The sequence below is a fragment of the Micromonospora sp. MA102 genome, from assembly GCF_025460765.1.
Classification (GTDB): Bacteria; Actinomycetota; Actinomycetes; order Mycobacteriales; family Micromonosporaceae; genus Micromonospora; species Micromonospora halotolerans.
This window is the reverse complement of record NZ_JAMWEG010000018.1, coordinates 1-115343: the sequence shown is the minus strand read 5'-3', so window position 1 is coordinate 115343 and position 115343 is coordinate 1. Positions and strand designations below refer to the sequence as shown.

90 protein-coding genes, 8 tRNA genes and 1 pseudogene are annotated in these 115343 nt (G+C 75.0%); 66 read left to right on the top strand and 33 right to left on the bottom strand.

Going from position 1 to position 115343, the window contains the following annotated elements:
- Positions 1 to 41: 41 nt before the first annotated feature.
- Together NFX44_RS27505 and NFX44_RS27500 are read right to left on the bottom strand one after the other, a co-directional pair.
- On the bottom strand, positions 42 to 875 hold the full coding sequence (locus tag NFX44_RS27505) for a hypothetical protein (RefSeq protein ID WP_262286502.1): 834 nt from the start codon (positions 873 to 875) through the stop codon (positions 42 to 44).
- A 173-nt stretch (positions 876 to 1048) separates the two neighbouring features.
- On the bottom strand, positions 1049 to 1396 hold the full coding sequence (locus NFX44_RS27500) for an Lsr2 family protein (RefSeq protein ID WP_262286501.1): 348 nt from the start codon (positions 1394 to 1396) through the stop codon (positions 1049 to 1051).
- A 245-nt stretch (positions 1397 to 1641) separates the two neighbouring features.
- Between NFX44_RS27500 and lon the strand changes: the two genes are divergently transcribed.
- Positions 1642 to 3978: an endopeptidase La gene (gene lon, locus NFX44_RS27495; protein ID WP_262286500.1), complete on the top strand. Its 2337-nt coding sequence runs from the start codon at positions 1642 to 1644 to the stop codon at positions 3976 to 3978.
- A 79-nt stretch (positions 3979 to 4057) separates the two neighbouring features.
- Here the strand turns inward: lon and NFX44_RS27490 are convergent, their stop codons facing one another.
- Together NFX44_RS27490 and NFX44_RS27485 are read right to left on the bottom strand one after the other, a co-directional pair.
- Positions 4058 to 5827, bottom strand: a complete 1770-nt coding sequence (locus tag NFX44_RS27490; protein WP_262286499.1) for a DEAD/DEAH box helicase — start codon at positions 5825 to 5827, stop codon at positions 4058 to 4060.
- A 106-nt stretch (positions 5828 to 5933) separates the two neighbouring features.
- Positions 5934 to 6761: a hypothetical protein gene (locus NFX44_RS27485; RefSeq protein ID WP_262286498.1), complete on the bottom strand. Its 828-nt coding sequence runs from the start codon at positions 6759 to 6761 to the stop codon at positions 5934 to 5936.
- Positions 6762 to 6894: 133 nt separating this feature from the next.
- On the opposite strand from NFX44_RS27485, the gene NFX44_RS27480 reads away from it, so the two are divergent.
- Positions 6895 to 8037, top strand: a complete 1143-nt coding sequence (locus tag NFX44_RS27480) for a sensor histidine kinase (RefSeq protein WP_262286497.1) — start codon at positions 6895 to 6897, stop codon at positions 8035 to 8037.
- Positions 8034 to 8639, top strand: coding sequence for a response regulator transcription factor (locus NFX44_RS27475; protein ID WP_262286496.1), 606 nt, complete (start codon positions 8034 to 8036; stop codon positions 8637 to 8639). The genes NFX44_RS27480 and NFX44_RS27475 overlap by 4 nt, the downstream gene beginning before the upstream one ends.
- A 58-nt stretch (positions 8640 to 8697) precedes the next feature.
- Here NFX44_RS27475 and NFX44_RS27470 read toward each other — a convergent pair whose 3' ends face one another.
- Positions 8698 to 9438 (bottom strand): helix-turn-helix transcriptional regulator, encoded by a 741-nt coding sequence (locus NFX44_RS27470; RefSeq protein WP_262286495.1) that lies wholly within the window; start codon positions 9436 to 9438, stop codon positions 8698 to 8700.
- Between the two features lie 132 nt (positions 9439 to 9570).
- Here NFX44_RS27470 and NFX44_RS27465 point away from each other — a divergent pair, with 132 nt between their 5' ends.
- On the top strand, positions 9571 to 11790 hold the full coding sequence (locus tag NFX44_RS27465; RefSeq protein ID WP_262286494.1) for a family 43 glycosylhydrolase: 2220 nt from the start codon (positions 9571 to 9573) through the stop codon (positions 11788 to 11790).
- 70 nt (positions 11791 to 11860) lie between these two features.
- Here the strand turns inward: NFX44_RS27465 and NFX44_RS27460 are convergent, their stop codons facing one another.
- Positions 11861 to 12394 carry a 2'-5' RNA ligase family protein gene (locus NFX44_RS27460; protein WP_262286493.1) on the bottom strand — a complete coding sequence of 178 codons (534 nt, stop codon included), beginning with the start codon at positions 12392 to 12394 and terminating at the stop codon, positions 11861 to 11863.
- Positions 12395 to 12518: 124 nt separating this feature from the next.
- On the opposite strand from NFX44_RS27460, the gene NFX44_RS27455 reads away from it, so the two are divergent.
- From NFX44_RS27455 to NFX44_RS27420, 8 genes are all read left to right on the top strand, one after another.
- Positions 12519 to 13541 (top strand): cytochrome P450, encoded by a 1023-nt coding sequence (locus NFX44_RS27455; protein WP_262286492.1) that lies wholly within the window; start codon positions 12519 to 12521, stop codon positions 13539 to 13541.
- Positions 13538 to 14329, top strand: coding sequence for an isocitrate lyase/phosphoenolpyruvate mutase family protein (locus NFX44_RS27450; RefSeq protein WP_262286491.1), 792 nt, complete (start codon positions 13538 to 13540; stop codon positions 14327 to 14329). Before NFX44_RS27455 ends, NFX44_RS27450 begins: the two co-directional genes overlap by 4 nt.
- A 107-nt stretch (positions 14330 to 14436) precedes the next feature.
- Entirely contained in the window at positions 14437 to 15405 is a 969-nt protein-coding gene (locus NFX44_RS27445) for a hypothetical protein (RefSeq protein WP_262286490.1), read from the top strand.
- 4 nt (positions 15406 to 15409) lie between these two features.
- Positions 15410 to 17014 (top strand): asparagine synthetase B, encoded by a 1605-nt coding sequence (locus NFX44_RS27440; protein ID WP_262286489.1) that lies wholly within the window; start codon positions 15410 to 15412, stop codon positions 17012 to 17014.
- Between the two features lie 49 nt (positions 17015 to 17063).
- A complete protein-coding gene (locus tag NFX44_RS27435) occupies positions 17064 to 17900 on the top strand; it encodes a MerR family transcriptional regulator (RefSeq protein WP_262286488.1) in 837 nt (278 codons plus the stop codon).
- Between the two features lie 103 nt (positions 17901 to 18003).
- Positions 18004 to 18477: a DUF1203 domain-containing protein gene (locus tag NFX44_RS27430; protein WP_262286487.1), complete on the top strand. Its 474-nt coding sequence runs from the start codon at positions 18004 to 18006 to the stop codon at positions 18475 to 18477.
- A 39-nt stretch (positions 18478 to 18516) separates the two neighbouring features.
- A complete protein-coding gene (locus NFX44_RS27425; protein ID WP_262286486.1) occupies positions 18517 to 19452 on the top strand; it encodes a PfkB family carbohydrate kinase in 936 nt (311 codons plus the stop codon).
- Between the two features lie 46 nt (positions 19453 to 19498).
- Positions 19499 to 20491, top strand: coding sequence for a linear amide C-N hydrolase (locus NFX44_RS27420; RefSeq protein WP_262286485.1), 993 nt, complete (start codon positions 19499 to 19501; stop codon positions 20489 to 20491).
- 43 nt (positions 20492 to 20534) lie between these two features.
- Here NFX44_RS27420 and NFX44_RS27415 read toward each other — a convergent pair whose 3' ends face one another.
- Positions 20535 to 21986 (bottom strand): LVIVD repeat-containing protein, encoded by a 1452-nt coding sequence (locus NFX44_RS27415; RefSeq protein ID WP_262286484.1) that lies wholly within the window; start codon positions 21984 to 21986, stop codon positions 20535 to 20537.
- Between the two features lie 138 nt (positions 21987 to 22124).
- On the opposite strand from NFX44_RS27415, the gene NFX44_RS27410 reads away from it, so the two are divergent.
- The 5 genes from NFX44_RS27410 to NFX44_RS27390 all read left to right on the top strand — a co-directional run bounded on the left by NFX44_RS27410 (position 22125) and on the right by NFX44_RS27390 (position 28456).
- Entirely contained in the window at positions 22125 to 22835 is a 711-nt protein-coding gene (locus tag NFX44_RS27410; RefSeq protein WP_262286483.1) for a DUF305 domain-containing protein, read from the top strand.
- Positions 22836 to 23158: 323 nt separating this feature from the next.
- Entirely contained in the window at positions 23159 to 24394 is a 1236-nt protein-coding gene (locus NFX44_RS27405; protein ID WP_262286482.1) for a sensor histidine kinase, read from the top strand.
- Positions 24391 to 25056 carry a response regulator transcription factor gene (locus NFX44_RS27400; protein WP_262286481.1) on the top strand — a complete coding sequence of 222 codons (666 nt, stop codon included), beginning with the start codon at positions 24391 to 24393 and terminating at the stop codon, positions 25054 to 25056. The genes NFX44_RS27405 and NFX44_RS27400 overlap by 4 nt, the downstream gene beginning before the upstream one ends.
- Before the next feature lie 149 nt (positions 25057 to 25205).
- Entirely contained in the window at positions 25206 to 25970 is a 765-nt protein-coding gene (locus NFX44_RS27395) for an ABC transporter ATP-binding protein (protein ID WP_262286480.1), read from the top strand.
- A 5-nt stretch (positions 25971 to 25975) separates the two neighbouring features.
- Entirely contained in the window at positions 25976 to 28456 is a 2481-nt protein-coding gene (locus NFX44_RS27390) for an ABC transporter permease (protein ID WP_262286479.1), read from the top strand.
- An 89-nt stretch (positions 28457 to 28545) separates the two neighbouring features.
- Here the strand turns inward: NFX44_RS27390 and NFX44_RS27385 are convergent, their stop codons facing one another.
- Positions 28546 to 29949: a serine/threonine-protein kinase gene (locus NFX44_RS27385; RefSeq protein ID WP_262286478.1), complete on the bottom strand. Its 1404-nt coding sequence runs from the start codon at positions 29947 to 29949 to the stop codon at positions 28546 to 28548.
- Between the two features lie 561 nt (positions 29950 to 30510).
- Here NFX44_RS27385 and NFX44_RS27380 point away from each other — a divergent pair.
- The 8 genes from NFX44_RS27380 to NFX44_RS27345 all read left to right on the top strand — a co-directional run bounded on the left by NFX44_RS27380 (position 30511) and on the right by NFX44_RS27345 (position 37703).
- Complete coding sequence (locus NFX44_RS27380) at positions 30511 to 31152, top strand: RNA polymerase sigma factor (RefSeq protein WP_262286477.1); 642 nt, start codon at positions 30511 to 30513, stop codon at positions 31150 to 31152.
- A 16-nt stretch (positions 31153 to 31168) separates the two neighbouring features.
- Positions 31169 to 31951 carry a hypothetical protein gene (locus tag NFX44_RS27375; protein ID WP_262286476.1) on the top strand — a complete coding sequence of 261 codons (783 nt, stop codon included), beginning with the start codon at positions 31169 to 31171 and terminating at the stop codon, positions 31949 to 31951.
- A gap of 233 nt (positions 31952 to 32184) precedes the next feature.
- Entirely contained in the window at positions 32185 to 33420 is a 1236-nt protein-coding gene (gene egtA, locus NFX44_RS27370) for an ergothioneine biosynthesis glutamate--cysteine ligase EgtA (RefSeq protein WP_262286475.1), read from the top strand.
- Entirely contained in the window at positions 33417 to 34754 is a 1338-nt protein-coding gene (gene egtB / locus NFX44_RS27365) for an ergothioneine biosynthesis protein EgtB (RefSeq protein WP_262286474.1), read from the top strand. Before egtA ends, egtB begins: the two co-directional genes overlap by 4 nt.
- 16 nt (positions 34755 to 34770) lie before the next feature.
- On the top strand, positions 34771 to 35517 hold the full coding sequence (egtC, locus tag NFX44_RS27360; protein WP_262286473.1) for an ergothioneine biosynthesis protein EgtC: 747 nt from the start codon (positions 34771 to 34773) through the stop codon (positions 35515 to 35517).
- Positions 35518 to 35558: 41 nt separating this feature from the next.
- A complete protein-coding gene (gene egtD / locus NFX44_RS27355) occupies positions 35559 to 36524 on the top strand; it encodes an L-histidine N(alpha)-methyltransferase (RefSeq protein WP_262286472.1) in 966 nt (321 codons plus the stop codon).
- Between the two features lie 224 nt (positions 36525 to 36748).
- Positions 36749 to 37336, top strand: a complete 588-nt coding sequence (locus NFX44_RS27350) for a TMEM165/GDT1 family protein (protein WP_262286471.1) — start codon at positions 36749 to 36751, stop codon at positions 37334 to 37336.
- Positions 37337 to 37499: 163 nt separating this feature from the next.
- Positions 37500 to 37703 (top strand): hypothetical protein, encoded by a 204-nt coding sequence (locus NFX44_RS27345; RefSeq protein ID WP_262286470.1) that lies wholly within the window; start codon positions 37500 to 37502, stop codon positions 37701 to 37703.
- Positions 37704 to 37780: 77 nt separating this feature from the next.
- On the opposite strand, the gene nhaA is transcribed toward NFX44_RS27345, so the two are convergent.
- Positions 37781 to 39082, bottom strand: coding sequence for a Na+/H+ antiporter NhaA (gene nhaA / locus NFX44_RS27340; protein WP_262286469.1), 1302 nt, complete (start codon positions 39080 to 39082; stop codon positions 37781 to 37783).
- A 347-nt stretch (positions 39083 to 39429) separates the two neighbouring features.
- On the opposite strand from nhaA, the gene NFX44_RS27335 reads away from it, so the two are divergent.
- Complete coding sequence (locus tag NFX44_RS27335; RefSeq protein WP_262286468.1) at positions 39430 to 40884, top strand: polysaccharide biosynthesis tyrosine autokinase; 1455 nt, start codon at positions 39430 to 39432, stop codon at positions 40882 to 40884.
- Here NFX44_RS27335 and NFX44_RS27330 read toward each other — a convergent pair.
- Positions 40865 to 41434, bottom strand: coding sequence for a low molecular weight phosphatase family protein (locus tag NFX44_RS27330; protein WP_262286528.1), 570 nt, complete (start codon positions 41432 to 41434; stop codon positions 40865 to 40867). The genes NFX44_RS27335 and NFX44_RS27330 overlap by 20 nt on opposite strands.
- Positions 41435 to 41578: 144 nt before the next feature.
- On the opposite strand from NFX44_RS27330, the gene NFX44_RS27325 reads away from it, so the two are divergent.
- From NFX44_RS27325 to NFX44_RS27300, 6 genes are all read left to right on the top strand, one after another.
- Positions 41579 to 42802 carry a glycosyltransferase family 4 protein gene (locus tag NFX44_RS27325; RefSeq protein WP_262286467.1) on the top strand — a complete coding sequence of 408 codons (1224 nt, stop codon included), beginning with the start codon at positions 41579 to 41581 and terminating at the stop codon, positions 42800 to 42802.
- Between the two features lie 128 nt (positions 42803 to 42930).
- Positions 42931 to 44715: a DUF4012 domain-containing protein gene (locus tag NFX44_RS27320; protein ID WP_262286466.1), complete on the top strand. Its 1785-nt coding sequence runs from the start codon at positions 42931 to 42933 to the stop codon at positions 44713 to 44715.
- 13 nt (positions 44716 to 44728) lie between these two features.
- Positions 44729 to 45349 (top strand): hypothetical protein, encoded by a 621-nt coding sequence (locus NFX44_RS27315; RefSeq protein WP_262286465.1) that lies wholly within the window; start codon positions 44729 to 44731, stop codon positions 45347 to 45349.
- Positions 45350 to 45458: 109 nt separating this feature from the next.
- Positions 45459 to 45878, top strand: coding sequence for a protein-tyrosine phosphatase family protein (locus NFX44_RS27310; protein ID WP_262286464.1), 420 nt, complete (start codon positions 45459 to 45461; stop codon positions 45876 to 45878).
- Positions 45879 to 45901: 23 nt separating this feature from the next.
- Positions 45902 to 47167 (top strand): D-alanyl-D-alanine carboxypeptidase family protein, encoded by a 1266-nt coding sequence (locus NFX44_RS27305; RefSeq protein WP_262286463.1) that lies wholly within the window; start codon positions 45902 to 45904, stop codon positions 47165 to 47167.
- Between the two features lie 201 nt (positions 47168 to 47368).
- Positions 47369 to 49714: a lysylphosphatidylglycerol synthase domain-containing protein gene (locus NFX44_RS27300; protein ID WP_262286462.1), complete on the top strand. Its 2346-nt coding sequence runs from the start codon at positions 47369 to 47371 to the stop codon at positions 49712 to 49714.
- A 9-nt stretch (positions 49715 to 49723) separates the two neighbouring features.
- Here NFX44_RS27300 and NFX44_RS27295 read toward each other — a convergent pair whose 3' ends face one another.
- Together NFX44_RS27295 and NFX44_RS27290 are read right to left on the bottom strand one after the other, a co-directional pair.
- Positions 49724 to 50785 (bottom strand): HAMP domain-containing sensor histidine kinase, encoded by a 1062-nt coding sequence (locus NFX44_RS27295; protein WP_262286461.1) that lies wholly within the window; start codon positions 50783 to 50785, stop codon positions 49724 to 49726.
- A complete protein-coding gene (locus NFX44_RS27290) occupies positions 50766 to 51419 on the bottom strand; it encodes a response regulator transcription factor (protein ID WP_262286460.1) in 654 nt (217 codons plus the stop codon). Before NFX44_RS27290 ends, NFX44_RS27295 begins: the two co-directional genes overlap by 20 nt.
- Positions 51420 to 51678: 259 nt before the next feature.
- Between NFX44_RS27290 and NFX44_RS27285 the strand changes: the two genes are divergently transcribed.
- From NFX44_RS27285 to NFX44_RS27255, 7 genes are all read left to right on the top strand, one after another.
- Positions 51679 to 56805: an IPT/TIG domain-containing protein gene (locus tag NFX44_RS27285; protein WP_262286459.1), complete on the top strand. Its 5127-nt coding sequence runs from the start codon at positions 51679 to 51681 to the stop codon at positions 56803 to 56805.
- 71 nt (positions 56806 to 56876) lie between these two features.
- On the top strand, positions 56877 to 58136 hold the full coding sequence (locus tag NFX44_RS27280; protein WP_262286458.1) for a multicopper oxidase domain-containing protein: 1260 nt from the start codon (positions 56877 to 56879) through the stop codon (positions 58134 to 58136).
- A 13-nt stretch (positions 58137 to 58149) separates the two neighbouring features.
- Positions 58150 to 59451, top strand: coding sequence for a multicopper oxidase domain-containing protein (locus NFX44_RS27275; protein ID WP_262286457.1), 1302 nt, complete (start codon positions 58150 to 58152; stop codon positions 59449 to 59451).
- Between the two features lie 20 nt (positions 59452 to 59471).
- On the top strand, positions 59472 to 62441 hold the full coding sequence (locus NFX44_RS27270) for a multicopper oxidase domain-containing protein (protein WP_262286456.1): 2970 nt from the start codon (positions 59472 to 59474) through the stop codon (positions 62439 to 62441).
- A gap of 54 nt (positions 62442 to 62495) precedes the next feature.
- A complete protein-coding gene (locus NFX44_RS27265) occupies positions 62496 to 62963 on the top strand; it encodes a hypothetical protein (RefSeq protein WP_212835459.1) in 468 nt (155 codons plus the stop codon).
- On the top strand, positions 62960 to 64882 hold the full coding sequence (locus tag NFX44_RS27260; RefSeq protein ID WP_262286455.1) for a copper resistance CopC family protein: 1923 nt from the start codon (positions 62960 to 62962) through the stop codon (positions 64880 to 64882). Before NFX44_RS27265 ends, NFX44_RS27260 begins: the two co-directional genes overlap by 4 nt.
- Positions 64883 to 64982: 100 nt before the next feature.
- A complete protein-coding gene (locus tag NFX44_RS27255; RefSeq protein ID WP_262286454.1) occupies positions 64983 to 66290 on the top strand; it encodes a D-alanyl-D-alanine carboxypeptidase family protein in 1308 nt (435 codons plus the stop codon).
- Positions 66291 to 66296: 6 nt separating this feature from the next.
- Here NFX44_RS27255 and NFX44_RS27250 read toward each other — a convergent pair whose 3' ends face one another.
- Positions 66297 to 67322, bottom strand: a complete 1026-nt coding sequence (locus NFX44_RS27250) for a LacI family DNA-binding transcriptional regulator (protein ID WP_262286453.1) — start codon at positions 67320 to 67322, stop codon at positions 66297 to 66299.
- 198 nt (positions 67323 to 67520) lie between these two features.
- Between NFX44_RS27250 and NFX44_RS27245 the strand changes: the two genes are divergently transcribed.
- Positions 67521 to 68378: a M15 family metallopeptidase gene (locus NFX44_RS27245; protein ID WP_262286452.1), complete on the top strand. Its 858-nt coding sequence runs from the start codon at positions 67521 to 67523 to the stop codon at positions 68376 to 68378.
- A 37-nt stretch (positions 68379 to 68415) separates the two neighbouring features.
- Here the strand turns inward: NFX44_RS27245 and NFX44_RS27240 are convergent, their stop codons facing one another.
- Positions 68416 to 69456 (bottom strand): M36 family metallopeptidase, encoded by a 1041-nt coding sequence (locus NFX44_RS27240; RefSeq protein WP_262286451.1) that lies wholly within the window; start codon positions 69454 to 69456, stop codon positions 68416 to 68418.
- A gap of 98 nt (positions 69457 to 69554) precedes the next feature.
- On the opposite strand from NFX44_RS27240, the gene NFX44_RS27235 reads away from it, so the two are divergent.
- Positions 69555 to 70061, top strand: coding sequence for a DinB family protein (locus NFX44_RS27235; protein WP_254340054.1), 507 nt, complete (start codon positions 69555 to 69557; stop codon positions 70059 to 70061).
- Positions 70062 to 70133: 72 nt separating this feature from the next.
- Here the strand turns inward: NFX44_RS27235 and NFX44_RS27230 are convergent, their stop codons facing one another.
- Complete coding sequence (locus NFX44_RS27230) at positions 70134 to 70910, bottom strand: alpha/beta hydrolase family protein (protein ID WP_262286450.1); 777 nt, start codon at positions 70908 to 70910, stop codon at positions 70134 to 70136.
- A gap of 164 nt (positions 70911 to 71074) precedes the next feature.
- On the opposite strand from NFX44_RS27230, the gene NFX44_RS27225 reads away from it, so the two are divergent.
- Both NFX44_RS27225 and NFX44_RS27220 read left to right on the top strand, forming a co-directional pair.
- Positions 71075 to 71467 (top strand): hypothetical protein, encoded by a 393-nt coding sequence (locus tag NFX44_RS27225; protein WP_262286449.1) that lies wholly within the window; start codon positions 71075 to 71077, stop codon positions 71465 to 71467.
- 145 nt (positions 71468 to 71612) lie between these two features.
- On the top strand, positions 71613 to 73619 hold the full coding sequence (locus NFX44_RS27220) for a translation factor GTPase family protein (protein ID WP_262286448.1): 2007 nt from the start codon (positions 71613 to 71615) through the stop codon (positions 73617 to 73619).
- Here NFX44_RS27220 and NFX44_RS27215 read toward each other — a convergent pair.
- On the bottom strand, positions 73597 to 74151 hold the full coding sequence (locus NFX44_RS27215) for a DUF6058 family natural product biosynthesis protein (protein WP_262286447.1): 555 nt from the start codon (positions 74149 to 74151) through the stop codon (positions 73597 to 73599). The two genes, NFX44_RS27220 and NFX44_RS27215, sit on opposite strands and share 23 nt — an antisense overlap.
- Positions 74152 to 74564: 413 nt before the next feature.
- Here NFX44_RS27215 and NFX44_RS27210 point away from each other — a divergent pair.
- The 7 genes from NFX44_RS27210 (at position 74565) to NFX44_RS27180 (ending at position 76463) form a co-directional block, all read left to right on the top strand.
- A tRNA-Trp gene (locus NFX44_RS27210) sits at positions 74565 to 74636 on the top strand.
- A gap of 106 nt (positions 74637 to 74742) precedes the next feature.
- A tRNA-Pro gene (locus NFX44_RS27205) sits at positions 74743 to 74815 on the top strand.
- A gap of 31 nt (positions 74816 to 74846) precedes the next feature.
- Positions 74847 to 74919 (top strand) — tRNA-Glu (locus NFX44_RS27200).
- Positions 74920 to 74947: 28 nt separating this feature from the next.
- Positions 74948 to 75021: transfer RNA gene (locus NFX44_RS27195), tRNA-Gly, on the top strand.
- Between the two features lie 31 nt (positions 75022 to 75052).
- Positions 75053 to 76252: an RtcB family protein gene (locus NFX44_RS27190; RefSeq protein ID WP_262286446.1), complete on the top strand. Its 1200-nt coding sequence runs from the start codon at positions 75053 to 75055 to the stop codon at positions 76250 to 76252.
- A gap of 41 nt (positions 76253 to 76293) precedes the next feature.
- Positions 76294 to 76366, top strand: a tRNA-Arg gene (locus NFX44_RS27185).
- 24 nt (positions 76367 to 76390) lie between these two features.
- A tRNA-Gln gene (locus NFX44_RS27180) sits at positions 76391 to 76463 on the top strand.
- A 6-nt stretch (positions 76464 to 76469) separates the two neighbouring features.
- Here the strand turns inward: NFX44_RS27180 and NFX44_RS27175 are convergent.
- Genes NFX44_RS27175 through NFX44_RS27165 form a run of 3 tightly spaced genes read right to left on the bottom strand, consistent with a single transcriptional unit; the run spans position 76470 to position 77329 of the window.
- Positions 76470 to 76634 (bottom strand): hypothetical protein, encoded by a 165-nt coding sequence (locus NFX44_RS27175; protein ID WP_262286445.1) that lies wholly within the window; start codon positions 76632 to 76634, stop codon positions 76470 to 76472.
- A 9-nt stretch (positions 76635 to 76643) separates the two neighbouring features.
- Positions 76644 to 76850, bottom strand: coding sequence for a helix-turn-helix transcriptional regulator (locus NFX44_RS27170; RefSeq protein WP_091094605.1), 207 nt, complete (start codon positions 76848 to 76850; stop codon positions 76644 to 76646).
- Positions 76850 to 77329, bottom strand: coding sequence for a DUF2975 domain-containing protein (locus tag NFX44_RS27165; protein WP_262286444.1), 480 nt, complete (start codon positions 77327 to 77329; stop codon positions 76850 to 76852). The genes NFX44_RS27170 and NFX44_RS27165 overlap by 1 nt, the downstream gene beginning before the upstream one ends.
- Positions 77330 to 77386: 57 nt before the next feature.
- Here NFX44_RS27165 and NFX44_RS27160 point away from each other — a divergent pair.
- Positions 77387 to 77459 (top strand) — tRNA-Arg (locus NFX44_RS27160).
- Between the two features lie 11 nt (positions 77460 to 77470).
- A tRNA-Cys gene (locus NFX44_RS27155) sits at positions 77471 to 77541 on the top strand.
- 30 nt (positions 77542 to 77571) lie between these two features.
- Here NFX44_RS27155 and NFX44_RS27150 read toward each other — a convergent pair.
- The 5 genes from NFX44_RS27150 to NFX44_RS27130 form a co-directional block, all read right to left on the bottom strand.
- A complete protein-coding gene (locus NFX44_RS27150) occupies positions 77572 to 78468 on the bottom strand; it encodes a Gmad2 immunoglobulin-like domain-containing protein (protein ID WP_262286443.1) in 897 nt (298 codons plus the stop codon).
- On the bottom strand, positions 78456 to 79847 hold the full coding sequence (locus tag NFX44_RS27145; protein ID WP_262286442.1) for a HAMP domain-containing sensor histidine kinase: 1392 nt from the start codon (positions 79845 to 79847) through the stop codon (positions 78456 to 78458). The genes NFX44_RS27150 and NFX44_RS27145 overlap by 13 nt, the downstream gene beginning before the upstream one ends.
- A 7-nt stretch (positions 79848 to 79854) precedes the next feature.
- Positions 79855 to 80535: a response regulator transcription factor gene (locus tag NFX44_RS27140; RefSeq protein ID WP_262286441.1), complete on the bottom strand. Its 681-nt coding sequence runs from the start codon at positions 80533 to 80535 to the stop codon at positions 79855 to 79857.
- Positions 80536 to 80627: 92 nt separating this feature from the next.
- Positions 80628 to 81182, bottom strand: coding sequence for a hypothetical protein (locus NFX44_RS27135; RefSeq protein WP_262286440.1), 555 nt, complete (start codon positions 81180 to 81182; stop codon positions 80628 to 80630).
- A gap of 115 nt (positions 81183 to 81297) precedes the next feature.
- Positions 81298 to 82557 carry an MFS transporter gene (locus NFX44_RS27130; protein ID WP_262286439.1) on the bottom strand — a complete coding sequence of 420 codons (1260 nt, stop codon included), beginning with the start codon at positions 82555 to 82557 and terminating at the stop codon, positions 81298 to 81300.
- A gap of 73 nt (positions 82558 to 82630) precedes the next feature.
- Between NFX44_RS27130 and NFX44_RS27125 the strand changes: the two genes are divergently transcribed.
- Positions 82631 to 83626, top strand: coding sequence for a DUF5937 family protein (locus NFX44_RS27125; protein ID WP_262286438.1), 996 nt, complete (start codon positions 82631 to 82633; stop codon positions 83624 to 83626).
- A gap of 9 nt (positions 83627 to 83635) precedes the next feature.
- Here NFX44_RS27125 and NFX44_RS27120 read toward each other — a convergent pair whose 3' ends face one another.
- Positions 83636 to 84229, bottom strand: a complete 594-nt coding sequence (locus NFX44_RS27120) for an HD domain-containing protein (RefSeq protein ID WP_262286437.1) — start codon at positions 84227 to 84229, stop codon at positions 83636 to 83638.
- Positions 84230 to 84365: 136 nt separating this feature from the next.
- Between NFX44_RS27120 and NFX44_RS27115 the strand changes: the two genes are divergently transcribed.
- From NFX44_RS27115 to NFX44_RS27090, 6 genes and pseudogenes are all read left to right on the top strand, one after another.
- Positions 84366 to 85328: a hypothetical protein gene (locus NFX44_RS27115; protein WP_262286436.1), complete on the top strand. Its 963-nt coding sequence runs from the start codon at positions 84366 to 84368 to the stop codon at positions 85326 to 85328.
- Positions 85329 to 85473: 145 nt separating this feature from the next.
- Entirely contained in the window at positions 85474 to 86265 is a 792-nt protein-coding gene (locus NFX44_RS27110; RefSeq protein ID WP_262286435.1) for a bifunctional 2-polyprenyl-6-hydroxyphenol methylase/3-demethylubiquinol 3-O-methyltransferase UbiG, read from the top strand.
- 55 nt (positions 86266 to 86320) lie between these two features.
- The gene (locus NFX44_RS27105; RefSeq protein ID WP_262286434.1) at positions 86321 to 87322 is read left to right on the top strand and encodes a hypothetical protein; all 1002 of its coding nucleotides are present in this window, start codon (positions 86321 to 86323) and stop codon (positions 87320 to 87322) included.
- Positions 87319 to 87972 (top strand): hypothetical protein, encoded by a 654-nt coding sequence (locus NFX44_RS27100; protein WP_262286433.1) that lies wholly within the window; start codon positions 87319 to 87321, stop codon positions 87970 to 87972. The genes NFX44_RS27105 and NFX44_RS27100 overlap by 4 nt, the downstream gene beginning before the upstream one ends.
- Positions 87973 to 87987: 15 nt before the next feature.
- On the top strand, positions 87988 to 88890 hold the full coding sequence (locus NFX44_RS27095; protein WP_262286432.1) for an inositol monophosphatase family protein: 903 nt from the start codon (positions 87988 to 87990) through the stop codon (positions 88888 to 88890).
- A gap of 119 nt (positions 88891 to 89009) precedes the next feature.
- Positions 89010 to 90118: pseudogene (locus tag NFX44_RS27090) on the top strand (helix-turn-helix domain-containing protein).
- Here the strand turns inward: NFX44_RS27090 and cutA are convergent.
- Positions 90072 to 90404 carry a divalent-cation tolerance protein CutA gene (gene cutA, locus NFX44_RS27085; RefSeq protein ID WP_262286431.1) on the bottom strand — a complete coding sequence of 111 codons (333 nt, stop codon included), beginning with the start codon at positions 90402 to 90404 and terminating at the stop codon, positions 90072 to 90074. The pseudogene NFX44_RS27090 and the gene cutA overlap by 47 nt on opposite strands.
- 271 nt (positions 90405 to 90675) lie before the next feature.
- Between cutA and NFX44_RS27080 the strand changes: the two genes are divergently transcribed.
- The 3 genes from NFX44_RS27080 (at position 90676) to NFX44_RS27070 (ending at position 91719) form a co-directional block, all read left to right on the top strand.
- Complete coding sequence (locus tag NFX44_RS27080) at positions 90676 to 90810, top strand: hypothetical protein (protein WP_262286430.1); 135 nt, start codon at positions 90676 to 90678, stop codon at positions 90808 to 90810.
- Entirely contained in the window at positions 90807 to 90986 is a 180-nt protein-coding gene (locus NFX44_RS27075; protein WP_262286429.1) for a hypothetical protein, read from the top strand. The genes NFX44_RS27080 and NFX44_RS27075 overlap by 4 nt, the downstream gene beginning before the upstream one ends.
- Positions 90987 to 91080: 94 nt before the next feature.
- Positions 91081 to 91719, top strand: a complete 639-nt coding sequence (locus NFX44_RS27070) for a M23 family metallopeptidase (RefSeq protein ID WP_262286428.1) — start codon at positions 91081 to 91083, stop codon at positions 91717 to 91719.
- 64 nt (positions 91720 to 91783) lie between these two features.
- Here the strand turns inward: NFX44_RS27070 and NFX44_RS27065 are convergent, their stop codons facing one another.
- Positions 91784 to 92569, bottom strand: a complete 786-nt coding sequence (locus NFX44_RS27065) for an SDR family oxidoreductase (protein WP_262286427.1) — start codon at positions 92567 to 92569, stop codon at positions 91784 to 91786.
- Positions 92570 to 92725: 156 nt separating this feature from the next.
- Between NFX44_RS27065 and sigJ the strand changes: the two genes are divergently transcribed.
- Positions 92726 to 93604 (top strand): RNA polymerase sigma factor SigJ, encoded by an 879-nt coding sequence (gene sigJ, locus NFX44_RS27060; protein ID WP_262286426.1) that lies wholly within the window; start codon positions 92726 to 92728, stop codon positions 93602 to 93604.
- A 54-nt stretch (positions 93605 to 93658) separates the two neighbouring features.
- On the opposite strand, the gene NFX44_RS27055 is transcribed toward sigJ, so the two are convergent.
- Both NFX44_RS27055 and NFX44_RS27050 read right to left on the bottom strand, forming a co-directional pair.
- The gene (locus NFX44_RS27055) at positions 93659 to 94558 is read right to left on the bottom strand and encodes a GNAT family N-acetyltransferase (RefSeq protein WP_262286425.1); all 900 of its coding nucleotides are present in this window, start codon (positions 94556 to 94558) and stop codon (positions 93659 to 93661) included.
- Between the two features lie 129 nt (positions 94559 to 94687).
- The gene (locus tag NFX44_RS27050) at positions 94688 to 95011 is read right to left on the bottom strand and encodes a nuclear transport factor 2 family protein (RefSeq protein ID WP_262286424.1); all 324 of its coding nucleotides are present in this window, start codon (positions 95009 to 95011) and stop codon (positions 94688 to 94690) included.
- A gap of 177 nt (positions 95012 to 95188) precedes the next feature.
- On the opposite strand from NFX44_RS27050, the gene NFX44_RS27045 reads away from it, so the two are divergent.
- Positions 95189 to 95692 carry a helix-turn-helix domain-containing protein gene (locus tag NFX44_RS27045; protein WP_262286423.1) on the top strand — a complete coding sequence of 168 codons (504 nt, stop codon included), beginning with the start codon at positions 95189 to 95191 and terminating at the stop codon, positions 95690 to 95692.
- A gap of 101 nt (positions 95693 to 95793) precedes the next feature.
- Here NFX44_RS27045 and NFX44_RS27040 read toward each other — a convergent pair whose 3' ends face one another.
- Positions 95794 to 96657 carry an aminoglycoside phosphotransferase family protein gene (locus tag NFX44_RS27040; protein ID WP_262286422.1) on the bottom strand — a complete coding sequence of 288 codons (864 nt, stop codon included), beginning with the start codon at positions 96655 to 96657 and terminating at the stop codon, positions 95794 to 95796.
- A 130-nt stretch (positions 96658 to 96787) separates the two neighbouring features.
- The gene (locus NFX44_RS27035) at positions 96788 to 98020 is read right to left on the bottom strand and encodes an SLC13 family permease (protein WP_262286421.1); all 1233 of its coding nucleotides are present in this window, start codon (positions 98018 to 98020) and stop codon (positions 96788 to 96790) included.
- 107 nt (positions 98021 to 98127) lie between these two features.
- Here NFX44_RS27035 and NFX44_RS27030 point away from each other — a divergent pair, with 107 nt between their 5' ends.
- Positions 98128 to 103923 carry a TIR domain-containing protein gene (locus tag NFX44_RS27030; RefSeq protein ID WP_262286420.1) on the top strand — a complete coding sequence of 1932 codons (5796 nt, stop codon included), beginning with the start codon at positions 98128 to 98130 and terminating at the stop codon, positions 103921 to 103923.
- Positions 103924 to 104204: 281 nt separating this feature from the next.
- Positions 104205 to 113879 carry a calcium-binding protein gene (locus NFX44_RS27025; RefSeq protein WP_262286419.1) on the top strand — a complete coding sequence of 3225 codons (9675 nt, stop codon included), beginning with the start codon at positions 104205 to 104207 and terminating at the stop codon, positions 113877 to 113879.
- A 52-nt stretch (positions 113880 to 113931) separates the two neighbouring features.
- Here NFX44_RS27025 and NFX44_RS27020 read toward each other — a convergent pair whose 3' ends face one another.
- Both NFX44_RS27020 and NFX44_RS27015 read right to left on the bottom strand, forming a co-directional pair.
- Positions 113932 to 114774, bottom strand: coding sequence for a PhzF family phenazine biosynthesis protein (locus NFX44_RS27020; RefSeq protein WP_262286418.1), 843 nt, complete (start codon positions 114772 to 114774; stop codon positions 113932 to 113934).
- A gap of 16 nt (positions 114775 to 114790) precedes the next feature.
- The gene (locus tag NFX44_RS27015) at positions 114791 to 115309 is read right to left on the bottom strand and encodes a GNAT family N-acetyltransferase (protein ID WP_262286417.1); all 519 of its coding nucleotides are present in this window, start codon (positions 115307 to 115309) and stop codon (positions 114791 to 114793) included.
- Positions 115310 to 115343 lie beyond the last annotated feature (34 nt).

Sequence of the window (115343 nt, the reverse complement as noted above, 5' to 3'; positions counted from 1 at the left end):
CCGCCCGGGGGTCTGCCCCGGGCGGCTCCGCCGTTGCCCGGTCACAGTTCGCCGCCCACGGAGTGCGGCAGCCGGGTCCAGTGCACGACGGTGGCGTCGTCCGGGACCGGCGCGGCGGGGCCCACGGAGCCGGCCTCGGCCTGCCGGACGCGGCGCAGGACGGCCGCCGGCCCGCCATCGGCGAGCAGGTCCAGCACCCCGGGCCAGTCAGTCAGCCCGTACGGGCTGACGACGCGGCTGGCGCCGTTGCTGAGCAGCGCGACGCCGTCCAGGTCGCGCAGGGGCCGGCTGCCGGTCACCGCCTCCTCCGCCGCGTGCGGATCGTCCTTGGCGATCCAGTAGCCGCCCGGCTGGTTCCGGCGGGCGCGCAGCGCCTCGGCGCAGGAGGCACGGACGCGGTCGTACTCCGGCGTGCCCACCGGAACGCCCGCCAGCGGTGTGGAGCAGACGCGCCGGGCCGCGACCTCGCGCTCGTCCGTGACGACCTGCGGGCCCCCGCCGATCCGGTCGAAGACGAGGAAGGAATCGGCGAGCAGGAGGTGGTCCAGGCGGCCCCGGTGGGCGCGGACGAGCGCCACGGTCGCCTGCGGGCTGGCGGGGTGCGTGATGTCGCAGGTGCCGCGGTGCTCGGCGGCGATCTCGTCGATCGCCTCGCCGAGGATCGTCGCGAGATCCCGCCCGTCGTCGCGCGACAGCCGACCGAGCAGCGTGCCGCCGAGACGGTGGGTGTACCAGGCGACACCGTGGGAGCAGATCGATTCCGTCCCCGGGATGCCGGCGCCGTCGAGCAGCACCACGGCGGCGGGAACGGCGCCGGCGAAGTCCTCGTTCGCCCGGCCGGCCGTGCCGGCGCTGGTCGCCATGCTGACGTGCACCGATGGACTCCCGGGTCGGGGAGCGCGGGCCCCCGAGAGGGCCGGCGCCGGGACGAAGTGGCCTGCCGGGACACCCCGCCCGGCTGAAAAATGTTAACGCCGGAAAAAGCCGACCGGGGTCACGCCGATTTCTCAGCGTGACCCCGGGATGCCCGACGGTGAACCGGGAGGGTTCAGCGGTTCTTGTAGGCCTCCACCACCGAGACGGGGATGCGGCCCCGCTCGGAAATCTCGTAGCCGTTCTTGACGGCCCATTCCCGGATGGCGCGGTTCTGCTCGCGGTCCATTCCCGAGGTGCTCGGGCGGGCGCCGCCGCGGGCGGGGCGACCGGCCTCGACGGGGCCGCGACCGATCCGTCGGCCAGCGCTGATGTACGGGTCCAACGCCTTGCGCAGGACGCCGGCGTTCTCGTCGGAGACGTCGATCGTGTACGCCACACCGTCCAGGCTGAACTCGACGGTCCGATCGGCCTTTCCGCCGTCGAGGTCGTCGGTCAGAACGGTGATTACTTTCCTTGCCATCGCCATTACTCCCTGTGTCGGGCGGGGTGTGGCTATGAGTTTGACGTATCTCGCGGCAATTTCGCAACAATACCCGTCCTTCCCCATTCGGCGGGTCGGGTTATCCGGGCGGCGGCAAATGCGTCCCCGCGTGCCGCCGCGGGTTCGCCGGGCTGCGGGAGTGGTGTGGGTCACAAGCCGGAACAAGGGAGACGGTTTGTTACTTGAGCCTGACACGCTCAACTCAACGCGATAGCAGGTGTTCGATGGCAACTCTTCCGGTACTTCCACTGACCGACGCCGTCCTGCTGCCCGGCATGGTCATCCCGGTGACCCTCGACCCGACCACCCAGGCCGCGGTCGACGCGGCCCGCGCCAGCGGCGACAAGCGGCTGCTCGCCGTGCCCCGCCTCGACGGCGAGTACGGCTCGGTCGGCGTGATCGCCACCATCGAGAAGGTGGGTCGGCTGCCCAGCGGCGAGCCGGCCGCCGTGGTCCGCGGCCTCGCCCGGGCGCGGATCGGCTCCGGCGTGCCCGGACCGGGCGCCGCCCTCTGGGTCGAGGCGACCACCCTCGACGAACCCGCCCCGGCCGGCCGGGCCCGGGAACTCGCCCGCGAGTACCGCGCCCTCATGACCTCGGTCCTCCAGGAGCGCGGCGCCTGGCAGGTCATCGACGCCATGGAGCGGATGACCGACCTCTCCGAGCTGGCCGACGCGGCCGGCTACGCGCCCTGGCTGACCCTGGCGCAGAAGACCGAGCTGCTCGCCGCCCCGGACGTCACCGCCCGGCTGGAGCTGCTGGTGGGCTGGGTGAAGGACCACCTGGCCGAGCAGGAGGTCACCGAGCAGATCAACAGCGACGTCCGCGAGGGACTGGAGAAGTCGCAGCGCGAGTTCCTGCTCCGCCAGCAGCTCGCCGCGATCCGCAAGGAACTCGGCGAGGACGAGCCGGACGGCTCCGCCGACTACCGCTCCCGCGTGGAGGCGGCCGACCTGCCCGACAAGGTCCGCGAGGCGGCCCTGCGCGAGGTCGGCAAGCTGGAGCGCGCCAGTGACGCCTCGCCGGAGGCGGGCTGGATCCGCACCTGGCTGGACACCGTCCTGGAGATGCCGTGGAACACGCGTACCCAGGACAACACCGACCTGGCCGCGGCGCGTGCGGTGCTCGACGCCGACCACGCCGGCCTGGCCGACGTGAAGGACCGCATCCTGGAATACCTGGCGGTGCGCAACCGGCGCGCCGAGCGCAACCTCGGCGTGGTCGGCGGCCGCGGCTCCGGCGCGGTCCTCGCCCTGGGCGGCCCGCCCGGCGTCGGCAAGACCAGCCTCGGCGAGTCCGTGGCGCGGGCGCTGGGCCGCAACTTCGTCCGCGTCTCCCTCGGCGGCGTCCGTGACGAGGCGGAGATCCGTGGCCACCGGCGCACCTACGTGGGCGCGCTGCCCGGCCGGATCGTCCGCGCGCTGCGCGAGGCCGGCTCGATGAACCCGGTGGTGCTCCTCGACGAGGTCGACAAGCTGGCCGTCGGCTACGCCGGCGATCCGGCCGCGGCCCTGCTGGAGGTGCTCGACCCGGCGCAGAACCACACCTTCCGGGACCATTACCTCGAGGTCGACCTCGACCTGTCCGACGTGCTCTTCCTGGCCACCGCCAACGTGGTGGACAGCATCCCCGGCCCGTTGCTGGACCGGATGGAGCTGGTCACCCTGGACGGCTACACCGAGGACGAGAAGGTGGCCATCGCTCGGGACCACCTGCTGCCCCGGCAGCGGGAGCGGGCCGGGCTGACCGCCGAGGAGGTCACCGTCACCGACGGCGCGCTGGCGCTGATCGCGGGTGAGTACACCCGGGAGGCCGGCGTCCGGCAGCTCGAACGGGCCCTGGCGAAGATCCTGCGCAAGGTCACCGTGGCGCTGGCGGCCGACCCGGCGCCGGTCCGCGTCGACACCGACAACCTCGCCCGCTACCTGGGCCGGCCCAAGTTCACCCCGGAGTCGGCGGAGCGTACGGCGGTGCCGGGCGTGGCCACCGGCCTGGCGGTCACCGGCGCGGGCGGCGACGTGCTGTTCATCGAGGCGACCAGCATGGAGGGCGAGCCGGGCCTGACCCTCACCGGTCAGCTCGGCGACGTCATGAAGGAGTCGGCGCACATCGCGCTGTCCTACCTGCGCTCCAACGGGCGACGCCTCGGCATCGACCCGAACGCCCTCGCCGGGCGGCGGATCCACGTGCACTTCCCGGCGGGCGCGGTGCCGAAGGACGGCCCGAGTGCCGGCATCACCATGGTCACGGCGCTGGCCTCGCTGGTCACGGGCCGGCCGGTCCGCCCCGAGTTCGGGATGACCGGCGAGGTGACCCTCTCCGGCCGGGTGCTGCCCATCGGCGGCGTGAAGCAGAAGCTGCTCGCCGCCCACCGGGCCGGCCTGACCGAGGTGATCATCCCGAAGCGCAACGAGCCGGACCTGGACGACCTGCCCGCCGAGGTCCGCGAGGCGCTGACCGTCCACACCCTCGCCGACGTGGCCGACGTGCTCGCCCTGGCGCTGCGCCCGGCCGACGTCGACGCGGAGACCCTGGGCGGCCAGCCGCTCGCCGCGGCCTGACCGGACCCGCACACGGAAGCCCCCGCCGTCCTTGCGGACGGCGGGGGCTTCCCCGTGTCGCGGGCAGAGCCTCCGGCCCTCAGCGGCGGTCGCGGCGCTCCCGGCGGTCGCCGTCGAAGCGGCGGTCGCCGCCGTCGCCGTCCCGGTCGCGGTCCCGCCGCACGGTGGCCTTGCGGCCCTTGATGGTGCTGCCGCGCAGCCCCTGGATGACCTCGTCGGCGACCCCGTGCGGGACCTCGACCAGGGAGAACCGGTCGGCGATCTCGATCGAGCCGATGTCCCGGCCGCTGATCCCGGTCTCGCCGGTGATCGCACCGACCAGGTCCTGCGGGCGCACCCCGGCGCGCCGGCCCAGGCCGATGAAGACCTGCGTGGTGCCGCCCGAGCGGGGACGCCCGCCGCCGCCGCGCCGGTCCCGGCCGTCGTATCCGGGCCGGGGCTCCCGCTGGGGGCGGACCGCGACCTGCGGGATCTCCTCCTCCTCGTCGGCCGCCGTGCCGGGCAGGGTGGCCTCGTGGGCCAGCCGCACCGCGGCCAGCGCCACCTCCACGAGGTCGAACTCGTCGGTCAGCGACTCGACGATCGCCCGGAACGGCTCCAGGTCGTCCTCCAGCAGCGACTCCCGCAGCGCCGCCTGGGTCAGCTCCAGCCGCCGGGTGCGCAGGTCGGCCACCGTGGGGATCTTGTCGACCGCGATCCGCTGGCCGGTGACCCGCTCGATGGTCTTGAGCATCCGGTGCTCGCGCGGTTCGGCCAGGGTGATGGCCACGCCCTCCCGGCCGGCCCGGCCCACCCGGCCGATCCGGTGCACGTACGACTCCGGCGCCGACGGGACGTCGTAGTTGACCACGTGGGTGAGCTGCTCCACGTCCAGCCCGCGGGCCGCCACGTCGGTGGCGACCAGCAGGTCGGCGGTGCCCGACCGCAGCCGGCCCATCACCCGGTCGCGCTGCTCCTGGCTCATCCCGCCGTGCAGCGCCTCGGCCCGGTAGCCGCGGCCGTTCATCGTCTCGGTGAGCCGGTCCACCTCCTCCCGGCTGCGGCAGAACACGATGGCCGCGGTGGGCGACTCGACGTCCAGCACCCGGCCCAGGGCCGCCGGCTTGTGTGCGCGCGCGACGATGTACGCGCTCTGCCGCACCCGCGGCGCCTCACCGGCGACCGGCCGCTCGCGCTCGATCTGGATGCGCACCGGGTCGGTCAGGTGCTGGCGCGCCAGGCCGTCGATCCGGGCCGGCATGGTGGCCGAGAAGAGCACGGTCTGCCGGCCGGCCGGGGCGTGCTCCAGGATCGCCTCGATGTCCTCGGCGAAGCCCATGTCGAGCATCTCGTCGGCCTCGTCGAGCACGACCGTGGCCAGCGCGCCCAGCCGCAGGGTGCCCCGGGCGATGTGGTCCAGCGCCCGGCCCGGCGTCGCCACCACGACGTCCACGCCGGCGTCGAGGGCGCGCAGCTGACGGCCGATCGGCTGGCCGCCGTAGATCGGCAGCACCCGGGCACCCAGGTCCTTGCCGTAGCGGTGGAAGGCCTCGGAGACCTGCACCGCCAGCTCCCGGGTCGGCACCAGAACCAGGGACACCGGGTCCCCGCCGGGACGGTCGTCGGGCATCCGCTGCAGCAGCGGCAGGGCGAACGCGGCGGTCTTGCCGGTGCCGGTCGCGGCCTGCCCCAGCAGGTCCTGGCCGGCGAGCAGCGGCGGGATCGCCTCCCGCTGGATGGGGGTCGGCTCCTCGTAGCCGAGGACGGCGAGCGCGTTCAGCAGCTCGGTGCGCAGCCCGAGGTCCGCGAAGGCGGCGGCCTCGTCCTCGGCGGGTTGGGCGGGATCGGTCGGGGTTGGTGCGGAACTCATGGGGCAAGCCTTTCATCACCCCTGCCCGGCCGTCGCGGCGACCGCCGCAAACCGTCGCCCCCGCCACGTCGGGGATGATCCGGCCGGGCCCCGTGCCCCGGCCGGCTCACGCGGACAGGACGGCCAGCAGGGTGGTCGCCCCCACGGCGGCGTCCAGCACGGCGCACCATTCCGCGTACCCCCGGGGCACCACGCGGCCGGTGCGGTGGTGCGCCACGTCCCAGGCGGCGTGCCCGAGCCAGCCCAGGCCGACCAGCACGCCGGCCGGGCCGTCCGGCGCGAGCAGGGCGCCCGCGGCCAGGCCGCCCCAGCCGGCCAGCCCGGCGAGCTGCCACGCCAGGTTCCGGCGGTCGCCCCACTGCCGCCGCCAGGTGCCGATGAGCAGGTAGCCCGCCGGTAGCACCAGCAGCGTCCACGGGGAGAACACGGTCGGCGCCACCCAGAGGTCCACCGTCATCAGCACGGCCAACCCGGTCGGCCACCGGCGCGCCACCGCCGCGACCACCGGATGGCGGCGGGCCGGCGCCGGATGCGCGTGCCGGTGCCGCAGCGCCACCAGCGCCATCGCCGGCAGCATCAGCAGATGGCCGCCGAGCATCAGCGCGTCGTCCCCGACCATCCCGGCCCACCACGCGGGGAGCAGCAGCAGGAACGGGACGTACATGACGGCCACCATCTCGGCCGTGGCAGCCCACCCGTGGCCCCGGTGCCACATCCAGGCGGCCATGCCCAGCCCCATGTCCGTCGCCATCACCAGCGCGCCGACATCGGCCCGGGCCAGCGCGTCCGCGCCACCCAGCCACCCGGCGCCGGCCCGCCACAGCGGGCCGAGCAGGAGCATGCCGACCACCATCGCCACGACCATCCCGGCCAGGTGGCCGGCCAGCCGTCGGGCATCCGCCCGCAGGGGTACGCGTACCGTCGTCTCCGTCATGCCCAGAGCCTGCCGGCGCCCCGCGCGCGGAACCATGCGCGTCCGTCACCGGAAAACCGTGCGGCCCGCACGGGTGCGGCGTGACATTCCGCAGGGGTGGACCGGGCGGCCGGCGGCCCTAGGATCGGCGGACATGACGGTCGACGCGGCGGACCGCCGGCTGCGGCGGGCCCGGCAGCTCACCCTGCTGTCGCTGGCGACGAACGTCGGGACCACCCTGCTGCTGCCCTGCGTCGGGCTCAGCCGCGAGCCGGAGCCGTGGCGGGTGGCGCTCGGCGTGCTCGGGCTCGCCGGCTTCGCCGCCGCGCAGGCGGCGGTGCTGCACGCGGCGGTCACTCCCTGGCTCGCCGGGCCGGCCCGCCGCCGCCGGCACGCCGCGCTGGCGGTGGCCGCCCTGCTCAGCCTGCCGCTGGTCGGCCCGGTCGCCGCCGGCGCCTGGCCCACCTGGGCGTGGCTGGGCGCGTCCCTGGTCGGCATGTCCCCGCTGCTGTTCCGGCCGCTGCCCGCTCTGCTGGCGGCGGCCGGGGTGCTCGGCGCCTCGGCGGCCGTGACGCTGGCGACCGGCGGGCCGCTGCCCACCGCCCTCCTCGTCACCGGCGGCGTCGGCGCCGGCGTCGCCGCGGTCACCTGGCTCCAGGTCTGGTTCTGGGACCTGGTCGTCGAGGCCCGGCAGGGGCAGGCCGCCCGGGCCCGGCTCGCCGCCGCCGAGGAGCGGCTGCGGTTCGCCCGCGACGTGCACGACCTGCTCGGCCACGACCTCACCGTGATCGCGCTCAAGGCCGAGCTGGCCGAGCGGCTCGCGCCCGTCGACGCCGCCCGGGCCGGCCGGGAGGCCGCCGAGGTGCGCCGGCTCGCCGGATCCGCCCTGAGCCGGGTACGCGAGGCCGTGCACGGCTACCGCGCCGTCGACCTGGCCGAGCAGCTGGCCGCGGTGGGGGAGGTGCTGCGCTCCAGCGGGGTGCGCTGCACGGTGGTGCCGGTGGCCGGCGAGCTGCCCGCGCCGGTCGCCGCCGACCTGGCCGCCGTGCTGCGCGAGGCCGGGACGAACGTGTTGCGGCACAGCCGGGCCGACTGGTGCCGGATCGAACTCGCCCGGGAGGACGACCTCGTGAGGATGACCGTACGCAACGACGGCGCCGCCGGCGCCGGCCCGGACGCGCTCAGCGGCGGGCTGCGCGGGCTGGCCGAACGGCTCGCCCCGGCCGGCGGCACCGTCCGGGCGTACGCCGAGGACGGGGTGTTCCACCTGGTGGCGACCGTGCCGGTGCCGTCGTGATCCGGGTGCTGCTGGCCGACGACGAGGAGCTGATCCGCCTCGCCCTCGCGGCCCTGCTCGACCTGGAGCCTGACCTGGAGGTGGTGGCGCACGCCGCCGACGGCCGGGCCGCCCTGGCCGCCGCGCTGGCCCACCGGCCCGACGTCGCCGTGCTGGACCTGGAGATGCCGCCGCCCGGCGGGGTCCAGGTCGCCGCCGAGCTGGCCCGCGTGCTGCCCGGGTGCGCCACGGTGATCCTCACCGGGCACGGCCGGCCCGCCCACCTCCGGCCGGCACTGGCGGCGGGCGCCCGCGGGTTCCTCGCGAAGGGCGCGCCCGGGGGTGCCCTGGCCGACGTGATCCGCCGGGTGCACGCCGGCGCCCGGTACGTCGACCCGGCCCTCGCCGCCGACGCGCTGACCCTGCCCGAGTGCCCGCTCACCCCGCGGGAGCTGGAGACCCTGCGCCTGGCCGAGCTGGGCACCCCGGTGGCGGTGATCGCCCGGCGGACCCACCTGGCGGCCGGGACGGTCCGCAACCACCTCGCCGCGTGCGTGCAGAAGCTGGGCGCGGCCGACCGGGCCGAGGCGGTCCGGCGGGCCCGCGAGGCCGGCTGGCTCTGACCCGGGCCGGCCGCCACGTGGGGGCGTCGCGTCATCGGGAGCGCGGCGACCGGCGCGGTCAGGCGCGGGCCGGGCCGGTGTCGCGCGAGGGCGGGGCGAGGGCGGCCGGGTCGAGGGCGAGGGCGGCGGCCAGGGCGGGGCGGCCGGCCGGGGTGAGGCGGAGTGCCCGGCCGGTGCCCCGCGCCGTCCAGCCGACGTCGAGGAAGTGCCGGCACAGCGCGGCGCCGAGCGCGCCGGCCAGGTGGGGGCGGCGCTCGGTCCAGTCGAGGCAGTCCCGGACCAGCGGCCGCCGGCCGGCCCTCAGCGGCTCGACGGGCACGCCGAGGTCGGTCAGCCAGCCCATCCCTTCCGGGGTGAGCGCCAGGCCGCCGGCGCGGTCGAGCACGCCCCGGGCCAGCAGGGCGTCGTGCACCAGCACGCCGAGCCGGCCGGCCAGGTGGTCGTAGCAGGTCCGGGCGTACGCGAGGGAGGCCTGGGCCGACGCGGCGCGCAGCGTGCGGGGCGGCGCCGCCGGGGCGGGCGCCCGGCCGGCCAGGTCCTCGATGAGCTGGGCCACCGACGGGTCGGCGAGGCGGACGTAGCGGTGCCGGCCCTGCCGCTCCTCGACCAGCAGCCCGCCCCGGACCAGCCGGGTCAGGTGGTCGCTCGTGGTGGACGGGGCCACCCCGGCGGACCGGGCCAGTTCGCCCGCCGTCCAGGCCCGCCCGTCGAGCAGGGCGAGGCAGAAGCTGGCCCGGGTCGGGTCGGCGAGCAGCGCGGCGAGCCCGGCCAGTGTGTGGCCCTCGGTGCGGGTGGTCATGCGGGCAATGCTGGCACGGGAACGCTTCGGTCCCCACCGACATGTGCGCGTCGCCCTTTACATCGTTGTCTCCAACGTTGTAGAAAGCGGAGGCACCGCAGTGACCTCCGTCTACCTCTGAGGGCAGGCCTGATGGGACATCTCCACCGTGGCGGCGTGCTCGCCGCCGCACTCGCTCTGCTGCTGACCACGTCCACGGCGGCGGCGGGCGCGCCCGCCGCCGGGACCGACCGCTACCGGAACCCGGTCTCGGCCGGCTTCGCCGACACCTTCGCCGACCCGGCCGTCGTCCGTGGCGACGACGGCCTCTGGTACGCCTTCGGCACCTCCGACCCGCTGCGCGAGGGCGAACACCAGGCACACCGGGTGCCGATCGCCCGCTCCGCCGACCTGGTCGACTGGACCTACGTGGGCGACGCCTTCGCGCCGGACCAGCGGCCGTCCTTCGCCGCACCCGGCGCCGCGTTCTGGGCGCCCGACGTGCGCCGGGTCGCCGACCGCTGGGTCATGTACGTGACCGTCACCGACACCACCGTCTCCGGCGACACCTTCGACACCGCGATCGGGGCGGCCACCGCGCCCGGCCCGGCCGGACCGTGGACGTTCTCCGACACGCCCGTGGTCGCCCCGCGGCCGGGCGGGGGCGGCGGCTACCTCTGGACCATCGACCCCAGCCAGTTCACCGATTCCGACGGCCGGTCGTACCTCTACTTCGGCAGCTACTACGGCGGCATCTCGGTCACCGAGCTGACACCGGACGGGCTGCACGCGGTCGGCACGCCGAGCCTGGTCGCCGTCGACAACAAGTTCGAGGGCGGCTACGTGCTGCGGCACGACGGCTGGTACTGGCTGTTCGCCTCCACGGCGAACTGCTGCGCCGGCCCCGCCACCGGCTACTCCGTCCAGGTCGGCCGGGCGCGTGACCCGCGCGGGCCGTTCGTGGACCGGGACGGCCAGCGGCTGGACGCCTCCCGGGCCGGCGGCACGCCGGTGCTCACCCAGAACGGCAACCGGTGGATCGGCACCGGGCACAACGCGGTGGTCACCGACCTGTCCGGGCAGGACTGGATCGCCTACCACGCCATCGACCGGGCCGACCCGTACCTGGACGAGCCGTTCGGGATCAACGAGCGGCCGATGCTGCTGGACCGCCTCGACTGGGTGGACGGCTGGCCGACCGTCAACGCCGGCGCCGGCCCCTCCGAGGGGGCCCGGCCCGCGCCGGTCACCACCGGCCGGATCGACGCCCGCTTCGACGGCGCCGACCTCGGTGGCTGGCGGGGCGGCGGGGGCCACTGGCGGGTGAGCGGCGGCGTGCTGTCCGGCACCGGCACGCTGACCGCCCGGGCCGGAATCGGCGGCGACGTCCGCGCCGAAGTCGACCTGCGGCTGGCCGGCGCCGCGACGGCCGGCCTGCGGCTCGGCCGGGTGGAGGTCACCGTCGGCGGCGGCCGGCTGACCGCCCGGGAGAGCGGCGGCGCGACGGCGAGCGTGCCGCTGCCCGCCGGGCTCGACCTCACCGGCCGGCACAACCTGGCCGTCGAGGTACGCGATCGCCGGCTCGTCGCCGAGCTGAGCCCGGCCCGCCTCGGCGACCAGCTCGCCGTGGTGGCGCTGACGCTCACCCGGCCGGCGGCCGGCCCGCTCGCGCTGCGTGCCGACGGCGGCCCGGCCGAGTTCGACAACGTCAGCACGGCCGCGCTGTACCGCCCGGTCCGCCACCCGGTCGCCCCGCCCCGCGTCGGCCCGGTGCTCTCCCGGTACTCCGACGAGTTCTCCGACGGGCTCGACCCGGCCTGGCAGTGGATCCGGCCCAACCCGGCCGCCACAGTGAGCGGCGGCGCCCTGCGCTGGCCCGTCGAGTCGACCGACCTGGTGGGCACCGGCAACACGGCCGGGGTGCTGCTGCGCGACGCGCCCGCGGGCGACTACGTCGCGGAGACGAAGGTGACCCTCGACCTGGGCGAGGACGTGGTCCGCAACTACCAGCAGGCCGGTCTCGTGGCGTACGTGGACGACGACCGGTTCGCCCGGCTCGCCCAGGTGGCCATCTGGAACACCCGCCAGGTCGAGTACGGCTACGAGCTGCCCTTCGCCGGCCAGCCGGTGTACGGGGGCAGCATCGTCGGCACCCCGGCCACCACGACGTGGCTGCGGCTGGCCCACCACGTCGACCGGGCCACCGGTGAGCACGAGTTCCGGGCCGGGTCCAGCCGGGACGGCACGCACTGGACGTGGGGCGCGGTCTGGACCTTCCCGGCCGACACCACGCCCCGCATCGGTCTGGTCGCGCACGGCGGCGCCACCCCGGCGGTGACCGCGGAGTTCGACTACCTGCGGTTCCACCGCTGACCGGTGCGACCGGGGCCGTCCGCACGGCGGGCGGCCCCGGTCGGGCCGGGCTGTGTGCGGGTGGCCCCGGTCAGGGGCCGGGGCGCGGGCAGGCCGGGGTCAGCTCGCGGACCGTCCGGGTGTCGCTGTCGTAGCTGCGCGCCGCCACGAACTCCCCGCCCGGCCGGTCCGGGCCGGTGACCGCCCGGGCCCGGCGGCGATCGGCGTCGCCGAACCGCAGGGCCAGGCTCAGGTGCGGCACCCAGCGCCCGGGCAGGTGCCAGGGGCGCGGCCCGGGAGCCCCGGCGAGCACGTCCCAGACCGCGCCGTGCAGGGCGGTCAGCTGCGGCGTGGGGCGGAGCAGCCAGACCAGCGGGGCGCTGCCGTCGAGGACCGCCACCCGGTCCAGCCGGACCGGCAGCGGCAGCGCCGCGTCGCAGAGGTCGGCGAGGCGCTGCTCCGCGCCGGGCGGGAACTCGTCGACCGAGGCGAGGGTCAGGTGCGGCCGGTTCGTCGGGTGCGGGTGGCGGGCCAGGCTGGGCAGGCCGGCGGCGGCGAGCCGGTCCCAGGCCGCCCGTACCGCCTCCTCCAGCTCCGGCGAGCAGAGCAGTTCGACCGTACGCACGCCGTCGAGGCTAGTCCCCGGCGGTGCGCGGCGGCGTCCCATGGGAGATGCCCGCCCCGGGGCGGGCGGGCGGCGGCACGACACTTCGGTCGGGGCCGAAGGAACCCGGCCCTAGCGTCGGGGGATGAGTTGGCCCATGATTCCGCCCGCCCCGGACACGCCCGCCTGCGGGCCGCCGGTACCCGCCGACGACGGCTGGGTGGTGACCCGGCACGCCGACGTCGTCGCCGTGTTGACCGATCCCCGATGCGTGGTGCCGGTCGCGTCCGCCGGGCCGCCCGGCACCCTGGCCTGGCTGCGCGGGACGGTCAGCCGGTTCAGCGCGCCGGACCGGCATCCCGGCCGGCGCGCGCTCGGGGTGGCCGCGCTCCGCGACCTCGACCCGGACGAGCTGCGCGCCGCCGCCGCCCGGCTGGCCGGCGAGACGCTGGACCGGCTGGCCGGGGCCGGGCCGGCGGGCCGGGTGGAGGTGATGGACCGGCTGGCGCGGCGCGTACCCCTGGAGGTGCTGGCCGCGCGGCTCGGCCTGGCCGACCCGGCGGCGGCCGTGCCGGCGGTGACCGCGGTGGCCGCCGCCTACCACCCGGGCGCCGAGCCGGCGGCCGTGGCGCGCGCCGACCGGGCGGTGGCCGCGCTGCTGGACCTGGCGCCGCCGGCCCCGCCCGAGGCGGCCGCGAACCGGATCGGGCTGCTGGTGCAGGCCGCCGACGCCACCGCCGGGCTGATCGGCGCCGCCGTCCGGCACGGGCTGGGCGCGCCGCCCCCGCTCGACACCGCCGACCTGCTGGCCGAGGTGCTGCGCCTGGACCCGCCGGTGCGCGCCACCCGCCGCGTCGCGACCGGCGCGCTGCGCCTCGACGGCCGGGAGATCAGCGCGGACGAGGCACTGCTGCTCCGTTTCGACACGGCTAACAGGGACCCGGCCGTCCACCCGGACCCGGACCGGTTCCGCCCCGGCCGACCCGGCCGGGTGCTGACCTTCGGCGCCGGCCCCCGGGGCTGCCCGGGCGAACGGCACGCCCTCGCCCTCGCCGCCGGGGTCGTCGACGTGCTGCGCGACCGGTGCCGGCCCGCCGGTACGCCGGCCCGCTACGTCCCGCACCCCACCCTGCGTGTTCCGACCGACCTCGAGGTGATGTTCCGATGAACATGAACGACCGCGCCGCCGCCTTCCGCGACCTGCACCGGCCGGGCCGGCCCCTGCTGCTGCCCAACGCCTGGGACCACGCCTCCGCCGCGGCGCTCGCCGCGAGCGGGCACCCGGCCGTGGGCACCACCAGCCTCGGGGTGGCCGCGGCCGCCGGCAAGCCGGACGGGACGGGGGCCACCCGCGACGACACCCTCGACCTGGCCCGCCGCCTGCGGGACCTGCCGGTGCTGCTCACCGTCGACATCGAGGACGGCTTCAGCGCCGACCCGGTGGCCGTGGCCGGGTACGTCGGCGAGCTGGCCGCGCTCGGTGTGGTGGGGGTGAACCTGGAGGACGGCCGGCCGGACGGCAGTCTCGCGCCGGTGGACCTCGCCGCCGCGCGGATCGCCGCGGTGAAGGCCGCCGTGCCGGAGGTGTTCGTCAACGCCCGCACCGACGCCTGGTGGCTGGACGTGCCCGACGCGCTGCCGGCGGCGCTGGAGCGGGCGGCGGCGTACCGGGCGGCGGGCGCCGACGGGCTGTTCGCCCCGGGCGCGCCGGACGACACGGTCGGATCGCTGGTGACCGAGGTCGGGCTGCCGCTCAACGTGCTGCACCGGCCGGGCGGCCCGGACCTCGCCACGTTGGGCCGGCTCGGGGTGGCCCGGGTGAGCACCGGCTCGCTGCTGTTCCGCGCCGCCCTGGGCGCGGCGCTGCACCTGGCCGACGCGGTCGGCGCCGGCCGGGACGCCGGCCTGCCGGCCGCACCGGATTACGCCTGGGTGCAGGCCCTCTCGGCGGGATGAGCACCTTAGGGGGGAGATAGGAGGATTGTTCGGGGAGCTGCCGATCCTGGTGATTACGGTGTTTTCAGGTTCGACTACGCCGTGTCCTGCCCGGAGAGGGGCCGACCATGCGAGTGCCCAGCCGAAGCCCCGGCCACCAGCCCGGGTCCGCCGTAGCGTCTCCCGCTCCCGCCCGCCGGCTGCCCCCGGCCGCCGGCCCGCGCACCGGGCCGGGGCAGCAGCCGGACCTGGCCGCGTACCGGGCCGCGGTGGCGGAACTCCTCGTCGAGGTGGGCGCCCTGGCGGACGCGCCGTCGACCACCGCCCGCCAGGTGCTGCTCGACCAGCGGCTGCGGGAGCCGGCCATCGCCGCCGTCCTCGACGCCACCGCGCAGGGCTTCGTCGGCGCCCGGGAGACCCTGCTGCTGGAGATGGCCCGCTATCAGCCGAACACCCGCAGCTCGGCGCACGACCTCACCGCGCTGGTCCGGATCTACCTGCTCTCCCGGATCGACGTCATGTGGTGGCGGGACAGCGGAACCTTCCTCACCGACGGCCAGGTCGACACCAGCACCGACCTGGTCGACCTGGAGTGGCTGCGCCGGCGGGGGCTGCTCGCCTTCCGCTACCAGGAGCAGCCCGGCACCGTCCTCGGCCGGGGACTCCGGGCGGTCCAGCGGCGGCTGCGCCCGGACGCCACCCCGCGTACCGCCGGGTTGCGGTTCCGCCGGGCGCGGCGCGAGATGATCGCGCTGCTCAACGACGTGGGCCGGGAGTTCACCGCGGCGGCCCGGCCCGGCACCCCGGCGCTGTGGGTGACCAGCCTCGCGCGCAGCGCCGAGCACCAGTACCGGTTGCGCCGGCTCGGCTACGCCGCGATGGTGCCCAGCGGGCACTGCCTCGGCTGGGCGGCCGACCTGGAGCTGGAGTGGTACGGGCGGTTCGGCGCCCGCGACCTCCTCGCCGAGCTGCTGCTGGCCCGGCAGGAGGCCGGCGAGATCAACGTGGTCGACGAGGGCCAGGCCTGGCACCTCTGCCTCGCGCCCGCCGCCCGCCGCCGGTTCCGGCGCGCCTACGAGGCCGAGATGGGGGTCTGAGCGGATGTGCGGGATCGCGCTCAGCATCGGCCCGGAGGCCGACCCGGCCCTCTTCCGGCGGATGCTGGCGGTCCTCGCCCCGCGCGGCGAGGTGACCGAGACGCGGCAGGAGCACGGCCTGCTCGCGGGCGTACGCCGGTTGCGGGTGGTGGACCGCGAGCGGGCGGTGCAGCCCTGGGTCTCGCCCGACGAGCGGTACGTCCTCTGCTACAACGGCGAGGTCTTCAACCACCACGAGCTGCGCGCGGAGCTGACCCGGCTCGGGCACGAGTTCCGCACCGCCGGCGACACCGAGGTGGTGCTCACCGCCTTCCGCCAGTGGGGCGAGGAGGCGGTGCGCCGGCTGCGCGGCGAGTACGCGTTCGCCGTGGTGCAGCGGGCCACCGGCCGGGCCTACCTGGCCCGGGACCCGCTCGGGGTGAAGCCGCTCTACTGGTCGCGCGGGCCCGGCTGCCTGCACCTCGCCTCCGAGGTGAAGGCCCTGGTCGGGCACGGCGCGCCGATCAGCGAGGTGCCGCCGGGGCACCACGGCTGGGCCGAGCCCGACGGGCCGGTCCGGTTGCGCCCGTACGTCGACATGCTCACCCTCGGCGCCGGGCTGCCGGTGATCGACGACCCGGACGAGGCCGCCCTGCTCGTCCGGGTCGCGCTCACCGACGGCATGCGGGTACGGCTGGACACCGACCTCACCGTCGGGGTGGTGCTCTCCGGCGGCCTGGACAGCTCGCTGGCCCTGCTGCACGCCACCCAGCTGCACCCCGACTGCGTGGCGGTGACGGTCGGCGCCCCGGACAGCCCCGACGTGGCGTACGCCCGGCGGCTCGCCGCCGACCTGGGCGTGCCGCACGAGGTGGTCGAGCTGCGCCCGCGCGACATCCGGCTGGCCGACGTGCGCGAGGCGATCCGGATCTCCGAGCTGACCGAGTACGGCGACATCATCAACGCGGTGGTCTCGGTGCCGATCTTCCGGCGGCTGCGGGAGCTGGGCGTCAAGGTGGTGCTCACCGGCGACGGCTCGGACGAGGTGTTCGGCGGCTACCCCATGTACCACCAGGTCGGTCCGGAGCGGTCCCGCCGGCTCTTCCTCCACAAGATCCGCAACCTGTGCCGGACCGAGCTGCAGCGGGTGGACCGGGCCAGCATGGGCCACGGCGTGGAGGCCCGGGTGCCGTTCCTCGACCTCAGCGTGGTCGAGCTGGCCATGCGGCTGCCGCTGGACCTCAAGCTGCGCGACGGACAGGAAAAGTGGATCGTCCGCCGGGCCTTCGCCGACCTGCTGCCCGACTACGTCCGGCGGCGGCCGAAGAACCCCATGTCGTACTCGTCCGGGCTGCACGAGCGGGCCCGGCTCTACAAGCCGCTCTTCGCCCGGCTGCACCGCTCCTTCGGCTACCAGCTGCTCGAACCCGTCCGGCGCGACTTCGACAGCGTGCTCACCCGGTGCGGCAACGACCTGGACCGGGCCATCGCCGACGGGCTGGCCCGCCCCGACTACACCGTGCTGGAGCACGCCCGGGACCTGGTCGGCGCGGCGAAGTGGAACGCCGTTCCGGTGGTCCGGCGCCTGGTCGGCCCGCGCGCCGTGCGGCGCGTCGCGTCCCGTCCGTGACCCCGCCGCTTGACTCTGACACCGTGTCAGGGGCGAGCGTGAGGGGGCCATGTTCACCATCGGAGAGTTCGCCGCACTCGGTCGGGTGTCGGTCCGGATGCTGCGCCACTACGACGCCATCGGGCTGCTCCGCCCGGCCGTGGTCGACCCGCGCACCGGCTACCGCCACTACCGGGCGGACCAGCTCGGCCGGCTCAACCGGGTGATCGCCCTGAAGGACCTGGGCCTCACCCTGGACCAGGTCCGGACGATCCTGGACGACCGGCTGGACGTCGCCGAGCTGCGCGGCATGCTGCGGCTGCGCCGTGCCCAGCTCGCGGCGCAGGTCGCCGCCGACACGGCCCGGCTGGCCGGGATCGAGGCGAGGCTCCGGATGCTCGATGCGGAGGGACGCATGACCACCGAGGACGTCGTACTCAAGGAGATCCCGGCGGTGCGGATCGCGGAACTGACCGCGGTCGCCGCCAGCTACGGGCCGCCGGACATCAGCCCGGTGATCCAGCCGCTCTACCCGGAGCTGTTCCGCCGCCTGGAGGCCGCGCGGGTCCGTCCCAGCGGGCCGACCATCGCCTGGTACGAGCCGGAGGGCGAGGGCGAGGGCGAGGGGGAGGCGGTGGTCGTGCACGCCGGAGTGACCGTCGGCGTCGACCCGCCGGTCGCCGCCGACCTGGCCGTGGTCGACCTGCCGGCCCTGCCCGCCGCCGCCACGCTGGTGCACCACGGCCCGATGGACGAGGTGGAGGCCAGCATGCGGGTGCTCGCCCGGTGGATCGAGGAGAACGGCTGGCGGGCCGAGGGGTACGCCCGCGAGGTCTACCTGGACTACTGCCCGGACGCGCCGGAGAAGGGCGTCACCGAGCTGCAGATCCCGGTGTCCCGGCGCTGAGCCGCGCGGCCGGGCCGCCCGCGTGGGCGGCCCGGCCGCGGTCCCGGCACGCGAGGTCCGATCGCCGCCAGCCACCGGCCGCGTCCCGCGCCAGGCTGGACGCATGACGAGGACGCGCACCAGGTACGTGATCCAACCCGTGGCCGCCGACGTGCTGGCCGAGGTGCGGCGGACCGGCCGCGACGCCTCCGGCCAGCCGCCCGAGCGGTGCTGCGCCGAGGGCGGCGAGCCGCTGCGCTGCTGCCTCCGCGACGCCGCCCCGGGCGAGGCGCTGCTGCTCTTCGGGTACGCCCCGCCGCTGGCCCCCGGCCCGTACCGCGAGGTGGGGCCGATCTTCGCGCACGCCGCCGACTGCCCCGGCCCGGCGGGCGTGACGGCGTACCCGGCCGACTGGCGGGGGCGGCCCCAGGTGCTGCGGGCGTACGACCGGCGGGGCCGGATCGTGGGCGGCTGGCGGCACGACGGCGACGACCCGGAGGCGGTCATCGCCGAGCTGCTGGCCGACCCCGCCGTGGACCGCCTGCACAGCCGCAACGTGGTGTACGGCTGCTGGATGTTCACCGTGGTCCGCGGCTGAGCCGGGCGTGACCGGCCACGGCCCGGGTATCTGCCCGGCATGGCCGGACTGGACGCGATCGTGGTGGGGCAGGTAGCGCGGGACCTCGTGCTGCGGGTGGACGAGGTGCCCGGCCCGTCCGGGACGGTCCCGGTGCGGTGCCGGCGGGAACTGCTCGGCGGCAAGGGCGCCAACCAGGCCGTCGGGCTGGCCCAGCTCGGCGTCCGGGTCGGGCTGCTCGGCGTGGTCGGCGAGGACGAGGTCGGCGACCGGCTGCTGGGCCAGGCCCGCAGCGACGGCATCGACGTCGCCCCGGTGCTGCGCCGGCCGGGCACGCCGAGCGCGCTCATCGTGGACGTGGTGGACGCCCGGGGCCGCTGGCGGTACCTGGAGGACATCCCGGAGGCGACCCTGCTCACCGAGGCGGACGTGACCGGCGCGGCCGAGGTGCTGCGGGCCGCCCGCGCGGTGGTCGTCCAGCTCCAGCAGCCGCTGCCGGCGGCGCTCGCGGCGGCCCGGCACGCCCGCGCCGCCGGCCGGCTCGTGGTGCTCGACGGCGCGCCGGACGACCCGGACGGCGCGGCGGAGCTGCTGTCCCGGGCCGACGTGCTGCGGGCCGACGCGCGGGAGGCCGGCCTGCTGCTGGGCGGCGACCCGCCGAAGGACGCCGAGGCGGGACTGGGCGCCGGCCGGGAGCTGGCGGCCCGCGGGCCGGCGCTGGTGGCGGTCGAGGTGGCGGGGGAGGGGAACGCCTTCGTCTGGCCGGGCGGGGAGCTGTTCGTGCCGTTGAGCGAGACGCCCACGGTGGACAGCACCGGGGCCGGGGACGCCTTCGTGGCCGCCGTCACGGCCGGCCTGCTCCGCGACGACCCGTACCCCCGGATCGCCCGGTACGCGGTCGCGGCGGCCGGCGCGACCGTGGGGCACGCCGGGGGCCGGCCCGCCCTCAACCGGGACGCGATCGAGACGCAGCTGGCCCGGATCCCCGACCGCTGACCGTCCGCCATGGACAACCGTCGCCGGCTCTTCTAGCGTCGCGGGCATGCGGAGGACCCTGCTCGCCACCGGGCTCGCCCTGCTCCTCGTGACCGGCGGCTGTGCCGAGAGCCGCCGGGCCGCCGCGCCGGCCGGTGCCGGCACGCCGAGCGCCTCGCGGCAGGACGCCGGCCAGGCCGAGCGGACCCTGGCCAGCCTGCGCCGGGTGGACGACCTGCCGCTGTACGAGATGACCTACGTGGGCGACTACGACCCCACCGTGGGCGTCGCGGGCACCCCGCAGGCGACCCCGTTCGGCTGCTCCCTCTTCGCCGCGGGCGGCGACCGGAGCCGGCCGCTGTTCGCCCGCAACTTCGACTGGGACGCGAACCCGGCGCTGGTGCTGCGCACCGACCCGCCGGACGGCTACGCCTCGATCTCCCTGGTGGACATCTCCTACCTGGGGGTCACGGCCGACCCGGCCGGCGACCGCCGGCTGCTGAACGCCCCGCTGCTGCCCTTCGACGGGATGAACGAGCGGGGCCTGGCCGTCGGGCTGGCCGCCGACGACGGCGCCACCGCCGCGCCGGTGCCCGGCCGGCCCACGGTCGGCTCGGTACGCGTCCTGCGCCTGGTGCTGGACGCCGCCGCCACGGTGGACGAGGCGATCGCCGTGTTCGGGCGCTACAACCTGGACTTCGACGGCGGCCCGCCGCTGCACTACCTGATCGCCGACGCCACCGGGGCGTCCGCCGTGATCGAGTTCGTGGACGGCGGGATGCGGGCCGAGAAGGGGCGGGGCGCCTGGCAGGCGCTGACCAACGTGCCGGCCGTCGGGGTGGCCGACCGGGACCTGCGCGACGACCACCGCTACGGGGTGCTGGCCGAGGCGCTGGACCGGGCCGGTGGCGCGGTGGACGCCCCGGCGGCGCTGCGCCTGCTCGACGCCGTGCGGCAGCCGCACACCCGCTGGTCGGTGACGTACGGGCTGCGCACCGGCGAGGTGCGGCTGGTCACCGCGGGCGGCGGCGAGCGCGGCTACCGCCTGCCGATGAGCTGAGCCGGGCCCGACCCCCGGGAGGGGGCCGGGCCCGGCCGGCGGGTCACCAGCTCAGGTAACCCGTCTGGGTCTGCACGTTCAGCTCGGGCACCCGGAACAGCTGCGCCAGCCAGGTACGCGGGTCGCGCAGCTCCAGCACGTCCAGGCCCTTCTGGATGTCGCTGGAGAAGATGTGGCCGTTGTACCAGTAGGCCGACCAGGAGCCACCGGTGCGGAGCTGACCGGCGTCCAGCGGACCCCGCTCCCAGAAGGCGATCTCCTTGGGGTGCCGGGAGTCGGTGAAGTCCCAGACCGAGATGCCGCCCTGGTACCAGGCCTGGACCATGATGTCGCGGCCGGGCACCGGCACCAGCGAGCCGTTGTGGGCCACGCAGTTCTCGGTGTCGGCGTTGGCCCGCGGGATCTTGTAGTAGCTGCGGAACGCCAGCCGGCGGTTGTCGCCGCGACCGGTGATGTCGTAGATGGCGTCCGCGCCGCGGTTCGGCCCGGTGACCTCGTTGCAGGTGGCGGCGCCACCGCCGCCCAGCTCGTCGGTGAACACCACCTTGGTGCCGGAGTTGTTGAACGTCGCCGAGTGCCAGAAGGCGAAGTTCTCGGTGTCGCGGACCCGCTCAATCACCCGCGGGGCCTCCCGGTCGGCGATGTCGAGCAGGATGCCGTCGCCCATGCAGGCGCCGGCCGCGATGTCCTTCGCCGGGTACGCGGTGATGTCGTGGCAGCCGGTGGTGGCCGACTTCTCACCGGGGATGCCCGGGTAGCCGCCGTCCGGGAACAGGTTCGGGGTGGCCACCACGGCCGCGTCGGTCGGCGACCGCAGCGGCACCTTCACGATGGAGATCGAGTCGTGCGGCGGCTGGCAGTCCGGGAACTCGGCCCGCGGGCTGTACGACGAGACGTACAGGTAGACGGTCCGCCGGTCCTTGCCCGGCACCAGGGTATGGGTGTGCGAGCCGCAGGCGGTCTCCACCGACTTGATGTAGCGCGGGTTGCGCTTGTCGCCGATGTCGAAGATCTTGATGCCCTCCCACGAGCCCGCCTCGGAGGCGGGCTGGGCGACGCTGCTGCAGGAGTCGTCGCTGCGGGACGAGTCGGTGGACAGGAACAGCAGGTCACCGTGGACGGAGACGTCGTTCTGGGAGCCCGGGCAGAGCACCTGGGACACGACGATCGGCGCGCTCGGCCGGGAGACGTCGTAGACGACGAAGCCGTCGTAGTTGCCGACGAAGGCGTACCGGCCCTGGAAGGCGATGTCGGTGCCGAACGCCGCGGAGGTGTCGAACGGCGCCTGCTTCGGCAGGTTGGCGACCTGGCGCAGGTTGGGGCTGCTGGAGATCTCGTCGACCCCGGGGACGGCGCTGTCCACGGTGGCCGGTGCGGCCTGCGCCCGGGGGATCTCCTGGGCGCTGCTGGGTGGGGCGGCGACGACGCCGGCGACGAGCAGGCCGGCGGCGGCGAGGCTGACGATCCGGGTTCGGGACGTGCGGATGCTGATCATCGGCGGCACCCTCCGAAAGGGGATGATGATTTGCCACACCTTACCGGCCGATGACATTCATCAATGTGATGCCGATCACATTCAGGCGGGATTGTCTATGGATAGGATCGCTCTCACCTCGACCGGAGGGAGTGCCGTATGACCGGCCGGCAGGGACGAGTCTGGCTCGCCGTCACAGCCCTGGCGGTGCTCCTGGTCGCGGCCGGCGTGGCGCTCGCCGGGCGGGGGGACAGCCGGCCCGCGGCCGGCCCGGCCGCCGCCACGACGGCCACCACCACGGCCACCACCGCCACCGCTGCGCCGCCGATCGACGCGCCGCCGGTTGTCGTGCCCGGCCGGCCGGGGGAGCCGGCGGCCACCCGCGCCGCCCAGGAGGTCCGCGACGCCGCACCGCCGCGCTACAACGGCCTCGACGTCTGGTACGTCCGGATGATGATCCCGCACCACCAGCAGGCGGTGGAGATGGCGACCCTCGTCCCCGACCGGGCCGCCGACCCGCGGGTACGCGCCGTCGCCGACCGCATCCGGGCCGCACAGGGACCCGAGATCGGGGTGCTGCGCGGCTGGCTGGGCACCCGCGGTCTGCCCGCCGAGGTCCCCGGTCACGACCACGGCACGATGCGCGGGATGCAGTCCGCCGAGGCCATGCGGCAGCTCGCCGCAGCCCGGGGCGCCGACTTCGACCGCCTCTTCGTGCGGATGATGACCGCGCACCACGAGGGCGCCGTCATCATGTCCACCGACCTGCTCAAGGTCGGCGTGGACCAGACCCTCCAGGAGTTCGCCAACGCCGTCGCCGTCGAGCAGTCCGCCGAGATCACCCGCCTCCGCGAGCTGATCGGCGCCTGACCTTCCGGATTTCGGCGACCTCCCGTTCGCCCCGAGCGCCAACTCTCCAAGTTCCGGCGGGCCCGCTCACCACGGCCCGGTCCGAGCGGCGGTGCGGTGGCGAGGCACTGACGACATCACGTTGGTAGGCGCCGGTCCAGGCACTTCTCCAGCGCGTCTTGAGAGGTCGACATCGGTAACGGCCGAGTGGCGTCACCCCCGCAGGGGCCGTCGTGGTCGGTCACGTGGGAGCAGCGGGCGTCGCCGCGCAGGGGCTCGGTGTCGTCGTCGTTGATCGGGCGTGACGCGGTAAGCATCGACCTGCGCGCGAGCCCGTACCCTGGGTGACCGTGGAGCGCATCGTCTTCGGCCGCCCGCTGCGCAGCGTCGCGTTCGACGTCGCCGTCTCCGGGCTGGTGGCCCTCTTCGCCGTCCTGGGGATCTTCGTCGAGAACGGCGGCGTCGCTCCCACGGCCGTCGGCCTGGTGATGGCGCTGGTCCTGCTGTTCCGGCGGACCCACCCGTCGGCGGTGGCCGCCGGGGTGGCCGTGCTCGCGTTGCTCCAGGTGGTCGTGGGCTGGGGCCCGCTGGCCTACGACATCGGCGTGCTCATCGCCCTCTACAGCGTGGTCAAGTACGCCGACCGGCTGCGCGACGGCGTCCTGGCCGGGATCGTCGCCGCGATCGGCGTGCTGCTCGCCGCCGCCCAGATGCCCGGCCCGGCGCCCTGGTGGGCCGGCGCGCTCTACTACGGCCTGGTCACCGGCGCGGTCTGGCTGGTCGGCCTGAACGTGCGCACCCGCCGGCTCTACGTGGTGAGCCTGGAGGAGCGGGCCACCACGCTGGAACGCGAGCGGGAGGCCGAGGCCCGGGCGGCGGTCGCCGAGGAACGCACCCGGATCGCCCGCGAACTGCACGACGTCGTCGCGCACAGCATGGCCGTCATGATCGTGCAGGCCGACGGGGTGCGGTTCACCATCGACCGCGACCCGGACACCGCGCGGGAGGCGGCCAAGGTGGTGGCGGACACCGGGCGGCAGGCGCTGGAGGAGATGCGGCGCCTCGTCGGCGTACTCCGGGAACCGAGCCGGCCGGAGCCGGCGGCCGCGCCGGCCGCGCCCGACGCCGCCCTCGACGCCGAGCCGGCGCACCGGCGGCCGGCCCTGGTCGAGCTGCCCGACCTGCTGGACCGCTTCCGCGCCGCGGGCCTGCGGATCACCGACACCGCCACCGGCACGCCGGTCGCCCTGCCGCCCGGCCTGGAGCTGACCGTCTACCGGGTGGTGCAGGAGAGCCTCACCAACGCGCTGAAGCACGCCGGCGTGGGCGCGGCGGTCGAGCTGCGCCTCGACTGGTCCGCGGACGCCGTCGTGGTCCGGGCGGTCGACGACGGGCGCGGCCGTCCGGTGGTGCGGCCGACGCCGTCCGGCGGGCACGGCCTGGTCGGCATGCGCGAGCGGGTCGGGGTGTACGACGGCAGCCTCGCCGCCGGCCCCACCCTGGGCGGGGGGTGGCGGGTCGAGGCGCGGCTGCCGCTACCGTCGGCGTCGGGCTCCGAGGAAGGGAAGGCGGCGGCATGAGCGTCCGGGTGGTGATCGTCGACGACCAGGCGCTGGTGCGCGCCGGGTTCCGGATGGTGCTCGACTCCCAGCCCGACCTCGCCGTGGTCGGCGAGGCCATCGACGGCGCGGACGCGCTGCGGGTGCTGGACCGGGTCGAGGCCGACGTGGTGGTGATGGACCTGCGGATGCCGACCATGGACGGCGTGGAGGCCACGAAGCGGATCTGCGCCCGCCCGGCCGAGCGCCGCCCCCGGGTGCTGGTGCTCACCACCTTCGACACCGAGGCCGACGCGTTCGCCGCGCTGCGGGCCGGCGCCAGCGGTTTCCTGCTCAAGAACGTGCCGCCGGAGGACCTGCTCGCCGCCATCCGGGTGGTCGCCGAGGGCGACTCGGTGGTGGCCCCGTCGATCACCCGGCGGCTGCTCGACCGGTTCGCCGGGCAGCTCGGGCCGGCGCCCACCGAGGATCCGCGGCTGGCCCAGCTCACCGAGCGGGAGCGGGAGGTGCTGCTGCTCGTGGCGCAGGGGCTCTCCAACGCCGAGATCGCCGCCCGGGTGCACGTCGCCGAGGCGACCGTGAAGACCCACGTCGGCCGGATCCTGGCCAAGCTCCAGCTCCGCGACCGGGTCCAGGCCGTCGTGCTGGCGTACGAGAGCGGGCTGGTCACCCCCGGCGGCTGACCCGCCGTACGACCTGGGTCGTACGGGTCCACCCGGTCGGGGGCGACCACCGGCGTACCGAGGTCGAGCGCGCAGGTGGAGATCATCGGCGGGGTGCCGCCCCTAGCGTCGGAAGGGTCTTCAGGACCCTGCCCGACAGGAGCACACCGTTGTCCGCAATCACCACCACCGGCGTCGCCGTCACCGCCCGTGAGCTGCGCAAGGAGTACGGGGCCGGCCCGCACCGGGTCGTCGCGCTCGACGGCGTCGACCTCGACCTGGCCGCCGCCCGGTTCACCGCCGTGATGGGCCCGTCCGGCTCCGGCAAGTCCACCCTGCTGCACTGCCTCGCCGGCCTGGACCGGCCGTCCGCCGGCAGGGTGCGCATCGGCGACGCCGACCTCGCCCGCCTGGACGACCGCCGGCTGACCCGGCTGCGCCGGGACCGGATCGGCTTCGTCTTCCAGAAGTTCAACCTGCTGCCCACCCTCACCGCCGAGGAGAACATCGTGCTGCCGCTGGCCATCGCCGGCCGGCGGCCCGACCCGGAGTGGCTGCGCCAGGTGGTGACCGCGGTCGGCCTCGCCGACCGTCTCCGCCACCGGCCCGCCGAGCTCTCCGGAGGCCAGCAGCAGCGGGTCGCCGTGGCCCGGGCCCTGGTCACCCGGCCGTGGGTGATCTTCGCCGACGAACCCACCGGCAACCTGGACTCGCGCTCCGGCGCGGAGGTGCTGCGGCTGCTCCGCGAGGCGGTGGACACGCTCGGGCAGACCGTGGTCATGGTGACCCACGACCCGAAGGCCGCCGCCCACGCCGACCGGGTGGTCTTCCTCGCCGACGGGCGGCTGGTCGACGAGCTGCACGCCCCGACCGCCGGTGAGGTCGTCGACGCGCTCACCCGGCTCGAGGCCGGCGCGCCGGCGGCGGGGCGGTGACCGGGATGCTGCGCCTGACCCTGCGCCAGATCCGCGCCGACGGGCTGCGCCTGCTGCTCTCCTCGCTGGCGATCGTCCTCGGCGTCGCCTTCGTGGCCGGCACCCTGATGCTCACCGACGGCATGCGCGCCGGGGCCTACGAGCGGGCCGGCGCCTTCGACCGGCACACCGACCTGGCCGCGTACGCGGGCAAGGCCCCGCTGCCGCCGTCCCTGGTCGACCGGGTGCGCGCGGTCGACGGGGTGGCCGCCGCCGAGGGGGAGCTGACCGGCACCGCCGGGGTGGTGGGCGCCGACGGGCGGCCGGTGCTCGGCTACGCCGTGCTCGCCGCGATCCCCACCGACCCGGCCCTCCAGTCGTACGACGTCGTCGCCGGGCGGCTGCCGCAGCGGACCGGCGAGCTGGTGCTCGACGAGGAGACGGTCGCCGACCAGCACTTCGCCCTCGGCAGCCCGGTGCGGGTCGGCGGGAACGGCGGGCCGGCCCGGCCGTACACGCTGGTCGGCGCCGTCGACGTGGCCGGCAGCTCGCGCGACGTCGGCGGCCCCTTCATCGGCCTGGCCGGCCCGGACGCCCTCGCCGTGGGCGGGGAGCGCGGCTATGGCCGGATCATGGTGGCCGCGCGGCCCGGCGTGGACCGGGCGGCGCTCGCCGACCGGGTCCGCGCGGCGGTCGGGCCGGCGGTCGCGGTGCGGGACCGCACGGCAATCCTCGACGAGGCCGTCGCGGACGCGGTCCGCGACCGGCGGCAGTTCGAGCTGTTCCTGGGCACCTTCGCCGCGGTGGCGGTGGTGGTCGCCGGCTTCGTGATCGCCAACACCTTCGCCATCGTGCTCGCCCAGCGGTCCCGGCGGACCGCGCTGCTGCGGCTGGTCGGCGCCACCCGGGGGCAGGTGCACCGGGCCGCCCTCGGCGAGGCGGCGCTGACCGGGCTGCTCGCCTCGGCCGCCGGGGTGCTGGCCGGGGTGGGCCTGGCCGCGGGCCTCGGCGCGCTGCTGTCCACCCTCCACGCGCCGGTCGGCGCCGCGGTCACCGTCACGGCCCGGACGGTGCTGCTCTCCCTCGGGCTCGGGACGCTGCTGACCGTGGTGGCCGCCGCCGTGCCGGCCTGGCAGGGGACCCGGGTCGCGCCGGTGGCCGCGCTGACCGACGCGGCCGTGCAGCCCGCCGGGCGGGCCGGCCGGGTGCGGCTCGTGGCCGGAGCGCTGGTCCTCGCCGCCGGGGTGGCCGCCCTGGCCGGCGCGGGAGCCCTCGGCCAGGTGCCGCTGGTCGCCGCCGGCGGGGTGTTGGCCTTTTTGGGCATCGTGCTGTTCGGCCCGGTGCTCGTGCCGGCCCTGGTCCGGCTGCTCGGCCTGCCGGCCCGCCGGCTGCTCGGCGTGCCGGCCGCGCTGGCCGTGGCGAACGCCGTGCGCAACCCGCGCCGGGTCGCGGCCACCGCCACCGCCATGGTCATCGGCATCGGCCTGGTCTCCGCGTTCGTGGTCGGCGCGGGCAGCGCGAAGGCGGGCATCGAGCGCGCCGTTGACGCGGAGATCGGGGTGGACTTCGTGGTCACCGGGATCGGCGGGGACCTGCCCGCACCGCTGGCCGGGGAGCTGGCCGCCCGGCCCGAGCTGGGCGTGGTGCACGAGCAGCGCAGCCGGGTCGTCGACGGGATCGAGGTGCGCGCCGCCCACCCGGCGCTGGTCCGGCGGACGCTGTCCGCCGTGGACGCCGGTGACCCGGCCGCCCTCGGTCCGGGCACGGTGCTGGTGCACCGGGAGCTGGCCGCGGCCCGCGGCTGGTCCGTGGGCAGCAGCGTCCCGCTCGCCGGTCGCTCGTTCCGGGTCGCCGCCGTGGTGGCCGACGACACCCCGGCCCTGGCGGGCAGCCCCGTGCCCGCCGGGCACGTGGTGGACGTCGCCGACGCCGACTTCGCCCGCCTCTTCCCGGCCGAGCGCGGCCACCTTGCCGAGGTGGACCCCGCCGACGGGGTGTCCACCGACGCCGCGCGGGTCGCCGTCGAGTCGGTGCTCACCCGCTATCCGACGGTCAACCTGCTGGACCAGGCGGCCTACAAGAAGATGCTCACCGGCACGGTGGACCTGGTGCTCGGCTTCGTCACCGCCCTGCTCGGCCTGGCCGTGGTGATCGCGCTGATCGGCGTGGCGAACACGCTCACCCTGTCGGTGGTGGAGCGGACCCGGGAGAACGCGGTGCTGCGCGCCGTGGGCCTGACCCGCGGCGGGATGCGGGCGGTGCTCGCCGTCGAGGCGGTGCTCACCGCGCTGGTCGGCACGCTGCTCGGCGTGGCCCTGGGCACCGGTGTGGCCGCCGGCGGGATGGCGGTGCTGGCCCGCATCGGTGGGGACTTCACCCTGGTGCTGCCGTGGGGGCGGCTCGGCCTGATCGTCGCGGTGGCGGTGGTCGCCGCGCTGGCCGCCTCGATCCTGCCGGCCCGGCGGGCGCTGTCCCGGCCGGTGGTGGCGGCCCTCGGCGCGGAGTGAGCGTTGGTCGCCCTGAACGCCTCGAGCCGGTCCCGCGACAGACGCGGGGCCGGCTCCGGGTCCCGGTGCTGCTGGGTCCGGGTGCCGGGTCAGCGGTCGGACACCGGCTGGGCCCCGCCGCCCTCGCCCCCGCCCTCGCCGCCGGGCCCGGGCTCAGTGGCGGTTGACGTGGTCTCGCTCGGTGTGGTGGGCGGCGTCGACGGCGGGGTGCTGCTCGGCGTCGTGCTCGGTGGGGCCGGCTGGGTCGACGGGACGTCGGACGGGCTCGGCTGGGCCGATCCGCTCGCCGAGGGGCTCGGCGTCGCCGAGGCCGAGGTCGACGGCCGGCCGGTGGGGCGCACCGGGCGGTAGTCGTCGTCGACCCCGCCCGTGGGCGGACCCTCGGTGACCGCGGCGTCCGCGACGGAGTTGCTCGGGGCAACCGCCGGTGCGGTGGTGTCGAGCCGGGTGGCCGGGGCGTCGGCATTCTTGGCCGCGCCCAGGGCCGCGCCCAGTGCGGTCAGCGCCACCAGCACCGCGGCCGCCGCGCCGACCAGCGTGCCGCGCCGGCGCGGGCGGCGGGCCGGCGCCACCAGGGCCCCCGGCGCGGCGGCGGTCAGGTCGTCACGGGTGTGGCTCGACCCGGTGGCGCCGCGCAGCGTCATCGGCACCATGGCGGTGGGCGACTCGGAGCCGGCCGCGCGCGCGGCCTCGGCCCTGGCGGCGGCGGTGGGGAAGCGGTCCGCCGGGTCCTTGGCCAGGGCCCGGGCCACCAGGTCCCGGACCGGCTGCGGGATGTCCTCCGGCAGCTCCGGCGGCTCGTCGTCGAGGTGCCGGACGGCCACCTGCAGCGGGTTGTCCCCGGTGAACGGCGGGCTGCCGGTGAGGCAGCAGTAGGCCACCGCGCCGAGGGCGTAGACGTCGGTCGCGCCGGAGACCGGCCGCCCGGCGGCCTGCTCGGGAGCCATGTAGAGGGCGGTGCCGGGCACCGCGTTGGTGCTGGTGATGCTGGTCACGTTTGTCGACCGGGCGACCCCGAAGTCGACCAGGACGACGGTCCCGTCGTCCTGCACGAGCAGGTTGCTCGGCTTCACGTCGCGGTGGACGATGCCCCGGGCGTGCGCCCCGTGCAGGGCCTGGGCCACCTGCGCCACGATCGACATGGTCTCGCCGACCCCGAGCTGCCCGGCGGCCTCGATGCGCCGGGAGAGGGGCTCGCCGGCCACGAACTCCATGACCAGGTAGTCGGCCCGGCTGCCGTCGGGCAGTTCGTCCTCACCGCAGTCGAAGACCTGGACCACGCCCGGGTGGCGCAGCGACGCCATGATCCGTGCCTCGGAGCGGAAGCGGGCGATGAAGTCGGGATCGGAGACCAGCGCGGGCAGCAGGACCTTCACCGCGACCGGACGGCCGAGCACCAGGTCGGTGGCACGCCAGACGTCGCCCATGCCGCCGGTGGCGACACGGTCATCAAGGCGGTACCGACCGCTGAGTACGACGTCGGAAGTCAACACGTCAATACCGTACCCAGACCGGCCGCGGAGTATTTCCCGCGATATCTCCCGTCACGACCGGCGGGCGGCCGGAGGAGCCTGGGCCGAACGGTCAGCCGGTCCCACGCCGATCGGCTGACCGTGACGAATCGCGTACGATCGGGCAGGAAAATGTGCCCGGAGGTTCGTCGGTCCGGCTCCGACCTGGTGTTTCGTCCCGGTTTACCGCCGCCGCAGCGCGCGACGGGCGGCATTCGTTACGCCGACGCGCCGCCTCGGGCCGTAGACAAATGTCACTCTTTCTCCGGCAGGTGGGACCTTGTCGAACCCGCCGGCCGCTCCTAGCGTTGGCCCGGCTCCCGGCCGCCCCACGACGCCGGTACGGTATGTCCGCCGACGGCCGTCCTCACTCCCGGCGGTGTCCATACGCGCGCCCGCACCCTCCCGGTGCCGGCGCCGATCAGGCCAGCGGGGGGCTGATGGTGCGGGTGGAGGTCCGGTCGACCGACCGGGCGGGCGTCGGGCACGCCGGCACCGGTGGCCGCCGGCGTGGGCAGTCGGCACGGCGGGAACGGCGGATTCATGACCGGTGAGCTGAGCGAGGCGGTCGCCGCCGCGCAGGCGGGCGACGAGGAGGCGTTCCGCTTCCTCTACCGCAGCCTGCAGCCCGGCCTGCTGCGCTACCTCACCGCCCTGGTCGGCGCCGACGCCGAGGACGTGGCCTCGGAGACCTGGCTGCAGATCTCCCGCGACCTGCCCAGCTTCACCGGCGGCGAGTTCCGCGCCTGGACCGTCACGATCGCCCGCAACCGGGCGATGGACCACCTGCGCCGGCAGCGCCGGCGGCCCGCCCTGCCGGTGCCCGTCCAGGCGCTCAGCGAGCTGGCCGGGGACGCGGACACCGCCGAGCGGGCCGGCGAGACCATCGGCACCGAGAGCGCCCTGGCCTTGATCGCCAGCCTGCCGCCCCGCGAGGCGGAAGCGGTGCTGCTGCGGGCCGTCATCGGGCTCGACGCGGAGACCGCCGGCCGGGTGCTCGGCCGGCGGGCCGGCGCGGTGCGCACCGCCGCGCACCGGGGGCTGCGGCGGCTGGCCGGGCTGCTGGAGCGGGCCGATCAGGATCAACCGGCGGACCAGGCCGGGGGAGCGACGCCGCCCCGCCCCCGTACCGGCCGGGGACGGCAGGCGCCGCAGGCGCCCAAGGCCGAGCCGGCGGACGGCTGACGTGGAGGGATACGGAATGAGTTCTGGCCGGTCCGACCGCCCCGCCGACCGGGCGGAGTCGGAGCGCCTCCTCGACGCGGCCCGTGCCGGGGTGCCTCCGGAGGCGCCGGCCGGCCCGCTGGCGCACCTGCTCGCCGCGGCAGCCGCGCCGGGCACCACGGCGGAACTGGCCGGCGAGGAGCAGGCGCTCGCCGCGTTCCGTGCCGCCCGGGCCGACCCCATGCCGGCCGTGCCGCCGCGGCCACGCCACCGCCTCCGGCTCGGCGCGGTCCTGGCCGGGATCGCGGCCACCGCCACCGCCGGGGTCGCCTTCGCCGCGGTGAACCTCGACCGGGCCCCGGAACCGGCGCCGCCGCCGGCTCCGACCACGCCGGGCGGCAGCACCGGGGGCGCGACCGAGCCGGGCTCCCCGACACCCTCCGAGGGCGCGACCCCGACCGGTGGGGCCTCCGGCGGCGTCCCGTCCACCGCCCCGTCACCCGGTGGGCCTGGCGGGTCCGGCAAGCCGGCGAGCGCCGGTGACCTCGCCGGGCACTGCCGGGCCTACCTGGCGAAGTCCGACGAGCAGCGGGCCAGGGCGCTGGAGAGCGCCGGGTTCGCCGATCTGGTGACCGCCGCCGGCGGCGCCGACTGGGTGGAGGGCTACTGCCTGGCGCTGGTGCCGGAGCAGTCCCCGGAGCCGAAGTCGGTGCCGTCCCCGGAGCCGAAGTCGACGCCGAGGTCGGAGCCGGAGCCGAGGTCGACGCCGAAGCGGAAGTCCGAGCCGAGGTCCGGGCCCGGGTCGACGGCGAAGCCGTAGTCCTCGGCCGGCGCGCGGGAGGCGGCGCCCGCCGCGGCCGCCCCCTCGCCCCGCCGTCCCGAATGCCCGGCGCCGCCCACGCCGCAACCGGATTCCGGACAAAAATTCATCTCCCCGGGCGCGCGGATTCCGTCTGCTAGACAGAAGATGGTGGGACCCGCCGACGCCCGGCCGTCACGGCACGGGCGCCGGCCGACAGCGTGGTCGCCCGTCCCGGGGAGAGGAGCCGTCTCTTGGTGATGTCGCCGGAGTTGGACCGGACCACCGTGCTGGGGGACGAGGCGGCGGCCCGCGGGCACCTCGCCAGGATCTGCTTCAAGACCGGGCCACCCAGCCTGACCGGCGTCGAGCTGGAATGGACGGTGCACGACGCCGCGGACCCGACCCGCCCGGTCGACCGCGAGCGACTGCGCCGGGCGTTGGGACGGCACAGCCCCGTCACCCTCGACCCCACCAGCCCGGCCGCCGGGCTCCGGCGCGGTGGCACCGTGACCGTGGAGCCGGGCGGGCAGGTGGAGATCTCCTCCGCGCCGCGACCGTCGGTCGCCGCGCTCATCCTGGCCACCGAGGCCGACCTCGCCGAGTTGCGGGCCCTCCTGGACGCCGCCGGCCTCGTCCTGGGCCGCACCGGCATGGACCCCTGGCGCCCCCCGAGCCCTGTCGTGGACACGCCGCGCTACCGGGCCATGCGCGCCGTTCTCGACCGGCACGGGCCGGCCGGCCGCGCGATGATGTACAGCACCGCCGGGCTCCAGGTCTGCCTGGACGCGGGCGACCCGGGCCGGCTGGCCGAGCGGTGGGCCGCCGCGCACGCGATCGGGCCGCCGCTGCTGGCCGCCTTCGCCACCGCCGGCCGGCACGCCGGACGGTCCACCGGCTGGGCCTCCACCCGTATGGCCGCCTGGCTGGCCATGGACCCGGCGCGCACCCGGCCGGTCTGGTCCCCGGCGCGGGCCGACCGCGACCCGGTCGCCGCCTGGACCGGGTACGCCCTGGCCGCGCCGCTGCTCTGCGTGCGCGAGGACGGTCCGGACTGGACGCCGCCTCCGGGCGTCACCTTCGCCGACTGGCTGGCCGGGGCGCTTCCGCGCCCGCCGACCGCCGACGACCTGGAATACCACCTCAGCACGCTCTTCCCGCCGGTGCGACCGCGCGGCTACCTGGAGGTCCGCTACCTGGACGCCCAGCCCGGTCGGGAGTGGACCGTGCCCCTGGCGGTGCTGGCGGCGCTCTTCGCCGACCCGGCCACCACCCGGGACGCCCTCGCCGTCGCCGCCCCGGTCGCCGGCGAGTGGGTCGCGGCGGCCCGGCGCGGGCTGGCCGAGCGACCACTGGCGAGCGCCGCGGCGGCCCTGTTCGACCTGGCCCTGGCGGCCCTGCCCCGGCTGGAGCTGCCGGCCGGGATCCACGACGAGACGAGCCGAGCGATCCGGCGGCGCCGCGCCGCCGCGGAGAGGGGACACCGGTGACCACGACTGAGCGGCCGGCGATCGAGGGCGAGCCGCTGCGCGGCCGGATCGCGGCCGAGCTGGAGCGCACCCGCGCCCGCACCGCCCTGCTCACCGACGCGGTGGACGACGACGACCTGGTGCGGCAGCACTCCACGCTGATGTCCCCGCTGGTCTGGGACCTGGCGCACGTCGGCAACCAGGAGGAGCTGTGGTTGGTCCGCGACGTCGGCGGGCGCGAGCCGGTGCGCCGCGACATCGACGACCTGTACGACGCGTTCAAGCAGCCCCGCAAAGACCGGCCCGCGCTGCCGCTGCTTCCGCCGGCCGAGGCGCGGGCGTACGTGCGCACCGTCCGGGAGAAGGTGTACGACCTGCTGGACGGGATCCGGTTCACCGACCGGAAGCTGGTCGAGGACGGCTTCGCGTTCGGCATGATCGTCCAGCACGAGCAGCAGCACGACGAAACGATGCTCGCCACCCACCAGCTGCGCGCCGGCGGTCCGGTGCTGGACGCCCCACCGCCGCCCGAGCCGCGAATCCGGGTGGGCGGCGAGGTGCTGGTGCCGGCCGGGCCGTTCACCATGGGCACCTCCACCGACCCGTGGGCGCTGGACAACGAGCGACCCGCGCACACCGTCGAGCTGCCGGCGTACGCCATCGACGCGGCGCCGGTCACCAACGGGCAGTACCGCGCGTTCATCGCCGACGGGGGCTACGACGAGCCGCGCTGGTGGAGCGCGGCCGGTTGGCGGCACCGGGTCGAGGCCGGGCTGAGCGCGCCGATGCACTGGCGGCGCGACGGGGACGGTTGGGCGTACCGCCGGTTCGGGCGCTGGTCGCCGGTGCGCGACGACGAGCCCGTGGTGCACGTCTGCTTCCACGAGGCGGAGGCGTACGCGGCCTGGGCCGGCCGGCGGCTGCCCACCGAGGCGGAGTGGGAGAAGGCGGCCCGCTGGGATCCGGCGACCGGCCGGTCACGCCGCTACCCGTGGGGCGACGCGGACCCGACGAGCGCGCACGCCAACCTGGGGCAGCGGCACCTGTGGCCGGCGCCGGTGGGCGCGTACCCGGACGGGGCCTCGCCGCTCGGCGTGCATCAGCTCATCGGGGACGTCTGGGAGTGGACCTCGTCCACCTTCCGCGGCCACCCGGGCTTCGCGGCGTTCCCCTACCGCGAGTACTCGGAGGTCTTCTTCGGCGACGACCACCGGGTGCTGCGCGGCGGCTCGTTCGGCACCGACCGGTCGGCCTGCCGGGGCACCTTCCGCAACTGGGACTACCCGATCCGGCGGCAGATCTTCAGCGGGTTCCGCTGCGCCCGCGACGCCCGTCCCGAGGAGTCGCACGCGTGATCGGCGGCCTCGCCTGATGTGCCGCCACCTGGCGTACCTCGGTCCGCCGGTCAGCCTGCGGAGCCTGCTCTTCGACCCGCCGTACGGGCTGCTACGGCAGTCCTGGGCGCCCCGCGACATGCGCGGCGGCGGCACGATCAACGCCGACGGCTTCGGCGTCGGGTGGTACCCGGACGGCGGGGATCCGGTCCGCTACCGGCGGGCGCAGCCGATGTGGAGCGACACCACGCTGCCGGAGCTGGCCGCGGTGACCACCGCGGGCGGGGTGCTGGCCGCCGTCCGCTCCGCCACGGTCGGCATGCCGCTGCACGAGACGGCGGCCGCGCCGTTCGCCGAGGGGCGCTGGCTGTTCAGCCACAACGGGGTGGTGCGGGGCTGGCCGGACAGCCTGGTTCCGCTGGCCGGCGGGCTGCCCCTCCGCGACCTGCTGACCCTGGAGGTGCCGACCGACTCGGCGCTGCTCTGGGCGTTGGTCCGGCACCGGCTGCGGGCCGGCACCGCACCCGGCGACGCGGTGGCCGGGACCGTCGCGGCGGTCGCCGCCGCCGCCCCCGGATCACGGCTGAACCTGCTGCTCACCGACGGCGTCACGGTGGCGGCCAGCGTGGCCGGGCACGCGCTGTCGGTACGCCGTACCCCCGATTCGGTGCTGCTCGCCTCCGAGCCCTCCGACGACGACCCCGGCTGGCAGCCGGTGCCGGACGGCCGGCTGGTGGTGGCGACCGCCGCCGGGCTGGACGTCCGGGAGCTGACGGTCGCCTGACATCCCGTTTCCCACACCCGTAGGAACAGGAAGGACAGCTGATGAGCGCGGAGCCACTGGAGATCCACCTGGAGGAGCAGGACCTCGACCGCGGCCTGCGGGAGGACGTCCGGGTCGGTCTGACCGCGACGCCGAAGTGGCTGCCACCGAAGTGGTTCTACGACGCCCGGGGCAGCGAGCTGTTCGAGGAGATCACCCGGCTGCCGGAGTACTACCCGACCCGGGCCGAGCGGGCGGTGCTGGCCGCGCACGCGGGCGACATCGCCGCGCTGACCGGTGCGAAGACCCTGATCGAGCTGGGCTCCGGCTCGTCGGAGAAGACCCGGCTGCTGCTGGACGCCTTCACCCGCCACGGCGACCTGGGCAGCTTCGTGCCGCTGGACGTGTCGGTCAGCGCGCTGCGCGGGTCCACCGAGCAGATCGCCGCCGCGTACCCCGGGCTGCGGGTGCGCGGCATCGTCGGCGACTTCACCCGCCACCTGGACCGGCTGCCCACCGGCGGCCGGCGGTTGGTGCTGTTCCTCGGCGGGACCATCGGCAACCTGCTGCCCGCGGAGCGGGCCGAGTTCCTCACCGCGACGCGCGCGGCGCTGGAGGCCGGCGACTGGCTGCTGGTCGGCACCGACCTGGTGAAGGACCCGTCGGTGCTCGTCCCCGCCTACGACGACGCGGCCGGGGTGACCGCCGAGTTCAACCGCAACGTGCTGCGGGTGATCAACCGGGAGCTGGGCGCCAACTTCGACCCGGCGGCGTTCCGGCACGTGGCGATCTGGGATCCGCGGCACGAGTGGATCGAGATGCGGCTGCGGGCCGAGCGCCCGGTCCGGGTGCGGGTGCTCGACCTGGACGTCGAGTTCGCCGCCGGCGAGGAACTGCGGACGGAGGTCTCGGCGAAGTTCCGGCCGGAGGGGATCGCCCGGGAGCTGGTCGCGGCCGGGTTCGTCCGGCAGGCGTTCTGGACCGACCCGGAGGGGCTGTTCGGCGTCAGCCTGGCCCGCGCCGACTGAGCCGCCGTGACCCTGTTCACCCGTCGCGGCCCGCCCGCTGGTGATCGGCTAGGCTGGTCGGCGCGAAGGGGAGTAGCCCCCAATGTCGTGGTCGACATACTGGTGCGTTCCGCATCCGGCCACGCGGCCCCGGTCCCCGGGGCGGGCGAGACCTTCGACTCAGGCTGTCGCAGCCGGGTCGAGGGCGCCCCGTACCTCCTCCCGGCTTGATCGGGAAGGTTCACATGGACGGTTTCCTCGTCGCGCTGGTGGTCAGCTTCGGCGTCATCTTCGTCGCCGAGCTGGGCGACAAGTCCCAGCTCATGGCCCTGACGTTCGCCACCCGCTTCCGGCCGCTGCCGGTGCTCATCGGCATCACCGTCGCCACCGCGGTCGTGCACCTGGCCTCGGTGGCCATCGGGTACGGCCTCCACGCGGCCCTGCCCACCGAATGGATCTCGCTCGTCGCCGGCCTGGCGTTCCTCGGCTTCGGCGCCTGGACCCTGCGCGGCGACAAGCTGACCGAGGAGGAGAAGCGCAAGGCGGAGAAGAGCAGCCGCAACGCGATCATCGCGGTCGGTGTGGCGTTCTTCCTGGCCGAGCTGGGCGACAAGACCATGCTCGCCACCATCACCCTGGCCACCAAGTACGGCTGGTTCGGCACCTGGCTCGGCTCGACCCTGGGCATGGTCGCCGCCGACGCCCTGGCGATCCTGGTGGGCCGCCTGCTCGGCCGGCACCTGCCCGAGCGGGCCATCCGGTACGGCGCCGCCGTCCTCTTCGCCATCTCCGGCCTCTGGCTGGTCTTCGAGGCGATCACCGAGCTGACCTGAGCGCACCGGCCGGTTCCGCCGCGCCCGGTGGCGGTGGGATCGGCCGCGGATGATCGAGGACCGCGTCCGCGGGGTATGCACATCCGGGCGACGCCGCGGCGGGTGACGACCACCGCCTGGCGTGCGTCGCGAGAGGAAACCGGACGACCGGGAGGTCCCGCGCATGAGCAGGCATGACGAGCCCAACGAGTACGGCTTCGCCGGGGGCGCGACGGCTCCGGAACCGCCGGCGGGCGGGCGCCCCGACGAGCAGGACCAGGCGGAGGAGATCGCGGTTCCGGGCGACGACTTCACCGAGCCGCTCGCCGACGCGCTGGAGGAGACCGAGGAGCACGGCGAGGAGCAGCCGGCCGACCGTCGCCGCTGATCGGCCGCGCGCCGGCCGTCACCGGGCGGCCGGCGCGCGGACCGGCGGCCGCTCCTGATCGGCGTCCGAGGCGCCGGCTAGGCCTCCCGCTCCTGGTAGACGTCCGGGACGCCGTCGCCGTCGGAGTCGCGGCTCTCCCGCTCGCTGATCCGCCGGTAGACCCGGTTGCGTCTGGTCAGCACCGCCGAGGCCAGGCCCGCGGAGACCAGCGAGCCGAGCAGCACGGCCGCCTTCACCCGCTCCTCCTCGGGGCTGCCCGGCCCGAACGCCAGCTCGCCGATGAGCAGCGACACGGTGAAGCCGATGCCGGCCAGCAGCGCCAGCCCCGCCAGGTCCGCCCAGGTGATCTCCTCGTCGAGTTCGGCCCGGGTGAACCGGCCCAGCAGGAAGGTCGAGCCGAACACCCCGACCGCCTTGCCCAGCACGAGCCCGGCCGCCACGCCGAGCACCACCGGGTCGGCGAGGACCGCGGCCAGGTCGACGCCGACCAGGGACACCCCGGCGGCGAAGAACGCGAAGACCGGCACCGCGAGGCCCGCGGAGATCGGCCGCCACCGGTGCTCCAGCCGCTCGGCCAGCCCCGGCCCGCCGCCCGCGCCGGGGCGTACGGGGACGGTGAAGCCGAGCAGCACCCCGGCCACCGTGGCGTGCACGCCGGAGGCGTGCACCAGCGCCCAGGCGGTCGCCGCGAGCGGGAGCAGCACCCACCACCAGGTGTGCCGGCGCCGCACCAGCAGGGCGAAGGCCGCGATCGGCAGCACTGCGCCGAGCAGCGGCAGCGGGTGGAGGTCGGCGGTGTAGAAGACCGCGATGATGACGATCGCGAAGAGGTCGTCGACCACCGCGAGGGTGAGCAGGAAGGCCCGCAGCCCCTGCGGCAGGTGTGAGCTGACCACCGCGAGCACGGCGAGCGCGAAGGCGATGTCGGTGGCCGTGGGGATGGCCCAGCCGCGCAGTCCTTCGCCGCCGGCCGCGAGCGTCACCGTGAGGTAGACCAGCGCCGGCACGACCATGCCGCCCAGCGCGGCCACCACCGGCAGTGCCGCGCGGCGCCGGTCGCGCAGGTCGCCGGCCACGAACTCCCGCTTGAGCTCCAGCCCCGCCACGAAGAAGAAGATCGCCAGCAGGCCGTCGGCGGCCCAGGCGGCGAGGCTGAGGTCCAGGTGCAACCCGCCGCCACCCGGCCAGGGCACCCACTCGCCGAGGCCGGCGTACGCGGCCCGCCAGGGGGAGTTGGCCCAGACCAGGGCGACCAGCGCGCCGAGCAGGAGCAGTCCGCCGCCGACGGTCTCGGTGCGCAGCACGTCGGCCAGGAAGCGGGCCTCCGGCCAGGAGCGGCGGGACAGCAGGCGGGGGGACGGTGGGCGGCGTTCGGTCATGCGGCGTCCGTTCCGGAAGAAGGGTCGGCGGAGTCGTCGCCGACCAGACTTCCCGGCACACCGGTTCCGACCCTATCCGGCCGGCCGACCGGCCGCACCACGTGGCCGGGTGCGGCGTTAACAGGAGGAGGGTCGCCGCACCGGCGGCCCGACGATCCATGGGTTGCCCGGATATGTGCTCCGAAATGGAAGGATTTAGACCGTCTGTGCGGTTCTGATCGTTTACATTCGCTGAGTCGCTTACCGTCATGTATAGGCGTTTTTGATCCTGGCACGCGTACTGGGGTTTCTAGGGGGGCTTTCGTGCAGTTTCATCGGCAGACCGGCGTGTGGCGAGGGGGAGCGTGATGGACGTTCTCGGTTATCTGCGCCTGGTCCGACGCCACTGGTGGATCGTGCTCGTCACGGTGATGGTCGCCCTGGGCACCGCCGCTCTGGTGACGGTCCGGACGGCGCCCCGTTACGAGGCCACGGTGACCTTCTTCGTCACCACGCCGAGCCAGGGCGTCACCGACGCCTACCAGGGCAGCCTCTTCCTCCAGCAGCGGGTGAAGTCCTACGGTGACCTGCTCACCAGCGACCGGCTGGCGCAGAGCGTCGTCGCCGAGGCCCCGCTCGGGCTCACCGCCGACCAGGTGCAGCGCCGGATCACCACCTCCACGGAGGCCGGCACCGTGCTGCTGAAGGCCACCGTCACCGACACCGACCAGACCCGGGCCCTGAAGACCACCGAGACGCTCTCGGCCAAGTTCATCGAGCTGGTGCAGAAGGTGGAGACCCCGCCCGACGGCAAGGCGCCGCCGATCAAGCTCGAGGTGGTCAGCGGTCCCCGGGTGACCTCGAACCCGGTCTCGCCGCAGCCGGTGCGGAACCTGGTCCTCGGCGGCCTGCTGGGCCTGCTGCTCGGGGCGGGGCTGGCCGTGCTGCGAGGGCTGGCCGACGTCCGGATGCGGGACGCGGCCGCGCTCCAGCGGGTCACCGGCAGCCCGCTGCTCGGTGAGATCCCGTTCGAGTCCGGGGCCAAGTCGGCTCCGCTGATCGTCGGCGAGGCGGCCAACTCGCGGCGCGCCGAGGCGGTCCGGAAGCTGCGGACCAACCTGCGCTTCGTCGACGTGCACGAGCCCGCCCGGGTCATCGCGGTCACCAGCGCGCTGCAGGGCGAGGGCAAGACCACCATGGCCTGCAACACCGCCATCGCCCTGGCCGAGGCCGGCTGGCGGGTGCTGCTCATCGACGCCGACCTGCGTCGTCCCAAGGTCGCCGACTACCTCGGCGTGGACGGCGGGGTGGGGCTCACCGACGTGCTGGTCGGCGACGTGCAGGTCGGCGACGTGGTGCAGCGATGGGGCGACAAGTCGCTGCTCGTGCTGCCCAGCGGCGCGACCCCGCCCAACCCCAGCGAGCTGCTCGGCTCCAAGGCGATGGCGGACCTGCTGGTGGCGCTGCGCGAGTCGGCGGACATCGTGGTCATCGACACCGCACCGCTGCTCGCGGTGACCGACGGCGTGGTGGTGGCCGTGCAGGCCGACGGCGCGCTGCTGGTCACCCAGCAGGGACGGACCTCGCGCAGCCAGGTCGCCGCCGCGGCCCACGCCCTGCACTCGGTCTCGGTGCGCCTGCTCGGCTGCGTGCTGAACATGGCCAAGGTGGCCAAGGCGGACGCCTACCAGTACGAGGCGTACAAGGTGGTCGTGCCGGCCGCCGGGCCGTCCGTGCCCACCGACCGGGCCGGTGTGGCCCGGCGCGGGGAGCAGCTCCCCGTGGGCGATCACACCCAGGAACTCACCCGGCTGTCCCGATGAGGGCGAGCACCGGTCGGATCGACCGCTCGATCTCCTCGGCGCAGCGCCGGAAGTCGGCGGGGGAGCCGCCGATCGGGTCGCCCAGGTCGTCCGCGTCGAGGGTGGCGGGTTGCAACCGCCCCCGGGCGCGGGCGGCCGCCGCCACGGCGGCCCGCAACGGCGAGTCCACATCCGTGGCGGTCGCCTCGGTCGCCTCGGTCGAGGCGGCCGCGGCCAGCCGGGCGAACTGGCGGAGCGTGAAGGTCCGGTGCAGCGCGGCCGGGGCCAGCGCGGTGCAGACCGACCGCTGGCGCCGGGTCGCCGTCAGCACCAGGGCGGCCCGGGTCAGGTGCTCCGGTCGGAGCCGGCGGGTGCGGAACGCCGCCGGGTCGGCGCCGGTCCGGGCGGCGACCTCGACCGCGTACGGGTGCATGGCCGCCCCGTCGGGAGCGTCGGTGCCCGCGCTGGTCACCACGACCGGCAGCTCCCGCAGCAGCCGGCGGGCGATGAACTCCGCCATCGGTGACCGGCACATGTTGGCGTGGCAGACGAAGAGCACCCCGTCGACCATCTGCACCCCTCTCGTCGGCACGGTCGCGGGACGCGGCGCCGCGACGGCGGTGTTCCGGCGATCGCGGCCGGTCGCAGAGGGGATGCCGGCATCCTACGGGGTGCCGGGGCCCGCGTGTCGGGAAGCCGCGCCGGGAGCGCGGCCATGAAGATCGGCATCCTGTCGTACCACTTCCCGCCCGAGCCCGCGTTCATCCCGGGCAGCCTGGCCGAGGAACTGGCCGCGCGCGGCCACGAGGTACGCGTGCTCACCGGGTTCCCGGACTATCCCGGCGGGCACGTCTATCCGGGCTGGCGGCAGAGCTGGCGGCACCAGACGCACAGCGAGCGGCTGACCGTCCGCCGGGTGCCCCGGTACACGGCCGGCGACGGCTCGGCCCGGATGGCGAGCTGGCTATCCTTCGCCGGCAGCGTGGCGCTGGCCGGCCGGCGCTACCTCGGCGACGTCGACGCCCTGTACGTCTTCCAGCTCCCGGCGGTCACCTTCGCGGCGGCCGGCCTGCTGCGATTGCTCGGCCGGGTGCCGACCGTGCTGCACGTGCAGGACGTCTGGCCGGAGGAGGGGCCGTCCCGGGCGGCGGAGACCCGCCGGTGGTCGGGCCGGCTGGACGCCACCCTGCGCCGGATCTACCAGGAGGCGGGCGCCGTCGCGGTCACCGCACCCTCCATGCGGGACCTGGTGGTCGCCGGGGGCGCCGACCCGGACCGGGTGCGGGTGGTGCTGAACTGGACCGACGAGCGGATCTTCCGCCCGACCGAGCCCAGCCGGGCGGCCCGGAACCTGATCCGCCGGGACGACCGTTCCGTGGTGATGCACGCCGGCACGATCGGCGTACGGCAGGGGCTGGAGACCGCGGTGCGCGCGGCGGCCGCGCTGGGTGACCGGATGGACCTGGTCCTGGTCGGCTCGGGGGCCGAGGAGCGGCGGGTGCGGGGGCTCGCCGCCGAGCTGCAGGCCGACAACGTGCGGTTCGTCGACCGGCGGTCCCCACCGGACATGCCCGAGCTGTACGCGGCGGCCGACTACCAGCTGGTCATGCTGCGGGACCTGCCGGAGCTGCGGGGCATGGTGCCCGGCAAGCTCCAGGCCGCGCTGTCCTGCGCCGCGCCCGTGGTGGCGTCGGCGGGCGGCGACACGGTGGCGCTGGTGGAACGGGCGCGGGCCGGGCTGTCCTGCCCGCCGGAGGACTGGGCGGCGCTGGCGGACCGGTTCTGGCTCGCCTCGGCGATCCCACCGCCGGCCCGGGCGGACATGGGTCGCCGGGGGCGGGACGCCTACCTGCGGGAGATGTCGCTGCGGACCGGCGTCGACCGGATCGAGGGGCTGCTGCACGAGGTGTCGTCGCGAGCCGGCGGCGCCCGCCGCTGACCGGAGCGGTTTTCACGGAAACGCCACAGAACGGCTAAGTGTGCGATAACGCCACGAAGCCGCGGAGATTCGTGCTAGAAAGCGATCAATCGTCAATGGTGTCCGGTTTTCGAGCACGGGAGAGTGGTGTGACGGAAAGCGGTGGGCTGCCCCGCCGGCGGCGGCGCTCCCGGCGCCGCAGCTGCGCCCGCGTACGCCGGGTCCTGCTCGTCGGGCTGGTCGTGTTCTCGGTGCTGCTCGCCGGCGGCGGCTGGGTCGGGTTCCGCGGCTGGCAGGCCCGGGCGCACCTGCTCAACGCCGCCGGGCTGGCCCAGGAGTTGAGCACCCAGGTGGTCGGCGGCGACATGGCCCGGGCCCAGCGCACGCTGGCCGCGCTCCAGGAGCAGGCCGCCTCGGCCCGGACCGCCACCGGCGACCCGGCCTGGTGGCTCGGCCAGCAGGCCCCCTACGCGGGCGACGACCTGGCCGCGGTCCGTCAGATCGCGGTCGCCGTGGACGACCTGGCCCGGCTCGCCTTCCCCACGCTGCTCCGGGTCGACCTCGCGTCGCTGGTGCCGAAGGAGGGAAAGCTCGACCTGGGCCGGCTGCGTGCCGTCTCGGCCGAGGTCTCCGCCGCCGACCGGGCGGTGCGGCAGACCGAGGAGCGGTTGCGGGCGGTGTCCACCGACGACCTGGTCGGGCAGGTACGGGACGCGGTCTCCGGGCTGCGGACCGAACTGGTCCGGCTGGGCGAGCTGACCTCGGCCGCGGACCAGGGCGCCCGGCTGCTGCCGTCGCTGCTCGGCGCCGACGGCCCCCGCAGTTACCTGCTCGTCTCGCAGAACCCGGCCGAGCTGCGGGCCACCGGCGGCATGTTCGGCGCGTACGCCGTGCTACGGGCCGAGGGCGGCCGGATCCGGATGTCCGGCCAGAAGAGCGCGAGCAGCCTCGCGTCGTTCACGCCGCCGCTGCCGGTGAGCCGGGAGGTGCGGAACCTCTGGAAAGACCTCCCCGGGACGTACCCGGCGGACGTCAACCTCAGCCCGGACTTCCCGACGGCGGCGGCGCTGTACCGGGAGATGGTCCGCCGGCGCACCGGCACCGAGGTGGACGGCGTGCTCGCGGTGGATCCGCTGGTGCTGTCGTATCTCCTCGGCGTGATCGGGCCGGTGTCCGTGCCGGACCAGCCGAGCCTGGCCGGCAGCACCGTGGTCCGGACGCTGCTCAGCGACGCCTACCGGACGCTCGACACCAAGGCGCAGGACGCCTTCTTCGCGCGGGCGGCGTCGGCGGTGTTCGACGCCCTCTTCACGAAAGCCGTGAATCCTCGGGCTCTTTTGACCGTTTTCAACCGTTCCATCACCGAACGCCGGATATTGTTCTGGAGTGCCCATCCCACGGAGCAGCGCGTCCTCGGCGACAGCCGGTTGGCCGGGAAGCTCCGCGAGAAGGACACCGTGCCCACTGTCGGCGTGTTCCTCAACGACGGCAGCGGCGCGAAGCTCGGCTACTACCTGAGGTTCTCGGCAACCGTGACGGTCGGCGACTGCCAGCCGGAAGGACGCCGCGAACTGCGGCTACGGGTCACGGTCCACTCGACCGTCCCGCGGTCGGGCCTGTCCGAGTCGGTCACCGGCCTCGCCCTCTCCGGCGATCCGTACACCGCCCGCACCTTCGTGTCGGTGTACACCCCGACCGGAGGGGCGGTGCTCGGCGGCCAGCTGGACGGCAAGGACACCGCGATGGGCAGCGGGACCGCCGGTAGCCGCCAGGTGACCGTGGCGAACGTGGAGGTCAAGCCGGGTCGGACCCGGACCCTCGACATCACCCTGCTCACCGGCAAGACGAGCGCCGGCACTGCCGAGCTGGTGCTCACACCAACCGTCACCCCATGGACCACCCAAGTTGTTACCGCACCAAGCTGTGATCAGTAGGAGGGAATCCATCATGCGGCTATCCCGCATCATCATGGCGTTCACGGTCGGCCTGGCCGTGGCGGCCGTGCCGACCGCGGCCGGCGCGGCACAGCCGCAACCGCCCGTGTACCCGCCGACGGAAGTGTCGCTGACCATCAAGCCGCCGGCCATCCGTCTCGGCGGAACCTTCACCCTGAAGGGCACGGGCTTCGCGCCCGGCGAGGTCAAGATCGACGTGGAGATCAGCGGCAACCCCAACGCGGCACCCGCCCAGGGGACGGTCCGCCGCAGCGACGGCAGCGCCGTCGCGATGAGCGCGGTGGCCTACCAGCAGCCGCAGCCGGCGCCGACCACGTTCACCGTGACGGCGCTCGGCGACGGCACCTTCACCATCACCTACACGCCCAGCCGGACCGGGCGGCACCACTTCACCGCCACCCAGGGGAATCGAGCGGACGATGCCACGGGCATCGTCCTGCCGGCTCGACCGGACCGGCCGGGGCGGCCGGGCGGCGGCAACCTGCCGGTGACCGGTGACAGCCTCGGCACCCCGCTGAAGCTCGGCGGTGGCCTGGCCGGTGCGGGCGCGGTGCTGGTGCTGCTCTCGCTGGCCTGGCGTCGGCGCGGCCGCTTCGGGATCGGCTCCCGCTGATCCTGCCGCACCCCGGGCAACGCCCGGACCGTTCGTGAAGGTGCCCGCCGGACCACGGCCGGCGGGCACCTTCACGCCTGCCGCTCCCCGACGCCGGCACAATGACCGGATGGACCCGACGCAGCCGTGGACGGACCGCACGGGCCTGCTGGTGCTGCCCGGCGGCGCCACCGTACGCGGGCGGCGGATCGCCGCCCCCGCCGCGCCCGCCGACTTCGCCCTGCTGCTGGCGCCCGGTCCGGAGCCGGCCTGGCCGGCCCGCCGGATCCGCTGGCCCGACTTCTGGGTGCCGCGCGACCGCGCCGACGCGCTCGACGCGCTGCGGGAGGCGTGGCGCCGCGCGTACGCGGGCGAGCGGGTCGAGGTCGCCTGCCACGGCGGCGTGGGACGGACCGGCACGGCCCTCGCCGCCCTGGCCGTCCTCGACGGGCTCGGCCCCGAGCCGGCGGTGACCTGGGTCCGGGCGGGCTACCACCCGCGAGCGGTGGAGACCCCGTGGCAGCGCCGGTGGCTGCGCGGCGTCCGCTGAGCCGCTCGGTAGGGTGCCTCTTCATGAGAGTCCGGGCCCTGGCCGCCACCACCGTCCTCGCCCTGCTCGTCACCGGGGCGCCGGCCCCGACGCAGGCGGCGCCGCCGGTGACCGCCGCCCCCGCGGCGGCGGTGCCCTGCCCGCGGCTGCCGGCGCCGAAGGCGACCCGCCCGCCGCGCCCCACCCCGCCGCCGTCCGTGCCCGGGGACCAGGCCGTCGGCGGTGACGCGCTGGCCACGGCGGGCCTGGTGACGGCGCCCGGCAGCCCGGCGCCCCCGGCGGTCACGGCCACCACCTGGCTGGTCGCCGACCTGGACACCGGCGCCGTCCTCGGCGCCTGCGGCCCGCACGGGTACGGCATCCCGGCGAGCACCCAGAAGCTGCTGCTCGCGGCCACCCTGCTGAACCGGCTCGACCCGAAGCAGATGGCCGTCGCGACCAGGGCCGACCTGGACATCGAGCGGGGCAGCTCCGCCGTCGGCCTGCTCGTCGGCGGGCGCTACTCGGTGGAGACGCTCTGGCTGGGGCTGCTGCTCCAGTCCGGCAACGACGCGGCGAACATGCTGGCCCGACTCGGCGCCGGCAGCGCCCGTGCCGGTGTCGCCGAGATGAACGCCGAGGCGCGCCGGCTGGGCGCCCGCCAGACGCACGCCGTGACCCCGTCCGGGTTGGACGGCCCGGGGCAGTTCACCAGCGCGTACGACCTGGCCCTGATCGCCCGGGCCTGCTTCGCCGATGCGGCGTTCCGCCGCTACGCGCTCACCGAGCGGACCCAGATCCCCGCCCAGCGGGCGCTCAAGGCGGGCGGTTTCCAGATCCAGAACGAGAACCAGCTGATCTACCGCTACCCGGGTGCCCTGGGCGGCAAGACCGGCTTCACGGAGCTGGCCCGGCACAGCTTCGTCGGCGCGGCTGAGCGCGGCGGCCGGCGGCTCGTGGTCACCCTGCTCGGCGCCGAGTCCCGGCCGGTACGCGGCTGGCAGCAGGGCGCCCAGCTGCTCGACTGGGGCTTCTCGCTGCCCCGGGACGCCTCGGTCGGCCGGCTGGTCGAACCCGGCGAGCTGGACGCCGAGCGGGCCGCCCCGAGCGGCTCGCCGGCGGCGGCCCGCCCGACTCCGCCGCCGGAGTGGCGCGGGCCGGCCGGGACCGCGCTGCGCCGGATGGCCGACGGGGACTGGCAGGTCATCGTCCCCGCCGCCGGCCTGCTCGCCCTCACCGTCGGCGGTCTGGTGGCGGCGCTGGCCGCCCGCCGGGGCCGGTCCCGCCGGGCCGGCCGCCGCCGCGCCTGACCCGGGACCGGGTCCGCCCGCCGCCGCGCTCGCCGTGCGGCCGGGTCCGCCCGACGGGGCGGATCGCGGCGATGCCGCCCGTCCCGGCCGCGGCCGACCATAGGGTCGTCACATGTGCGACACCGGGGCAGCCGTCCGGATGACGGACCCGGCCGCGCGCCCGACCGCCGGTCGCCCGCCCGCCGTCCGCTGACGCCGGCGATGCACCGGACCCACCGTCCGTCACCCGCGCCGGTCCTCGGCCTGCTCCTGTCCGGGGGACTGTTCGCGCTGGTCAGCACCTGGGCGCGGCACCGGCCGCCGGGCCGCTGGGAGCGGGACCTGTTCACGCTGGTGAACAACATCCCCGGCCCGGCCGGCCCGGTGCTGGTGCCGGTCATGCAGCTCGGCGCGTATCCGGCGATCCTGGTCGCGGCGGCGGTCGCGGCGGCGGCCCGGCAGTGGCGGCTGGCCCGGGACCTGCTGCTCGCCGGCAACCTGGCCTACTGGGGGGCCGTGCTGGCCAAGCTCCTGGTGGCCCGGGCCCGACCGACCGCCTTCCTGGTCGACATACGGCTCCACGAGGCCGTCACCGGGCGGTACGGCTACCCGTCCGGGCACGTGGCGGTGGCGACCGCGCTCGTGGCGGTCCTCGACCCGGTGCTGCCCCGGCGGGTCCGCCCGCTCGCCTGGCTCGCGGTGGCCACCGTCGGGACGGCCCGGGTCTACGTGGGCGCCCACCTGCCGGTCGACGTGCTGGGCGGGCTCCTGGTCGGCTGGTTCACGGCGAGCCTCACCCGGATCATCGTCGGTGACGTGGGGCCGGGCGGCACGGCGGGGCGACTGCGGCAGGTGCTCCTCGGCCGCGGCATCGAGGCGGTCGGGTTGACCCCGGTCCGGGGCGACGCCCGGGGCTCCCGGCCGTTTCGGGTCACCACCGAGGACGGCACGTGTCTCTTCGTGAAGGTGACCGGGGGCAGGCAGCGCGACGCCGACTGGCTCTACAAGCTCTACCGCCGGGTGCGCTACCGCGGGATCGCCGACGAACCGCCGTACGTGACCGCCAAGCAGAAGAACGAGCACGAGGCGTACCTCCTGCTGCGCGCCGAGCGGGCCGGGGTGCGGACGCCGCGCCTGGTCACCACCGCCACCGACCCGGCCGGGGACGCGCTGCTGGTACAGGAGTTCGTGCCGGGCCGGCCGCTCGACGCGCTGGACCCGGCCGAACTCGGCCCGGACCTGCTCGACGACGTCTGCCGGCAGGTGGCCCGCCTGCACCGGGCCGGCCTGGCCCACCGCGACCTGCGGGCGGCCAACGTGCTGGCCGCGGACTCCACCGCCTGGCTGGTCGACCTCGGCTTCGGCACCGACGAGGCCACGGCCGAACAGCAGGCACGTGACCTGGTGGAACTCCTGGTCACGCTGGCGACGCTGGCGGGCGTACGACCGGCGGTGGCGGCCGCAGTCGGGCAGCTCGGCGCCGGCGCGGTGGCGGACAGCCTGCCGTGGCTCCAGCCCGCGCTGCTGTCCCGCGCCGGCCGGGCGCTCGCCGACCGCCGGCCCGGCCTGCTCGACGACCTGCACGACGAGATCGCCCGCCGCTGCCCCGGCCGGCCCGACCGCCTCGCCCGGGTCGTCCGGATCACCCGCCGGGACGTGTTCCTGCTCGTCATGCTCGGCCTGTTGGTGCACTTCCTGCTGCCGCAGCTCGGCCAGGTACGCGCCGCCCTGCACGCGGTGGTCCACGCCGATCCCCTCGCGGTGACCGGAACGCTGCTCGCCTCGGCCGCCACCTACCTGCTGAGCGCGATGGCGCTCCGGCTCGCCGCCGCCGGGCGGGTGCCGCTCCGCCGGACGGTGGCGGTCCAGGTGGCCGCCTCGTTCGTCAACCGGCTCGCACCGGGCGCGCTCGGCGGCGCCGCGCTGAGCATCCGCTACCTGCGCCAGCAGGGCCTGCCCGTACCGGCGGCGGCCACCACGGTCGCCGTGGACCGGGCCGCCGGGGTGCTCGGGGTGCTGCTCCTGCTTCCGGTCCTGCTGCCGTTCGCCCGGGGCACCCGTCGGCACCTGGTGAACGCCGTCACCGGGCGGGGCCTGACGGTGCTGCTGATCGCGCTCGGGGTGCTGCTGGTCGGCGCCGTGGCCCTCGCCGTACCCCGGTGGCGGGCCTGGCTGCGCGCGGCCCGGCGGCAGGCCGCGGACGCCCTGCGCGCGTTGGTCCGCGGTGGCCGGATCCTGCCGCTGCTGAGCGTCAGCGTGGCGCTCACGCTCGCCTACGGGGCCGCGCTGTACCTGGCGCTGCTCGCCGTCGGCCTGCCGGCCGACCCGGCGCTGGTCGCGCCCGTGGTGCTGGTGTGCGTGGTGGGGGAGGGGGTGTCGACGGCCGCGCCGACCCCGGGCGGGTTGGGCGCCACCGAGGCGGCCCTGGTCTCCGGCCTGCTGCTCTACGGCGTTGCGGTGAACACCGCCGTCGCCGGGGTGCTGGTCTACCGGCTCGCCACGTTCTGGCTGCCGGTGCTGCCCGGGTACGCGGCGTTGCGCCTGCTCGTCCGCCGTGGGGCCGTGTGATCGCCCGGGTCAGGCGACCGGCTGCCCGACGGACCCCGGACGGACCGGTTCGCCGCGTGCCGGGCCCGGTTCGGGCACCCGCAGCCCGACCCGTGCGCCCCCGTCCGGGCCGGCGCCGATGATGAGCCGCCCGCCGAGCGCACCGACCACCGCCCGTACGCTGGCCAGGCCCAGCCCGGTGCCGGTGGCGGTCTGGCGCCCCGGCCGCCCGGCGAGCAGGTCGGCGACCGCCTCCGGCCCGATGCCCGTCCCCGAGTCCACCACCTCCACCGTCCACCCGGTGGCGTCCCGGTGGCCCCGCAGCGCGACCCGGTCTCCGGGGCCGGTGAACTTCACCGCGTTCTCGATGAGGCAGTCCAGCGCGGTCTCCAGCCGCTCCGGATTGACCCGCGTCAGCCCGATCGCGGAGCGGCAGGACCAGTCCCGGTCCGCCGCGGGCGTCCAGCGGCGTACGATCCGGGCCAGCTCGGCGTCGAGGTCGACCGGACGGACCGGGTGCTGCTCCTCCAGCTGCATCAGGGTTACCAGGCGGTGCGCGATCCGGGTCGCCTTGTCCAGCTCGTCGAGGACCACCCCGGTGTCCTCCACGGTGGTCCGGTCGTCGTGGGTGCTGCGCAGCAGCTCGGTGTAGCCGCGGGCGATGGTCAGCGGCGTCCGCAGCTCGTGCGAGGCGAGCCGCACCAGCAGCTCCTGCCGGTGCGCCCGGTCCCGCTCGGCGGCGCCGATGCGGCGCATCTCCTGCAACAGCACGTGCCGGCGGTGCACGTGCCAGGCCATCACGATGAAGATCGTCGCCATCAGCGGCTCCTCGGCGGTCTCCTCCCAGCGGATCTCGCCGGCCGCCGCGTGGTGGGCCAGGATCACGCCCGTGGTCGTGGTCACCGCGAGCAGCGCGGCCACCATCCAGGACAACCGCCAGGTGGTGAAGCCGTAGACCAGGGCCAGGCTGATCCAGACCAGGTGGAACGGCACCGTCTCCTGTCCGGGCAGGAACCACATCAACACCACGTTGACCGCGGCGAAGAGGCTCCAGACGAGGGCCAGCAGCCGCTCAGTCGACGGAGTACGCATAGCCCACGCCGCGGACGGTCTCGATCCGGTCGGGCCGGCCGAGTCGGCCGCGCAGCCGGCGGACGGACACGTCGACCACGTTGCTGCCCGGGTCGAAGTTCAGGCCCCACACGTCGGCCAGCAGCTCCTCCCGGCTGCACGGTCGGCCCGCCCGGCTCATCAGGTGCTGCAACAGCAGGAACTCCCGCAGCGGCAGGTCCACGTTCACCCCGCGCACGGTGGTCCGTCGCCGGTGCAGGTCCAGTTGCACCGGACCGACCCGCAGCCACCGCGCGGCGTCACCGCCCGGCGCCCCGCGCATCCGGGCGCGTACCCGGGCCAGCAGTTCGGCCACCGCGAACGGCTTGCCCAGGAAGTCCGCCGCGCCCGCCTCCAGCACCGCGACCCGGGTGCTGATCTCGGGCACCGCGGACAGCACCAGCACCCGCTGGTCGGGCCGCTGTTCCAGTAGCCGGTCCAGCACCTGGCGACCGTCCAGGCCAGGCAGCATGAGATCCAGTACGACCAGGTCGAAGTCCCGGCGCAGCGCGGCGTCCAGGCCGGCCGACCCGGACGCGGCGCGTTCGGTCAGCAGGCCACCGCCCTCCAGCGCGCGGGTGACCAGCCGGCCGATCCGTTCATCGTCCTCGATCACCAGTACTCGTCCCACCGTGCCCCCACAGACCTCGGCGACTTTCTGGTGCCTTTATGAAGCCCCTTCCTCCTGATTCACGCCACAGCCGAACGGGGTGCATTGCTGTCGCCGTTCCGACACGCGGCGTCGCCGGCCGGATGACGGACGGATGACGGCGTCGTCATAAACGGTCATCGGCGCCCCGGCGCCGCCCATGCTCGGCACCAGCCCGGCTGCGTACCGCACGCGGCCGTTCTCCGCTGACCGAGGGGGTGAGGGCATGCCGCGTCGTTCCGTCTGGCCGCGCTGGTTCGTGTCCGCCAGTTGCCTGCTGCTCGTCGGGTTCGTGGTGCCACCGGGCCCGGCCGCCGCCGAGCCGGCCACGGGCGCGGTCACCCTGGCGGTGGTCAGCGCCCGTACCGTCGAGCCAGAGATCCAGCAGGGCGGCCCGGTGACCGACTACCGCTGGATGATCACCGCGGACGACACCGGCGACCCGCACGACGCGCTCGAGCACTGCCTGCCCGCCCGGGCCGGGGTGGCCAGCGGGCCCGACTTCGCCGACCACTGCCGCTGGCCGTCCATCCGCAACACCCCGGGCGCGGTGCCGGTGGTCGCCCAGGGCGACCAGGACACCCTCTCCGCGGGTACGGCGCTGGACGGCCTGCCCGCCGGCCGCTACCTGATCTCGGTGACCGCCGACGGCTACAAGATCGACGGTGAGCACTTCACGGTCACCGCGGGGCGGACCGGTGCGGTGACCGTCGCCATGCAGCCGTACCCGCTGCCGCTCGGCACGGTCCGGCTGCGGATCTTCGAGGACAGCGTCCCGGTCGACGGCACCTACGAGGTGGGCGCCGAACGCGGGCTCGCCGGCTTCACCGCCCACCTTGCCGACGTGATGGGTGAGGTGACGGTCGACTACTACGGCAACCCGCTCTGCACCGAGTACCGGCACGCCGCGCCGGACGCCACCCACCCCGCCGGTCAGGTCCTCTTCGCCGACGGCCGGCCGGTCATCGCCCGGGAGTCCACCGGCTGCCGCAGCGACGCGGCGGGCGACATCGTCATCCCCAACCTCGGCCCCGACCGGTACGCGGCCTCGGTGGTCGCGCCCGGCGGACAGACCTGGGTGCAGACGACCACCCTGGAGGGTGGCCACGACTGGGACGTCTGGGTGCAGGAGGCCGACACCGGCTACGACACCGAGCAGAGCCTGGGCGGTGAGCCGGTGCCGTACGTCGACTTCGGGTTCGTCGCTCCGAAGCCGCTCACCGGCACCGCCGCCGGTGCGGTCACCGGGACGGTCGTGCAGGCGTACACCTACGTGGGCGGTCAGGGCGGCGTCACGCTGCCGGCCGACGGGGTGGCCGGGGCGAAGATCGCCGGCCCGATCGCCCGGCCCTGGGTGGCCCTGTCCGACCTGGGCGACGGCGACCGGATGATCTACCTGGACCGGGGCGCCGCCGACGGCTCGTTCCGGATCCCGCACGTCCCCGACGGCGACTACCAGCTGACCCTCTGGGACGGCCCGCAGGAGATGCTGCTGGACTCGTTCAACGTCACAGTCAGCGGCGGGAAGACCGTCGACATCGGCGCGAAGCCGCTGGTCGGCTGGTTCACCGAGATCACCGGCACGGTCTTCGTCGACACCAACGGCAACGGCCGGCGGGACCCGGGGGAGAGCGGCGTGCCGCGCTTCCCCGTGGTGCTCAAGGAGCGTGACAACTCCCTGATGGACCAGGCCACCAACAGCGTGGTCACCGACAGCGCCGGCCACTACGCCATCAAGGAGGCGTACCCGCTGACCAAGTGGCTGGTGCTGGAGGCGTTCAACACCCGCTACAAGACGACCGGCATCACCTACCAGGCGCCGAACGAACCCGAACCCACCACCCTGCTCGGCGCGGCCGTCGACGTGGACGTGCTGCCCATCATCGGGCTCTCCGGCCGGGTGGACTGGGGCGTACAGCCCTACCAGGGCGCGGAGAACGGTGGCATCGCGGGCACCGTCACCTACGACACCACCCGCAACGAGCTGGACCCGGCGAACGCGGCCACCGAGCCGTACCAGCCGGGCATCCCCGGCATCAAAGTCCGCCTGTTCGCGGTGGTCCGGGACGCCGACGGCAACCCGGTACGCGAGGCGGACGGGTCGCTGAGGAAGGGCCCGGAACTCAACGACGCGTACACCTCGGAGACCTGGCAGCCGGGCCGGGGCTGCACCGCCCGGATGTTCGACGGGCGCCCGCTCACCGACCAGCTCGCCCTGCCGGACTTCGGCCGGGAGGCGGACCAGATGTGCGTCGAGGCCCCGATGATGGGCTTCCAGGCGGCGCCGACCGACAACGACCCGACCAACTTCGGGCAGACCGTCAACGGCAACTACGCCTTCGCCGACTCCACGCTCAACCTGATCCCGCCGGGCGACCCGGCCAACCCGGGAGCGGACCACGACCTGCCGCTGTACGCGCCGCTGCCCGACGGGCAGACCCAGCCGCTGACACCGGACGACTACCTGGTCAGCGTGGAGAGCCCGGACAACCCGGTCGGCGGCGGCCCGATGTACCAGCCCACCCGCGAGGAGGACGTCAACGTCTTCGACGGCGACGGCTTCCTGCCCCAGGAGAACTTCCCGCCCGCGGCCGACCAGGCCGCCGAGCAGCCGGCACCGCCCGACCCGCAGCCCGACCCGGGCGAGCCGCCGTCGCAGGGCAACGGCATCACCTCGGCCTGCGCCGGGGCACTGCACACCGTGCACGTCACCGACCCCGGTTTCGTCGACGGCGGCGGCAGCCCGTTCGAGGGCCAGCGGCGCCCGCTCTGCGACACCAAGCTCGTCGAGGTCCGCGGCGGGCAGGCCACCGCCCCCAACTTCAACCTGTTCACCCCGGTGCCGCTGCCCACCCACTTCTGGGGCCTGGTGATCAACGACCTGGGGCTGACCCACGACCGGCGCAGCGCCAACTACGGCGAGGCCGAGGGCATCCCGAACCTCCCCGTCGGCCTGTACGACTGGGCCGGCCGCCTGGTGGACACCGTGGACACCGACTTCAACGGCATGTACGAGGCCATCGAGCCGTCCACCAGCACCTACAACTGCCCCCTGCCGGCCGGCCCGTGCCCGAACATGTACCGCTTCGTCGGCAACGACCCCGGCCAGCCGGGCCACCTCAACGGCAACTACAACCCGCGCTACCGGACCATCGCCACCAACTTCCAGGCATGGCCCGGCCTCTACACGGTCACCGACACCGCGCCCACCGCGGTCGCGGCCGTCGGCATCTCACCCGGCTCCGGTCAGCTGGGTGCGGTGCAGTGCGACCCGGCCGGGGACGTCCCCCAGCTCTTCGCGGTCTCCCGGCCGTTCCTGCGCCGCACCGACACCGACCGCCGGGTGACCATCACCGGCACCGGGTTCGGCGCCCGCGGCCCGGGCAGCGCGGTCGTCCTCGACTCCGCCGGCACCGACCCCACGGTGACCGTCACCTCCTGGTCCGACCGGAAGATCGAGGTCACCGTGACCGGCGGCTCGGTCGGTCCGGCCGAGCTTCGGGTGACCGCCGCCAACGGACGGACGACCACCAATGGCCTCACCTTCCAGCTCCTCGGCGCCACCACCGGCGCCGGCCTCGGCGGCGCGGCCAACCCGCGGCTGTTCCAGGTCAAGCCGCCCGCGTGGGCGGTGCGTACCGGGGAGACCACCTACGGCACGGTGCAGTCGGCGCTGGAGGCGGCGGCCGCCGCCCGTGGCATCGCGGTGGTCGCGGTCTGGCCGAACACCCCCGGGCCGGACAACCCCGCCGGCGCCTACTACGAGAACGTGGTCGTGCACTCGTCGGTCCGCCTCCAGGGCGTCGGCCCGGGCGGCCGGTACGCCGACAACACCACGGTCGCCGGGTCGACCCTCGACGGCCGGGCGTTCGGCATCGACAACCCGACCGGCACGGCCTGGCTGAACCTGGTCGGCTCCCTGCCGCACCTCGGCCCGGCGTCGGTGCCCGACGGCGCGGTGGTGACCGTGCTGGCCCGGTCCGGTCAGTTCGGCGCCGACAACCCCGTCACGATCGACGGCTTCCGGATCACCGGCGGCAACCAGTCGGACTTCGCCGGCAACGTCAACGACGTCACCGGTGGCGTGACGACGCCGTACGGGGCGCCCGGCGCGGTGGTCACCCAGGGGGGCGGCGTCTACCTGCACGCCGGCGCGGACTACACCCGGATCACCGACAATGTCATCGTCGGCAACAGCGGCTCCTACGGCGGCGCGATCCGGGTCGGCACCCCGTACCTGAACACCGGCAACGACCACGTGAGCATCTCCCGCAACCAGATCCGCGACAACGGCGGCACCAACCTGGCCGGCGGGATCGGCATCTTCGCCGGCAGCAACGTGTACTCGGTGGACCACAACGCCATCTGCGGCAACTTCTCGGCCGAGTACGGCGGTGGTGTCAGCCACTACGGCCAGTCCTACAACGGCCGGATCGCCGCCAACCGGATCTGGCTCAACCAGTCCTACGACGAGGCCGGCGGCATCATGGTGGCCGGGGAACTGCCGTCGGACCCGGCGAAGCTGTCGCCCGGCTCCGGTGCCGTGACGATCGACGCCAACGTGGTGGAGGCGAACCTCGCCAACGACGACGGCGGCGGCATCCGGCTGCTCCAGGCGGGCCGGGCGCCGATCTCGGTGACGAACAACATGGTGGTGGACAACATCTCCACGCACGAGGGCGCGGGTGTGGCGCTCGACGACGCCGCGGACGTCCGGATGGTCAACAACACGGTCGCCGGCAACATCACCACTGCGACCGCCGCCACCAGCAACGGCCGGGCGGCTCCCGCCGGCCTCTCCACCACCGCCAACAGCGACCAGCTCCAGGCCACGCTTCCGGCCGGCTCGCCCACCTTCAGCAAGCCGAAGCTGTTCAACAACGTCTTCTGGGACAACCGGGCCGGGGAGTGGAACGGCGTCCGGGTCACCGGCATCGGGGCCGCCGACGCACCCGCCGGGGAACCGGTGCGGCACTGGGACATGGGCTCCGCCGACGGCGTGGGCCCGCTGACCCCGACCAACTCGGTGCTCCAGGACACCACCGGCACCACGCCGAGCGGCACCAACCGGGTGGGCCTCGACCCGGCCTTCCGCAGCCCATTCCCGGTGTCGGTGCAGGTCCTGACCTCGCGCACCTTCCCGTCGTTCCGCCAGGCGGTGATCGTGCTCCAGCAGGTCCCGCTCACACAGATGGGCGACTGGCACCTGGCCGGGGCCGGCTCGCCGGCCAACGGCCTCGGCGTGGTCTCCCGCACCTACGGCCCCCTCACCCTCACCGCGCCGAGGGTCGACATCGACGGCCAGCCGCGCAGCACCACGCGGCCGGACGCCGGCGCCGACGAACTGCCCTGACCGTCCGCGGGCGGCCGGCCCACGCCGGCCGTCCGCGGACCCTGCCCGTCCCATCCACCGAGGAGGAGATCGTGACCGATCCCGTACGGCAGCCGAGCATCAGCCGGCGCGCCCTGCTGGCCGGCGTCACCGGTCTGGGCACCTGGGCGGTCCTGCCGGAGCGCGGCTCCGACGCCCAGCTCCGACGCCCGGCCGCGGTGCTGCCCCGCGCGGTCCCGAACCCGACCGCGACCCTGCACCTGGCCGCCACCGACGGCTGGGTCTCCATGCCGCAGGGCGCCCCGCCGATCAGCCCGTTCTGGCCCGATCCGCTCGCTCCGCCCGGCGCCGACCTCTACGTCTTCGGCTTCCGCGACGTCACCGGTCTGTCCGCCACCGAGGTCACCGCCCAACGCGGCAAGGCGCAGATCAGCGCCCCGCTGCTCGGCTTCGACCAGGAGACCGACATCAGGATCACGCTGACCAATCTCGGCCTGTCGGTCCGCCCCGACCTCACCGACGGGCACACCGTGCACTGGCACGGCTTCCGCAACGCCATCCCGCTCTTCGACGGCGTCCCGGAGCTGTCCATCTCGGTGCCGATCGGCCGCGACTTCACCTACTTCTACCGCCCGCACGACGCCGGCACCTACATGTACCACTGCCACTTCGAGGACGTCGAGCACGTGCAGATGGGCATGACCGGGATCGTCTACGTCCGCCCCGCGCAGAACGCCGGCACCGCCGACGTGCCGCCCGGGAAGTACGCCTACAACGACGGCGACGGCACCACCCGGTACGACCGGGAATTCGCGCTGATGCTCACCGAGGTGTGGGCCGAGGCGCACTACCGGGACGCGCACATCCAGACCACCGACTGGACCGACTACAAGCCGTCCTTCTTCGCCTTCAACGGCCGCTGCCACCCCGACACCCTGGCACCGAACGGCGACCCGATGAGCGCCGCCGCCGGCCGGCTGCGCTACCAGCCGATCTCCTCGCTGATCACCGCGAACGCCGGGGAACGGGTGCTGCTGCGGCTGGCCAACCTCGGCTACCAGAACCACACCGTGACCGTGGACGGCGTCGACCTGCTGGTGGTCGGCAAGGACGCCGCGCTCCTGCGGGGCCGCGACGGCAGTGCCGAGTACCAGGTGACCAACACCGTCCAGATCGGGCCGGGGGAGAGCCGGGACGTCATCTTCACCGCGCCCGGCCCCGGCACGTACCTGCTCTACGACCGCGACCTGATGTCGCTGGCGAACGCCGGCGGCGGACGGGGCGGGCAGCTGACCGAGATCCGGGTCTCGCCGCCGGGCACCCTGCCGGCACAGATCCGGGCGAACGCCTGAGATGGGGGTTCCGATGCTTCGTCTCGACCGCGGCCGTTGGAAGCGGCTCGGCGCCGTGCCGCTCGTCGCGGCCATCGTCGCCGTGCTCGTCGTTCCCGGTCCGAGCCAGTCGGCCGCCAGCCCGCCCGCCGGCCTGGAGTGCCTCACCGCCGGCGACAACGCCTTCGACCTGACGGCCACCGGCGGGTACGCGGCCATGCCCGACGGCAACACCATCTACATGTGGAGCTACGCGGCCGGCGGCGGCGCCTTCCAGCTCCCCGGCCCGACGCTCTGTGTCACCTCCGGGGTGAAGGTGACCGTGGTGCTGCACAACAGCCTGCCGGAGCCCACCTCGATCACCTTCCCCGGCCAGGTCCAGGTGCTCGCCGACGGGCAGCCGGCCCAGCCGGAGACCGACGCCGCCGGCACCCTCACCTCGCTGACCACCACGGCCGCCGCCACCACCGGCTCGGTCACCTACACCTTCACGGCCGGCCCGCCGGGAACCTACCTCTACGAGTCCGGCACGGACGCCCAGAAGCAGGTGCAGATGGGCCTCTACGGCGCCCTCGTGGTCCGCCCTTCCGGCCACCCTGAGCGGGAGAACGACCGGGCCGACTCGGCGTTCGACCCCGACCGCGAGTACCTCTACCTGCTCGGCGAGATCGATCCGGACCTGCACCTCGCCGTCGAGCGGAAGCGGGCCTACGACTTCACGCGCTACAAGGCCCGCTACTTCACCATCAACGGCCGCAGCATGCCGGACACCATCGCGCCCAACCACGCCGACTGGCTGCCCGCCCAGCCGTACGGGGCGCTCATCCACATCCGCCCGTACGACCCGGTGGGCAACCCGAAGCCGGCGCTGATCCGCTACCTCAACGCCGGCTCGGTGAGCTACCCGTTCCACCCGCACGGCAGCGACGAGCAGCTCATCGCCCGCGACGGCCGGCCCGCGCAGGGCCCCGGCGGACAGGACCTGTCGTACTCCAACTTCCTCATCGACGTGGCACCCGGGCAGACCGTGGACACGCTGATGATCTGGAAGGACGCCGAGCACTGGGACCCGCAGGGCAACCCGATCCCGGTGCCGCTGCCCTCGTTGCAGGACCAGATCGTCGGCCCCGGACCGGAGACCTGGTTCGCGGAGAACCCGTACCTCGGCGGCGAGCCGGGCGAGCTGCCGCCCGGCGTGGTGCAGAACAACCAGTGCGGCGAGTACTACCACGTCGCGCACAGCCACGCGCTGGAACAGGCCACCAACTACGGGGCGAGCTTCGGCGGAATGATGACGCTGATCCGCATCGACCCGCCCGCCGGATGCCCGGCGTGATCAGGCAGGGGAGGGCGACGATGACACTGACCCGTACGCCTCGGCTGGTCGCCGGGGTCGCGGCCGCGCTGCTGGCCCTCGGCCCGGCCCCGGCGCACGCCGCGGCGCCGCACACGGCTCCCGCCGGGCGGGCGCCGGCCACCCTCGCCGGGGAGCCGGCCCCGCCGCAGGGCCCGCTGCCGCAGACCGGCTGCCAGCTCGCCGGCGGCGCCGCCAGCTGCGAGCTGTGGGCCAAGCCGGGCTCGGTGGTGCTGCCCGGCGCCGCCACACCGGTGCCGATCTGGGGCTTCGCCCCGACCGACGCCGCCCCGGCCACCCTGCCCGGGCCGGTGCTCGTGGTCGACCAGGGCTCCCGGGTGACGATCACCGTACACAACGGACTCGCCGACGACCTGGCGCTGGCCCTCCCGGCGGTCACCGGGCTCGCCCCGGACCGCACCGGCGCCGCACCCGGCGGCACCCGCAGCTACACGTTCACCGCGTCCCGCCCCGGCACCTACCTCTACGAGGCCGGGCACACCGCGCTCGGCCCCCGGCAGGTCGCCATGGGCCTGGTCGGCGCGCTGGTGGTCCGCGTTCCCGCCGTCGGCGGCCGGCCCAGCGCGTACGGGGACGGCGCCTCCGTCTACGACGACGAGGCGGTGCTGGTGCTCACCGAGGTCGACCCGGCCTTCAACGCGGCACCGCGCACCTACGACCTGCGCGCCTACGCGCCGGCGTACCGGCTGATCAACGGCAAGGCGTTCCCGGAGACCGATGTGGTCGCCACCGACGTCGGCCGCCGGGTGCTCCTGCGCTACGTCGCCGCCGGGCTCCAGCCGCACCCGATGACCCTGCTCGGGCTGGACCAGTCGGTGGTCGGCCAGGAAGCCCGGCCGGCCGCGTACCCGGAGGCGGCGGTGACCGTGCCGCTGCAACCGGGGCAGGCGGTCGACGCGGTGGTCGCCGTGCCGGCCGGCCCGGACGGACGTCGCTTCGCGCTGCTGGAGTCCGGCGGGCGGCTCAACAACGCCGGCCAGCGCTACGGCGCCACGGTCACCGGGGTGAGCCCTCAGCAGGCGTTCGGCGGCATGCTCACCTTCCTGGACACCAACCCGCCGCCGGTCAGCGGCGACCACGCCGGCCCGACCGCGGCGAACGTCCGGGCCACCCCGAATCCGGCCAGCGTGCGCGACGCCGTGACCGTCACGGCGGACTTCACCGACGCCCGCAACGGCAACTCGGTGGTGGACCGGGCCGAGGTGGTCGTCGACGACCTGCGGGTCGCCGAGGGCACCGGCATCCCGTTCACCGCCGCCGGCTTCGGCGCCGGTCCCACCGTCACCGGGGCCACCGCCGCCCTTCCGGCCGACCTGCTCACCACCCTGTCCCAGGGCCGGCACACCATCTGGGTACGCGGCCACGACGCGGCCGGCAACTGGGGCGTGGTGGGCAGCACGACGCTGAACCTCGCGGTCACCGGGGCGGTGACCACCGGGGTCACTCTCAGCCCCAGCCCGACCGCCGGCACCGGCGACGTCGCGGTCTCCGCCACCGGCGACGACCGCGGCCTCGGCGGCACGGTCACCGGGGCCGAGTACTTCCTGGACACCACCGGGGCCAACGGCACCGGCACCCCGCTCACCCTGGGCAGCCCGGGCGCGGCGGTCAGCGCCGAGTCCGGCACGGTGCCCGCCGTGGTGGCCGCGGCACTCGCCGAGGGCCGGCACAGCGTGCTGGTGCACACCCGGGACTCGTTCGGGCTCTGGGGTCCGTACGCCACGGCCGACCTGGTGGTCGACCGCACGGTGCCGACCCTGCTCTCGGCGGCGGTCGACCCGGCCGCCACCGACGGCCGCACCGGATCGGCGTCCGACCCGACCGACCTGCGGATCAACGCCGCGTTCACCGACCCGGCCGGCGGCGGGACCCACTCGGTCATCGCCGGGGCGGAGGGCTTCCTCGACACCGGCGGCGCGGACGGCACCGGCTTCACCTTCGTGGCCCTCGACGGGTCGTTCAACGGCGGCACCGAGAACACGTACGGGTTGCTGCCGCTGAGCGAGCTGACCAGGCTCGCCGACGGCGCCCACCAGGTGCTGGTGCACGCCCGGGACTCGGCCGGCAACTGGGGCCCGCTCGCCGCGGTCGGCTTCGTGCTGGACCGCACCGGGCCGGTGGTCAGCGCGGTCACCGCCGCCCCGAACCCGACCGCCCGGGCGGCGACGCTCACCCTGAGCGCCACCGCCACCGACGCGGCCTCCGCCGTCGCCGCCGCCGAGTGGTACGAGGGCGCCGACCCCGGCGCCGGTCACGGCCATCCGATGACGGTCAGCGGCACCGCCGTCTCCGCCACGGTCGCCCTCAACGGGTTCAGCCGGGGCGCACACACCCTGCGGGTCCGGGCCCGGGACGCGCTGGGCAACTGGGGCGCGGCCGGCAGCGTGACGGTCACCGTGGACCCGCCGAACACGATCTTCGCCGACGCCTTCACCGGCGGCACGAGCGCCTGGTCGCAGGTGAGCGGCACGGTGTCGGTCAGCGGTGGGGAGCTGGTCGCCGGCACCGTCGGCTACGTCGTGGACAACACGCCGGCCGCCGAGCGGACCGTCCACGCCAAGGCCGACGTCATCCTCGGCACCGTCAATCCGCAGACCGCCGTGGTCACCGTCTACCAGCTCCGCAACGCCTCCGGCGGGGCACTGGCGGTGGTGCAGTACCGGCGCAGCAACGGCGTCAACCAGTTCCGGCTGGGGCTGCTGCGGCCGGCCGGCTGGGCGTACACCGGCTGGGTCGCCGCGAGCGGCGGGACCGTACGGCTCGACTGGGCCTCGGCCACCGCCGGTTCGGCCACGCTCAAGGTCGGCGGCGTCACGGTCGGGACGCTGACCGGCGACACCGGCGGCTACACGGTGGAGTCGGCGGCGCTGGGCCTGGTCGCCCGTACCGCCACGACCAGCGGGTCGCTGCGCTTCGACAACTACGCCGCCACCCGCTACACCGCACCCTGACGCCCGGGGGCCGGGCACCCGTCCGGCCCCCATCCTCCCCGAGGAGTCCTGACCATGGTCGCGATCCCGTTCCGCATCCCGCGCCCCCGCCTCGGCCGGCTGGTCCTCGCGCTGCTCGTGCTGGCGCTGGTCGCGGTGTCGATCGTCCGCTTCGGCGGGTACGCCGACGCCCGACAGGGCTACGCCGTCCCGCACGACGGGCAGCTGGAGGCCACCCTCGGCATCCGCTTCACCCAGGCCGCCGTCGTCGGCGACGGCGGCCTGGTAGAGCTGCGCTACGTGGTGCTGGACACCCAGAAGGCGTCGGCCTTCCAGAACGACACGAAGCATCCGCCGCGGCTGCGCAACGAGCGCTCCGGCAAGCTGGCCTGGCGGGCGGCGCTGATGAAGCAGGGCCACGAGCTGCGCCCCGGGCAGAGCTACTACCTGCTCTATCTGAACAACGGCAGCGCGATCAAGCGCGGCGACAAGATCGAGATCACGTCGGGGCAGCGCCGGCTGGCCCACGTGCCGGTGCGGTGACCGTCGTGCGCCGCCGCCTCGGCCGCCTCTTCGCCGTCCTCGCCGTGGCGGGCCTGACCGTGCTGGTCGGGCCCGCGCCGGCGCGGGCGCACGCGTACCTGGCGAGCAGCGCGCCCGCCGACGGCGCGGTGCTCGACCGGGTGCCCGAGACGCTGACCCTGGCCTTCACCGAGCACGTCGAGCTCTCCGCCGCCCGCGTCGCCCTGGTCGACGGGGACGGCCGGCACTGGGCGGTGACCGGGCTGGCGCTGCGCGGCGCGGACGGGGAGCCCGCCACCGAGGACGCCGACACCGAGGAGCCGGTCACCCTGGTCGCCGGCCTGCCCGCCCTCCCGCCGAACACCTACCACGTCTCCTGGCGCACCCTGTCCAGCGACGACCTGCACACCACGAGCGGGACGCTGGTCTTCGGCGTCGGCCGGCAGGTCACCGCCGCCGGCGCCGCCGGCCCGGTCGGCCCCGGCCCGCGGGAGACCGCCGCCCGCGCCGCCGGCCTGCTCGGCCTCGCCGTCCTGCTCGGCGGCGCGGCCCTCACCCTCCTCGCCGGCCGCCGCCGGTCGCCGGGACCGGCGATGGACCGCGCGCTCCGCCGGCGGTTGCTCGTGGCGTCCGCGTACGGGGGTGCAGTGGCGTTGCTCGCCGCGCCGCTGCAACTGGCCATCCAGCTCGCCGGAGCGGCCGGCGGGTGGCGGCTGCTGGCCGACCAGCTCACCGGCGGTCGCTGGCTGCTCCGCGAGGCCGGCACCGCGACCCTGCTCGCGGTCGTGCTTCGCGCCGCCCACCGGCTCCGCGCGGCGCCCGACGCGCGGATCGCACCTGCGGCCGTCGCCGTCGGTCTGGCCGGGGCGCTCGCCGCGACGGCCGGCACCGCGCTGCTCGGCCACGCGGCGGGCAGCCCGGCCCGCACCGCGCTGGTCGGCGGCGTGCACGTCCTCGCGGCCGGGGGCTGGGTCGGCGCCGTGGTGGCCGCCGCGTTCGCCCTGCTCCCCGTGGCCCGCCGCACGGCGGAACGCGCCGCGCAGCTCCGTGCCCTGCTGCGGGCGTTCGCCGCGCTCGCGGTCGGCTGCGTCACCCTGCTCGTGCTGACCGGGCTGTTGCTCACCGGCCCCCAGGTGTCCACGGTGGATGCGCTGCTCGGCTCCCCGTACGGGTTGCTGCTGCTGGCCAAGACCGGGGTGGCCGGGGTGGCCGGCCTGTGGGGTCTGCGGACCGCCCGCCGGCTGCGCCGGGACGACCTGCCCCGCCGGGGCCTGCTCGCCGAGGCCGGGGCGCTCGCGGTCGTCCTCGGCCTGGCCGGCGCCCTGGCCGCCGCCGGGCCCGCCCGGGGGCCCGCCTTCCCGGTGGCCGGCGCCGCCCGGACCGAACCGCAGGTGAGTGGCCAGGTGGCCGACCTCGTCGACACGGTGGCCGTCCGCCCCAACCGCCCCGGGCGCAACATCGTCAGCATCGCGGTCGGGGACACCCGGCGTCCGGCACCTGCCCCGGTGATCGGGGTGTCGCTCCTGCTCACCGGCCCGAACGGGGAGCGGGCCGTGCACCCGGTGACCCGGACCGCCGACGGCTGGGTGGTGGCCGTGGACGACATCCGCACCCCGGGCGCCTGGCGGGTGGGGGTGACCGTGCTCCGCGACGGCCTGCCCCCGGTGACCGACACCCATCCCTGGCTGGTGCCGGCCGGGGAGAGCGCCGCCACCCCGGTACGCGTCTCGGCGACCCCGCTGCGACCGGCGCTGGACCGGTCGGCGTTGGGTCTCGGCGCGGTGGCCGTGGCCGGGCTGGTGCTCGTCGCGGCGCGGTGGTGGCGCCGCCGGCCGACGGAGGGGCGGGACCACGGGCAGCCGTTGCGCGCCGGCGTCCCCGCGCCGGCGGAACAGCCCGATCCGGTCGGGGTCGGCGTGGAGGCGGTCAGGTCCGGGTGACGACGGCGCGGGGTCGGGAAGCCTACCCCGCGCCGCCGTCCCCGTGCTGCGAATCGCCAAGCCGGCGACCCGTTCGGGTCGGCGTGGCTAGCCTCCGGCCATGAGGACCTGGGGACCGCCCGTGGCGCTGGCCGCCGCCCTGCTCGTGCCGGCCTCGCTGCTGCCCGCGCCCGCCACGGCGGCCGCCCGGACGGGCGCGTCCGCGACCCGTGCCGGCCGGCTGCCCGCCGGAGCGCCGCCCTGTCCGAACGTGCCGGCCCCGGCGACCCGGCCTCCGCAGCCGCCGCCCCCCGCCCCTCCCGCCGCGCGGGCCGTCGGCGGCGCCGCCCTGTCCGCCGCCGGGCTGGTCCTGCCGCCGGCCGCGTCCGCGCCGCCAGCGGTGACCGCGACCTCCTGGGTGGTCGCCGACCTGGACAGCGGCGCGGTGCTCGGCGGTTGCGGACCGCACGAGTACGGCGTACCGGCCAGCGTGCAGAAGCTGCTGCTGGCGGCCACCATGCTGCCGAGGCTCGATCCGGACCGCGAGGTGACCGTGACCGCCGAGGACCTGGCCATCGAGCCGGGTAGTTCGGCGGTGGGCCTGGCCGAGGGCGGGCGGTACCGGATCGAGACGATCTGGCTGGGGCTGCTGCTGAAGTCCGGCAACGAGGCGGCCAACGCCCTGGCCCGGCTGGGCGGCGGCCCGGACGGCATGGCCGGGGGCATCCGCGCCATGAACGAGGAGGCCCGGCGGCTGGGCGCGTTGCAGACCCACGCCGTCACGCCGTCCGGGCTGGACGGACCCGGGCAGTTCACCAGCGCGTACGACCTGGCGTTGATCGCCCGGGCCTGCTTCGCCGACCCGGCGTTCCGCCGGTACGCCGCCACCCGCACCGCGCGGATCCCCGCGCAGCCGGCGCTGCGCGAGAAGGCGTTCGAGATTCAGAACGACAACCTGCTGCTCGACCACTACCCGGGCGCGATGGGCGGCAAGACGGGCTTCACCGACCTGGCCCGGCACACGTACGTGGGCGCGGCCGAACGGGGCGGGCGGCGCCTCGTGGTGACCCTGCTCGGCGCGGAGACCCCCACCCAGCGGGGCTGGCAGCAGGGGGCCGCCCTGCTCGACTGGGGCTTCGGCCTGCCGCGGGACGCGACGGTCGGCCGGCTGGTCGAGCCCGGCGAGCTGGACCGCGCCCCCGCGACGCCGACCGGGGCGGCGTCGGCCCTCGCCGGGGGCGCGGGGCTGGCCGGCACCGGTTCCGCGGCCACCGCCCCCTGGCCGGGCGCCGGCCCCTCGATCGCGGTCGGCGTGGTGCTGGTGCTCGGGGGAGCGGTGCTGCTGGCCCGGCGGCGCCGGCACGCCGCGCTCGCCGCCATGCCGCCCGGCGCGCCCCTCGGCGACCCGGGAGTTTCCGACGACGACTGAACGGGCCTACCGGCCGGCGGGGCGGGCGGTGCTGTCCCGCACCACCAGTTCGGTGGCCAGTTCCACCCGCGGCGACTCGAGTTCCTCGCCCTGGGCCAGGCGCAGCACCGTGCGGGCGGCGAGCCGGCCCATCTCCACGAGCGGCTGGCGCACCGTGGTCAGCGGCGGGGAGGCCCACCGGGCCTCCGGCAGGTCGTCGAAGCCGACGATGCTCACGTCGTCGGCCACCCGCAGCCCGCGCCGGCGGACCGCCTCGTAGACCCCGAAGGCCATCTGGTCGCTGGCCGCGAAGATCGCGGTCGGCGGGTCGTCGAGGTCGAGCAGGGTGCTGCCGGCGGTGAAGCCGGAGGCGTGGTAGAAGTCGCCGGGCTCCACGAGCCGGTCGTCCGGCGGCACGCCGGCCGCCTCGAGCGCGGCCCGGTAGCCGTCCAGCCGGGCGCGGCTGCACAGCAGGTGGGTGGGGCCGGCCACGAAGCCGATCCGGCGGTGGCCCAGCCCCAGCAGGTGTTCGGTGGCGGCCAGCCCGCCGGCCCAGTTGGTCGCCCCGATCGCCGGCACGTCCCGGTCGGGCACGCCGGCGGCCGGGTCGACGACCACCACCGGCACGTTGAGCCGGCGCAGCTGGGCGTGCACCGGCGGGGTCAGGTGGGAGGTCACCACGATGACCCCGTCCGAGGCGCGGGCCCGCAGGTTCTGCATCCACTTCCGGGTCCAGGTCGACTCGCTGTGGATCGCCGACACCACGGTGCCCACCCCGACGGCGTGCCCGACGTCCTCCACGCCCCGGATGATCTCCACGGCCCACGGGCTGTCGAGGTCGTTGAAGACCAGGTCGACCAGGTCGGCCCGGCGCACCGTGCGGCTGCCCCGGCGCTGGTAGCCGTGGTGGCGCAGCAGCTCCTCGACCCGTTCCCGGGTGTCCGGCGCGACGTCCGAGCGCCCGTTGAGCACCCGGGACACGGTGGGCACGGAGACACCCGCCTCCCGCGCGATCGCGGTGATGGTCACCCTGGGCTCGTCGTCCGCGTTCACCCGTGTCTCCTTCACCCCGGCCGGAGGTTCCGGCCGCCGACGCCCGGGACGGCGGCCGCGTCCCACCGGCCATCTTGCCGTACGGGTTCGAGCCATGGGCATCACGACCAGCGGCGACGGGAACCCCGGTCCGGCACGATGCCGGCCCGGGGGCCCGGCGGAGGTGGTAGACACGGCAGGGTGGGGACCGGGAGACGGGTGGCAGCGGCCCTGGCCGTGCTGGCCACGGCGCTCGCCGCCGCCTGCCAGCAGCCCGCGCCGCGACCGGCGCCGTCCACCCCGTCCACCCCGTCCACCCCGTCGGCGCCGCCCGCGCCGTCCACCGCACCCGAGCCGTCGGCACGCCCGAGCGGCCCCCGCGCCCCGGCCGACATCGTCGACCTGGCCGCCGTCGACCCGGGCATCCGCACCGACATCCGGTACGCCACCGCGCACAACTTCGTCGGCCGGCCGATCACCGGGTACGCCGAGCCGCGCTGCCTGCTCACCCGCCCGGCCGCGGAGGCGCTGCGCCGGGTGCAGGCCGCCGCCCTGGCGCAGGGCCGCCGCATCAAGGTGTACGACTGCTACCGCCCACAGCGGGCGGTGGACGAGTTCGTCGCCTGGGCGAAGCTCCCCGGCGAGCAGCAGATGAAGGGGGAGTTCTATCCGGACGAGCCGAAGAGCCGGCTCTTCGCCGACGGCTACATCGGGGCGCCGACCGCACACAGCCGGGGGAGCACCCTCGACCTGACGCTGGTCCCGGCGTCCACCCCCGACCAACCGGCGTACGTGCCGGGCCAGCCGTTGACCGCCTGCACCGCGCCGGCCGGGCGGCGCTTCCCGGACAACTCCGTCGACATGGGCACCGGGTTCGACTGCTTCGACCCCCGCGCGCACACCGCCGACGCGCGCGTCACCGGGGCGGCCCGGGACAACCGAAAGCTGCTGAAGCGGCTCATGACCGCGCAGGGCTTCGAGAACTACCCGCGCGAGTGGTGGCACTACCGGTACGTCGACGAGCCGTACCCGGACACGTACTTCGACTTCCCGGTGGCCCGCTCCTCGCTGCGGTGAGCGCCGCTCCGGCGGGGAGCGGCGCCCACCGCGGCGGTCAGAGGATGCCGCGGGCGACGAAGGCGGCCCGGGTCGCGGTCGCGGCCTGGGTGCCGTAGAGGCGCTGCGCGGCGGCCACGGTGGCCAGCGCCGCGTCCCGGAACGTGACGTCCGTGGTGAAGGCGAACTGCGCCTCCACGATCAGGGTGGTGGCGCGGCGGTCGCCGAGTGCGGTGCGGATGTCCCACAGCGCGCGGGACCAGATCTCGCCGTCGGCGTGCACCTCGCCCACCAGGTCGGCGGGGTAGACCTTGGTGCCGTCGAGGCGGCGCAGGCAGTGCGGGGCGGTGCGGGTGTAGGAGACCGAGTCCCAGTCGGCGACGCAGGCCTCCGGGGTCCTCGTCGGCACGCCGGTGGCCCAGCTGGTCACCGCGACCGCCAGGTAGTCGCCGAACGCCTCGCCGATCGCGCCGGACTCCAGCGTGGTGCCGAAGCCGGGCACCTGGCCGTCCTGGACCGAGTGGCCGTACTCGTGGACGATCACCTCGGCGTCCTCGCCGTCGTCCACGCCGCCCTTGCCGAGGGTGATGTTCGCCTTGTCCTCGCGGAAGAACGAGTTGTCGCCGCCGTACTGGTCGATGCGCAGCTCGATCTGCCGCTGGTTGACCGGCCGCAGCGTGCTGCCGAAGCCGAGCGACTGGAGGTACGCCTGGGCGGTGTTCACCCAGTGGTAGCCCATCACCTGCTCGAACTGGTCGGCGTCCCGGTGCCAAACCGGGTAGGCGCCGTCGACCACGCGGGCCGGGGTGCCGGTCTTGCTCTTGACCACCACGTACTTCCCGGTGAGGGTGCCGGAGCCGTCCAGGTTGGTCAGCGGCACCGACCGGTACGCCCCGGCCAGCGCCGGGTAGTCGGCGTCCTTCTGGTCGGTCAGCGACTGGTCGCCGAGCTGCTGGACGGGGTTGGGCGCGAAGACCGTCGCGGTGGCGGTGTGGTCGTAGGTGTCGCCGGCGGCCTGGACGGTCGTGCCGCCGGCCGCCAGCGCCGCGGTGACCGCCGAGGCGACCAGCGCGGAACGTCGGAAGTGGGGGTGCATCATGATCCCTTCGGAGGCGGATCGATGCGCTGAGACTAGGCTCCGCCGGAAGCGCTGCCAAGCAACCACGGGCAGGCCACTGGCCTGCGAGGAGGAACCACGTGGAGACCGAACGGATCGGGCCGCCGCTGCTGGCCGGGGAGCGGGAGACGCTGCGCGCGTTCCTCGACTTCCACCGCGCCACCCTGGCCCTGAAGTGCGAGGGGCTGACCGACGAGGAGCTGCGGCGGCAGTCGTCGCCGCCGTCCACGCTGTCCCTGCTCGGCCTCGTGCGGCACATGGCCGAGGTCGAGCGGACCTGGTTCCGCCGGGTGATCAACGCCGAGGACATCCCGCTCATCTGGTCGGCGACCGGGGACTTCCAGGAGGCGTACGACGCGAGCGCGTCGAGCCGGTCGGAGGCGTTCGAGGCGTGGCAGCGGGAGGTGGAGCACGCCCGCCGCATCGAGCGCGAGGCCGAGTCGCTCGACGTCACCGGCCACCAGGCCCGCTGGGGCGAGGACGTCTCGCTGCGCCTGGTGATGCTGCACATGATGCACGAGTACGCCCGGCACAACGGCCACGCCGACTTCCTCCGCGAGGCCATCGACGGCACCGTCGGCGTGTGACGCGCCCGCGGCCGGGACCTCGGTGCCGGCCGCCGGGTCCTCCGGCCCGGTCCGGAGGTGCGGCGCGCCGGCTCAGCCCTGGCGGGGCAGCGGCAGCCAGGCCAGCACGTCCTGGATCTTCGCGTCCCAGTACGCCCAGTCGTGGTCGCCGGGGGAGAAGTCCACGGTAACCGGTACGCCCCGGCGGCGCGCCGTCTCCACGAAGCGGGTGTTGTCCTCGTACAGGAAGTCCTCGGTGCCGCAGGCCACGTAGAGCGCCGGCAGGTCGTCGCCGGCCCGCTCCAGCAGCGCCACCGTGTCGTCGTCCGGCCCGGCCACCTCCCGATCGCCCCACACGGTGTTCCAGACGGCGGGGTCGAGGGGGCTGGTCGGGTGGTGGCGTCGGCGGGCGACGTCGAGGGCGCCGGAGAGGCTGGCCGCCGCCGCGAACCGGTCCGGCTGGCGCAGCGCCCACTTCATCGCCCCGTAGCCGCCCATCGACAGGCCGGCCACGAAGGTGTCCGCCGGCCGGTCGGAGAGGCGGAAGTACGACCGGCACACCTCGGGCAGCTCCTCGCTGAGGAAGCTCCAGTACCGGTTCCCGTGCACCTCGTCGCAGTAGAAGCTGCGCTGCACCTGGGGCATCACCACGGCCAGGCCGAGCGGCGCGACGTACCGCTCGATCGCGGTGCGCCGGGTCCAGATGGTGTCGTCGTCGGTCAGGCCGTGCAGCAGGTAGAGCACCGGCGGCTCCCCGGCGCCGGCCCCGCCGGCCATGCCGATCCCGGCCGAGCGGTCGGGCAGCAGCACCGTCATCGACGTGCCCATGCCGAGGGCCGAGGAGAAGAAGTCACACCGGATCCGGGCCATGGAGCCGGAGCGTACCCGGCCCCGGGCGGCGGCCCGAACGTGGTCGAATCGACAGTTCCTATTGCCGTGGGGCGTCCAGGGGGGACAGGATGACCAGGCGCGCCGGAAACACACCCGTAACCTGCGTGCTGCTGGTCTCTGTCACGAGGAAGTGGGAGTCAGTCATGAGCGACGTGTCCACGGCACTGGGTGTGCGTCTCTACCCGGATCTGGTCGAGCCGGGCGGCCTGGCTCCCGCACTCGTGCAGACCGCGGCCCGGCACCAGCTCGACATCGGCCGGGTGACCGCCCCCGAGCAGGGGCGCAGCCGGTTCACCTGTGCCGAGGCGACCTCCGACCGGGGTGTGGTCTGCGTCAGCCTCGGCGCCCAGGCCCGCTACTTCATGATCGACCTTCGGGTCGACGGTGAGGTCCAGGCCCGCGGCGACGCCACCGACCTGCTCCAGGTCGCCCAGGTGGCCGCCGCCTGGCGGGCCGGGTGCACGCTCGCCGAGCTGACCGCGCGCTACCCCTTCATGGAGGAGATGAAGCGCCACCCCGTGGCGCACGCCCGGTAGCGCATCGACGGTAAACCGGTTGCCGGCGCCCGCGCCGGCTGCTGCAATCGACCACGACAGCCAGGGAAGGAGGAGCTCGAGATGCGAGCCGCGTGCATGTCCCCGCAGAAGCGAATCACCGCCGACCACAAGGACATGACGCTGCGTGAAAACCCTCAATCTCGGCATCCTCGCCCATGTCGACGCCGGTAAGACGAGCCTGACCGAACGGCTGCTGCACAGCGCCGGGGTCATCGACGAGCCCGGCAGTGTCGACGCCGGCAGCACCCGCACCGACACGCTGGCGCTGGAGCGGCGGCGGGGCATCACCATCCGCTCCGCCGTGGTCTCCTTCGCCGTCGCCGGCACCACCGTCAACCTCATCGACACTCCCGGCCACCCCGACTTCATCGCCGAGGTGGAACGCGTGCTCGGCGTGCTCGACGGCGCGGTGCTCGTGGTCTCCGCCGTCGAGGGCGTCCAGGCCCAGACCCGGGTGCTGGCCCGCACCCTGCGCCGCCTCGGCATCCCCACCCTGTTCTTCGTGAACAAGGTGGACCGGGCCGGCGCCGACCTCGACCGGGTTCTGCGCCAGCTCGCCGACCGGCTCACCCCCGACGTCGTCGCCCTCGGCCGGGTCGACGCCGCCGGCACCCCGGGCGCCCGGTGGGTGCCGCACCCGCCGGGCGACCCCGGCCACCAGGCCCGCCTGGTCGACCTGCTCTCCGCGCACGACGACGCCCTGCTGGCCGCGTACGTGGCCGACGAGCGGGCGATCACCCCGGACCGGCTGCGCACGACTCTCGCCGCGCAGACCGCCCGCGCCCGGGTGCACCCCGTGCTCGCCGGCTCCGCCATCACCGGCGCCGGGGTGGCCGACCTGATCGACGCGGTCACCGCGCTGCTCCCCGCCACCGCGGGTGACGACCACGCCCCGCTCTCCGGCGCCGTCTTCAAGGTCGAGCGCGGCCCGGCCGGCGAGAAGGTCGCGTACGCCCGGATCTACGCCGGCACCGTGCGGGTCCGCGACCGGATCCGCCACGGCGACGGCCAGGAGGCCCGGGTCACCGCCCTCGGCGTCTTCGACGGCGGCGACGCGACGCCCGGCGACGCGGCCGGGGCCGGCCGGATCGTAAGGCTGCACGGCCTCGCGGGCGTCCGCGTCGGCGACGTGCTCGGCGTCCCGCCCGACCGCCCCGCCGCCCGGCGCCAGTTCGCCCCGCCCACGCTGGAGACCGTGGTCGAGCCGGTACGCCCGGCCGACCGCCCGGCCCTGCACGCCGCCCTGACCCAGCTCGCCGAGCAGGACCCGCTGATCAACCTGCGACAGGACGACCGGCGCCAGGAGATCGCCGTGTCCCTCTACGGCGAGGTGCAGAAGGAGGTCATCGAGGCCACCCTCGCCGACGACTACGGCGTCCCGGTCACCTTCCGGGAGACCACCACGGTCTGCGTGGAGCGGGTGGTCGGCGTGGGCTCCGCCGTCGAGTGGATCGGCCGGGAACCCAACCCGTTCCTCGGCACCGTCGGCCTGCGCGTCGAGCCCGGTCCGGTCGGTGGCGGCGTCGAGTTCCGGCTCGGCATCGAACTCGGCTCGATGCCGCTGGCCTTCCTCAAGGCCATCGAGGAGACCGTCCGCGAGACCCTGCGCCAGGGCCTGCGCGGCTGGGATGTGGTCGACTGCGTGGTCACCCTGACGCACGGCGGCTACTGGGCCCGGCAGAGCCACTCCCACGGCGTGTTCGACAAGAGCATGTCCAGCACGGCCGGGGACTTCCGGAACCTCACGCCGCTGGTGCTCATGGCCGCGCTCACCCGCGCCGGCACCCGCGTCCACGAGCCGATGCACCGGTTCCGGCTCGACCTCCCCGCCGACCTGGTGGGGACGGTGCTGCCCGTGCTCGCCGGGCTGGGCGCCGCGACCCGCGCCAGCACCCTGCGCGGCGCGTCCTACCTCATCGAGGGGGAGGTGCCGGCCGGGCGGGTGCACGCGCTGGAGCAGCGGCTGCCCGGACTCACCCGGGGCGAGGGCACCCTGGAGGCCGAGTTCGACCACCACCGGCCGGTACGCGGGCCGGCCCCGAGCCGGCCGCGCTGGGACCACGACCCCCTGCACCGCAAGGAGTACCTGCTCGCCGTCACCCGCCGGGTCACCGGCCGGCCGGCGCGCTGACCCGCCGCGGATACCGGGCGCGCACCCCGTCCACGCAGGTGTCCCGGGAGGTCGGGCCGCCGAACCGGAGCCGGTCGTAGCCGGTGAACGCCGGCTCCAGCGCGTCCAGCTCGTCGACCAGCGCGTGCAGCCGGTCGAGCCACGCCGCCGACCCGGCGTCCGGCTCGGCCGGCGCCGCCCGGATCGCCCCGGTCAACTCGTCCTTGCGCCGGATCGACTCCGGCGACACCGAGCGCAGGCAGACGTACTGGCCGCTGAGGTAGGCCTCCCACTCCTCCGCGCCGCGCGCCCGGTCCGCCCAGTGCCCGACGAACCACCCGGGCAGGGCGTCCACCCCGCCGGCCCGCTCCGCCAGCGCGAACAGGTCCACCGGGACCATCTCCGCGCCGTCCGAGCGCAGATAGCCCGGCAGCGGCAGCCGCCGGTCCAGCATCAACCGGCGTACGCCGTCCGGGTCCCGCCCGGACGCCGCGCAGAGCGCGTCGAGCACCACGAACTGCGCGCTGACGTACGCGTCGTCCGCCGCCGTCATCGGATGCTCCCCGTTGATCTCCCGGAACCGCTCCGCCACCCGACGCCGCCAGTCCCTACCCGTGCCCCTTCCCGTTGTGCCTGGCCACAGGCTAGGGCCGGCACCGTTCGGCGCCGGGCGAAATGTTCTCGCGAATATCCGTTGCCACCGTCCCGGCCCCGCCCGTACCGTGAACGGGCCAACATCAACCGGTTCCACCACCCAGGGAGCACACCGTGTCGCAGCAGAACCGCACCCGAGCCGAGCGGCCCGCGCCGCGCGGCGGTGCCCTGCTGCCCGAATCGGGCCTGGGTCGCTGCCGACGGCAGCAGTGGCAACCGGGGTGGTGGCGCGACTAGCGCCGGCGCGACACACACGCGCAGCCGCCCGCCCCGAGACCAGGGACCGGGCGGCTTTTCTCGTCACCGGGTCCGAGGGGCGTAGCTCAACGGAAGAGCACCGGATTCCAAACCCGGCGGTTGCAGGTTCGAATCCTGTCGCCCCTGCCTCACCCTGTCCCGGCCTCCGGCCGGCGACGTCGCATCTTCTCAACTCCACAGTGGACGGCATGAGCACGATTCCCGGCCGGCGCGCCCAGCGCCGGCCGGGCAACCGGGACGAGGGAGCTGGCTGACCCGCTCGCCTTGGGCGCGAGAGACACGCGGTTCGATTCCGCGGTCCCGGACACCACGCGGACGGCACCCGCCGTCCCGCACGGGCCGTTGGAGCAATTGGCAGCTCACCCGGTTCTCACCCGGGAGGCTACGGGTTCGAGTCCCGTACGGCCTACGCCTGGTCCCGACCCCGGGACCACCACGCGGTTGTAGCGCAGTCAGGCAGCGCGTCACCTTGCCATGGTGAAGATCGCCGGTTCGAATCCGGCCAGCCGCTCGGACAGCACCCCCGAACCGAGGAGACGACGATGGGTTTCACCCCGCTGGCCGGTACCCGGGCACCGGTCCGGGTCTGGACCGACCCGTACACGATCGAGGCGCAGGCGGCCCGGCAGCTGCGCAACATCGGCGCGCTGCCCTGGGTGCAGGGCGTCGCCGTGATGCCGGACGTGCACTTCGGCAAGGGCGCGACCGTCGGCTCGGTCATCGCCATGCGGCAGGCCGTCTCGCCCGCCGCGGTCGGCGTCGACATCGGCTGCGGGATGTCCGCGGTGCGCACCTCGCTCACCGCGGCCGACCTGCCCGACGACCTGGCCCCACTGCGCAGCGCCATCGAGGCGGCCATCCCGGTCGGCTTCGCCATGCGCGCCGACGCGGTCGACCCGCGCCGCGTCCGCGGCCTGGAGCAGGGCGGCTGGGACGACTTCTGGCGGCGCTTCGCCACCCTCGACCGGAAGGTGGCGCAGCTGGAGACCCGGGCCCAGCGCCAGCTGGGCACCCTCGGTGGCGGCAACCACTTCATCGAGATCTGCCTGGAGCAGGGCGGCCCGGACGACGGCCGGGTCTGGCTGATGCTGCACTCCGGGTCCCGCAACATCGGCAAGGAACTGGCCGAGCGGCACATGGCGGTGGCCCGCGGGCTGCCGCACAACGTCGACCTGCCCGACCGGGACCTCGCGGTGTTCCTCGCCGGCACTCCGGAGATGGACGCCTACCGCCGGGACCTCTGGTGGGCGCAGGAGTACGCGCGCCGCAACCGGGCCGTCATGCTCGCCCTGCTCTGCGGGGTGGTCCGGGACGAGTTCCCATGGGTCGCCTACGACGAGCCGATCTCCTGCCACCACAACTACGTGGCGGAGGAGAGCTACGACGGGGTCGAGGTGCTGGTGACCCGCAAGGGCGCCATCCGGGCCGGCCGGGGCGACCTGGGCATCATCCCGGGGTCGATGGGCACCGGGTCGTACATCGTGCGCGGCAAGGGCAACCTCGACGCGTACTGCTCGGCGTCGCACGGGGCCGGGCGGCGGATGTCGCGCGGGCAGGCGAAGCGGACGTACAGCACCGCCGACCTGGCGGCGCAGACGGCGGGCGTCGAGTGCCGCAAGGACGCCGGGGTGGTCGACGAGATCCCCGGCGCGTACAAGGACATCACCCAGGTGATCGCCCAGCAGGAGGACCTGGTCGAGGTGGTCGCCCACCTCAAGCAGGTCGTCTGCGTGAAGGGTTGAACCGACCGGCGCCCCGCGAGGGGGAGGGGCGCCGGTCGTCCGCCCCGGTGGCGCAGCGGAGAGCGCGCCGGTCTACGAAACCGGAGAGCCCAGGTTCGAATCCTGGTCGGGGCACGGTCCGCGGTCCGCGGATCCCCATGCGAGCTGGTGCAACCAGGCAGCACATCCGACTCTGGATCGGAGAATTGAGGTTCGAATCCTCAGCTCGCAGCGACACCTACCTGCTGCGCCGTACGATCCGCACGCCGATCGCGATCGCGCCGATGACCAGCAGGGCGGCCAGCAGCTGGAGGCCGGGCGAGTCGTCGGCCTCCCCGTACACGATGCCGGCGACACCGAGCGCGACGCCGAGGACGGCGACGAGGCCGAGTGCGTACTTCATCGGTTTCTCCTATTCCTCGACCCACTCGAGCAGGTCACCGGGCTGGCAGTCCAGCACCCGGCACATGGCCTCCAGGGTGCTGAAGCGGACCGCCTTGGCCCGGCCGTTCTTCAGCACCGCGACGTTCGCCGGGGTGAGCCCGACCCGCTCGGCGAACTCGCCGACGCTCATCTTGCGTTTGGCCAGCTCGACGTCGATGCGGACGACGATGGGCATCAGATCACCGCTTCCATGTCGGTCCGGAGCGTGGTGGCCTGCCGCAGCAGCTCCCGCATCACCACCATCAGCAGCCCCAGCACGGTCACCCCGGTCACCAGCAGGAACAGCAGGATCGGCAGACCCGGGTCGTCGGCGTGGAAGCCGACGTAGAGGAAGACGGCCACGAGCACCAGCCACGCGGCGGCGATGGCCCACACGATCGCGTCGACCCAGGCCAGCGACGCCTCGCTGAAGATGCGGTCGTTCTTGACCAGGGTGAGCAGCTTCCAGGTGCACACGATCACGACCTGCACGCAGAGCACCCAGAACACCGTCACCGCGGTCGCCGGCCATCTCAGGTAGGCCATGTCCGGATTCTCTCGGGCCATGTGCGCGAACTGCCCGGGCAGCGACATGACCTGGAAGAGGACCAGGATCCCGAACAGCAGCACGAGGAAGGCCTTGAGCGGAGCGACCGCTCGTTGAGCTGTGAACATGCATCGACTATCACTCGTAACCTATCGATTGTCAATAGGTTTCGGATGATTGCCCATGCCCCCGTGGCGCAGCGGAGAGCGCGTCGGATTCCGGATCCGAAGGCCGCTGGTTCGAATCCAGCCGGGGGCACGCACCGACCCGACCGAATGCCCGAGTGGCCAGGGAGCGGACTGCAACTCCGCGCACCGGGGTTCGAATCCCCGTTCGGTCTCGACCGTGCCGTCCGCTGTGGAGCAGGCCATCACCGTGCGGCGGTCAGGTGGACCGGGACACGCACCACGTTGATCCGGGAACCGTCGCGCGCCGACACCTCGTAGACCTCGACCGTGCCCGGTCCGGCCGTCGCCCGCCCGTACCGCACGTTCAGCCGGTAGGCGCCGCGGCAGCCCGAGCCGCAGGACGCCGTCGTGAACGCGGTGCCGATCTCCCGGCCCGCCGCGTCCAGCACCCGGACGCTCACCGTCGCCTCGTACACGTCGGCGGTCCCGGTGACGGTGACCGGGCTGGTCACCCGCTCGCCGATCGCCGGGGCGGTCACCACGATCGGCGGCAGCAGGTCGGCGTAGTCGTCGCGTGCGGTCGCGGCGTCGGCCGGGGCGAAGGCGACCCGCCGCACGGTGGGGAACTGGGTGAGCGTCCAGACCACCTGTGCCCGGCGCAGCCGCGCGCTGGCCGCCCCGCCGGCGTCGAAGCCGGCCGGGGGCGACAGTGTCGCCACCCCGCCGGCGATACGGGTCACCTGCGTACCGGCCGGGACCAGGGTGGTCAGCCCGGCGGCCGTCTCGGCCGGGGACGGGCCGGCGGCCAGTTCGGTGAGCGCCAGCCGCGACGTGGCCATGGTCGCCGGCAGCGCACGCCGGGTGGGCACGAGCTTCCCGCCCCGGGCGAACCAGAGCTGCACGGCCAGCGTCCCGTCCGGCGCCGGCGGCGCGGCGGTGGCCGGCGTACCCGTCCTCCCGGGTGTGGTCGGGGTGCCCGGCGCGGGCGGCGTCGGCGCGCTGGACGCGCCGGTCGGGCCGGCGGCGGCGGTGGTGGGCGACGGGCCGGCCGGGGCGGGCCCGAGGGTGCCGGTGCGCGGCGGGGCGCAGCCCGCGGTGAGCAGCAGCAGCGCGGCGAGGGGCGGGATCAGGCGTCGCATGGGGTGCTCCCGGCGTCGAGGGGGAGGGTGAGGCGGAAGCGGGTGCCGTGGCCGACCTCGCTGGTCACGTCGAGCCGGCCGCCGAGCAGCCGGGCGTTCTCGCGGGCGATGGCCAGGCCGAGCCCGCTGCCGGGGCCGGTGCGGGCCGGGTCCACCTTGTAGAACCGGTCGAAGATGTGCGCCAGGTGCTCGGCGGGGATGCCGGGCCCGCGGTCGGCGACCTCGACGACGAGGCCGGCGGGGCCGTGCCGGATCTGGGCACGCAGGTCGCCGCCGCCGTGCTCGACGCCGTTGGCCACCAGGTTGGTCAGGATCCGTTCGAGCCGGCGCGGGTCGGTCACCACGGGCGGCGCGTCGCCGTCCACGCTGGTCCCGGCGGCGTCCGGGTGGGCGGCGACGATCCCGCGCAGCAGCGCGCCGACGTCGACCGGGCGGGTGGCGAGCACCTCCCGCCCGGCGTCCAGGCGGGAGATCTCCATCAGCTCCTCGACGAGCCGGCGCAGCCGGACCACGTCGGCGACGAGCAGTTCGGCGGCGCGGCGGGCGTCGGCCGGGAGGGCGTCGAGCTGGTCGGCGAGCAGCGAGGCCGCCGCCACCAGGGCGGTGACCGGGGTACGCAGCTCGTGCGCCACGTCGCCGGTGAACCGCCGCTCCCGGGCCTGGGCCTGGGACAGCGCCGCGATCTTGGTCTCCAGCGCCTCGGCCATCTCGTTGAAGGAGCTGGCCCACGCGCTGAACTCGTCCCGGCCGCGCACCGGCAGCCGGGTGTGCAGCAACCCTTCGGCGACGGCCCGCGCGGCCCGGCTGGCCCGGCCGACGGGTTCCAGGGTGCGGCGGGCGAGGACGTTGCCCACCCCGGCGGCGAGCAGCACCACCACCGCCCAGCCGACCACCGAGGCGGTGCGGAGCTGGTCGAGGGCGTCGACGAGGTCGTCCTCGACGGTCACCACGTACAGCTCGGCGGTGGAGCCGGGGATCCGGCCGCCGACCACCAGCAGGTGGGGCCGGCCGGGGATGCGCTGGAAGCCGAGCTGGCCGGCGGCGACGGTGGCGCGGAGATCGGGGTCGGGCGTGGGCGCGTACCGGGGATTGGACGCCTGGGTGTCACCGGCGACCAGCAGCACGTGGCGGCCGGACTCCTCGAAGCCGGCCAGCAGGTCGGTGCGGCGGGCGTCGGTCAGCGGCAGGAACTGCGCGGCGACCACGAGCTGGTAGCGGGCGTCGGCGGCCGCGCGCTGCAGCGAGCCGTCGAACCGGGCCTGCCGCAGCATGAGGTAGGAGCCGGTGGCCAGCGCGCCGGCGGACATGCCGGCGACGAGGACGAACGCGACGACGAGCCGGCGTCGCAGCCGTCCGGGTACGACTCTGCCGGCCACCATGGCGCGCTCACCCCGTCGAGAGCTTGTAGCCGGCCCCACGGACCGTCCGGATGAGGGTCGGGGCGCCCGGGTCGTCCTCCACCTTGGCGCGCAGGCGCTGCACGGCGACGTCGACCAGCCGGGAGTCGCCGAGGTAGCTGTGTCCCCACACCCGGTCGAGCAGCAGCTCGCGGGTGAACACCTGGCCGGGTCGCCGGGCCAGTTCCAGGAGCAGCCGGAACTCGGTGGCGGTGAGGGCCAGCTCGCGGCCGTCGCGGCGGGCCACGAAACGGGCCGGATCGATCTCCAGCGGCCCGGCGGTCACGGTGGTCTCGGGGGCCGGGGCGACGGTCCGGCGGAGCACGGCACGGACCCGGGCGACCAGCTCCGGCAGGTCGAACGGCTTGCGGAGGTAGTCGTCGGCCCCGCACTCCAGGCCGACCACCACGTCGATGGTGTCGGTGCGGGCGGTGAGCATGAGGATCGGCACCTGACTGGTGCGCCGGATCTCCCGGCACACCTCGAATCCGTCCAGGCGGGGCAGCATCACGTCGAGCACGATGAGGTCGACCGGGCCGGCCCGCCACGCGGCGAGGGCGGTGGGCCCGTCGGCGGCGGTGGCCACCCGGAACCCGGCCCGGCGCAGGCCGAGGGCCGACACCTCCCGGATGGAGGCGTCGTCCTCGACGACCAGCACACGGCCCTCCATGGCTACCCACGGTAGTCCGGCGCGACGTTCCGGGGCGTGGGCGCAACGGACGGTGATGAGGGGCCGGTCGGCCCCTCTCACCTGGGAAAGGGTCACGCCTGCCACTGGTGGGCCACGTCGATCACGATGCGGCTGTGCGTGCCGGGGCCGCTGAGCACGAAGACCCGGAAAGGCAGCCGGGCGCGAACTCCCACCGCGAAGGTGGTGTAGCCCTCGAAGCTGCCGCCGAAGACGACGTCCCGCAGCGTGCGGTAGCCCAGCACGGTCGCGGCGTGCTCACCGGCGCGGTAGGGCAGCGTGGCGACGTGCTCGTCGTCGTACGCGGGCGCCCGCAGCGACACCGACAGCAGCGCGCCCCCGGCGGTGTACGGGCTCAGCGGAAGGCCCTGCCCCTCGGTGTACGTCTCGCCGTAGGCGACGGAGTAGCCGTTCGCCGGTCCGGCGAACTCGAAGACCACCCGGTCCCAGCAGTCGTGCCGCCCGGTGCGGACCTCGAGCAGCGGGTCGCTGCTGAGGGCGCCGGCCGTCTTGGCCGTGCTGCCCCAGGTGATCCCGCAGTACGGCGTCGCCGCGGTCGCGCCGCCGGCGCCGGCGACCAGACCGCCGAGCACGACGACCAGCGCCAGCAGTGTTCTCCTCAGTTTCATGGTGGCCTCCCTGACGGTGTGCCGGGACGCCGTCCGGTGTCCCTGCCCAGACGGTCGGCCCGCCGTGCCACAGCGCCTTCGCAGCCGGGTAACCGCCGGGTAACAGCGGTGCGCCTCACCGGGTGGCCGGGGGCAGCCGGTCCGGTCCGGGCAGCGTGCGGACCGGGGAGCGGTACAGCGGCAGCCAGGTGAGCGCGGCGCCGATCGCGCCGACCCAGAGCGGGGTACGCGGGCCGGCGTACTGGCCGAGCAGGCCGGCCAGCCCGGCGCCGACCGCGATCGCGCCGGTGAGCAGGAACCGGAAGGTGGCGTTCATCCGGCCGAGCAGCGCGTCCGGGGTGGCGCGCTGCCGCAGGCTCACGCCGATCACGTTGCCGATCCCGGTCCGCCAGGCCAGCGCCAGCCAGCCGAGGCCGGCCAACCACAGCCACGCTCCGGTGTCGACCAGCGCGACCAGCGCGCCGGCGGGCGCCACCAGCAGCCCGGGCAGCCAGAGCGCGCGGCCGTGGCCGATCCGGGCGGCCAGCGGGCGTGCGGTCACCGCGCCGAGCAGCGCCCCGACCCCGCCGGCGCCGAGGAAGAGCCCGAGCGCGCCGGCGCCGAGGCCGAGTTCGCGCAGGAAGACCACCGGCAGCATGGTGGTCATCAGGTTCACCGTGAGGTTGATGCCGGCCAGCGACACGGCCAGCGGACGCAGCAGCGGGTTGCCCAGCACGTGCCGGACGCCCTCGGTGAGCTGTCGGCCGAAGCCGCGTGCCGGCCGTTCCCGCCCGGTCCCGACGGTGGCGGTGGGGCGTACCCGGGTGAGGGCGAGCGCCGAGAGCAGGTGGGTGACCGCGTTCAGGGCCAGGGCGAGCGGGGCGCCGAGCCACTGCACCAGCAGGCCGCCGAATCCCCGGCCGCCGATCTGGATGGTGGCGTTGGTCGTCATGAGCAGCGAGTTGGCCGCCACCAGGCGGCCCCGGCCGACCAGCTCCGGCAGGAAGCTCTGCGCCGCCACGTCACCGAAGACCGTGCCGACACCGGTGAGCAGCACGACCGCGTACAACTGGCCCAGGGTCAGCGCGTCCGCCCACCAGGCCAGCGGGATCGACGCGTACAGGGCGGCGCGGGCCAGGTCGGCGGCGACCATCACGGTGCGGCGGGGCGACCGGTCCACCCAGACCCCGGCGGGCAGCCCGACCACCAGGAAGGCGGCGGTGCTGAGCGCCGCGAGCAGGCCGACCTGGCCGGGGGTGGCCGCGAGCACGGACACGGCCAGCACCGGCACGGCCAGGTAGCCCACCTGGAAGCCCAGGCTGTCGGTCAGGTTGGCCGCGTAGACGTAGCGGAAGGGGCGGGGCCAGCGGGTGGGGGCCGGGACGGTGGTGGTCATGACAGGGACCCTGGCCGGGGTCGCCGCTCCGGTCGATAAGTTTGAGCCCGGTCGAATCCGTCGGGAGGTGCGGGTGCTGAGCGTCGCGGTGGGGGTACGGGACCTGGCCGGGATCCGGTTCGCGATCTCGCCGCTGTGGGAGGCGGTCGCCAGCGTGCGGGTGCTCCGCAGCCCCGACTGGTTCCCCGCCCACCAGCTCTGGCACCGGCAGGTCCGGCCCCGGCTGTCCGCGGTGGACTGGCGGCTGCTCGCTGATCTCGTGCCGATGCCGACCGTGGTGATCCCGAGCTTCGTCTGCCCACCGCCGCCGTCCGCCCTGCCCACCATCGACTGGGAACTGGCCGTGCTCGCCGCCACCCCGCCGGAGGTGGTCCGGGCCGGGCTGGACGAGCTGCCCGGGCCGCGCCCGCCCAGGCTCGCCGCCCTGTACGCCGACCCGCCGGCCGGGCTGGCCCGCCTCGCGCAGGTGATCGCCGACTACGTCGAGGTGGCGATCGCCCCGTACTGGCCCCGGATGCGGACCCTGCTGGAACGGGAGGTGCTCGTCGGGGCCGGCCGGATGGCGACCGACGGCGTGCGCGGCCTGCTCAACCGGATCGACCCGTACGTCTCCTGGAACGACGGGACGTTGCACGTCGACCACCTGACCCGTGCGGGAACGGTCGACCTGGGCGGGCGCGGCCTGCTGCTGGTCCCGTCGGTCTTCGGCGGCGCGCGGGTCTGGTCCAACCTGTCCGAGCGGACCTCGCAGCCGCTCCTGCGCTATCCGGCCCGCGCGGTCGGGACGCTCTGGGAGCGCGGCGCCGCCCCGGCCAGCGCGGCGCTCGCCCGGGTGCTGGGGCGTACCCGGGCCACCCTGCTGCACGAGCTCGCCGTGCCGGCCGCCACCACCGAGCTGGCCCGGCGCTGCGGCCTCAGCGCCGGCACGGTCTCCCACCATCTGACGGCGCTGCGCGACGCCGGCCTGGTCGGCACCCACCGGGCGGGACGGTTCCTGCTGTACGCCCGGACCAGCTCGGCGGAGGCGCTGCTGGCCGGTGCCGGGTCCCCCGAGCCGGGTGACGGCTGAGGCCGCGGGTCAGCCGTGCACCGGATGCTCGGCCTGGAAGGCGAGCCGGCGGTCCGCGTCGGCGGCCAGCCCGGCGAGCACGTCGTCGAGGTCCAGGAAGGCCTGCCAGCGCGGCTGCCCGGTGATGTCGGCCAGCCGGTCGACCACCAGTTCCTCCAGGTCGGTGACGCGCTTGCCCTTCCACACCTTGTCGGCGAGGCTGACCAGCAGGTCCTCCAGCTGCACGCCGGGCGCGTGCCAGGCGGCGTGGGTGACGGCGAAGCGGGCCCGCTCCTCGGGCACGCCGAAGCGCAGCAGCAGCTGGTAGCCCGCCTCCTCGTGCGCCGAGCCGGGCCCGGACAGCTCCTCGGGGTGCGCCACCTTGCCGAGATCGTGGATGGCCGCCCCGAACAGCACCGCCTGCCGGTCGAACGGCACCAGCGGGAAGCGTTCGGCGAACGCCGCGGTGAGCTGCCGGGCGACGTCGTGCACGAGCCGCAGGTGCGCGGCGAGCCGGGGCGGCGCCTGCAGGGCGTCGAGCAGTTCGACGGCCACCCCGGGCAGGGGCGGCAGCGGCGGGTCGCCGGGGTCGGTGAGGGCGCGGCGCAGCGCGTCGGAGGTCACCGGGGCGAGGGTACCGGCCGCCGGGCCGGTCACCGTACGGGCTGACCGTGTGGCCGACGGTGATCCGCCCACTCGTCCGATGCCCGGCCGACCATCCTTTCAGGAGGGTGGAGCGACGTCTATCACGGGGGTTGCCATGATCGAGATGAATCGCCGGGCGCTGCTGCGTACCGCCGCGCTGGCCGGTGCCGCCGCGGCGACCGGCCTCGCCGCCGCGACGCCGGCCGCCGCGGCCGGGACCACCGAGGTGATCAACGGGCCGTGGCTGGTCAGCGTCGGCTGGGGCGTGCTCCAGGTCAACCACGGGCGCACCACCCCGCAGCAGCTGCTCACCGACGGCGACCAGGCCACCACCTCGCCCGACGGCCGGTACGTGGCCTGGGTCAACAACGCCTGGTCGGGCGACGGCAGTCTCCTGCCCTACGTGTCGCTGTTCGACCGGGTCACCGGCGAGATCCGGAAGCTGCTCGCCGACCCGCCCGGCACCAACAACTACGGGGCTCCGACCTGGTCCCCGGACGGCCGGGAGATCGCGCTGGTCATGGGGTCCGCGCACGACACGCTGGTCGCGGTCGACGTGGCCACCGGCGCCAAGCGGGTCCTCGTCCAGGGCCACGCCATGTCGTACCCGAACTGGTCCCGGGACGGCTCCATGATCGTCATGCGCTGGGTCAGCCGGTCCCAGGGGCCACAGCTGCGCACGCTGGAACTGGCCACCGGAAAGGTGCGGCCCATCTACACCCCCGAGGCGGCCGGCGAGCTGTTCCACGGGCCGGTGTTCATGCCGAACTCCGAGCGGGTGGTGTTCTGCACCAACCGCTGGACCCGGGACACCGAGGTGCTCGGCGGGGCGGCGCTCGGCTCGGTCCGCACCAACGGCACCGGCCTCAAACGGCTCACCGAGGAACCCCGCTACTACCAGTCCCCGGTGTTCTCGCCCGACGGGCGCTACTGCGCCGCGCTGTCGATCCCGCCGACCAACGAGGCACCGGACGGCGGCAACATCATCGTCTCGACCAGCGGCTTCGGCGACCAGTGGTGGATCCCGGGCGACGAGTACGACGACAGCAGCCGGCTGGACTGGGCCCGCGCCATCTGACCCGACACGACCTGCGACGCGGCGACCGGACCACCGGCCGCCGCGTCGTCGTGCCCGGGATGGATTTCCGCGCCGCCGGCCGGGCGTGATGCAAGGCTGGAGACGGGCGCCGCCGACGGGGGCGACGACCGCAGTGGAGGGTGCGATGGCCGAGCCGCCGACCGGGACCTCGTCGCGCAGCGCGCAGGCGCACGGCCGTCGCGCCAACCGGCGCAGCTACCACGACGGCGCCCAGGTCAACGGGTACGTCGACGACCCGTACCACCGGATCCGCCGCGCGGTCGCCGCCCGGCTGATGGTCGACGGTGTGCCCGGCGGCCGACCGGTGCTGGAGCTGGGCTGCGGCCCGCGCGGCATGCTCGACCCGGCGGCGCTGCCCGGTCCGCTCGTGGTGGCCGACATGGCCGAGACCGCGCTCGGGGAGGCCCGGCGGGCCGCCGGCGGCGCGGCCCTGCCGGTCTGCCTGGACGCCACCCGCGGCCTGCCGTTCCGCGCCGGCAGCTTCGCCGGCCTGCTCACCGGCGAGCTGATCGAGCACGTCTACGACCCTCTCGCGCTGCTGCGGGAGTGCCACCGGGTGCTCGCCCCGGGCGGCCTGCTCGTGCTGACCACCCCGAACCTGGCGCCCGCGCAGGACCGGCTGGCGTTCCTCGCCGGCCGGGCGCCCCGCCAGGTGGACCCGCTGCACCCCTATCTCTGGCTGCACATCCGGCCGTTCACCGCCTCGCTGCTGCGCCGGGTGCTATGCCGGGCCGGGTTCACGCCGCTGGCCATCCGGTCCAACGAGGTCGGTTGGCGGCTCCCCGGTGGACGGTGGGTCGCCTCCCGGCTGCTGGCCCGGGTCGCGCCGGGGCTCGGCGGGTCACTGATCTGCGCCGCCCGGCGGACGGCGGAGGCGCCGTCACCCAGGGGTGCGGAGCGCCCGAACAGCGCGTGATGGTGAGATTGACAAAGGGCTATCATGAGGGTTCCGTCGTCGACCGGGGGATGTCATGGCGCGCCTGTTCACCTGGGTCGTCAACAATCTCGACGCGTTCATCGGCCTGGTCCTGGCCGTGACCGTGGCCGTCCTCGGCCTGACCAACACGGTCAGCCAGGACGTGGTCAACAGCGCCATCCTGCTGGTCCTCGCCGTGCTCGCCCAGGCCGTGCTGCGCGACCGGCTGCGCCGCGAGACCGCCCAGCAGGAGGTGCGGGAGGTCATGCGGGCCACCCGCGACCGGCTCACCGAGCTGGTCCCGCAGATGCACGAGATCACCGGCCCGGACGGGGCGCTCAACCGGGCCCGCGAGGCGATCGACAGCGTCTCGATGGTGCGGGTGCTGCACGGCAGCGAGGTCGGTCGGGCCCTCGCCGAGGCCCGCCAGCACACCGACTCGTGGGCGTTCAAGGGCGGCACCGGCACCTTCACCCGGGCGGTCACCCTGCCGCAGTGCCTGGAGCACGCCCGCCGGCGCAACGCCACCCTGAGCTTCGCCATCGAGATCATCGACCCGACCGACGAGGACGTCTGCGAGCGCTACGCGCGGTTCCGGCGCAGCCTCGACCCCGACGCGCCGGGGGAGCGGTGGACGGTCGACCGCACCCGCAAGGAGTCCTACGCGACCGTGCTGGCGGCCTGCTGGCACCTGCAACGTTCCGGGCTGCTCACCGTCGAGGTCCGGCTCTCCGCGCAGATGACCACCTTCCGCTACGACCTGTCGTCGTCGTGCGTCATCATCACCCAGGAGAACCCGCAGACACCCGCCCTGCGGATCGACCGCAGGGAGCTGTACTACAACCGGTTCAACATCGAGCTGGACTACAGCCGCAAGCAGAGCCGGCGGGTGCCCATCGAAGCCGCCGCGACGGTGAAACTGGACGACGAGCCCTCCGTCGAGCAGGTCCGCAAGCTGTTCGCCGCGCTGGGGCTGCCGCTACCCCGGTCCTTCGGCGACCGCGAGGTCGCCGACATCGTGAGCCGGGCCATCCAGGCGAGGAACCCGTACGCATGATGACCTACGCCGACCTCGAACGGGAGATCGACCGGGGCGCCCGGCCGGAACTGCTGCGCGGCTGGGTGCTCGACGTCCTCGACGACGTCGCCGAGGGGCGGCGGCCGCTGCTGGCCGTCCGGCACCCGCTCGGCTTCACCTGCCTGCCGCTGGAGCGCACCGGCTCCGACGGGATCTGCGTGCACGCCTGGCCGGCCGACCCGCCGCCGGTGCGGCCGACCACCTCGACCATGCACTCGCACAGCTGGGATCTGCTCAGCCACGTGCTGCACGGCACGGTCCGCAACGAGCTGATCGAGGTGACCGACGACCCCGCCGACCCGTCGTGGCGCATCTACGAGGTGCACAGCCGGGGCGACGTGGACGAGATGGCGGCCACCGACCGGCTGGTCAGCGCGGTGACCGCCACCGTGGAGACGCACTCCGCCGGCGACTCGTACGCGCTGCGCGCCGGCGGCTTCCACACCTCGGAGGTCGGCGCCGGTGAGCCGGCGGTGACCGTGGCGCTCGGCCGGACCACGCCCGGCGTGTGCGACCTGAGCCTCGGCGCGGTGGACGGGCGCAGCCACCGGATCCGCCGGGACCGCTGCGACGCGGCCGAGACGGCGCGGATGGCGCGGGACATCGCGCGACTGGTGGCACGGGGCTGACCGGCTGGAGGAGCCATGGACGTGGACCCGAACAGAGACGGGCCCGAGCTGCGCGACGCGCACCGGTTCGCGGTGGAGACGGCCCAGGCGGCCGGGCGGCTGCTGCGCCGGGGCACCCGGGGCGAGCTGCACGCCCGCGCCAAGAACGACTCCGGTGACCTGGTCACCGACCTCGACCTGGCCGCCGAACGGCTGATCGTCGACCGCATCCGCGCCCGCTGGCCGGAGCACGGGGTGATCGCCGAGGAGGGCGGCGAGTACGCCGCCGACAACACCTGGGCCTGGCTGGTCGACCCGCTCGACGGCACCAACAACGTGGCGATCGGGCTGCCCGCGTACGTGGTGGGGATCGCCCTCTGCGACCGCGGCTCGCCGGTGCTCGGCGTGGTGCACGACCCGGTGGCCGGCCGCACCTGGTCCGCCGTGCGCGGGCAGGGCGCCTTCGTGCACGAGTCCGGCCCGGCCGCCCGCCCGCTGCACGCGCCCCGCCGGCCGGTGCCGACCGCCCCGGTGCTGGCCTGGACCCAGGGGCACGGGGTGGCCCGCGACGACAGCACCGCCCGCGCCCTGAAGGTGGTGCTCGACACCACCGCGCGGCGGGTGCTGCAACTGTGGGCGCCGCTGCTGTCGTGGGTGATGCTGGCCCGCGGCGACATCGACGGCATCGTCGGCTACCGCCCCGAGGCGGTCGACCTGCCGGCCGGGATGCTGCTCGCCGCCGAGGCCGGCATGGTGGTCCGGGCCCTCGACGGCGGCTCCTTCGACGACCGCTACGGCTGCCCGGCCGACCGGCGCAGCTTCGTGGCCGGCCCGCCGGAGACCATCGACCGGCTGGTCAAGCTGGTCACCGCGGCACAGTGGATCGAGCCGCAGGTCCGCCAGCTCACCCCCATCAGCCTTGCCACCGTCGGCTGGTGAGGACGCCCGGCCGGGAATCGTGGTGACCAGACGCAGCCACACTTTCCGTGTGTGATCGGCTACGGTGTGGTGTCCGCCCCTGTCTCGGCATTGCTCGGGCCATCTCGGTAGGTGAGTAGATGACCGAACCTTCGTTCGCGGGCCGACTACGTGCGCTCCGGGAGGAGAGCGGGCTCTCCCTCCGCGGCCTGGCGGGACTGACGTTCTACGGCAAGTCCTATCTGCACGAGCTGGAGACCGGTGCCAAGTGCCCCACACCGCAGATCGCCCAGCAGCTCGATCGGGTGTTGCGGGCAGAGGGGGAGCTGGTCGCGCTGGCCGCCAGACCGGGTGTCCGCCGGAGGGATCTGGTCGCCGCAGCCGGCCTCGCCGCCGCCCTGCCCCACACCCTGCTGAACCATGGACGCCAGCTCGGCGCTGCGACGCCCGCGCGACTCGCCGAACGCACAGCCCGGCTCCGCCGCCTCGACAACTACCTCGGTGGCGCCGATACCCGGCACGCCTACGCCGCCGAGGTCGAGTCCACGACCCGCCTCATCCGGGACGGTTCCTACCGTGAGGGCATCGGCCGGCAACTGCTGGCGATCCTTGCGGAGCAGGCCCAACTGGCCGGTTGGGCGGCGTTCGACGCCGGTGTCCATGACGACGCGGAGCGCCTGTACCGGACCAGTCTCGCGGCAGCCCAGGAGGCGGACGATTCGGCGCGGTCCGGGCCTTGCTGCACCTGCGTGCCGCCTGGGCCTTCGCGAACGCCGGGGAGGCGGACACGGCAGACCGGTACCTGGGCATCGGCACCGGGTGTCTCACAGAGCCGGACGGTCGGCCGGAGCCGGACTGGGTCTACTGGGTCGACGGCCGGGAGGGCGAGATCATGACCGGACGGTGCTGGACGGCGCTCCGCCGGCCGGTCCGGGCCATTCCGGTCCTTGAGCGGGTCCTGGCCGGCTTCGACGACACCTACGCCCGGGACAAGGCGCTCTACCTCACGTGGCTCGCCGACGCGTACCTGGACGCGAATGAGGTGGAGCTGGCCTGCGACGCTGCCGCCAGCGCCCTCCGGCTGTCGGGCGGAGTCGCCTCCATCCGGCCCCGCCAACGGATTGGCACGCTCCTGCGTCGCCTGGAGCCGCACCGCGCGTTGTCCTGCGTGGTCGAGCTGCGGACACTGGCCGCTGAGGCGGCTACGCGTCCTGGACCGACCGCCGCAGCCACTCCAGATAGTCCTTAGCCCCGCCCACGATCGGCACCGCGACGACCTGCGGGTTCTGCCACGGATGCTCCGTGAGCAGGAAGCGTTCCAGTTCCGCGTATCGGGCGGCGGTGGTGACGAGCAGGACCTGCCATTCCTCGCCGGTGCCCTGCTCGCCAAGGTGCCAGAACACGCTCGTCGCCGGGCCCAGCACCTGTGCGCTCGCGGCGAGCCGGGCGGCCACGGCCCCCTCCGCCAGCCGGACCCCCGCGTCACGGGTCTCGGTCGCCGTCGACACCTGAAGGAAGTCGTCCACCCGGCCCACCCTAGCGGTGGTGTTTGTCCGCGGACAGCACGGACGAACAGCGGACGGCGAGCAGCTGGATCTCTTGCCGGGCCCTGGCCAGGCTTCTTCTGACCAGGAAAACTCCGCCCGCGGCGACCGTCTCGTCGGGCGTGACCGGCAGGGAGTGAGCTTGAGTGGACAGGCCGTGGCCCAGCACGTGCGACCGATCACCAGGCACGAGCCGGTGTTGCCGATCTGGAGCTGTGGTGGCTGTGGCGCGCCGTGGCCCTGCGCCGCTCGCCGTCAGCAGTTGACGGCCGAGTTCGACGGGGCGTCGGTGTCGCTCGCCCTCTACCTGGGCGCCCAGTTCACCCGCGCCTCCGCTGATCTGCACTGGTTGCCGGCCGGCGTGCTGCACCGGCGGTTCCTCGGGTGGGTGCGGTGAGCGTCCTCCGCGCCGGGGACGCGAAGTTCCACTACAGCGACGGGTCGCACAGGTGGATCCCGCCGGATCCGGACTACGACCAGGAGGTCTGGAACGAGCAGGTTCGGCAACACCTGCACCGGCACCTGCGCAACGAACGCCCGAAGGTGCGGGTGCGGCGCGTCATCATCGGTTGACCGGGGCGTCGGCCCGCGACCCGGGAGAGGGGCGGCAGGGTGGGAAAGGGCCTTGTGTCCGCGATTCTCGTCGGTGTCTGCCATGCTCGGGGCGATGACGACCGGGCAGCCATCCAGACGCCGTGACCGGCGGCGTCTGGTGCGCGTCGGGCTCGCGGCCGGCGCGGTCGCGGCCGTTCTCGCCCTCGCCGTGCTCGTCGTGCCGCTGCTGCTGCCGCCGGGCCCGCGCCCGCCGTTCCAGCTCCCCGTGCCCTGCGGCGAGACCTGGCGGCTGGGCACCTACCCCGGCCACGACGACTACGACGTCGACCTGTTTCCCTCGGCAGGCGAGGCGTGGGGGCGGCCGGTGCTCGCGTCCCACGCCGGCACGGTCACCGTGGCCGGGATCAACGGGTCGCTCGGTGGGCGTACCCCGGACAACCCGAAGGGTCCGCGCGGTCGTGGCGGGGGCTACTGGGTGAAGATCGACCACGGCGGCAAATGGGAGACGCAGTACCTGCACCTGCTCGAACCGCCGCTGGTCCGGGCCGGACAGCGGGTCGCCCGTGGTGAGCAGCTCGGGCGGGTGGGCAGCACCGGCGACTCCGGCGCGCCGCACCTGCACTACGAGCAGCACCGGGGCTGGGAGAAGGTCGAAACCTGGTTCGACGGTTCACCCTCGGGCATCACCCAGGACGACACCGAGTACAGCGTCACGCTGACGAGCAACAACTGCCCCGCCGGTCGGCGGTGAAATCGCTGTCCCGGCGGATCGACGAGCGGTCGACCGCCTTCCAGCCGCGGTCGCCGCGGATGGTTCAGCCGTGGACGTCGGCCGCCGGCCGGCGCAGCCGTTCGGCCAGGAACGCCTCCCAGGTGCGTACCCCGAGGGTGGCGTCGGGGCGGGCCAGGTTGTCGCCGTTCCGGTACGCCCGGCCGGCCTTGCCGGGCAGGCGGACCGGCACCCGCAGCCGCCGCCGGCCCACGGCCGCCAGGTAGCCGGTGACCAGCTCGTCCAGGCCGTACACCCGGGGCCCGGCCAGGTCCGGCACCAGGCCGGCCGGCGCGCCCAGCGTCAGCGCGACCATCCGGGCCGCCACCTCGCGAGCGTCGACCGGCTGCAGCCGCAGCCCGCCGGGGACCGGCACGACCGGCAGCTTCGCCATCTTCTCCACCATGGTCAGCACCAGGTCGTGGAACTGGGCGGCGCGGATCGCCGTCCACGGCACGCCCGACGCGGCGACGGCCCGCTCGGCGTCCAGCTTGGAGCGCAGCCAGGCCAGCGGCACCCGGTCCGCGCCGACCACCGAGATGTGCACGAGGTGCCCCACACCGGCGCGCCGGGCGGCGTCGACCAGGTGGCGGGTGGCCACGTCGTCGCCCTTCGGGCCGCCGGCCAGGTGCAGCACGGTGCCGACTCCGCGTACCGCCGGGTCGACGCCCTCGCCGGTGAGCAGGTCGGCGGTGACGTGCGTGACGCCGTCGCCGGGCCGGCCACCGTGGCGGCTGAGCACGCGCACCGGGTGACCGGCCTCGCGCAGCAGGGGCACGACGAGTTGGCCGAGGGTGCCGGTGCCGCCGGTGACCAGGATGGGTGCGTTCATGTCGTCCTCCGTGTCGAAGATCCGTTCCGTTTCGGCTTCACCGGCTCGACCCGCGGGAGGCGGCAGATGTGACCGGAGTGAGCGGCGTCACCTCCGGTCACACGGGCGGGCCGGCCGGGGTCGGTCAACCGGGAACCCGCGAGGAAGGATGGGGACATGGGCGAGGACACCTGGCTGGCCGAACGGTTCGAGCAGCAGCGGCCGCAGCTGCGTGCGGTGGCCTACCGGATGCTCGGCTCGGTGAGCGAGGCCGAGGACGCCGTGCAGGAGACGTGGTTGCGACTCGCCCGCGCCGACACCGCCGAGGTCGACAACATGGCCGCTTGGCTGACCACAGTGGTCGCCCGGGTCTGCCTGAACACCCTGCGAGCCCGCGCCGCCCGCCGGGAGGACCCCCTCGACGTACGCCTGCCCGACCCGGTCGTCGAGATCACCGAGGCGGGCGCCGATCCGGCGCACGCCGCGGTGCTGGCCGACTCGGTCGGGCTGGCGCTGCTGGTGGTCCTGGACACCCTCACCCCGAGCGAGCGGCTCGCCTTCGTGCTCCACGACATGTTCGGCGTGCCCTTCGAGGAGATCGGCGCGCTGGTCGACCGGTCGCCGGCGGCCGCCCGGCAGCTCGCCAGCCGCGCCCGCCGCCGGGTCCGCGGTCAGGCGCCCGCGCCCGACCCGGACCTGGCCCGCCAGCGGGAGGTGGTCACCGCGTTCCTGGCCGCCGCTCGGGAGGGTGACTTCGACGGGCTGGTGGCCGTGCTGCACCCCGACGTGGTGCTGCGTTCCGACGGCGGGACCGCCCGGGCCCGGCACTCCACCGTGCTCACCGGCGCGCGGGTGGTCGCCGCGCAGGCCACGACGTTCGGCCGGTTCTCGCCGTTCGCCCGGCCGGTGCTGGTCAACGGCGCCGCCGGGGTGCTGGTGAGCGCGGCCGGCCGGCCGCTGTCGGTGATGGCGTTCACCGTGACGGGTGGGCGGATCGCCGCCATCGACGTGATCGCCGACCCGGAGCGGCTGGCCGCGCTCGACCTCGCCGGCTGATCGCGGCACCGACGGCCGGCGCCGGGGCGCGGGGCCGGCCGGCCCGGGTCGGCTTCAGGGGACGATGACCAGGTTGGCCATGTCGACCACGGGCCGGAAGCCGAGGTTGGCGTAGATCCGGTTCGAGGTCGGGTTGGCCTGGTCGGTGAACAGGCACACCCGCGCCCCCTCGGCCCGCAGCAGCCCGGACACCTCGGCCACGGCGTTGCTGGCCCAGCCGTGTCCGCGCTGCTCCGGCGGGGTGTACACCGGGCCGATGCGCGCCACGCCGAACGACGGCGGGTTGGCGGCGGTGAGGTGCACCCGCCGGCCCGCCTCGTCGGTCCAGAACCACACCCGTCCGTCGCGGATCCGGCGCAGCAGCTCGGCGCGGTCGGGGGTCTCGTGCGCGCTGACCCCGCGCGGGCGGCCCGCCTGCTCGTCGGCGTCGGCCATGAACGCCTCGAACCACTCGGCGGCCAGGTCGACGTCGTCCTCGGTCGCGACGGCCACGGAGCCGCGTACCCGCGCCGGTGCCACCAGGTCGCCGAGCTCGTGCAGCCGGGTGTGCTGCGCGACCTCGACCCGGCCGCCACCGAGCCGGGCCACCTCGGCGGCGCACCGCCGCACCGCGGGCAGCGCGCCGTTGACGGCGCGTACCTCCTCGCCGCGCTCGTGCCACACCCGGGCCAGCGCCACGGCCGCCTCGTCGGGCATCGGCAGGAGGAACGGCGGGCGCGGCGCGAAGGGCGCCGCCCGCATGCCGGCCCCGACGACCTCGCCGGAGGCGTCCCGGACCACCAGCCACCAGTCGTCCTCGGGCAGCGCGACCCCGTCGGCCCGCCGGGCCAGCTGCCGGTGCGCGACGGTGGCCACCACCGTGCCGACCACGGGGTTCGCCGCCAGGTGGTCGTCGGCGGCGGCGAGGAACTCGGCCGGGTCGGTGTGGAAGTGCAGGGTCGGTGCGTCGCTCATCCGCGCACGGTAACCCGCTCCCGGGGCACCTTCGTACCGGATTCCGCGGCTGCTCGGCGGGACGGCCTCCTGAGTCGCCGCTCACGATCGCCGCGCGCCGGTCGCTCGGCGGGCACGCCCGGCCGGTGGTCAGGGCGCGATGCGCAGCCGGCGGATGCGGGTGTCGTCGTAGTCCTCGAAGCGGAACCGCAGGCCGGCGAACGGGCTGCCGGGAAAGTCGCCGGTGATGGTGGCTGTCACCACGGTGCCCGCCGGGGTGTCCTCGACGCCGGTGATCTCATAGGAGACCAGCGGGGTCCCACGGCGCCACTCGCGGATCGCCGCGATGCCCCGGTGGGTCCTCCCCTCGTCCTCGACCACGGCGTCGTCGGCGAAGAGGGCGAAGTAGGCGTCCCGGTCCGGCTGGCCGGCGAGCGCGAAGTAGCGGCGGATGATGTCGGGTGCGGTGTCCACGGGGTGCTCCTTGCCGATGGGATGCGGGTGGGCCGGGGGTGGGCTCGCGGGATGGCGAGACGGTCCCCCCGCCTCACCCGGGCAGCACGGGACGGACGCGAGGCGGCGCCGTATCGTGTAACTGCTGAATTGAAAGTAAGTCGCTTCGACTTTAGCACCTACCCGCGAGGAGCACGCATGCCGGGGAAGATCCGCCTGGAGGACCGCGAGTGCCCGCTCTCGGCGACGCTCGGCGTGGTCGGCGAGTGGTGGACCGTCCTGATCCTGCACGATGCGTTCGACGGCTACACCCGCTTCGAGCAGTTCCAGGAGAACCTCGGCATCTCCTCCAGCATGCTGACCAGCCGGCTCCGGACCCTGACCGGCAACGGCCTGCTGGAGCGCCGCCGCTACCAGACCCGCCCCGACCGGTACGAGTACGTGCTCACCGAGCTGGGCCGCAGCCTGCGGCCGGTGATCGTCGCGCTCGCCGCCTGGGGCAACTCCCGCCTCGCGCCCGAGCGGCGCAGCATGATCCTCGTCGACCGGGAGACCGGGGCCGAGGTGGAACCGGTCGTGGTGGACCGTGCCACCGGCCGGGAGCTGGACCCGGAGCACTTCGTCTTCGCCGCCGGTCCCGCCGCCGGCCCGGTGATGCGGGCCCGGTACGCGGGGGTCACGCCCGAGCGGCCGCGGGGCTAGGTTCTGTCCGGTGGAACATGCGCCCGTCCGGCCCCGTGTGAGCCGAGCGGCCTGGAGCCCACGGCGTCATGCTCGGCCATGGAGTACCCGGAGGTCGGCGGTTACGTCAGCACCGCACGGAAGGTGCGCTCGCCGATGCCGCGCATCAGCGGGTTGTCCGCCGAGTGCGTCAGGAAGACCAGGGACAGGACAAGCGCCCACCCGCGGGACCGCTGCCAGGTCGCGTCGTCCGCGCGGCCATACGCCTGTCGAAAGGCAGCACGCTGCTCCGGCGTGAACAGCATCCAGGCCACGGACAGGTCGGTGGCGGGGTCGCCGGAGGTGATGTCACCGAAGTCGATCACGGCGCTGATTCGGCCCCGGTCGACCAGGATGTTGGCCGGGTGCAGGTCCCCGTGCAGCCACAGCGGCGGGCCATCCCAGGCAGGTGTGGCGGCGGCCGCCTCCCAGATCCGCAGTGCGGCGGCACGGTCGGCCGGATCGAGGTGCGCCAGCCCGGTCAGGACTCCCTCGGCGCGCCCGGCCAGTGGAATCCCGCGAAACGCGTTGACGGGTGCCTCCGAAGGGGCCGGGGCATGCAGCGTGCTGAGAAAACCGCCGAGCGTCGCCGCGGCCGACCAGAGGTCGTCGGGCTCCGACCGCGCCGCGATCTGGCCCGGGAAGAACGGCACGACACTCCAGGACCAGGGGTACTGAGTCGTCGGCTGCCCGACACGCACCGGCGCTGGCACCGGCAACGGCAGGCGGCCGGCCAACTCCGGCAACCACCGCTGCTCGTGCGCGACGAGTTCGGCGGCCATGGCGCGCCGCGGCAACCGGACGAGGAACTCCTCACCAAGCCGACACACAAGGTTGTCCCAGCCGTTGGCCAGGACCTCGACCGGCAGGTCCGCGAGATCGGGGTGCTGCTGATCGAGCAGACGGCGCACCAGCTCGACAGAGACCGGAACCTCCGCAGCGGGCATTCGGTGAACTGTCACAGCGGGAACCCTACGACCGCACCCCGGGTGCGCCTGGAAGCCGGTCAGGGAATGGCTGCGCCGCGCAGGGCCATCACATGATCCGCCGGGCACCCCTGAGCCCTATCAACCGGGCTCAGGACCCCGGGCCGAGAAGCAGGGCGGCCACGGTGGCCGCGGTGGCCAGCACGGCGAGCGCGGCGCTGGTGGCCACGAACCGCCCCAGCGGCACGGACACCCCGGCCGCCCGGCAGCGCTCGTACCAGATCAGCGTCGCCAGCGAGGCCCACGGCGTGGCGAGCGGGCCGACGTTGGTGCCGACCAGCAGGGCGAGCAACTGGGTGTGCCGGTCGGCGGCGATGACCGCCTCGCCGGCCACGTACGCGGGCAGGTTGTTGACCACGTTGGCGAAGAGCGCACCGACGCCGCCCGCCCGCAGTGCGCCCTCCGCGCCCGGATCGGCGCCGATCAGCGTGCCCATCACGGTGTCCAGGCCGTGCCGGCCGATGGTCTGCACCACGAGGAACAGCCCGGTCACGAAGACCAGCAGCCGCCACGGCACCAGCGCGAGCCGCAGGCTGCCCCGGGCGCGCACCGCGAACCCGGCGACCAGGATCGCGGCCGCCACCCCGGAGGCGAGTCCGATCTCGACCCCCGCCAGGATCCCGGCGACGAAGAGCAGGCAGGCGGCGAGCGCGGTGCGGTAGAGCGCCCGGTCCGGCGGCACGTGCGGCGGCGGCGGGACGAACGGGTCGGCGCCCGCGCGGGCCGGCCGCCAGTACCACCACCACAGCAGCAGCATCGTGATCACGATGGCGACCAGCTGCGGCCACCACATCCGGGCCGCCCAGGGCACCGGCTCCAGGCCGATCCGGTCGCTGGCCAGGATGTTGGTCAGGTTGGACACCGGCAGCAGCAGACTCGCCGTGTTGGCCAGCCACACCGTGGTCATCGCCAGCGGGGTCGGCGGCACACCCAGCTTGCGGGCCAGGGCGATCATCACCGGGGTGAGCAGGACGGCCGTGGTGTCCAGGTTGAGCGCGATGGTGGTCACCGAGGCGAACCCGACGCAGAGCCAGAACAGCGCCCGGTAGCTGCCCCGGGCGGTGATCGCCACCCGGGCGGCGAGCGCGTCGAACACCCCGGCCACCGCGGTCAGCTCGGCCAGCACCACCACCGTGCCGAGGAAGATCAGGATGGGCACGATCCGGCGTACGGTGGCCTCGGCGTCGGCCCGGGGGAGGAGTCCGGTGAGGACGCAGACGACGCCCACCACGGCCAGGCCCAGTGCGATCCAGTCCAGGACGTGCAGCCGCCCCCAGCGGGATCGGTCCGGCGCGGCGGACGGCGGCTCGCCCACGGTCTCCACGAGTGATGATCCTCGCACACCCCCGCACCGCCGGACCGGCCGACGCGACCGCCCCGGCGGCTGCCGTGGGTGTCCACGGATTGACCGTCAGTGGCCATAATGATCGGGTGGCTGTAGGCGCGCACCCGACCCGGTCCGACCGCCCCATCGACTTCTTCATCAGCTACTCGCCGGCCGACGAGCGCTGGGCGACCTGGCTGGCGTGGGAGTTCGAGGCGGCCGGCTACCGCACCCTGCTCCAGGCGTGGGACTTCGTGGCCGGCACCAACTTCATCGACTTCATGGACCGGGGGGTCCGCGAGGCCGAGGTGGTCGTGGCGGTGCTGTCCGAACGCTACCTGCACTCCACCTACGGCAAGCTCGAATGGCAGGCCGCGCTGCGCGCTGACCCCGACGGCACCGGCAACAAGCTGGTCACCGTGCGGGTCGAGGACTGCCCGATAGACGGCCTGCTCGCCACCATCACCTACGTCGACCTGGTCGGCGTGGGCGATCCCGCGCAGGCACGGGGCCGGGTGCTCGACCGCATCCGGGAGGCGCTCGACGGCCGGGCCAAGCCGATGCGGCAGCCGGCCTTCCCGCACCATCCCGCCGACCCGGCCGGGGTGCTCGCCGCGCCCGCCACCGGCGCTCCCGCGCCGCGCCGCGCCCGGCGTACCCCGATCAACCCGCCGCCGTTCCCGCCGGCCGCGGCGGCCGTGCCGACGGCGCGTGGCGCCGTGACCGTGCTCCAGGTCGCCGGGCCGCGCTTCGGCCGCGGGGTGATCGAGCCGGGTGCGCCGGTCACGCCGGGCGAGCTCCAGGAACACCTGATGGGCGACCTCACCCTGCTGCTGAACGACGGGGTGCCGCGGCCGGACCTGCTGGTGGTGGCCGGCAACCTGACCGAGTCGGGCAGCCCCCGGGAGTTCTCCGACGCGCTGAGCTTCCTCACCGGGCTGCGGGTGCTGCTCGGCCTGGAGCCGCACCGGCTGGTCGTGGTGCCCGGCCCCCGCGACGTCACCATGGCCGCCAGCCGCGCCTACTTCGCCACCTGCGAGGCCGACGACGTCGACCCGCAGCCGCCGTACTGGCCGAAGTGGCGGCACTACGCGCGCCTCTTCGACGAGCTCTACCAGGGCCTCGACGACCGCATCTTCGACAGCGAGCAACCGTGGACGCTGTTCCCGGTGCCGGACCTGCGGGTCGTGGTGGCCGGGCTGAACTCCACCGTGGCCATCACCCACCGCGAGGAGGACCGGTACGGCTTCCTCGGCGAGGCCCAGTCCACCTGGTTCGCCCAGCGGCTGCGCCACTACCAGCAGTCCGGGTGGCTGCGGCTCGGCGCCATGGCGCACGCCCCCGGCCCGCGCACCCCGTACGCCGATGAGGTGGCCGTGCCCGACGGGGTGTCGCTGCGCGACCGGGGCTCGTTCAACCGGCTGGTCGGCCCGATGCTCAACCTGCTGCTCGCCGACGCCGCGCCCGGCCCCCGGGTCGACCCGGTGGTGCCGCTGGCCACCGCCTCCCGGGACGGTCGGGCCCAGGTGCTGCGGCTCGGCGCCGACGGGATGACCCGCTGGGTGCTCGGCCGCGACGACCGGCACGACGTGGGCGAGCCGACCCGGCTGAGCTGGCCGCGGGCCGACGCGACGTTCGGCGCGGCGGGCCCCGCCCAGGTGCCCGACCCGCGGCTGCCCACCGTGGTCGAGGGGCCCACCCAGGGCTCCGCCGAGGACCCGCCGGCGGTCCCGGCCGTGCCCGCGCCCGCCCCGCTGGAGCGCCTGCTCGACCGGCTCGCCGAGGTCTGCGAGGCCCGCCACGACCGGGTGGTGGTCCGCCGCGTCGAGGCCGACCCGCCGCACCTCTACGTCACCTACCGGGCCGACGGGGTGGTCCGGCAGCAGCGGGTCGGGGCGCACGTGGGCACCCCGTCCCCGGCCGACGTCGACGGCTTCGCCCGGCGGGTGCACGCCACCGACCCGGACATCCCCTCCGAGCTGGTCTACGACGGCGACCGGGTGCCGCGCGGGCTGGCCGAGGCGGCGCAGCGGCGCGGGGTGCGGCTGCTGCACCTGACCGAGTTCCAGGGCCTGCTCGACCTGCGCGACTACGTCGCCGCGCAGACCGCCCGGCTGCAGGCCGACCGGCTCTATCCGCCCGGTCAGTACGTCCCGCAGCGCTACCGGCACCTGGTCGGCGCCGACCAGCGGGTCCGCGAGGACGTGGTGGACGAGCTGCTGGAGCTGATCTCCGCGCCGGACGGCCGGTTCGTGCTGGTGCTCGGCGACTTCGGCCGGGGCAAGACCTTCGCCCTGCGCGAGGTGGCCCGACGGCTGCCCACGGCCGCCCCCGACCTCATCCCGATCCTGGTGGAGCTGCGCGCGCTGGACAAGGCGCACTCGGTCGACGGCCTCGTGGCCGCGCACCTGGCCAACCACGGTGAGCAGGTGATCGACCTCAAGGCGTTCCGCTACATGCTCCGGCAGGGCCGGATCGTGCTGCTCTTCGACGGCTTCGACGAGCTGGTCGCCCGGGTGACCTACGACCGGGCCGCCGATCACCTGGAGACGCTGCTCCAGGCGGCCGAGGGCCACGCGAAGATCGTGGTGAGCAGCCGGACCCAGCACTTCAAGACCAATTCGCAGGTGCTGACCGCCCTGGGCGAGCGGGTGGGCCTGCTGCCGCACCGCCGGGTGCTGGCCATCGAGGATTTCACCCCCGGCCAGATCGAGACGTTCCTGCGGCACCGCTACGGCGGCGACGAACGGGCCGCCCGGGAGCGGCTGGACCTGCTGGCCGGGGTGAAGGACCTGCTCGGTCTCTCCCGCAACCCGCGCATGCTCGGCTTCATCGCCAACCTCGACGAGGGGCGGCTGGCCGCCGTGGCCGGTGCGGGCGGCACGTTCAGCGCGGCGGCGCTCTATCGGGAGATCCTCGAGTCCTGGCTGGACTTCGAGGAGCGCCGCACCCAGGGCATCCCGGGCGCGCCGGTGAGCCTGCGCCGGCCCGAGCTGTGGCAGGCGGTGAGCCGGCTGGCCTTCCAGCTCTGGGAGAGCGGCGAGTCCTACCTGCGGCTGGCCGAGCTGGCCGAGGCCGCCGGCCAGCTCGCCGGGCTGGCCGACTCCCGGCTGTCCGGGCCGCAGGCGATCCACGCGGTGGGCGCCGGCAGCCTGCTGGTCCGCACCGACGACGGGCTGTTCGGGTTCATCCACACCTCGGTGATGGAGTGGCTGGTCGCCGAGGGGGTGGCCGAGCAGCTCAACCGGGGGGAGGAGCCGGCCGCGCTGGCGGTGCGCCCGCTGTCCGCGCTGACCGTGGAGTTCCTCGGCGACCTCGCCGACCCGGCCCGCTGCACGGCCTGGACCGCCCGGGTGCTGGGTGACGAGGCGGCCGGTGAGACGGTCCGGGCCAACGCGCTGCGGCTCAGCGCCCGGCTGCGGCTGCCCGACCGGGCCGACCTGCGCGGCGCGGTGCTGCGCGGCGAGGACCTGTCCCACCGGGAACTCGCCGGGGCGGACCTGACCGGCGCCGACCTGACCGACACCCGGCTGGTCGCCACCAACCTCGGCGAGGCACGGCTGGAGCACGCGCGGCTGCGCGGCGCCCGCCTGGACCAGGCCCGCCTCGCCGGGGCGGACCTGCGCGACGCGGAGCTGGCCGGCGCCCGGCTGTTCCGCGCTGACCTGCGCGGCGCCCGGATCACCGGCAGCAGGTGGCACCGGGCGGCGCTCATCGACGTGAGCGCCGACGCGGCGCTGCTGCGCGCGCCGGAGCTGCGCGGTGCCGTGGTCGCCCCGGGCCGTCCGGTCGCGCCGGGCCTGGCCCCGCCCGCCGTGGGCGTCGCGTACGGCTTCGAGGTGGGCCGGCTGCCGGTGCCCGTGGCGTACAGCCCGGACGGGTCGGTGCTCGCGGTGGGCAGCGACGACGGTGGTGTGCTCATCTGCGACACCGCGGCCGGGCTGCCGGTGCGGACCCTCCAGGGCCACCGGGGCCGGGTCTACGCGGTCCGCTTCGACGCCGCCTCGCACCAGCTGGTGACCGGGGCGGCCGACCTCACGGTGCGGTTCTGGGACGCCGACCACGGCGACGTGCGGCATGTCATCGAGGACGTCTTCGACGGCTGGGTGTGGCCGCTGCTCACCGACGGCGCGCGGGGCCGGCTGGTGGTCGGCGACGCGGCCGGTGTGGTCCGCCTCTACGACACCCGGACGGCCCGGCTGCGGCAGGAGTGGCCCGGCCACGCCGCGCCGATCTGGGGCACCTCGTTCAGCCCGGACGGCCGGCGGGTCGTGGTGGTCGACAGCGCCGGCGTGGTGCGCGGCTGGGACATCCCCTCCGGCCGGCTCGCCTTCGAGGTGCGCGAGCCGGAGGTGGTCTACCGGGTGGTGCACAGCCCGGACGGCCGGCTGCTGGCCGCGGTCGGCCAGCACGGTCGGGTGTGGATCCGCCGGGCCACCGACGGGGAGCTGCTGCGCCAGCCGCGCGGCCACGAGGCCGACGTGTACGCCCTCGACATCCACCCCGACGGCACCCTGATGGCGACCGGCGACACCCACGGCGCGCTGCGGCTCTGGGAGCTGGAGACCGGCCGCCCGGTCCGGGTGCTCGGCCGGCAGCGCGGCGCGATCTACAGCGTCCGGTTCAACGGCGACGGAAGCATCCTGGCCACCGCCGCCAGCGACGGAGCGATCCAGCTCTGGGACAGCGCCGACGGCCAGCTCCGGCACGAGCTGACCCGGCACCGCGGCTCGGTGTGGCCGGTGGTCTGGCGGCCCGACCAGGCCCAGGTGGCGACCAGCAGCAACGACGGCACCACCCGGCTGTGGGACGTGCGCACCGGGCAGCTCCAGCACACCCTGCGGGGGCACGGCCGGCGGGTCACGGCGCTGTCCTTCCGGGACGACGGCGAGGTCCTGGCCGCGTGCGGCAACGACGGTGTGGTCCGGCTCTGGGAGCCGCGTACCGGCCGGCTGGTCCGGCAGCTCGCCAGTCCGGCCGACCGGCTGCTCTCCGTCGTCTTCTGCCCGGGCGAGTCACTGGTCGCCGCGCCGAGCGGTGACGGCGGCGTGCACCTGTGGAACACCGACACCGGCCTCGACGAGCGGGAGCTCAACGTGGACACCGACCACGTGTGGGCGACCGCGTTCAGCCCGGACGGCGACGCCCTCGCCACCGCCAACGACGACGACACCGTGCGGCTGTGGTACCGGCGTACCGGCCGGCACTTCGCCACCCTCACCCCGCACCGCGGTCGGGTTCGGGCGATGGCGTTCAGCCCGGACGGCGAGACCATCGCCACCGGCTGCGACGACCAGCTCGTCCGGCTCTGGGACGCGGCCACCGCGACCTGCCGGCTCACCCTCGAACACCACACCGACCGGGTCTACGCGGTGTCCTTCAACACCGACGGGACACTGCTCGCCAGCGCCAGCAACGACGGCGTCGCCGTGGTCTGGGACGCGCTCACCGGTGAGCGGCGCACGGTGCTCACCGAGCACACCGGCCGGCTCTGGTCCTGCGCGTTCAGCCCCAACGGCAACCTGCTCGCCACCGCCGGCGACGACCTCGTCATCCGGCTCTGGGATCCGGGCACCGGCCGGCTGCACGGCACCCTGGCGGCACACACCCGGCGGGTCTGGTCGGTGGCGTTCAGCCCGGACAGCAGCCTGCTGGCCAGCGCCGGCGACGACGGGACCGTGCGGCTGTGGGACGTCGCCGACCCGGAGCACGCCCAGCTGCGGGCCACCCTGATCGGGCTGCCCGACGGCTGGGCGGCGGTGAGCCCGGACGGCCGGTACAAGCTGGACGGCGACCCGGGCGGCCAGTTCTGGCACGTCATCGGCACCTGCCGGTTCGAGGTGGGTGAGCTGGACCCGTACCTGACCCAGGTGCGGCGGCTCGCCGTGGACGCCCCGTTCTGACCCGGCCCGCCGCCGCGCGGGCCCCGGCCGCGCGTGTGGAGCGGTCTCTATCAGCGTCGGTTCCCGGCGTTTCGTTACACGGCTCGCCGGGGTCCGTCCGTGCCGGTGTGCCGATCTGGCTGACCGCTCAGTCTGATCAGGACGCCCGGCGTAGTGACGTCGACCGATCATCCTGACGCTCTGTCACGATCTCGACACAAAAGTTGTGGGTCTCCTCCGCGATCGATGTGCTGGCGCGGGACCAGCGCCGTCGGTGACGGCCATCGAGGAAGAGGTGGCTCATGGTGGCTCTACGACGGCTGCTCGCCAGCCTGACGGCGGCGGTGGTGACCGCCGCACTCGCCCTGGTGTGGACGGCGGCGCCCGCCCAGGCGGACGAGGCCTGGGAGGCCGCGCTCAAGACCCTGATGTCCCGCACGGCCACCTGGGCCGAGGGCGGGCTGTCCCGGGTCGGCCTGCTCGGCCAGCCGTTGCCGCTGCTCGGCGTCAGCCCGGGCGCGCTCGTGGACACCGACAAGCTCACCCGCAAGGCGTCCGACGCCCTGGCCGGCGGCCTCACCAAGGACGATGTGGACCTCGGCGGGGGCACCCGGTTGACCAGCACGGTCACCACCAGCGGCGGCGACCACCTGCTCGACGTGCTGGTGACCACCAAGCGGCAGGCCACCGCGAAGGACCTGGCGGTCGGCGGGGTGACCGTCGCCAAGGCGGTCGACGTCACCGGCTGGGCGACACTGCACCTGCGAGCCCGGCACACCGCCGCGGGGGAGACCTACCTGGTCCGCGACGGGGACACCCCGCGCCTCGACATCGACGCGGCGGCGACGCTCCGCGCCGACCTGGACCAGGCCACCGCCTCGGTCGGCATCCTCGGCGTCACGCTCACGGCCGGCAGCACCCTCACCGCCCGCACCCACGTCAAGGCCACCGTCACCGACCCGAACGGCGACGGCCGGCTCGCCTTCGACACCGGCGCCGGCACCGGGACCGGTGAGCTGGGCGCCGCCGGCTCCCTCGCCGGGCTGGTCCAGGTCGCCCTCGACAACTCCGGCGGCGGCCGGATCTCCGACACCGAGACCGAGCCCGGCCCCGGCTCCGTGCACGGCCAGGTCAACCTCGGCGCGGCCACCGCCGGCGCCCCGTTCGATCTGCCCGCCCTCGCCGCCACCGTGAAGGTCGACTGGAACGACATCAGCGTGGGCAGCCCGACCGTCACCACCACCGGGCTCGACGAGACCATCGCGAAGTTCCGCAACATGAGCCCACTGGACCTGGCCTCCGGGCTGGCCCAGCTCGCCACCCTGCTCGGCGGGGTGCAGCAGAGCGGGCCGGCCGGCAACCTGAGCCTGCCCTTCCTGCGCGGCACCTTCGCCGACGCCGTGAAGGTCAACGAGAAGCTCGCCGGCTTCCTCAAGAAGTACGTGCACCCCAAGCCGAACGACCCGGAGTTCGACCCGGCCACCGACGACCCGGCCAAGGCCGGCCAGCCGAAGTTCAGCTCGATCCAGCAACTCGTAGCGCTGCTCGCCGCCGAGGGGCTGCCGGTCGACAACCTCTCCTTCGCCGGCGAGAAGCTGGTCTTCCGGCTGAAGCTGGAGCGGGAGTCCGCCGTGGCCGTGCCCCTGGACCCGGGCGCCGCCTCGGTCTCCGGCCGCGGCGCCACCTTCACGGCCAAGGGCTTCAGCGTCGGGGACAACCGGTTCACCCCGGGTGAGCTGGTCGGCCAGCGGGTGGTCGCGGGCACCTCGGCCGGCACCATCGAGGCGAACACCGAAACCACGGTCACCCTGCGGGAGAACTGGATCGGCGGCCAGCCCGGCCCCGACAGCGTCTGGGTGATCAGCGGCTCCAGCCCCAACATCGGCGCGGTCGAGCTGGCCGGCACCCTCACCAAGCCGGCCGGCGGGGACAAGAAGGTCGGCCTCCGGGCGGCCAACGCCCAGGCCACCTTCGCCACCGTGAAGCCGCGCTACAGCGCGGCGGTCACCCTCGTGCTCGACCTGCGCGACGACCTCGGCAGCCCGGCCGCCAACGCGGACCGGGTGCTGCTGCGCACCGACCCGGCCACGCCGCTGTTCGCCGCGGACTTCCCGATCACCACCGGGGTCGACTTCTTCGCCACCGCCGGCTTCCTCAAGGTCAAGCTCGGCGGCGACCTCGCCGTCGGGCCGGCCGCCGCCGGGCAGCGGATGCTCCAGGTCAGCTTCAAGCAGGCGCAGGACGTCAGCCTGGGCGAGCTGTTCCGCCGGTTGCAGGCCGAGCCGGGCAACCTGCTCGCCGTCTCCTCCTCGGTGAAGACCACCGGCCGGGTCACGGTCAGCGTCCCGGGCGCCACCGGCGCCCTCGGCCAGGGTGTCGGCGTGGACGTGAGCTGGAAGGCCGGCGAGCAGCCGGTGGTGGACACCTCCAGCCTCGACGGGATCTTCGCCGTCGATTTCAACCCGGACGACCCGAAGGCCCTCTTCGCGGTCGTGGTCGAGGCGCTGCGGCTGGTCAACGCCGCGCTCACCCAGCCGGGCGGCGGCAGCGGGCCGCTGAACACCGAGATCCCGCTGCTCGGCCGCTCGGCCCGGGAACTGCTCGGCGCCGACGAGAGCGGCGTCGGCAAGGGCGTCACATTCGCCGCGGACGGTGCCAACTTCCTGCTCAAGGACGGCAACCGCAGCGAGGACGCGGCCTTCGACCCGCGCCTGGCCGGCCGGACCGTGGTGATCGGCAGCAAGGCGTACCGGGTGCTGGGTTGGGTGGACGGCCAGACCCTGCGGGTCGACGCGGCCGGCACGCCCAAGCCCGCCGACGGCACAGCGTACGCGCTGCGGCCCGAGCTGGCCGACGCGCTGGACAAGCTGCTGGCCGCGCCCCCGGACACCCTCCAGGACGCCCTCGACCAGCTCAACGGCGCGATCGGCGCGGACAGCGGGATCCAGTTCACGCTGGACGAGCGGGCCGGCGGCCCGTACCTGCGGGTCGGCCTGGACTGGAAGCGCAACGTCCGCACCGCCGGGCCGCTCGCCTTCGCCTGGGACGGCGCCCGCGAGCTGATCAGCCTGGACAGCTCCGGCACCTTCGCCGTCGACGTGGACGCCCAGGCCAAGCTGGGCCTGCTGCTGCCGCTGAAGCTGAACGCGGCGCCCCTGCTGGACAAGAACTCCTCGGCCAAGGTGACGGTGAAGGGTGGGGTGGACGACGTCGCGCTGGCCGCCCGGGTCGGCCCGCTCGCCCTCAACCTCGGCAAGGACCCCGACTTCGCCACCGTCAAGGCGAACCTCAGCGTGGGCCTGGGCGGGCTCACCGCCGATGGGCCAGTCACCGACCTGCTCGGCCTGACGCCGACGATCACCACCGCCGGCGTGGACTGCGGCGGCGGGGTCGGCAGCGCGACCACCCCCGTCTGCGCCCGGGCGCCGCTGTTCGTCGACAACTGCGAACCCGCCGACGACACCAACCTGCTCACCTTCACCATGGGTCTGGACCTGGCGCCGCACGCGCAGACCCCGGACCTCACCTCCTGCTTCGCCAACCTGTCGCTGAAGCTGACCGACTTCAACGTCGGCATCGACGGCTACCTCGCCAAGGTGGAGGACGCGCTGCGGCTGGCCAGCTTCGACGGCAAGCTGCCACTGGTCGGCGACGACCTGCAACAGGGCCAGCGCTTCGTGGCCCAACTGCGCGAGGACGTCAAGGCGGCGATCGGCCCGGTGCTGGCGAACGCCACGCTGGACAGCGCCGGCGTGCAGACCGCCCTCAACGACGTGCTCGCCGACTTCGACCCGGGCGTGAGCGCGGTCGTCGGCTGTCGCACCGGGGTGGCCACCCCCTGCCAGCCGGAGGACTTCCAGTCCATCCGGATCAAGCTGACCGCCTCACGCGGCGCGCCCTCCGCGGCGGACGGCTGCAAGGACGCGAGCGACAGCGACAAGTGCCTCGGCGTCAACGTCCCGCTCGACCTGGGCATCCCCGGCCTGTCGCTGAAGGCGAAGAAGGGCGCCCCCGACGGCATCCAGGCCAAGCTGGGCTGGAAGCTGCACCTGGACCTGGTCCTCGACCGGGACGAGGGCTTCTACGTCCCCACCCACGACGGGGACACCGCGCCCGAGGTGCAGATCGGCGCCAACTTCGACATGACCGGCGACCTGGCCGCCCAGCTCGCCTTCATCCAGGTGAACGCCACCAAGCAGGGCACCGCGCCGCTGGTGCGGGCGTACTTCGGGGTCGACCTGAAGGGCTCGGCGGGGGAGAAGAGTTGCTTCGACCCGGCGGTGGCCGCGGACTGCGCCGCCGACCCGGACGCCAAGCTCACCCTCGCCGAGTTCGCCGACCTGGGCTCCCTGCTCGCCACCGACCTCACCGCCCAGGTGAACATCGACTGGAAGCTGGCGGCGACGTTGAACGCCGGCGACGAGGTCGGCTCCGCGCTGCCCGGCGTCAGCGCCCGCTTCGGCCTGAAGTGGGGCCTGGAGCACAAGCAGGGCGGGCTGAGCGCCACCGGCGGCGGGGTCAGCACCCCGCTCCAGGTGACGTTCACCGACATCGCGCTGGACGCCGGCGCCTTCTTCAGCAAGATCCTGAAGCCGGTGGTGGACAAGCTCAAGGCGGTCACCGGCCCGCTCCAGCCGGTCATCGACACCCTGTACGCGCCCATCCCGGTGTTGTCGGACCTGTCGAAGGCCACCGGCGGACCGGACATCACCCTGGTCTGGCTCGCCAAGACGTTCAGCACCCTGACCGGCGGGCCGAAGCTCGACTTCGTCGACACCGTGCGCGCGGTGATCACCTTCGTGAACCGGATACCTGACTGCGACGACGGTGACGGCTGCTCGATCCCGCTCGGCCAGTTCCTGGTCGACCCGGCCAAGGCGCTCACCACCGAGGCGTCCCCGGCGTCGGCGGAGAGCCTGATCAAGCGGGACGACCCGTTCACCAAGGCGAAGACCGCCGCCGAGGTGAAGTCCTCGGTGGACGCCGCCGCCGGCAACGACGGGGAGAAGCTCTTCGCCCCCGGTTCCGACGGAAAGTCCAACGCCCAGAAGACCGGCTTCAGCTTCCCGATCTTCGACAACCCGGGCTCGCTGTTCGGGCTGCTCATGGGGCAGGACGTCGAGCTGGTCAGCTTCGACTCCGGGCCGCTGTCGCTCGGGTTCAGCTGGCGGCAGTCGTTCGGCCCGGTGTACGCCCCGCCGCCGGTGCTCGTCACCCTCTCCGGCAGCGCCTCGGTGACGGCCCGGTTCATCGCCGGCCTGGACACCGCGGGTATCCGGCACGCCGTGGAGGCCGCCACCACCGACGGCACCGACCTCGACGCGGTCAGCCTGCTCGACGGCCTCTATTTCAAGACCAGCGACAGCAGCGGCAAGGCCGTCCCGGTGGTCACCCTGCGCGGCGAGATCGCCGCGGGGGCCGAGGTCAGCGTGCTCATCGTCAAGGCGGGCATCCAGGGCGGCATTCGGCTGACCGTCGGGTTCAGCTGGAACGACCCGAACAACGACGGGAAGTTCCGCACCAGCGAGTTCATCGAGGCGCTGCTGACGAACCCGGTCTGCCTCTTCACCACCAGCGGCCAGCTCTCGGTCTTCCTCAAGGTCTACATCACCATCGACCTGTTCCTGTTCTCCAAGACCTTCGACTTCACCCTGGTCGACGCCACCCTGCTGGACTTCCGCGCGCAACCCGACTGCTCACCCGAACCACCCGAGCTGGGCGGCACGACCGGGAACACCCTGGTGGTCTTCGCGGGCAAGTTCGGCACGGTCGACGAGCGGGGCGAGACCGCCTGGGACAACACGAGGGACACCTACGCCGGTGACGTGATCAAGGTGTACGCCGTGCACTTCGCCGACGACGACGCCGACTTCGACGGCTTCGCGGTGGAAGCGCTCGGGCGCAAGCAGGAGTTCCTCGACCCGAACCTGGCCCGGGTCGTGGTGGACGGGCGGGGCTACAGCGTCGCCGACGCGGACAAGGTCGCCATGTCGGTGCTGCTGCTCGGCGACGGCGACACCGGCGGTGACGGCACGAAGACCTCGGCGTTCGACAAGGCGGCAGTGGTCATCGGCTCGGACGGCAAGGACCAGATCCGCACCGGCACCGGCCCGGCCTGGGTGGACGGCCGCGGTGGCGACGACGTGATCGTCACCGCCGAGGCGGCCGGCCAGGTGAGCCGGGTCGCCGGCGGCGCCGGCAAGGACACCGTCACCACCGGCGACGGCAACGACGTGGTGGCCGGGGACGGCGACCTGAACCCGGTCGACCGGGCGGCCGACACCACTGTGCACACCTCCGTGGGCGACAAGAGCCTCACCGGCCTGGTCGACTGGACGAAACTGAAGGACCCGACCGAGGAGACCACCGGCGTCGACGACCACGTCACCGTCGGGCACGGCGCCAGCACGGTCTACGGCAACGGCGGCGACGACGTCGTCGGCGTGGTGCTCGACGACCGGCCGAACGGGAAGAACGTCCTCGTCGGCGGCCCCGGCGCGGACATCCTCAACGGCGGCAAGGGCGACGACACCATCCACACCGCCGGCAGCACCGTCCCGGCCGACCCGGACGCGGCCGGCAGCGGCGACGCCGGGCTGACCAACCGGGTCGACACCGGCGCCGGCCAGGACACCGTGCACGGCAGCGCCGGTGCGGACCTGGTGGTGTCCCACTCGGCCAACGGCCAGACCGGCCACGTGTACGGCTACGGCGGCGACGACGTGCTGGTCGGCGGCTACGGCACCGACGAGCTGTTCGGTGGCCCGGATGAGGACTACGTGATCGCCGAGCCGTCCAGCGTCGGCGACCCGGACGGCACCGACGGGTACGGCCCGGCCCGCCAGGTCGTCCACCAGCCGCTGCCGGCCGGCACCCAGTCGCAGACCAAGCTGCTCGTCGGCGGCCTGGGCAGCGACCACGTGGTCGGCGGCGACGGCGGGGCCACCGTCTTCGGCGACCGGCGACTGACCGCCGAGACGTGCGCCGACGCCGCCCTCGCCGGCGACCAGCCGGCCCCCACCGACCAGGGCTCGGCCGACCTCATCCTCGGCGGGGCCGGGGTCGAGGTGGTCACCGCCGGCAGCGGCGACGACCGGGCCGACCTCGGCGGCGGCGACGACCGGGCCTGCGGCCAGCTCGGCGACGACACCCTGCACCTGGGCGGCGGCGCCGACCGGGCCTGGGGCGGCCCGGGCGTCGACCAACTGCACGGCGACGACGGGGTCGACCTGCTCTTCGGCAACACCGGCGACGACGGCCTGTACGGCGGCACCGGCGTGGACACCGCCGAGGGCGACGAGGGTGACGACCAGGTGTTCGGTGGCCCGGACGACGACGTGCTCTACGGCGGCGGACGGGTGGCCGGCGTGGCCGACGGCCGGGACTTCGTCTACGGCGAGGACGGCGTGGACCGCATCGTCGGGGACAACGGCACCCCGCGCATCGGTGACGTCGGGCCGTACCCGCTGGACCTGGCCGGGGACGTGCCGGCCGCCGGCGCCGGGGACGTGCTCTCCGGCGGGCCCGAGGGCGACGTCGCGTACGGCGGCCTCGGCGCCGACCGGGTCGACGGTGACGGCGGGGACGACCAGCTGGAGGGCAACAACGGCGCCGACGTGGTCCACGGTGGCATCGGGAAGGACGAGATCGTCGGCGGCTCCGCCCAGGAGCCCGTCGCCGGAACCGGCCGCCCGGACACCGGGGACCAGCTCTTCGGTGACGGCGACGCCGACCTGATCGCCGGGGACAACGCCCGGTTCACGCCGGCCACCGCCGACGCGACCCGGGTCACCCAGGCCCGCGCCGTGCCGTCGCGCAAGGTCACCCTGCTCGACCTCGGGTTCACCCCGACGGCCGGCACCAGCGGCGGTGACCTGATCTCCGGTGGCGACGACGACGACGTCATCTTCGGCCAGGGCGGCCCGGACCGGGTGCACGCCGACGCGGGCGCCGACTTCGCCGAGGGGGGCTCCGGCTCCGACTGGGTCGAGGGCGACGCCGGCGACGACGACCTGGTCGGTGGCTCCAGCACCGCGTACGACGGGACCGGGGCGGCCACGACGGGCCAGCCGGACACTGCGGACGCCGTGTTCGGCGGACCCGGCTCCGACGCGGTCATCGGGGACAACGGCGCGGTGCTCCGCCCGCTGCCCGGTGAGCAGCCGACGGCCGTGACGGTCCGGCTCGGGGCGGACGGCAACCCGTTCGGCCCGCGGATCGTGGTGCTGCTGGACCGGGCGGCGGCCACCGCCAACCGGTTCGGCGCCGACCGGATGAGCGGCGGCGACGGTGTCGACACCCTCTGGGGCCAGGACGGCGACGACGCCCTGACCGGCGACGGCGGCGGCGACTACCTCGAGGGCAACGGCGGCGCGGACACGCTGCGCGGCGACACCGCCCTCGGCGCGGCGGGCCGGACCGCGGTCACCCCGCTGCCCGACCCGGGCTGGCCGGGTGACCCGGCGGCCCCGGCCGACCTGGTCGGTGCCGGCGCGCCCGCCGGGCAGGACGACCTGATCGGCGGCAGCGCGGCCGCCGGGTTCCGGGACACCGGGGACGTGGTCGAGGGCAACGGCGCCGACGACGTGCTGCTCGGCGACAACGGCTCGCTGCTGCGCACGGTGGCCACGGTGAACGGGAAGCCGGCCGAGCGGGTCTACACCGAGCGGTACCCGACCGGCGCGGTGCCGGCCGACGCCACGGCGGCGCGGACGCACGACCCGGCGCTGCCCGGCCCGTCCACCCGGTTCTGCACCACGGCGCAGGCCACCTGCGAGCCGGCCGGCGCCTACGGCAACGACCAGCTCTACGGGGACGCCGGCAACGACGGCGCCTGGGGTCAGGACGGCGACGACCAGATCCGGGGCGGCGCCGGCGACGACGACCTCTTCGGTGAGCTGGGCGCCGACAGCCTCTACGGCGAGGACGGGCGGGACGCCATCCTCGGCGACCGGGGCGGCGTGGTGAACCAGTTCCTCAACGCCGACGACGTGGCGGCGCTGGGCTTCACGGCGACGCTCTCCTCGGTGCCGCAGGAGTCGTACACCGGGTTCCGGGCCGGCGGCTACGACCGCCGGGTGGACCTGCTGCACGACACCGACGGGGACGCCTGGATCGGCAGCGCCACCTCGGCGCCCATGCCGTACGCCGGGCTGACCGCCGGTGCGGGCGACCTCATCCGGGGCGGGGCCGGAGCGGACAACATCCACGGCGGCTTCGGCGACGACGTGGCCAACGGTGACAGCGGCGGCGACGAGGTGTTCGGCGGCGAGGGCTCGGACGTGCTCTGGGGCGGCAAGGGCTGCGACCCGGCGCTCGACGCGGCCAACCCGCAGTGCCTGGTGAACGGCGTGTTCAGCGCCGCCGCCCGGGGCGACCAGGACCAGTACGTCGACCACCTGTTCGGCGGCGCCGGGGCCACCAGCGGCCCGGCGGTCACCGCGGTGCTCGGGTCCGACCTGCTGGACTTCCGGCCGCGCGGCTCCTACCCGGACAACTGCGCGGCGGGGGCCTGGCCGGTGGACCTGGCGGCCGGCACGGTCGACCCGTGCCGCTGGTTCGAGGCGACCAACCTGGACAACGACGTCCTCGCCGACAACCAGCACCACCACGGCACCGACTGGATCTACGGCGGCTGGGACCGGGACGTGCTCCAGGGCGACGTGACGCAGAACGGGCCCAACAACGGTGACCGGCTGTTCGACTGGAACGGCGCGTACAACCTGTTCACCCACTGCAACTCGGCGTACGGCGGGTTCAACGACATCCGCCAGCACAGCCCGGCCATGCAGGACTTCCTGACCCGGCTGGCCTGGGCCTCCGGGGCCGGGCGCGACGCCGGCGACGTGACCACGGCGGGCACCTCCGCCTTCCTGGAGCTGTCCTACGTGTACCCGCGGGACAACAAGGACCAGGGGGCGGGGGCGGCGTTCCCGAGCACCCCGGGGCACTTCGACACACCGTCCTGCACCGACTGAGCGACGCGTCCGGGGCCCGGCTCTCCTTCGGGGGGCCGGGCCCCGGCGTCGGTCAGCTTCCCGGCATGACCACGGCGTTGCCGGTCACCCGGATGCCGCCGGTCGCCGGCACGTCGACCACCAGCAGACCCGGCCGGCCCAGGTCGGCCCCCTGGTGCAGGCGCAGGGTGGTCGGCGGCTCGACCAGACCGTGGGTACGCAGGTAGCCGCCCAACGCAGCGGCCGCCGCACCTGTCGCCGGGTCCTCGACGACGCCACCCACGGGGAAGGGGTTGCGGACGTCGAACCGCGTGCCGGAGGCGCGCCACACCAGCGCCACCGTGGTCCAGTCCCGCCGCCGCATCAGGTCGCGCAGCCGGTCGAAGTCGTAGTCGAGCGCGGCCAGCCGCTCCCGGGTCCCCGCGCCCAGGATCAGGTGGTACGCCCCGGCGTACGCGACGCGGGGCGGCAGCGAGGGGTCGAGATCCGTCGCGGCCCAGCCCAGGGCGGCGAGCGCCTCGGCGAGATCGTCCGGCGCCACCGGCGCGTCCGAGGGTGCCACGCTGGTCAGGGTCGCGGTGGGCCGTCCGTCGGCGTCCCGGGCGGTCGCCACCCGAACCACGCCTGCCGGGGTCCGGAAGACCAGGTCGCCGGTGCCGGCGCGTTCGGCGACGGCCACCGCGGAGGCGATGGTGGCGTGGCCGCAGAACGATACCTCGGCCTGCGGGCTGAAGTAGCGGACGTCGAACTCGCCCGGGCCGGCGGCGGTGAGGAACGCCGTCTCGGAGTATCCGACGTCGGCGGCGATGGCCTGCATCTGCGGATCGGTGAGCGCGTCCGCGTCGAGGACCACCCCGGCGGGGTTGCCCGCGGCCGGGTCGGTGGTGAAGGCGGCGTACCGCAGGACCTGCGTCATGACGCCACCGTACGCGTCAGCTCCCGGCGGTCCCCACCCACCGGATCTCGCCCTCGTGCCGGACGTCGGTGGGCGCCAGGCCGGCGGCGGTGGCGACGGCGGCGGAGGCCCGGTGCTCCGGGTGGATGTGGGCGACGACGGTGCGCACCCCCTGCCGCCCGAGCCAGGCCACCAGCCCGCGAGCCGCCTCGCCGGCGATGCCGCGTCCCTGCCAGGGCGTGCCTACCACCCAGGCGATCTCCGCGACCCGCTCGTCGGCCGGCCCGGTGACGGTCGCCTGGACGGTGCCCACCAGGCGCGCCTCGTCGCGGAGCCGGATCACCCAGTTGCACCAGGCGACGGCCGGGTCGGGCGAGCCGGCGACGAGGCGTTCGTAACGCGCACGCAGGCCCGCCGGATCCGCCGGAGCACCCCCGATGAAGGCGTGCAGCTCCGGATCACCCAGCACGACCGCCATCTCCTCGGCGTGGTCGACACGCAACGGCACCAGTTCCAACCGCTCGGTACGAACCACGTCGACCCCACCCACGCTCATGCCCACTACAAAACCACCCCACCCGCCTCCCCAC

Excerpts from the sequence above, each read along its gene's own strand:
- NFX44_RS27500 (WP_262286501.1), bottom strand. The coding sequence starts at position 1,396 with ATGGCAAGGAAAGTAATCACCGTTCTGACCGACGACCTCGACGGCGGA.
- lon (WP_262286500.1), top strand. The coding sequence starts at position 1,642 with ATGGCAACTCTTCCGGTACTTCCACTGACCGACGCCGTCCTGCTGCCC.
- NFX44_RS27490 (WP_262286499.1), bottom strand. The coding sequence starts at position 5,827 with ATGAGTTCCGCACCAACCCCGACCGATCCCGCCCAACCCGCCGAGGAC.
- NFX44_RS27485 (WP_262286498.1), bottom strand. The coding sequence starts at position 6,761 with ATGACGGAGACGACGGTACGCGTACCCCTGCGGGCGGATGCCCGACGG.
- NFX44_RS27480 (WP_262286497.1), top strand. The coding sequence starts at position 6,895 with ATGACGGTCGACGCGGCGGACCGCCGGCTGCGGCGGGCCCGGCAGCTC.
- NFX44_RS27470 (WP_262286495.1), bottom strand. The coding sequence starts at position 9,438 with ATGACCACCCGCACCGAGGGCCACACACTGGCCGGGCTCGCCGCGCTG.
- NFX44_RS27465 (WP_262286494.1), top strand. The coding sequence starts at position 9,571 with ATGGGACATCTCCACCGTGGCGGCGTGCTCGCCGCCGCACTCGCTCTG.
- NFX44_RS27455 (WP_262286492.1), top strand. The coding sequence starts at position 12,519 with ATGAGTTGGCCCATGATTCCGCCCGCCCCGGACACGCCCGCCTGCGGG.
- NFX44_RS27450 (WP_262286491.1), top strand. The coding sequence starts at position 13,538 with ATGAACATGAACGACCGCGCCGCCGCCTTCCGCGACCTGCACCGGCCG.
- NFX44_RS27445 (WP_262286490.1), top strand. The coding sequence starts at position 14,437 with ATGCGAGTGCCCAGCCGAAGCCCCGGCCACCAGCCCGGGTCCGCCGTA.
- NFX44_RS27440 (WP_262286489.1), top strand. The coding sequence starts at position 15,410 with ATGTGCGGGATCGCGCTCAGCATCGGCCCGGAGGCCGACCCGGCCCTC.
- NFX44_RS27435 (WP_262286488.1), top strand. The coding sequence starts at position 17,064 with ATGTTCACCATCGGAGAGTTCGCCGCACTCGGTCGGGTGTCGGTCCGG.
- NFX44_RS27430 (WP_262286487.1), top strand. The coding sequence starts at position 18,004 with ATGACGAGGACGCGCACCAGGTACGTGATCCAACCCGTGGCCGCCGAC.
- NFX44_RS27425 (WP_262286486.1), top strand. The coding sequence starts at position 18,517 with ATGGCCGGACTGGACGCGATCGTGGTGGGGCAGGTAGCGCGGGACCTC.
- NFX44_RS27420 (WP_262286485.1), top strand. The coding sequence starts at position 19,499 with ATGCGGAGGACCCTGCTCGCCACCGGGCTCGCCCTGCTCCTCGTGACC.
- NFX44_RS27415 (WP_262286484.1), bottom strand. The coding sequence starts at position 21,986 with ATGATCAGCATCCGCACGTCCCGAACCCGGATCGTCAGCCTCGCCGCC.
- NFX44_RS27410 (WP_262286483.1), top strand. The coding sequence starts at position 22,125 with ATGACCGGCCGGCAGGGACGAGTCTGGCTCGCCGTCACAGCCCTGGCG.
- NFX44_RS27400 (WP_262286481.1), top strand. The coding sequence starts at position 24,391 with ATGAGCGTCCGGGTGGTGATCGTCGACGACCAGGCGCTGGTGCGCGCC.
- NFX44_RS27390 (WP_262286479.1), top strand. The coding sequence starts at position 25,976 with ATGCTGCGCCTGACCCTGCGCCAGATCCGCGCCGACGGGCTGCGCCTG.
- NFX44_RS27380 (WP_262286477.1), top strand. The coding sequence starts at position 30,511 with ATGACCGGTGAGCTGAGCGAGGCGGTCGCCGCCGCGCAGGCGGGCGAC.
- NFX44_RS27375 (WP_262286476.1), top strand. The coding sequence starts at position 31,169 with ATGAGTTCTGGCCGGTCCGACCGCCCCGCCGACCGGGCGGAGTCGGAG.
- egtC (WP_262286473.1), top strand. The coding sequence starts at position 34,771 with ATGTGCCGCCACCTGGCGTACCTCGGTCCGCCGGTCAGCCTGCGGAGC.
- egtD (WP_262286472.1), top strand. The coding sequence starts at position 35,559 with ATGAGCGCGGAGCCACTGGAGATCCACCTGGAGGAGCAGGACCTCGAC.
- NFX44_RS27350 (WP_262286471.1), top strand. The coding sequence starts at position 36,749 with ATGGACGGTTTCCTCGTCGCGCTGGTGGTCAGCTTCGGCGTCATCTTC.
- NFX44_RS27345 (WP_262286470.1), top strand. The coding sequence starts at position 37,500 with ATGAGCAGGCATGACGAGCCCAACGAGTACGGCTTCGCCGGGGGCGCG.
- nhaA (WP_262286469.1), bottom strand. The coding sequence starts at position 39,082 with ATGACCGAACGCCGCCCACCGTCCCCCCGCCTGCTGTCCCGCCGCTCC.
- NFX44_RS27335 (WP_262286468.1), top strand. The coding sequence starts at position 39,430 with ATGGACGTTCTCGGTTATCTGCGCCTGGTCCGACGCCACTGGTGGATC.
- NFX44_RS27330 (WP_262286528.1), bottom strand. The coding sequence starts at position 41,434 with ATGGTCGACGGGGTGCTCTTCGTCTGCCACGCCAACATGTGCCGGTCA.
- NFX44_RS27325 (WP_262286467.1), top strand. The coding sequence starts at position 41,579 with ATGAAGATCGGCATCCTGTCGTACCACTTCCCGCCCGAGCCCGCGTTC.
- NFX44_RS27315 (WP_262286465.1), top strand. The coding sequence starts at position 44,729 with ATGCGGCTATCCCGCATCATCATGGCGTTCACGGTCGGCCTGGCCGTG.
- NFX44_RS27310 (WP_262286464.1), top strand. The coding sequence starts at position 45,459 with ATGGACCCGACGCAGCCGTGGACGGACCGCACGGGCCTGCTGGTGCTG.
- NFX44_RS27305 (WP_262286463.1), top strand. The coding sequence starts at position 45,902 with ATGAGAGTCCGGGCCCTGGCCGCCACCACCGTCCTCGCCCTGCTCGTC.
- NFX44_RS27300 (WP_262286462.1), top strand. The coding sequence starts at position 47,369 with ATGCACCGGACCCACCGTCCGTCACCCGCGCCGGTCCTCGGCCTGCTC.
- NFX44_RS27295 (WP_262286461.1), bottom strand. The coding sequence starts at position 50,785 with ATGCGTACTCCGTCGACTGAGCGGCTGCTGGCCCTCGTCTGGAGCCTC.
- NFX44_RS27285 (WP_262286459.1), top strand. The coding sequence starts at position 51,679 with ATGCCGCGTCGTTCCGTCTGGCCGCGCTGGTTCGTGTCCGCCAGTTGC.
- NFX44_RS27275 (WP_262286457.1), top strand. The coding sequence starts at position 58,150 with ATGCTTCGTCTCGACCGCGGCCGTTGGAAGCGGCTCGGCGCCGTGCCG.
- NFX44_RS27270 (WP_262286456.1), top strand. The coding sequence starts at position 59,472 with ATGACACTGACCCGTACGCCTCGGCTGGTCGCCGGGGTCGCGGCCGCG.
- NFX44_RS27265 (WP_212835459.1), top strand. The coding sequence starts at position 62,496 with ATGGTCGCGATCCCGTTCCGCATCCCGCGCCCCCGCCTCGGCCGGCTG.
- NFX44_RS27255 (WP_262286454.1), top strand. The coding sequence starts at position 64,983 with ATGAGGACCTGGGGACCGCCCGTGGCGCTGGCCGCCGCCCTGCTCGTG.
- NFX44_RS27240 (WP_262286451.1), bottom strand. The coding sequence starts at position 69,456 with ATGATGCACCCCCACTTCCGACGTTCCGCGCTGGTCGCCTCGGCGGTC.
- NFX44_RS27230 (WP_262286450.1), bottom strand. The coding sequence starts at position 70,910 with ATGGCCCGGATCCGGTGTGACTTCTTCTCCTCGGCCCTCGGCATGGGC.
- NFX44_RS27225 (WP_262286449.1), top strand. The coding sequence starts at position 71,075 with ATGAGCGACGTGTCCACGGCACTGGGTGTGCGTCTCTACCCGGATCTG.
- NFX44_RS27215 (WP_262286447.1), bottom strand. The coding sequence starts at position 74,151 with ATGACGGCGGCGGACGACGCGTACGTCAGCGCGCAGTTCGTGGTGCTC.
- NFX44_RS27190 (WP_262286446.1), top strand. The coding sequence starts at position 75,053 with ATGGGTTTCACCCCGCTGGCCGGTACCCGGGCACCGGTCCGGGTCTGG.
- NFX44_RS27175 (WP_262286445.1), bottom strand. The coding sequence starts at position 76,634 with ATGAAGTACGCACTCGGCCTCGTCGCCGTCCTCGGCGTCGCGCTCGGT.
- NFX44_RS27170 (WP_091094605.1), bottom strand. The coding sequence starts at position 76,850 with ATGCCCATCGTCGTCCGCATCGACGTCGAGCTGGCCAAACGCAAGATG.
- NFX44_RS27165 (WP_262286444.1), bottom strand. The coding sequence starts at position 77,329 with ATGTTCACAGCTCAACGAGCGGTCGCTCCGCTCAAGGCCTTCCTCGTG.
- NFX44_RS27150 (WP_262286443.1), bottom strand. The coding sequence starts at position 78,468 with ATGCGACGCCTGATCCCGCCCCTCGCCGCGCTGCTGCTGCTCACCGCG.
- NFX44_RS27145 (WP_262286442.1), bottom strand. The coding sequence starts at position 79,847 with ATGGTGGCCGGCAGAGTCGTACCCGGACGGCTGCGACGCCGGCTCGTC.
- NFX44_RS27140 (WP_262286441.1), bottom strand. The coding sequence starts at position 80,535 with ATGGAGGGCCGTGTGCTGGTCGTCGAGGACGACGCCTCCATCCGGGAG.
- NFX44_RS27135 (WP_262286440.1), bottom strand. The coding sequence starts at position 81,182 with ATGAAACTGAGGAGAACACTGCTGGCGCTGGTCGTCGTGCTCGGCGGT.
- NFX44_RS27130 (WP_262286439.1), bottom strand. The coding sequence starts at position 82,557 with ATGACCACCACCGTCCCGGCCCCCACCCGCTGGCCCCGCCCCTTCCGC.
- NFX44_RS27115 (WP_262286436.1), top strand. The coding sequence starts at position 84,366 with ATGATCGAGATGAATCGCCGGGCGCTGCTGCGTACCGCCGCGCTGGCC.
- NFX44_RS27110 (WP_262286435.1), top strand. The coding sequence starts at position 85,474 with ATGGCCGAGCCGCCGACCGGGACCTCGTCGCGCAGCGCGCAGGCGCAC.
- NFX44_RS27105 (WP_262286434.1), top strand. The coding sequence starts at position 86,321 with ATGGCGCGCCTGTTCACCTGGGTCGTCAACAATCTCGACGCGTTCATC.
- NFX44_RS27100 (WP_262286433.1), top strand. The coding sequence starts at position 87,319 with ATGATGACCTACGCCGACCTCGAACGGGAGATCGACCGGGGCGCCCGG.
- NFX44_RS27095 (WP_262286432.1), top strand. The coding sequence starts at position 87,988 with ATGGACGTGGACCCGAACAGAGACGGGCCCGAGCTGCGCGACGCGCAC.
- NFX44_RS27070 (WP_262286428.1), top strand. The coding sequence starts at position 91,081 with ATGACGACCGGGCAGCCATCCAGACGCCGTGACCGGCGGCGTCTGGTG.
- NFX44_RS27065 (WP_262286427.1), bottom strand. The coding sequence starts at position 92,569 with ATGAACGCACCCATCCTGGTCACCGGCGGCACCGGCACCCTCGGCCAA.
- sigJ (WP_262286426.1), top strand. The coding sequence starts at position 92,726 with ATGGGCGAGGACACCTGGCTGGCCGAACGGTTCGAGCAGCAGCGGCCG.
- NFX44_RS27055 (WP_262286425.1), bottom strand. The coding sequence starts at position 94,558 with ATGAGCGACGCACCGACCCTGCACTTCCACACCGACCCGGCCGAGTTC.
- NFX44_RS27045 (WP_262286423.1), top strand. The coding sequence starts at position 95,189 with ATGCCGGGGAAGATCCGCCTGGAGGACCGCGAGTGCCCGCTCTCGGCG.
- NFX44_RS27040 (WP_262286422.1), bottom strand. The coding sequence starts at position 96,657 with ATGCCCGCTGCGGAGGTTCCGGTCTCTGTCGAGCTGGTGCGCCGTCTG.
- NFX44_RS27025 (WP_262286419.1), top strand. The coding sequence starts at position 104,205 with ATGGTGGCTCTACGACGGCTGCTCGCCAGCCTGACGGCGGCGGTGGTG.
- NFX44_RS27020 (WP_262286418.1), bottom strand. The coding sequence starts at position 114,774 with ATGACGCAGGTCCTGCGGTACGCCGCCTTCACCACCGACCCGGCCGCG.
- NFX44_RS27015 (WP_262286417.1), bottom strand. The coding sequence starts at position 115,309 with ATGAGCGTGGGTGGGGTCGACGTGGTTCGTACCGAGCGGTTGGAACTG.